At 43.7% G+C, this 112,253-nt stretch carries 118 protein-coding genes and 12 tRNA genes (2 of these 130 cut by a window edge); 82 read left to right on the forward strand and 48 right to left on the reverse strand.

Features of this window, described 5'->3' with window-relative positions; genetic code table 11:
* The 4 genes from nadB to AC4JOV_RS02505 all read left to right on the forward strand — a co-directional run.
* Window positions 1–1,310: the 3' portion of an L-aspartate oxidase gene (gene nadB, locus AC4JOV_RS02490; protein WP_229936698.1), read on the forward strand. 142 nt of this gene lie to the left of the window's left edge; the window shows 1,310 of its 1,452 coding nt (coding positions 143–1,452); the start codon falls outside the window, past its left edge; the stop codon is at window positions 1,308–1,310.
* Window positions 1,311–1,375: 65 nt separating this feature from the next.
* Entirely contained in the window at window positions 1,376–2,728 is a 1,353-nt protein-coding gene (gene nhaD, locus AC4JOV_RS02495) for a sodium:proton antiporter NhaD (protein ID WP_229936697.1), read from the forward strand.
* A gap of 124 nt (window positions 2,729–2,852) precedes the next feature.
* On the forward strand, window positions 2,853–4,394 hold the full coding sequence (guaA, locus tag AC4JOV_RS02500) for a glutamine-hydrolyzing GMP synthase (RefSeq protein WP_229936696.1): 1,542 nt from the start codon (window positions 2,853–2,855) through the stop codon (window positions 4,392–4,394).
* Window positions 4,395–4,635: 241 nt separating this feature from the next.
* Entirely contained in the window at window positions 4,636–5,238 is a 603-nt protein-coding gene (locus tag AC4JOV_RS02505; RefSeq protein WP_229936695.1) for a transglutaminase-like domain-containing protein, read from the forward strand.
* 24 nt (window positions 5,239–5,262) lie between these two features.
* Here AC4JOV_RS02505 and AC4JOV_RS02510 read toward each other — a convergent pair whose 3' ends face one another.
* Complete coding sequence (locus tag AC4JOV_RS02510; protein WP_229936694.1) at window positions 5,263–5,754, reverse strand: SixA phosphatase family protein; 492 nt, start codon at window positions 5,752–5,754, stop codon at window positions 5,263–5,265.
* Window positions 5,755–5,891: 137 nt separating this feature from the next.
* On the opposite strand from AC4JOV_RS02510, the gene htpG reads away from it, so the two are divergent.
* The 13 genes from htpG (at window position 5,892) to AC4JOV_RS02575 (ending at window position 18,872) form a co-directional block, all read left to right on the forward strand.
* A complete protein-coding gene (gene htpG, locus AC4JOV_RS02515; protein ID WP_229936693.1) occupies window positions 5,892–7,754 on the forward strand; it encodes a molecular chaperone HtpG in 1,863 nt (620 codons plus the stop codon).
* 100 nt (window positions 7,755–7,854) lie between these two features.
* The gene (gene ung, locus AC4JOV_RS02520; protein WP_229936692.1) at window positions 7,855–8,535 is read left to right on the forward strand and encodes a uracil-DNA glycosylase; all 681 of its coding nucleotides are present in this window, start codon (window positions 7,855–7,857) and stop codon (window positions 8,533–8,535) included.
* Between the two features lie 130 nt (window positions 8,536–8,665).
* Entirely contained in the window at window positions 8,666–9,604 is a 939-nt protein-coding gene (locus AC4JOV_RS02525; RefSeq protein WP_318532948.1) for a cation diffusion facilitator family transporter, read from the forward strand.
* The gene (locus AC4JOV_RS02530; RefSeq protein WP_229936691.1) at window positions 9,605–10,246 is read left to right on the forward strand and encodes a uroporphyrinogen-III synthase; all 642 of its coding nucleotides are present in this window, start codon (window positions 9,605–9,607) and stop codon (window positions 10,244–10,246) included.
* 401 nt (window positions 10,247–10,647) lie between these two features.
* Window positions 10,648–11,916 carry a phosphoribosylamine--glycine ligase gene (gene purD, locus AC4JOV_RS02535; protein ID WP_229936690.1) on the forward strand — a complete coding sequence of 423 codons (1,269 nt, stop codon included), beginning with the start codon at window positions 10,648–10,650 and terminating at the stop codon, window positions 11,914–11,916.
* Window positions 11,917–11,924: 8 nt separating this feature from the next.
* The gene (locus AC4JOV_RS02540; protein ID WP_229936689.1) at window positions 11,925–12,392 is read left to right on the forward strand and encodes an RDD family protein; all 468 of its coding nucleotides are present in this window, start codon (window positions 11,925–11,927) and stop codon (window positions 12,390–12,392) included.
* Window positions 12,385–14,460 (forward strand): LPS-assembly protein LptD, encoded by a 2,076-nt coding sequence (locus AC4JOV_RS02545; RefSeq protein WP_229936688.1) that lies wholly within the window; start codon window positions 12,385–12,387, stop codon window positions 14,458–14,460. Before AC4JOV_RS02540 ends, AC4JOV_RS02545 begins: the two co-directional genes overlap by 8 nt.
* A gap of 6 nt (window positions 14,461–14,466) precedes the next feature.
* Window positions 14,467–14,736, forward strand: a complete 270-nt coding sequence (locus AC4JOV_RS02550) for a DnaJ domain-containing protein (protein ID WP_229936687.1) — start codon at window positions 14,467–14,469, stop codon at window positions 14,734–14,736.
* The gene (locus AC4JOV_RS02555; protein ID WP_229936686.1) at window positions 14,714–15,421 is read left to right on the forward strand and encodes a phosphoribosyltransferase; all 708 of its coding nucleotides are present in this window, start codon (window positions 14,714–14,716) and stop codon (window positions 15,419–15,421) included. Before AC4JOV_RS02550 ends, AC4JOV_RS02555 begins: the two co-directional genes overlap by 23 nt.
* Window positions 15,422–15,424: 3 nt before the next feature.
* Window positions 15,425–17,602, forward strand: a complete 2,178-nt coding sequence (locus tag AC4JOV_RS02560) for a polyribonucleotide nucleotidyltransferase (protein ID WP_229936685.1) — start codon at window positions 15,425–15,427, stop codon at window positions 17,600–17,602.
* Window positions 17,603–17,780: 178 nt separating this feature from the next.
* Entirely contained in the window at window positions 17,781–18,083 is a 303-nt protein-coding gene (locus tag AC4JOV_RS02565) for a F0F1 ATP synthase subunit C (protein ID WP_229936684.1), read from the forward strand.
* 60 nt (window positions 18,084–18,143) lie between these two features.
* Window positions 18,144–18,228, forward strand: a tRNA-Leu gene (locus AC4JOV_RS02570).
* Between the two features lie 155 nt (window positions 18,229–18,383).
* On the forward strand, window positions 18,384–18,872 hold the full coding sequence (locus AC4JOV_RS02575) for a hypothetical protein (RefSeq protein ID WP_229936683.1): 489 nt from the start codon (window positions 18,384–18,386) through the stop codon (window positions 18,870–18,872).
* A gap of 64 nt (window positions 18,873–18,936) precedes the next feature.
* Here the strand turns inward: AC4JOV_RS02575 and AC4JOV_RS02580 are convergent, their stop codons facing one another.
* Window positions 18,937–19,413: a lipoprotein gene (locus AC4JOV_RS02580; protein WP_229936682.1), complete on the reverse strand. Its 477-nt coding sequence runs from the start codon at window positions 19,411–19,413 to the stop codon at window positions 18,937–18,939.
* Window positions 19,414–20,008: 595 nt separating this feature from the next.
* Between AC4JOV_RS02580 and AC4JOV_RS02585 the strand changes: the two genes are divergently transcribed.
* Window positions 20,009–20,290 (forward strand): HU family DNA-binding protein, encoded by a 282-nt coding sequence (locus tag AC4JOV_RS02585; RefSeq protein ID WP_229936681.1) that lies wholly within the window; start codon window positions 20,009–20,011, stop codon window positions 20,288–20,290.
* 74 nt (window positions 20,291–20,364) lie between these two features.
* On the opposite strand, the gene AC4JOV_RS02590 is transcribed toward AC4JOV_RS02585, so the two are convergent.
* Window positions 20,365–20,523 carry a hypothetical protein gene (locus AC4JOV_RS02590; protein WP_229936680.1) on the reverse strand — a complete coding sequence of 53 codons (159 nt, stop codon included), beginning with the start codon at window positions 20,521–20,523 and terminating at the stop codon, window positions 20,365–20,367.
* Window positions 20,524–20,628: 105 nt separating this feature from the next.
* On the opposite strand from AC4JOV_RS02590, the gene AC4JOV_RS02595 reads away from it, so the two are divergent.
* Together AC4JOV_RS02595 and AC4JOV_RS02600 are read left to right on the forward strand one after the other, a co-directional pair.
* Window positions 20,629–21,426 (forward strand): DUF5718 family protein, encoded by a 798-nt coding sequence (locus tag AC4JOV_RS02595; protein WP_229936679.1) that lies wholly within the window; start codon window positions 20,629–20,631, stop codon window positions 21,424–21,426.
* A 26-nt stretch (window positions 21,427–21,452) separates the two neighbouring features.
* On the forward strand, window positions 21,453–22,058 hold the full coding sequence (locus AC4JOV_RS02600) for a hypothetical protein (RefSeq protein ID WP_229936678.1): 606 nt from the start codon (window positions 21,453–21,455) through the stop codon (window positions 22,056–22,058).
* Here AC4JOV_RS02600 and zupT (AC4JOV_RS02605) read toward each other — a convergent pair.
* Window positions 22,055–22,879, reverse strand: coding sequence for a zinc transporter ZupT (gene zupT, locus AC4JOV_RS02605; protein WP_229936677.1), 825 nt, complete (start codon window positions 22,877–22,879; stop codon window positions 22,055–22,057). The two genes, AC4JOV_RS02600 and zupT (AC4JOV_RS02605), sit on opposite strands and share 4 nt — an antisense overlap.
* A 10-nt stretch (window positions 22,880–22,889) precedes the next feature.
* The gene (locus AC4JOV_RS02610; protein WP_229936676.1) at window positions 22,890–23,402 is read right to left on the reverse strand and encodes a ferritin-like domain-containing protein; all 513 of its coding nucleotides are present in this window, start codon (window positions 23,400–23,402) and stop codon (window positions 22,890–22,892) included.
* A 140-nt stretch (window positions 23,403–23,542) separates the two neighbouring features.
* On the opposite strand from AC4JOV_RS02610, the gene AC4JOV_RS02615 reads away from it, so the two are divergent.
* Genes AC4JOV_RS02615 through AC4JOV_RS02625 form a run of 3 tightly spaced genes read left to right on the forward strand, consistent with a single transcriptional unit; the run spans window position 23,543 to window position 26,747 of the window.
* Window positions 23,543–24,235, forward strand: a complete 693-nt coding sequence (locus AC4JOV_RS02615; RefSeq protein WP_229936675.1) for a hypothetical protein — start codon at window positions 23,543–23,545, stop codon at window positions 24,233–24,235.
* Between the two features lie 22 nt (window positions 24,236–24,257).
* Complete coding sequence (locus AC4JOV_RS02620; protein WP_229936674.1) at window positions 24,258–24,845, forward strand: LemA family protein; 588 nt, start codon at window positions 24,258–24,260, stop codon at window positions 24,843–24,845.
* Window positions 24,846–24,854: 9 nt separating this feature from the next.
* The gene (locus AC4JOV_RS02625) at window positions 24,855–26,747 is read left to right on the forward strand and encodes a M48 family metallopeptidase (RefSeq protein WP_229936673.1); all 1,893 of its coding nucleotides are present in this window, start codon (window positions 24,855–24,857) and stop codon (window positions 26,745–26,747) included.
* Here the strand turns inward: AC4JOV_RS02625 and dnaJ (AC4JOV_RS02630) are convergent.
* A complete protein-coding gene (dnaJ, locus tag AC4JOV_RS02630; RefSeq protein ID WP_229936672.1) occupies window positions 26,740–27,867 on the reverse strand; it encodes a molecular chaperone DnaJ in 1,128 nt (375 codons plus the stop codon). The genes AC4JOV_RS02625 and dnaJ (AC4JOV_RS02630) overlap by 8 nt on opposite strands.
* A gap of 87 nt (window positions 27,868–27,954) precedes the next feature.
* Between dnaJ (AC4JOV_RS02630) and AC4JOV_RS02635 the strand changes: the two genes are divergently transcribed.
* The 5 genes from AC4JOV_RS02635 (at window position 27,955) to AC4JOV_RS02655 (ending at window position 31,863) form a co-directional block, all read left to right on the forward strand.
* Window positions 27,955–28,302, forward strand: coding sequence for a Dabb family protein (locus AC4JOV_RS02635; RefSeq protein WP_491522175.1), 348 nt, complete (start codon window positions 27,955–27,957; stop codon window positions 28,300–28,302).
* Window positions 28,303–28,415: 113 nt separating this feature from the next.
* The gene (locus AC4JOV_RS02640) at window positions 28,416–30,593 is read left to right on the forward strand and encodes a polyribonucleotide nucleotidyltransferase (protein ID WP_229936685.1); all 2,178 of its coding nucleotides are present in this window, start codon (window positions 28,416–28,418) and stop codon (window positions 30,591–30,593) included.
* A 178-nt stretch (window positions 30,594–30,771) separates the two neighbouring features.
* Complete coding sequence (locus AC4JOV_RS02645) at window positions 30,772–31,074, forward strand: F0F1 ATP synthase subunit C (protein ID WP_229936684.1); 303 nt, start codon at window positions 30,772–30,774, stop codon at window positions 31,072–31,074.
* A 60-nt stretch (window positions 31,075–31,134) separates the two neighbouring features.
* Window positions 31,135–31,219: transfer RNA gene (locus AC4JOV_RS02650), tRNA-Leu, on the forward strand.
* A gap of 155 nt (window positions 31,220–31,374) precedes the next feature.
* A complete protein-coding gene (locus AC4JOV_RS02655; RefSeq protein WP_229936683.1) occupies window positions 31,375–31,863 on the forward strand; it encodes a hypothetical protein in 489 nt (162 codons plus the stop codon).
* 64 nt (window positions 31,864–31,927) lie between these two features.
* On the opposite strand, the gene AC4JOV_RS02660 is transcribed toward AC4JOV_RS02655, so the two are convergent.
* A complete protein-coding gene (locus AC4JOV_RS02660) occupies window positions 31,928–32,404 on the reverse strand; it encodes a lipoprotein (protein ID WP_229936682.1) in 477 nt (158 codons plus the stop codon).
* Between the two features lie 595 nt (window positions 32,405–32,999).
* On the opposite strand from AC4JOV_RS02660, the gene AC4JOV_RS02665 reads away from it, so the two are divergent.
* A complete protein-coding gene (locus AC4JOV_RS02665; protein WP_229936681.1) occupies window positions 33,000–33,281 on the forward strand; it encodes an HU family DNA-binding protein in 282 nt (93 codons plus the stop codon).
* 74 nt (window positions 33,282–33,355) lie between these two features.
* Here the strand turns inward: AC4JOV_RS02665 and AC4JOV_RS02670 are convergent, their stop codons facing one another.
* Complete coding sequence (locus AC4JOV_RS02670) at window positions 33,356–33,514, reverse strand: hypothetical protein (RefSeq protein ID WP_229936680.1); 159 nt, start codon at window positions 33,512–33,514, stop codon at window positions 33,356–33,358.
* Between the two features lie 105 nt (window positions 33,515–33,619).
* Here AC4JOV_RS02670 and AC4JOV_RS02675 point away from each other — a divergent pair, with 105 nt between their 5' ends.
* Complete coding sequence (locus AC4JOV_RS02675; RefSeq protein ID WP_229936679.1) at window positions 33,620–34,417, forward strand: DUF5718 family protein; 798 nt, start codon at window positions 33,620–33,622, stop codon at window positions 34,415–34,417.
* Between the two features lie 26 nt (window positions 34,418–34,443).
* Window positions 34,444–35,049, forward strand: a complete 606-nt coding sequence (locus AC4JOV_RS02680) for a hypothetical protein (protein WP_229936678.1) — start codon at window positions 34,444–34,446, stop codon at window positions 35,047–35,049.
* Here AC4JOV_RS02680 and zupT (AC4JOV_RS02685) read toward each other — a convergent pair.
* Window positions 35,046–35,870: a zinc transporter ZupT gene (zupT, locus tag AC4JOV_RS02685; RefSeq protein ID WP_229936677.1), complete on the reverse strand. Its 825-nt coding sequence runs from the start codon at window positions 35,868–35,870 to the stop codon at window positions 35,046–35,048. The genes AC4JOV_RS02680 and zupT (AC4JOV_RS02685) overlap by 4 nt on opposite strands.
* Before the next feature lie 10 nt (window positions 35,871–35,880).
* Window positions 35,881–36,393 (reverse strand): ferritin-like domain-containing protein, encoded by a 513-nt coding sequence (locus AC4JOV_RS02690; RefSeq protein WP_229936676.1) that lies wholly within the window; start codon window positions 36,391–36,393, stop codon window positions 35,881–35,883.
* Window positions 36,394–36,533: 140 nt separating this feature from the next.
* Here AC4JOV_RS02690 and AC4JOV_RS02695 point away from each other — a divergent pair, with 140 nt between their 5' ends.
* From AC4JOV_RS02695 to AC4JOV_RS02705, 3 genes are read left to right on the forward strand one after another with little or no spacing between them, the layout of a single operon-like run.
* Window positions 36,534–37,226 (forward strand): hypothetical protein, encoded by a 693-nt coding sequence (locus AC4JOV_RS02695; protein WP_229936675.1) that lies wholly within the window; start codon window positions 36,534–36,536, stop codon window positions 37,224–37,226.
* A 22-nt stretch (window positions 37,227–37,248) separates the two neighbouring features.
* Window positions 37,249–37,836 carry a LemA family protein gene (locus AC4JOV_RS02700; protein WP_229936674.1) on the forward strand — a complete coding sequence of 196 codons (588 nt, stop codon included), beginning with the start codon at window positions 37,249–37,251 and terminating at the stop codon, window positions 37,834–37,836.
* 9 nt (window positions 37,837–37,845) lie between these two features.
* Window positions 37,846–39,738 carry a M48 family metallopeptidase gene (locus AC4JOV_RS02705; protein ID WP_229936673.1) on the forward strand — a complete coding sequence of 631 codons (1,893 nt, stop codon included), beginning with the start codon at window positions 37,846–37,848 and terminating at the stop codon, window positions 39,736–39,738.
* On the opposite strand, the gene dnaJ (AC4JOV_RS02710) is transcribed toward AC4JOV_RS02705, so the two are convergent.
* A complete protein-coding gene (gene dnaJ, locus AC4JOV_RS02710) occupies window positions 39,731–40,858 on the reverse strand; it encodes a molecular chaperone DnaJ (RefSeq protein WP_229936672.1) in 1,128 nt (375 codons plus the stop codon). The two genes, AC4JOV_RS02705 and dnaJ (AC4JOV_RS02710), sit on opposite strands and share 8 nt — an antisense overlap.
* A gap of 87 nt (window positions 40,859–40,945) precedes the next feature.
* Here dnaJ (AC4JOV_RS02710) and AC4JOV_RS02715 point away from each other — a divergent pair, with 87 nt between their 5' ends.
* Window positions 40,946–41,239, forward strand: coding sequence for a Dabb family protein (locus tag AC4JOV_RS02715; protein ID WP_229936671.1), 294 nt, complete (start codon window positions 40,946–40,948; stop codon window positions 41,237–41,239).
* Complete coding sequence (gene recR / locus AC4JOV_RS02720; RefSeq protein WP_229936670.1) at window positions 41,239–41,808, forward strand: recombination mediator RecR; 570 nt, start codon at window positions 41,239–41,241, stop codon at window positions 41,806–41,808. Before AC4JOV_RS02715 ends, recR begins: the two co-directional genes overlap by 1 nt.
* Window position 41,809: 1 nt before the next feature.
* Here recR and AC4JOV_RS02725 read toward each other — a convergent pair whose 3' ends face one another.
* The gene (locus AC4JOV_RS02725) at window positions 41,810–42,868 is read right to left on the reverse strand and encodes a DHH family phosphoesterase (RefSeq protein ID WP_229936669.1); all 1,059 of its coding nucleotides are present in this window, start codon (window positions 42,866–42,868) and stop codon (window positions 41,810–41,812) included.
* Entirely contained in the window at window positions 42,868–43,266 is a 399-nt protein-coding gene (locus AC4JOV_RS02730) for an RrF2 family transcriptional regulator (protein WP_229936668.1), read from the reverse strand. Before AC4JOV_RS02730 ends, AC4JOV_RS02725 begins: the two co-directional genes overlap by 1 nt.
* Window positions 43,267–43,449: 183 nt before the next feature.
* On the opposite strand from AC4JOV_RS02730, the gene rpsO reads away from it, so the two are divergent.
* The 5 genes from rpsO to AC4JOV_RS02755 all read left to right on the forward strand — a co-directional run bounded on the left by rpsO (window position 43,450) and on the right by AC4JOV_RS02755 (window position 47,819).
* Window positions 43,450–43,719: a 30S ribosomal protein S15 gene (rpsO, locus tag AC4JOV_RS02735; protein WP_229936667.1), complete on the forward strand. Its 270-nt coding sequence runs from the start codon at window positions 43,450–43,452 to the stop codon at window positions 43,717–43,719.
* Between the two features lie 299 nt (window positions 43,720–44,018).
* Entirely contained in the window at window positions 44,019–44,561 is a 543-nt protein-coding gene (gene grpE, locus AC4JOV_RS02740; protein ID WP_229936666.1) for a nucleotide exchange factor GrpE, read from the forward strand.
* A 116-nt stretch (window positions 44,562–44,677) separates the two neighbouring features.
* A complete protein-coding gene (dnaK, locus tag AC4JOV_RS02745; protein WP_229936665.1) occupies window positions 44,678–46,558 on the forward strand; it encodes a molecular chaperone DnaK in 1,881 nt (626 codons plus the stop codon).
* Window positions 46,559–46,826: 268 nt separating this feature from the next.
* Complete coding sequence (locus AC4JOV_RS02750) at window positions 46,827–47,444, forward strand: class I SAM-dependent methyltransferase (protein WP_229936664.1); 618 nt, start codon at window positions 46,827–46,829, stop codon at window positions 47,442–47,444.
* Between the two features lie 75 nt (window positions 47,445–47,519).
* Window positions 47,520–47,819 (forward strand): chorismate mutase, encoded by a 300-nt coding sequence (locus AC4JOV_RS02755; protein ID WP_229936663.1) that lies wholly within the window; start codon window positions 47,520–47,522, stop codon window positions 47,817–47,819.
* A gap of 292 nt (window positions 47,820–48,111) precedes the next feature.
* On the opposite strand, the gene AC4JOV_RS02760 is transcribed toward AC4JOV_RS02755, so the two are convergent.
* Window positions 48,112–48,282, reverse strand: coding sequence for a DUF6726 family protein (locus AC4JOV_RS02760; protein WP_491522176.1), 171 nt, complete (start codon window positions 48,280–48,282; stop codon window positions 48,112–48,114).
* 84 nt (window positions 48,283–48,366) lie between these two features.
* Here AC4JOV_RS02760 and AC4JOV_RS02765 point away from each other — a divergent pair, with 84 nt between their 5' ends.
* Window positions 48,367–49,023: a response regulator transcription factor gene (locus AC4JOV_RS02765; RefSeq protein WP_229936661.1), complete on the forward strand. Its 657-nt coding sequence runs from the start codon at window positions 48,367–48,369 to the stop codon at window positions 49,021–49,023.
* A complete protein-coding gene (locus AC4JOV_RS02770; RefSeq protein ID WP_229936660.1) occupies window positions 48,980–50,185 on the forward strand; it encodes a sensor histidine kinase in 1,206 nt (401 codons plus the stop codon). Before AC4JOV_RS02765 ends, AC4JOV_RS02770 begins: the two co-directional genes overlap by 44 nt.
* Window positions 50,186–50,187: 2 nt before the next feature.
* On the opposite strand, the gene AC4JOV_RS02775 is transcribed toward AC4JOV_RS02770, so the two are convergent.
* The 5 genes from AC4JOV_RS02775 to AC4JOV_RS02795 all read right to left on the reverse strand — a co-directional run bounded on the left by AC4JOV_RS02775 (window position 50,188) and on the right by AC4JOV_RS02795 (window position 54,772).
* Window positions 50,188–50,580, reverse strand: a complete 393-nt coding sequence (locus tag AC4JOV_RS02775; RefSeq protein ID WP_229936659.1) for a CBS domain-containing protein — start codon at window positions 50,578–50,580, stop codon at window positions 50,188–50,190.
* Window positions 50,574–50,939, reverse strand: a complete 366-nt coding sequence (locus AC4JOV_RS02780) for a transcriptional regulator (protein WP_229936658.1) — start codon at window positions 50,937–50,939, stop codon at window positions 50,574–50,576. The genes AC4JOV_RS02775 and AC4JOV_RS02780 overlap by 7 nt, the downstream gene beginning before the upstream one ends.
* Entirely contained in the window at window positions 50,936–52,456 is a 1,521-nt protein-coding gene (locus tag AC4JOV_RS02785) for a DUF1538 domain-containing protein (protein ID WP_229936657.1), read from the reverse strand. Before AC4JOV_RS02785 ends, AC4JOV_RS02780 begins: the two co-directional genes overlap by 4 nt.
* A gap of 91 nt (window positions 52,457–52,547) precedes the next feature.
* Window positions 52,548–52,772, reverse strand: a complete 225-nt coding sequence (locus tag AC4JOV_RS02790; RefSeq protein WP_229936656.1) for a YgaP family membrane protein — start codon at window positions 52,770–52,772, stop codon at window positions 52,548–52,550.
* Window positions 52,773–52,837: 65 nt separating this feature from the next.
* On the reverse strand, window positions 52,838–54,772 hold the full coding sequence (locus AC4JOV_RS02795) for a thioredoxin domain-containing protein (protein ID WP_229936655.1): 1,935 nt from the start codon (window positions 54,770–54,772) through the stop codon (window positions 52,838–52,840).
* A 144-nt stretch (window positions 54,773–54,916) separates the two neighbouring features.
* Between AC4JOV_RS02795 and dsbD the strand changes: the two genes are divergently transcribed.
* The 3 genes from dsbD (at window position 54,917) to AC4JOV_RS02810 (ending at window position 57,582) form a co-directional block, all read left to right on the forward strand.
* Window positions 54,917–56,692, forward strand: coding sequence for a protein-disulfide reductase DsbD (gene dsbD / locus AC4JOV_RS02800; protein WP_491522177.1), 1,776 nt, complete (start codon window positions 54,917–54,919; stop codon window positions 56,690–56,692).
* Window positions 56,693–56,766: 74 nt separating this feature from the next.
* Entirely contained in the window at window positions 56,767–57,273 is a 507-nt protein-coding gene (locus tag AC4JOV_RS02805; RefSeq protein ID WP_229936653.1) for a hypothetical protein, read from the forward strand.
* 18 nt (window positions 57,274–57,291) lie between these two features.
* Entirely contained in the window at window positions 57,292–57,582 is a 291-nt protein-coding gene (locus AC4JOV_RS02810) for a hypothetical protein (protein WP_229936652.1), read from the forward strand.
* Between the two features lie 63 nt (window positions 57,583–57,645).
* Here AC4JOV_RS02810 and AC4JOV_RS02815 read toward each other — a convergent pair whose 3' ends face one another.
* The 3 genes from AC4JOV_RS02815 to AC4JOV_RS02825 all read right to left on the reverse strand — a co-directional run bounded on the left by AC4JOV_RS02815 (window position 57,646) and on the right by AC4JOV_RS02825 (window position 60,401).
* On the reverse strand, window positions 57,646–58,410 hold the full coding sequence (locus AC4JOV_RS02815; protein WP_229936651.1) for an RMD1 family protein: 765 nt from the start codon (window positions 58,408–58,410) through the stop codon (window positions 57,646–57,648).
* Window positions 58,411–58,541: 131 nt separating this feature from the next.
* Window positions 58,542–59,828, reverse strand: a complete 1,287-nt coding sequence (locus AC4JOV_RS02820; protein ID WP_229936650.1) for a hypothetical protein — start codon at window positions 59,826–59,828, stop codon at window positions 58,542–58,544.
* 114 nt (window positions 59,829–59,942) lie between these two features.
* Window positions 59,943–60,401 carry a DUF6524 family protein gene (locus tag AC4JOV_RS02825; RefSeq protein WP_229936649.1) on the reverse strand — a complete coding sequence of 153 codons (459 nt, stop codon included), beginning with the start codon at window positions 60,399–60,401 and terminating at the stop codon, window positions 59,943–59,945.
* Window positions 60,402–60,495: 94 nt separating this feature from the next.
* On the opposite strand from AC4JOV_RS02825, the gene AC4JOV_RS02830 reads away from it, so the two are divergent.
* From AC4JOV_RS02830 to AC4JOV_RS02850, 5 genes are all read left to right on the forward strand, one after another.
* Complete coding sequence (locus tag AC4JOV_RS02830) at window positions 60,496–61,386, forward strand: CvfB family protein (protein WP_491522178.1); 891 nt, start codon at window positions 60,496–60,498, stop codon at window positions 61,384–61,386.
* Window positions 61,387–61,396: 10 nt separating this feature from the next.
* On the forward strand, window positions 61,397–61,834 hold the full coding sequence (locus tag AC4JOV_RS02835; RefSeq protein WP_229938379.1) for a YidB family protein: 438 nt from the start codon (window positions 61,397–61,399) through the stop codon (window positions 61,832–61,834).
* 106 nt (window positions 61,835–61,940) lie between these two features.
* On the forward strand, window positions 61,941–63,485 hold the full coding sequence (locus AC4JOV_RS02840) for an endonuclease/exonuclease/phosphatase family protein (RefSeq protein WP_229936647.1): 1,545 nt from the start codon (window positions 61,941–61,943) through the stop codon (window positions 63,483–63,485).
* The gene (gene hemJ, locus AC4JOV_RS02845) at window positions 63,485–63,919 is read left to right on the forward strand and encodes a protoporphyrinogen oxidase HemJ (protein ID WP_229936646.1); all 435 of its coding nucleotides are present in this window, start codon (window positions 63,485–63,487) and stop codon (window positions 63,917–63,919) included. Before AC4JOV_RS02840 ends, hemJ begins: the two co-directional genes overlap by 1 nt.
* Before the next feature lie 67 nt (window positions 63,920–63,986).
* The gene (locus AC4JOV_RS02850; RefSeq protein ID WP_229936645.1) at window positions 63,987–64,646 is read left to right on the forward strand and encodes a DUF2231 domain-containing protein; all 660 of its coding nucleotides are present in this window, start codon (window positions 63,987–63,989) and stop codon (window positions 64,644–64,646) included.
* 38 nt (window positions 64,647–64,684) lie between these two features.
* On the opposite strand, the gene AC4JOV_RS02855 is transcribed toward AC4JOV_RS02850, so the two are convergent.
* Genes AC4JOV_RS02855 through glmU form a run of 7 tightly spaced genes read right to left on the reverse strand, consistent with a single transcriptional unit; the run spans window position 64,685 to window position 70,792 of the window.
* On the reverse strand, window positions 64,685–65,059 hold the full coding sequence (locus AC4JOV_RS02855; protein ID WP_229936644.1) for a c-type cytochrome: 375 nt from the start codon (window positions 65,057–65,059) through the stop codon (window positions 64,685–64,687).
* A gap of 24 nt (window positions 65,060–65,083) precedes the next feature.
* Window positions 65,084–65,806, reverse strand: coding sequence for a tRNA pseudouridine(38-40) synthase TruA (truA, locus tag AC4JOV_RS02860; protein ID WP_229936643.1), 723 nt, complete (start codon window positions 65,804–65,806; stop codon window positions 65,084–65,086).
* The gene (locus AC4JOV_RS02865) at window positions 65,806–66,825 is read right to left on the reverse strand and encodes an LptF/LptG family permease (RefSeq protein ID WP_229936642.1); all 1,020 of its coding nucleotides are present in this window, start codon (window positions 66,823–66,825) and stop codon (window positions 65,806–65,808) included. The genes truA and AC4JOV_RS02865 overlap by 1 nt, the downstream gene beginning before the upstream one ends.
* Window positions 66,818–67,552 (reverse strand): prepilin peptidase, encoded by a 735-nt coding sequence (locus AC4JOV_RS02870; RefSeq protein ID WP_229936641.1) that lies wholly within the window; start codon window positions 67,550–67,552, stop codon window positions 66,818–66,820. Before AC4JOV_RS02870 ends, AC4JOV_RS02865 begins: the two co-directional genes overlap by 8 nt.
* Window positions 67,553–68,239, reverse strand: a complete 687-nt coding sequence (uppS, locus tag AC4JOV_RS02875; protein ID WP_229936640.1) for a polyprenyl diphosphate synthase — start codon at window positions 68,237–68,239, stop codon at window positions 67,553–67,555. It lies immediately after the preceding gene.
* A complete protein-coding gene (gene coaBC, locus AC4JOV_RS02880; protein ID WP_229936639.1) occupies window positions 68,232–69,500 on the reverse strand; it encodes a bifunctional phosphopantothenoylcysteine decarboxylase/phosphopantothenate--cysteine ligase CoaBC in 1,269 nt (422 codons plus the stop codon). Before coaBC ends, uppS begins: the two co-directional genes overlap by 8 nt.
* Complete coding sequence (gene glmU, locus AC4JOV_RS02885; RefSeq protein WP_229936638.1) at window positions 69,500–70,792, reverse strand: bifunctional UDP-N-acetylglucosamine diphosphorylase/glucosamine-1-phosphate N-acetyltransferase GlmU; 1,293 nt, start codon at window positions 70,790–70,792, stop codon at window positions 69,500–69,502. Before glmU ends, coaBC begins: the two co-directional genes overlap by 1 nt.
* Window positions 70,793–70,935: 143 nt before the next feature.
* Here glmU and trmA point away from each other — a divergent pair, with 143 nt between their 5' ends.
* Window positions 70,936–71,985, forward strand: coding sequence for a tRNA (uridine(54)-C5)-methyltransferase TrmA (trmA, locus tag AC4JOV_RS02890; RefSeq protein ID WP_318532947.1), 1,050 nt, complete (start codon window positions 70,936–70,938; stop codon window positions 71,983–71,985).
* 64 nt (window positions 71,986–72,049) lie between these two features.
* Window positions 72,050–73,066, forward strand: coding sequence for a lytic murein transglycosylase B (gene mltB, locus AC4JOV_RS02895; RefSeq protein WP_229936636.1), 1,017 nt, complete (start codon window positions 72,050–72,052; stop codon window positions 73,064–73,066).
* 32 nt (window positions 73,067–73,098) lie between these two features.
* Here the strand turns inward: mltB and AC4JOV_RS02900 are convergent, their stop codons facing one another.
* A complete protein-coding gene (locus tag AC4JOV_RS02900) occupies window positions 73,099–73,530 on the reverse strand; it encodes a CoA-binding protein (protein WP_229936635.1) in 432 nt (143 codons plus the stop codon).
* A 55-nt stretch (window positions 73,531–73,585) separates the two neighbouring features.
* Here AC4JOV_RS02900 and ilvA point away from each other — a divergent pair, with 55 nt between their 5' ends.
* From ilvA to AC4JOV_RS02930, 6 genes are all read left to right on the forward strand, one after another.
* On the forward strand, window positions 73,586–74,797 hold the full coding sequence (gene ilvA / locus AC4JOV_RS02905) for a threonine ammonia-lyase (protein WP_229936634.1): 1,212 nt from the start codon (window positions 73,586–73,588) through the stop codon (window positions 74,795–74,797).
* A 40-nt stretch (window positions 74,798–74,837) separates the two neighbouring features.
* Complete coding sequence (locus AC4JOV_RS02910) at window positions 74,838–75,740, forward strand: Ppx/GppA phosphatase family protein (RefSeq protein ID WP_229936633.1); 903 nt, start codon at window positions 74,838–74,840, stop codon at window positions 75,738–75,740.
* 95 nt (window positions 75,741–75,835) lie between these two features.
* Window positions 75,836–77,545 (forward strand): acetolactate synthase large subunit, encoded by a 1,710-nt coding sequence (locus tag AC4JOV_RS02915; RefSeq protein WP_229938378.1) that lies wholly within the window; start codon window positions 75,836–75,838, stop codon window positions 77,543–77,545.
* Window positions 77,545–78,021 (forward strand): acetolactate synthase small subunit, encoded by a 477-nt coding sequence (gene ilvN / locus AC4JOV_RS02920; RefSeq protein ID WP_229936632.1) that lies wholly within the window; start codon window positions 77,545–77,547, stop codon window positions 78,019–78,021. Before AC4JOV_RS02915 ends, ilvN begins: the two co-directional genes overlap by 1 nt.
* Window positions 78,022–78,095: 74 nt before the next feature.
* Entirely contained in the window at window positions 78,096–79,052 is a 957-nt protein-coding gene (gene lpxD / locus AC4JOV_RS02925) for a UDP-3-O-(3-hydroxymyristoyl)glucosamine N-acyltransferase (RefSeq protein WP_229936631.1), read from the forward strand.
* A 36-nt stretch (window positions 79,053–79,088) separates the two neighbouring features.
* Window positions 79,089–79,319, forward strand: a complete 231-nt coding sequence (locus tag AC4JOV_RS02930; RefSeq protein WP_229936630.1) for a hypothetical protein — start codon at window positions 79,089–79,091, stop codon at window positions 79,317–79,319.
* A 38-nt stretch (window positions 79,320–79,357) separates the two neighbouring features.
* Here AC4JOV_RS02930 and AC4JOV_RS02935 read toward each other — a convergent pair whose 3' ends face one another.
* On the reverse strand, window positions 79,358–79,807 hold the full coding sequence (locus AC4JOV_RS02935) for a PAS domain-containing protein (protein ID WP_229936629.1): 450 nt from the start codon (window positions 79,805–79,807) through the stop codon (window positions 79,358–79,360).
* A 305-nt stretch (window positions 79,808–80,112) separates the two neighbouring features.
* Here AC4JOV_RS02935 and metH point away from each other — a divergent pair, with 305 nt between their 5' ends.
* The 3 genes from metH (at window position 80,113) to AC4JOV_RS02950 (ending at window position 85,279) form a co-directional block, all read left to right on the forward strand.
* Window positions 80,113–83,619, forward strand: a complete 3,507-nt coding sequence (gene metH / locus AC4JOV_RS02940) for a methionine synthase (RefSeq protein WP_229936628.1) — start codon at window positions 80,113–80,115, stop codon at window positions 83,617–83,619.
* An 18-nt stretch (window positions 83,620–83,637) separates the two neighbouring features.
* Window positions 83,638–83,994, forward strand: coding sequence for a hypothetical protein (locus AC4JOV_RS02945; RefSeq protein WP_229936627.1), 357 nt, complete (start codon window positions 83,638–83,640; stop codon window positions 83,992–83,994).
* Window positions 83,995–84,502: 508 nt separating this feature from the next.
* Entirely contained in the window at window positions 84,503–85,279 is a 777-nt protein-coding gene (locus AC4JOV_RS02950) for a DUF3050 domain-containing protein (RefSeq protein WP_229936626.1), read from the forward strand.
* A gap of 5 nt (window positions 85,280–85,284) precedes the next feature.
* On the opposite strand, the gene AC4JOV_RS02955 is transcribed toward AC4JOV_RS02950, so the two are convergent.
* Window positions 85,285–85,983: an SMI1/KNR4 family protein gene (locus tag AC4JOV_RS02955; protein WP_229936625.1), complete on the reverse strand. Its 699-nt coding sequence runs from the start codon at window positions 85,981–85,983 to the stop codon at window positions 85,285–85,287.
* Between the two features lie 47 nt (window positions 85,984–86,030).
* Between AC4JOV_RS02955 and AC4JOV_RS02960 the strand changes: the two genes are divergently transcribed.
* Window positions 86,031–86,243 (forward strand): DUF1653 domain-containing protein, encoded by a 213-nt coding sequence (locus AC4JOV_RS02960; RefSeq protein ID WP_229936624.1) that lies wholly within the window; start codon window positions 86,031–86,033, stop codon window positions 86,241–86,243.
* A gap of 4 nt (window positions 86,244–86,247) precedes the next feature.
* Here AC4JOV_RS02960 and trpB read toward each other — a convergent pair whose 3' ends face one another.
* From trpB to AC4JOV_RS02975, 3 genes are all read right to left on the reverse strand, one after another.
* Window positions 86,248–87,474: a tryptophan synthase subunit beta gene (trpB, locus tag AC4JOV_RS02965; protein ID WP_404820142.1), complete on the reverse strand. Its 1,227-nt coding sequence runs from the start codon at window positions 87,472–87,474 to the stop codon at window positions 86,248–86,250.
* Between the two features lie 74 nt (window positions 87,475–87,548).
* Entirely contained in the window at window positions 87,549–87,731 is a 183-nt protein-coding gene (locus AC4JOV_RS02970) for a CPXCG motif-containing cysteine-rich protein (protein ID WP_229936622.1), read from the reverse strand.
* A complete protein-coding gene (locus tag AC4JOV_RS02975) occupies window positions 87,731–87,952 on the reverse strand; it encodes a hypothetical protein (RefSeq protein WP_229936621.1) in 222 nt (73 codons plus the stop codon). The genes AC4JOV_RS02970 and AC4JOV_RS02975 overlap by 1 nt, the downstream gene beginning before the upstream one ends.
* 393 nt (window positions 87,953–88,345) lie before the next feature.
* Between AC4JOV_RS02975 and AC4JOV_RS02980 the strand changes: the two genes are divergently transcribed.
* The 3 genes from AC4JOV_RS02980 (at window position 88,346) to AC4JOV_RS02990 (ending at window position 91,828) form a co-directional block, all read left to right on the forward strand.
* A complete protein-coding gene (locus tag AC4JOV_RS02980; protein WP_229936620.1) occupies window positions 88,346–89,623 on the forward strand; it encodes a M20/M25/M40 family metallo-hydrolase in 1,278 nt (425 codons plus the stop codon).
* 46 nt (window positions 89,624–89,669) lie between these two features.
* Entirely contained in the window at window positions 89,670–90,578 is a 909-nt protein-coding gene (ppk2, locus tag AC4JOV_RS02985) for a polyphosphate kinase 2 (RefSeq protein WP_229936619.1), read from the forward strand.
* Between the two features lie 122 nt (window positions 90,579–90,700).
* Window positions 90,701–91,828: an IS481 family transposase gene (locus tag AC4JOV_RS02990; RefSeq protein ID WP_229936007.1), complete on the forward strand. Its 1,128-nt coding sequence runs from the start codon at window positions 90,701–90,703 to the stop codon at window positions 91,826–91,828.
* A 182-nt stretch (window positions 91,829–92,010) separates the two neighbouring features.
* Here the strand turns inward: AC4JOV_RS02990 and AC4JOV_RS02995 are convergent, their stop codons facing one another.
* Both AC4JOV_RS02995 and nth read right to left on the reverse strand, forming a co-directional pair.
* Window positions 92,011–92,946 (reverse strand): DUF1565 domain-containing protein, encoded by a 936-nt coding sequence (locus AC4JOV_RS02995; RefSeq protein ID WP_229936618.1) that lies wholly within the window; start codon window positions 92,944–92,946, stop codon window positions 92,011–92,013.
* A gap of 231 nt (window positions 92,947–93,177) precedes the next feature.
* Complete coding sequence (gene nth, locus AC4JOV_RS03000) at window positions 93,178–93,828, reverse strand: endonuclease III (RefSeq protein WP_229936617.1); 651 nt, start codon at window positions 93,826–93,828, stop codon at window positions 93,178–93,180.
* 141 nt (window positions 93,829–93,969) lie between these two features.
* Between nth and AC4JOV_RS03005 the strand changes: the two genes are divergently transcribed.
* The 7 genes from AC4JOV_RS03005 to AC4JOV_RS03035 all read left to right on the forward strand — a co-directional run bounded on the left by AC4JOV_RS03005 (window position 93,970) and on the right by AC4JOV_RS03035 (window position 100,009).
* A complete protein-coding gene (locus AC4JOV_RS03005) occupies window positions 93,970–94,809 on the forward strand; it encodes a peptidylprolyl isomerase (protein WP_229936616.1) in 840 nt (279 codons plus the stop codon).
* Window positions 94,810–94,827: 18 nt separating this feature from the next.
* The gene (locus tag AC4JOV_RS03010; protein ID WP_229936615.1) at window positions 94,828–95,439 is read left to right on the forward strand and encodes a hypothetical protein; all 612 of its coding nucleotides are present in this window, start codon (window positions 94,828–94,830) and stop codon (window positions 95,437–95,439) included.
* Window positions 95,440–95,502: 63 nt separating this feature from the next.
* Complete coding sequence (gene fbaA, locus AC4JOV_RS03015) at window positions 95,503–96,576, forward strand: class II fructose-bisphosphate aldolase (protein ID WP_229936614.1); 1,074 nt, start codon at window positions 95,503–95,505, stop codon at window positions 96,574–96,576.
* 101 nt (window positions 96,577–96,677) lie between these two features.
* Window positions 96,678–97,553, forward strand: coding sequence for a 1-aminocyclopropane-1-carboxylate deaminase/D-cysteine desulfhydrase (locus AC4JOV_RS03020; RefSeq protein WP_229936613.1), 876 nt, complete (start codon window positions 96,678–96,680; stop codon window positions 97,551–97,553).
* Complete coding sequence (gene hisD / locus AC4JOV_RS03025; RefSeq protein ID WP_229936612.1) at window positions 97,550–98,842, forward strand: histidinol dehydrogenase; 1,293 nt, start codon at window positions 97,550–97,552, stop codon at window positions 98,840–98,842. The genes AC4JOV_RS03020 and hisD overlap by 4 nt, the downstream gene beginning before the upstream one ends.
* A gap of 505 nt (window positions 98,843–99,347) precedes the next feature.
* On the forward strand, window positions 99,348–99,605 hold the full coding sequence (locus tag AC4JOV_RS03030; protein ID WP_229936611.1) for a hypothetical protein: 258 nt from the start codon (window positions 99,348–99,350) through the stop codon (window positions 99,603–99,605).
* An 11-nt stretch (window positions 99,606–99,616) separates the two neighbouring features.
* Window positions 99,617–100,009, forward strand: coding sequence for a hypothetical protein (locus AC4JOV_RS03035; RefSeq protein ID WP_229936610.1), 393 nt, complete (start codon window positions 99,617–99,619; stop codon window positions 100,007–100,009).
* Between the two features lie 364 nt (window positions 100,010–100,373).
* Here the strand turns inward: AC4JOV_RS03035 and AC4JOV_RS03040 are convergent.
* From AC4JOV_RS03040 to AC4JOV_RS03090, 11 genes are all read right to left on the reverse strand, one after another.
* Window positions 100,374–100,450, reverse strand: a tRNA-Asp gene (locus AC4JOV_RS03040).
* Window positions 100,451–100,562: 112 nt separating this feature from the next.
* Window positions 100,563–100,638, reverse strand: a tRNA-Val gene (locus AC4JOV_RS03045).
* A gap of 20 nt (window positions 100,639–100,658) precedes the next feature.
* Window positions 100,659–100,734, reverse strand: a tRNA-Lys gene (locus AC4JOV_RS03050).
* Window positions 100,735–100,751: 17 nt separating this feature from the next.
* A tRNA-Asp gene (locus AC4JOV_RS03055) sits at window positions 100,752–100,828 on the reverse strand.
* Between the two features lie 14 nt (window positions 100,829–100,842).
* Window positions 100,843–100,918 (reverse strand) — tRNA-Val (locus tag AC4JOV_RS03060).
* A gap of 20 nt (window positions 100,919–100,938) precedes the next feature.
* A tRNA-Lys gene (locus AC4JOV_RS03065) sits at window positions 100,939–101,014 on the reverse strand.
* A 17-nt stretch (window positions 101,015–101,031) separates the two neighbouring features.
* A tRNA-Asp gene (locus tag AC4JOV_RS03070) sits at window positions 101,032–101,108 on the reverse strand.
* A gap of 71 nt (window positions 101,109–101,179) precedes the next feature.
* Window positions 101,180–101,255 (reverse strand) — tRNA-Val (locus tag AC4JOV_RS03075).
* A gap of 14 nt (window positions 101,256–101,269) precedes the next feature.
* A tRNA-Glu gene (locus tag AC4JOV_RS03080) sits at window positions 101,270–101,345 on the reverse strand.
* A 28-nt stretch (window positions 101,346–101,373) separates the two neighbouring features.
* Window positions 101,374–101,449, reverse strand: a tRNA-Lys gene (locus AC4JOV_RS03085).
* A gap of 86 nt (window positions 101,450–101,535) precedes the next feature.
* The gene (locus tag AC4JOV_RS03090) at window positions 101,536–102,018 is read right to left on the reverse strand and encodes a CinA family protein (protein WP_229936609.1); all 483 of its coding nucleotides are present in this window, start codon (window positions 102,016–102,018) and stop codon (window positions 101,536–101,538) included.
* Window positions 102,019–102,513: 495 nt separating this feature from the next.
* Here AC4JOV_RS03090 and ileS point away from each other — a divergent pair, with 495 nt between their 5' ends.
* The 9 genes from ileS to AC4JOV_RS03135 all read left to right on the forward strand — a co-directional run.
* The gene (gene ileS, locus AC4JOV_RS03095; protein ID WP_229936608.1) at window positions 102,514–105,261 is read left to right on the forward strand and encodes an isoleucine--tRNA ligase; all 2,748 of its coding nucleotides are present in this window, start codon (window positions 102,514–102,516) and stop codon (window positions 105,259–105,261) included.
* Window positions 105,261–105,383, forward strand: a complete 123-nt coding sequence (locus AC4JOV_RS03100; protein ID WP_256444089.1) for a hypothetical protein — start codon at window positions 105,261–105,263, stop codon at window positions 105,381–105,383. Before ileS ends, AC4JOV_RS03100 begins: the two co-directional genes overlap by 1 nt.
* Before the next feature lie 10 nt (window positions 105,384–105,393).
* Entirely contained in the window at window positions 105,394–106,740 is a 1,347-nt protein-coding gene (gatA, locus tag AC4JOV_RS03105) for an Asp-tRNA(Asn)/Glu-tRNA(Gln) amidotransferase subunit GatA (protein ID WP_229936607.1), read from the forward strand.
* Window positions 106,741–106,848: 108 nt separating this feature from the next.
* The gene (gene guaB, locus AC4JOV_RS03110; RefSeq protein ID WP_229936606.1) at window positions 106,849–108,294 is read left to right on the forward strand and encodes an IMP dehydrogenase; all 1,446 of its coding nucleotides are present in this window, start codon (window positions 106,849–106,851) and stop codon (window positions 108,292–108,294) included.
* Window positions 108,295–108,642: 348 nt separating this feature from the next.
* Window positions 108,643–109,905: an O-acetylhomoserine aminocarboxypropyltransferase/cysteine synthase family protein gene (locus AC4JOV_RS03115; protein WP_229936605.1), complete on the forward strand. Its 1,263-nt coding sequence runs from the start codon at window positions 108,643–108,645 to the stop codon at window positions 109,903–109,905.
* 112 nt (window positions 109,906–110,017) lie between these two features.
* Complete coding sequence (gene metX / locus AC4JOV_RS03120; RefSeq protein ID WP_229936604.1) at window positions 110,018–111,115, forward strand: homoserine O-acetyltransferase MetX; 1,098 nt, start codon at window positions 110,018–110,020, stop codon at window positions 111,113–111,115.
* Window positions 111,112–111,318 (forward strand): exodeoxyribonuclease VII small subunit, encoded by a 207-nt coding sequence (xseB, locus tag AC4JOV_RS03125; protein ID WP_229936603.1) that lies wholly within the window; start codon window positions 111,112–111,114, stop codon window positions 111,316–111,318. The genes metX and xseB overlap by 4 nt, the downstream gene beginning before the upstream one ends.
* Window positions 111,311–112,117: a carbon-nitrogen hydrolase family protein gene (locus AC4JOV_RS03130; RefSeq protein ID WP_229936602.1), complete on the forward strand. Its 807-nt coding sequence runs from the start codon at window positions 111,311–111,313 to the stop codon at window positions 112,115–112,117. Before xseB ends, AC4JOV_RS03130 begins: the two co-directional genes overlap by 8 nt.
* Window positions 112,114–112,253: the 5' end (the start) of a HesA/MoeB/ThiF family protein gene (locus AC4JOV_RS03135; protein ID WP_229936601.1), read on the forward strand. It continues 550 nt past the right edge of the window; only the first 140 of its 690 coding nucleotides appear in the window; the start codon lies at window positions 112,114–112,116; the stop codon falls past the right edge of the window. Before AC4JOV_RS03130 ends, AC4JOV_RS03135 begins: the two co-directional genes overlap by 4 nt.

Raw genomic sequence — 112,253 nt, forward strand, 5'->3', positions numbered from 1 at the left:
GGATGACAACCGCACTTGATGAAGCAGATGTGCCATTACACGTTCAGGATACTATGGCTGCCGGTGCATACCATAACGATAAAGAAGCGGTTGAGATCCTCTCGCGTACGTCACTTCAGACTACACCTGACCTGATAGAGAGGGGCATGGAGTTTGATACCGATGCAGAAGGAAATCTGCTCTATACGAAAGAAGCAGCACACTCTACTGAGCGTATCATTCATGCAGGCGGTGATGCTACGGGGCGTTACCTGCACTACTTCATGATGGTACAGAATAAACATCAACTACAGAGAAATACACTGGTCTATGACCTCTTGATCGAAAACGGCAGATGTTATGGGGTAAAGGCGACAGTGAACTATCAGCCGACTACGATCTATGCGGATGATGTCATTATCGCTTCGGGCGGGGTAGGATCACTCTATGCGTACAATACCAATTCACGTACCGTGAGTGCAGATATCCATGGGATCTGTGTAGAAAAGGGGATAGAGCTTGCTGATATGGAGTTTATGCAGTTTCACCCTACAGTCTATGTGGAGACTCCCTATGCCAGAAAACTGCTGCTTACTGAAGCATTGAGAGGAGAGGGGGCACATGTCGTTGGAGAGAACGGAAACCGTTTTTTGTTTGACTATGATGAGCGGGGAGAGTTGGCAAGCAGAGATATCGTCGCACGCGGGATCTTTGACTATAAGAGAAAAACGGGTGAGAAAGCCTATCTCGACTTCTCCATGTTCGAGGAGAAGTGGTTCGCAAAGCGTTTCCCGAACATTACGCAAACCTTTGGAGCACTGGGATATCAGTTCCCGAAAGACCGTATCTCTATCTCTCCGGCATTCCACTACTCCAACGGTGGTATCAAGACCGATATCAACGGTGCAATCGAGGGGATAGAAGGGCTTTATGCGATCGGTGAAGCAGCACGCACCGGGGTGCATGGCGCCAACCGTCTGGCATCCAACTCGCTGCTTGAGGGGGTGGTATTTGCCAAGCGGGCCGTTGAGTATCTGCTCTCCAAGGAGAAGAAAGCCTCCCGGACACCTGTATTTGATAAAGATTACGGTAACATTCTGCACAAAGATAATGACAAACAATATAAACACCAGTTGCGTAAAGTAATGTGGGAGGATATCGGCATTATCAGAACAAAAGAGGGACTGCAGGAAGCGAAAAATCTCATCTATGATATGAAGAACAGAGAGATAGGCAGATTGTTACGATTAAGGTTAAATACTGCCTCAGCGATTGTTGAGGCGGCATTGGCACGTAAAGAGTCATTGGGATCACACTATATCGAGTCATAAGTAAGACAGAATCGATGTATAGATTTATCAATGAAGGCGGTCTAGAAATTACATTAGGAGCAGATATGGCAGCTGAAGCAGCAATGCATATGGATTTGACAACAACATGGGTGGGGATCGCATCCCTGATCATTTTTGTGGTAGGGTACTACTTTATCGCAGCAGAAGACAAGTATCACATCAATAAGGCAAAACCGGCACTTTTTGCAGGTACATTTATCTTTGTACTCATTGGGTTATACTATGCGATGAACGGCTTGGATGGTTCGCATCTACACCATGAGATCGAGATACTGATCGTCGAGATCGCGGGGATCTTCTTCTTCCTCTATGTTGCCATGACCTACATTGAGGCGATGATCGACCGTAAAGTCTTCTCTACACTGCGTTATAACCTTGTTTCCAAAGGATACGGATACAGAAAACTCTTCTGGATCACGGGTCTTTTGGCATTTTTCATCTCTCCGATTGCAGACAACCTGACCACTGCCTTGATCCTTTCAACTGTATTGATCACTATTGATGCAAAAAACAAAGAGTTTTTGGTCCCTTCCGCGATCAATATCGTCGTGGCTGCGAATGCAGGGGGTGCATGGTCACCGTTCGGTGATATTACGACGCTGATGGTATGGGTTGACGGTAGAGGTGAATTTGTAGATTTCCTTTATCTTTTCCCTGCTTCTATTCTTGGATGGTTGGTTACGGCATTTTTCCTTAGCCGTTTTGTACCGGATGATACTCCTCCCTTCCAGAGTGATGAAAAACCGGAGAAGATCGCACCGGGCGGTAAACCGATCATGGCACTTTTCGGTGTGACGATCGCTTCAGCCGTACTCTCTCACCAGGTACTGCACCTTCCTGCAATGTGGGGAATGATGTTCGGTCTGGCGATCTTGAAACTCTATATCTATGGCATGAAAAGGGAAGTGAGATATGACAGTGAGGGGGTCGAGTGTCCTCCTGTGAATGTTTTCTCGTTTATTGCAAAGATCGAGAATGATACCCTGCTTTTCTTCTTTGGTATCCTCGCTGCGGTCGGTGGTCTCCATTTCCTTGGGTTCCTGGAATATTTTACGGCACTCTACTCGCAGTTCGGTCCGACAGCAGTGAACATCGGTGTCGGTTTCCTTTCAGCTGTGGTGGATAACGTACCGGTGATGTCAGCGGTACTGAAATCTAGCCCGGATATGGGGGCGGATGCTGCAGGACATGCACAGTGGATGCTTGTGACACTGACAGCCGGAGTAGGGGGATCTCTGATCAGCTTCGGTTCAGCAGCAGGTGTCGGTGTCATGGGTAAGCTGCACGGTATCTATACCTTCGCATCACATATGAAGCTTGCCTGGACGGTACTGGTCGGATATATCGTATCTGTGTCAGTATGGTATGTTCAGTTCCAGGTACTTGGACTTCATTAATCTCTTCTCCTTTCAGGCAGTTATGCCTGAAAGATTTCTTAATTTTTAACTCTTCTTTGCTTTCAGACTCTTCTATACCTTTTTTGTGTAAAATTCCACTACGAAACTTTTAAGGAATGCATTGATGAAAAAAGAAGTACCTATCGTCGTACTCGACTTCGGTTCGCAGTATACGCAGCTAGTCGCTAGAAAACTTAGAGAGTCAGGTGTCTACACAGAGGTAGTACCATACCATGAAAGTATCGAAGATATCAAAGCACGTAAACCGCAGGGGATCATCCTCTCAGGTGGACCTGCATCTGTATATGCAGAGGATGCTTATAAACCGGATGATGCTATCTGGGATCTTGGATTGCCTATCCTTGGTATCTGTTACGGAATGCAGCTGATTACCCAGCACTTTGGTGGTGAGGTAGTCCCGGCTGATCATCACGAGTATGGTAAAGCAAGACTTCACGTTGAAAACGAGTGTCCGATCTTCAATGGTGTCACAGATAATGAAATCGTATGGATGAGTCACGGTGATAAAGCGGAAAGACTTCCTGAAGGATTTAAAGTTATCGGTACAAGTGAGAACTCTCCGTATGCAGCAATCGCTGATGAGAGTAGAAATATTTATGCATTCCAGTACCACCCTGAGGTACACCACTCGGTAGAGGGTACGCATATGCTTAAGAACTTTGCCAAGTATATCTGTGGATGTGACAGTACTTGGAATATGGGTTCATTTGCCAAAGAGAAGATCGATGATATCCGTAAGCAGGTGGGTGACAGAAAAGTGCTTTGTGGCGTAAGTGGAGGGGTTGACAGTTCAGTCGTGGCTGCACTCCTTCATGAAGCGCTCCCAAAAGAGCAGCTTGTATGTGTATTTGTCGATCAGGGGCTTCTGCGTAAGGATGAGGCAGTACAGGTACAAAATATGTTCAAAATGCTTGATATCGATCTTATCACGATCGATGCCAAAGAGGAGTTCATGTCAGCACTTGCAGGTGTAACTGATCCTGAAACCAAGCGTAAAGCTATCGGCGAAAAGTTTATCGAAGTGTTTGACAAAGAGGCATCCAAGCACCAAGATGTAAGCTTCCTGGCTCAAGGTACACTCTACACTGACGTGATCGAATCCGTATCAGTGAAAGGCCCGTCAAAGACGATCAAGTCTCACCACAATGTAGGGGGACTGCCTGACTGGATGACATTTGAGCTGGTAGAACCGCTTCGTGAGATCTTCAAGGATGAAGTACGTAAGCTTGGTCTTGAACTTGGTCTGCCAAAAGATATGATCGGACGCCATCCTTTCCCCGGACCGGGACTTGCGATTCGTGTGATGGGTGAGGTGAACGAAGAGGCATTGAGACTGCTTAGAGAGTCTGATGCGATCATGCAGGAAGAGCTAAAAGCGACAGGGTACTACGATAAAGTATGGCAGGCATTTACCGTACTGCTTAACGTACAGTCAGTCGGTGTTATGGGTGACAACAGAACCTATGACAATACCGTATGTGTCCGTATGGTAGAGTCGGTTGACGGTATGACTGCAACCTTCGCACATATCCCGCATGATATCCTGGAAGGGATGAGTAGAAGAATCATCAATGAGATCGACGGGATCAATAGAGTTGTTTACGACATAAGTAGTAAACCGCCTGCAACGATCGAGTGGGAATAGTCTTCTCTCTTATTTTACTTCATCTTTGGATGAGTGGGTTCGGTCACTTACATCTTGTAAGCTCCCTCTCCACAACATCCAAATCTAAAGCAAACTAAGAGGAAGCCTTCTTTTGGTAGCATCTTTGAAGGAGTTCGCTCAGTCACTTTCTGGCAGCAAGCTCCTTCGCAACAACCCTCAAATCTAACACCAACTGAAAAGAAACTCAATTTACCTTCCTGTTTTCTGCTAAAATACGCTTATGTCACAATCGATAAAATCCAGAAACTTTTCACTCCTTATCATTGCTATCGCTGCCATTGCTTTTGTCTATATCGTAGCCAAAGCGGCAATCATTGTAGATAAGCGTCAGATCGGTACGGGTGAGGGGATCTATACCAACTGCGTGACCACTTCACCCTATATCGAAGAGAAGGCAAGGTCGTTAGTGGAAGGGTGCCGGAGCGAGCTGTGTGAAGTGCAGCGGGTTCTTGATTATGTCACTGCCATTCCCTACCAGATAAACCATTTTCGTGCCCATAAACCGACACAGACGATAGAAAACGGATATGGCGACTGTGATGACAAGAGCAATCTGTTGATCTCACTGCTGCATGCATTGGGTAAAGAAGCCTACTTTGTTCTGGTACCCCATCATATCTTTGTGATCACTCCTCTGGACGATACCCGTATCGCGGATAAAAAGGGGGTATGGATCGATGGAAAGAAGTTCTATGTCCTGGAGAGTACAGCAAAGGGATCACGTGTCGGGTATCCGCTTGGTTATCGGGTAGAGCAGATAGAGATGATCTTTGATCCCTTTATCAACGAAGCGCTTGCCTATCAGAGGGTGAGTTACAAATAGTTAAGCCCTGATGATAGCGTTAATTCAGGTATACATTTTTGGATAGATAAAAAACTTCAGTTTGGCATTTTCCCGTTCAAACGTTTTCCATTTTTTGTCTGAGATATCAAAACCTGCAATTCCCATGGTAGGGATATTATCGATATAATCATCGATGAGCATATTGGCCACATCGGTGATCTCAGGGTTATGTCCAACGATAAATACCGAGTGACAGTTCTCCGGAATATTTTGTATCGTCTCTATCCACTGTTGCGGTTCACACATATAGAGGGTATCCAACAAAATAAGGTCATTGTCATAACCCAGTATTTCGGCAAGACCTTTTGCCGTTTTTTTTGCACGCTTGGCACTGCTGGAGATGATAAGGTCGGGTTTGATCTCCATCTCTTCCAATGCATTGCCCATTCTGACGATATTTCTCTTACCCCGTTTATTGAGACCCCTTTCAAAATCACTTTTTGAAAGGTCACTCCAATCTGATTTGGCATGTCGTATCAAGTATAATTTTTTCATAGGTTCATTATATCAGAAATAGAGAAGGTTCATACTTTAGTCATATTGACTAAAGTTTCTTTCAAAAAAACTTGAAATTGTTTGGAAAATATATTATAATCGCGAAAACTAAATCTAGATGCATAGGAGAAATAGAGATGGCTAAACATCAGTTTCAAACAGAAATCGGTCAACTGCTTCAGTTGATGACACACTCTTTGTATTCAAACAAAGAGATCTTCTTGCGGGAGCTTATTTCCAATGCGAGTGATGCGATCGACAAGTTCAACTATCTTAGACTCACAGATGAGAAATTTCAAGAGAGCGAGTGGGCCGGTAAGATATTTGTAAAGCTTGATAAAGAGGATAACTCTTTGACGATCGGGGATAACGGTATCGGTATGAATGAAGAGGACCTGATGAACCACCTCGGTACGATTGCGAAGTCAGGTACAAAGGCTTTTATGGAGTCACTTACCGGTGATGCCAAAAAAGACAGCAACCTGATCGGACAGTTCGGGGTAGGGTTCTACTCTGTATTTATGGTCTCTGACCATGTGGATGTCATCTCCAAGAAAGCAGGTGAAGAGCAGGCCTATATGTTCTCTACAGACGGTACAGGCGAGTATGAGACAAAACCGGTCACCAAAGAGGAACACGGTACGATCATCTATATCAAACTGAAAGAGGATGAGAAAGAGTTCCTTGACAAGTGGAGAACCGAAGCGGTGATCAAGAAATACTCCAACCATATCGCCTACCCTATCATGCTGAACTTCTCTGAAGAGGAGAGAGAGGGCGAGGGAGAGGATGCCGTTACCAAAACGGTACAGAAGACAGAGCAGGCCAATGCGGCAACAGCACTCTGGACACTTTCAAAGTCCGAGCTTAAAAAAGAGGACTATATCGAGTTTTATAAAACACTCAACCACGGGGATGAAGAACCGCTTACCTATCTGCATAACAAAGTAGAGGGTGCCAATGAGTTCACTACACTCTTTTATATCCCGAAAAAAGCACCGATGGATATGTATAGGGCAGATTACGAGCCGGGTGTAAAACTCTATGTAAAACGTGTCTTTATCACTGATGATGAAAAAGAGCTGCTGCCTCCGTACCTAAGATTTGTGAGAGGTGTGATCGACTCTGAAGACCTTCCGCTGAATGTTTCGCGTGAGTTGCTTCAGGAGAACCGTGTCATGGCAAATATCAAACAGAACTCGGTGAAGAAGATCCTGCAGGCGATCAAAAAGCTTGAGGGTGCAGATGCCATGACATTTGCCGAAGAGTATAACAGAGTGATCAAAGAGGGGATCTTTACGGACCATACCAATAAAGAGCTGCTTCTTGATATCGTAAGATACAAGAGTTCAGGTGAAGAGGGACTCGTATCTTTTGAGGACTATATCAGCCGTGGAGATAGTGAGAAGAAAGAGATCTACTATATTATCGGTGAGAATGAACAGGTACTGAGAAACTCTCCGCTGCTTGAAGCGTATAAAAAAGCAAATATCGAGGTACTGATCCTTGATGATAAAGAGGTGGATGAGATCGTTACACCGATGATCGGTCAGTACAAAGGGTGGACACTGAAAGATATTACTACGATCGATGCACCTGACTCCAAGAGTGAGGAGGAGAAAGAGGAGATCAGTAAAGAGTTCAAAGGATTGACCGAGAAGATCAAAGAGGTTCTTGGTGATGAGGTAAAAGAGGTGAAGATCTCAACAAGACTTACTTCAAGCCCTTCATGTGTGCTCAAAGACAGTTCTGATCCGATGGCAAGTATGGCACACATGTTTGTACAGATGGGACAGGAGATGCCTGAGATTCCTCTGATCCTTGAGATCAACCCTGACCATGAGATGATCAAGAAGCTTGATAGTCTAAGTGATGCGTCACTCTTTGCAGATATGTCATGGATCCTGCTTGACAGTGCAAAACTTGCCGAAGGCCTGGAGCCGAAGGACAAGGGTGCGTTTGCTTCACGTATCGCGGCGATCGCAGCCAAAGCACTTTAATCTCCGGTATGTTCCCCAAGATGCGGGAACATACTTTTTAACCCTCCCACATTACTAACAGTAAATTTGTTACAATACGCACAAAAAAAGGCCTCTTTTTATGCTGCATACTACCACGCTTGAACCCTCCTGGCAGAAAGCTCTCTCAGAAGAGTTTGACAAACCCTATATGAAGGAGCTGAAAGTCTTTCTTGAGGAGCAGACGGCAGAGCAAAAAGAGATATTGCCGGAAACGCCATTCTGGTTCAATGCACTCAATTCAACGCCTCTTGATCAGGTAAAGGTAGTGATACTGGGACAGGATCCCTATCCGACAGCAGGACATGCGCACGGACTTGCTTTTTCTGTGATGCCGGAGGTCAAGCCCTTGCCTAAATCACTGCAGAATATCAACCGGGAACTCTATGACGATCTGGGGATCGATAATTCGCATACGGGTTATCTGCAGCCGTGGGCCAAGCAGGGTGTTTTACTGCTCAATGACGTGTTGACCGTAGAGGCAGGCAAGTCAAATGCCCACAAGGGGAAAGGGTGGGAGATGTTTACCCGGAGCGTGATCGAAATGATCAATGAAAAGTGTGAGCATGTGGTCTTTATCCTGTGGGGAAATTATGCTCAAAAAAAGGGGGCTTCCATTGACCAGGAGAGGCACTTTGTGATCAAAAGTCCACACCCCTCACCACTTTCAGCCTACCGTGGCTTTTACGGAAGTAAGCCATTTTCGCGGACAAATGACTACTTGAGGTCCCACGGTATTTCTGAGATTGATTGGCAGATATAGTATCCGGAGGCGCAAGCCTATATCTGACTCACACTTCCATTATGCTAGAATGGTTATTGTATAGTCTGTTCGCCATAACAGAAGGGAAGGTCGGGATTGAAAGTTAAAAAGAGAGGAGGAGAAAGATAAGATGAAGATGTCTGCCCAGAAAAAAGCAACGGTTGTCTCGACTTCTGTTGCTTCACTTTTATTGGTCATTAAACTGTTGATAGGGGTTGCAAGCGGTTCGGTAGCAGTACTTGCCTCAGCGATAGATTCACTACTTGATATGCTGGTCTCTGTCCTGAACTTTTTTGCCATTAAGAAATCCGAAGAGAATCCTGATGAGGAGTATCATTACGGTAAAGGGAAAGTGCAGGCGATTGCAGCGGTCATAGAGGGGACGGTCATTACGATGTCAGGTTTCTATATCATCTACGAAGCGATGATGAAGCTCATAAAAGGTGGAGAGACGGCACTGCTTGCACCTTCATTCATCGCAATGCTTCTTTCTATCGGGCTTACCTATGGACTTGTGAAATATCTGCTCAAGATCGCCCGGGAGACGAACAGTCTGGTGATCAAAGCAGATGCACTGCATTATCAAACGGATCTCTGGTCAAACGGTGCGGTACTTTTAGCGTTGGGACTGGTATGGATCAGCGGGTATAACGAGATCGATGCGATTATCGGTTTGGCGATAGGCCTCTATATTATCTATTCTGCCTATGAGATCATTGTAGAAGGGGTAGAGATACTGCTGGATAAAGCACTGGATGGGGAGATCGTTGCTGCTATCGGTGAGATCCTCTCCAAGCATCCCCAGATCACCAGTTATCATTGGCTGCGTACAAGAAGTGACGGGACGACCAACTTTGTGGAGTTTCATATGGTACTTCGTCCCAATATGCTTCTGCTTGAAGCGCACCGTATTGCAGATGAGGTGGAAGAGAAAATGATGGAGCTTGACGAGAAAAAACGCTGGATCATCACTCCCCACTTCGACCCTTATGATGATGAAGCGATGAATGAGGCGATGCTGAACGGAACATCATTGGTAACGCACCACCACAAAGAGGATAACGCTTAGATGACAAAGCGGGATATCTATCTGCTCTCACCACTATCCGCAGAAGGGACGATCCCGTTACCTATGATCTCATTTTCTCTGCTCACAGACAAGATCGATTTTGATGCATGTGATATGGTGATGTTCACTTCCAAGCAGGCAGTGAAGAGTGCTGAAGCGATCGATTCGGAGTGGAAAAAGTATCCCACCGTCGCCATAGGTTCTGCAACCAAAAAGCAGATCGAGACCTTAGGGGGGAGAGTCATTTATTCTCCTCCCTCGTTTTATGGTGAAGTACTTAGTCAGGATATCATTACCTATTTTAAAGATAAAAAACTTCTCTATCTACGTCCCGAAAAAGTCTCATTTGATACGAAAGGGTATTTGGAGAGGGCAGGGGTAGCGGTAGAAGAACAGGTGATCTATAAAACCTCCTGTGCCGTTTATCCTAAAGAGGAAGCGCCTTCAAAAGGAGCGATCATTATCTTTACCTCACCCTCAACTATCCATTGTTTTTTTCAGAGTTTTGAGTGGGATGAAAGCTATAGTGCAGTAGTGATCGGAGAAGCAACAAAGAGACATCTCAAACCTGATATGCATTATGTTATGGCTGATGAACCATTGATTCGATCCTGTATAGCTAAAGCAAGAAGTTTACTGTAGTAGTAGAGTGGTGCATCGTGGGTAAAAACCTACTTTTACACTAAATTTGCTATAATAATATTAACCTAGATGGTTCGACCACTGTATTTGGGGTCCAACATTAAATCTTAGTGGGACAGGTAGCAGTTTGGTGTGCAGGTATTTTCGTCTGAGTAGGGTTTCCCCTGCGAGAAATTGCCTCCTAAAGAACTGCTCTCTCCTACACCGTTGGCTTTTTAGGGCCGACTCACACAGAACGGCCATCCGGGTCTCGTTAGGGATGACTCTTATGCTCATGGAGCTTTTCAAATGTTTGGATGAATAGAGATCATTCGCCTCAAAGATTTGAAAAACTTCCTAAGCATAATGGGTATCACTGATGGGTATTTACAATTTCAAAAAAATTACTTTTCGGAGAAGATATGGACGTATTGATCATAGGTAGCGGTGGTAGAGAGTACTCTATTGGCCTGGCACTGAGCAAAGATGAGAATGTAGAGAAGATCTACTTTGCACCGGGTAACGGTGCTACAGATGAGCTGGGAGAGAACCTTTCTATCAGTGATTTCAATGCGTTGGCAGACTTTGTAGAGAAGAACAGGGTGGAACTTACGATCGTTGGACCTGAAGCACCGCTGGTAGACGGTATCGTAGATGTATTTAAAGCGCGTGATCTTACTATCTTCGGTCCGAGCGCAAAAGCGGCGCAGCTCGAGGGTTCAAAGATCTTTATGAAGAATTTCCTTGCACGTCATGGTGTGCCTACCGCAAAATATATAGAGACCGATTCACTTCAGGATGCCTATGATTTTATCAACACGATGACGGCTCCTATCGTTGTAAAAGCGGATGGACTCTGTGGCGGTAAAGGGGTCATTATTGCCCAGAGCCTTGATGAGGCCAAAAAGGCTGCAGGAGAGATGCTCAGCGGTAACTCTTTTGGTGATGCAGGGACATCGATCGTAGTGGAAGAGTTCCTTGACGGGTATGAGCTTTCAGTTTTTGCTATCTGTGACGGGAAAGATTATGTCGTACTTCCTGCTGCACAGGATCATAAAAGACTGCTTAACAATGATGAAGGGCCGAATACCGGTGGTATGGGTGCGTATGCGCCGACACCGCTTGTCAATGATGATATCTATGCAAAGCTTGATGACCGGGTGATCAAACCGACCCTCAAAGGAATGCAGGAAGAGGGAATGCCGTTTACGGGTGTTCTCTTTATCGGTGTGATGGTGGTTAACGGTGATCCGATCATCCTGGAGTACAATGTACGTTTCGGTGACCCGGAGTGTGAGGAGCTGATGCCGCTTCTTAAGTCTCCTGCCAGCGAGCTTTTCTACAAGGCAGCAATAGGTGACTTGGCCAATGCAAAGATCGAATTCCATGACAAGTATGCTGTAGGTGTGGTGATGGCCAGCAAGGATTATCCATATAAGAGCTCTGAGCCTGCCGAGATCATCATCGATGATATCTATCATGAAGAGATCAATGAGAATGCACACATCTCTTTTGCCGGGGTAAGCCGGGGTGAAGACGGCAAGCTCTATGCGACAGGCGGCAGGGTACTTGTCTGTGTCGGAATCGGAGAGAGTATCAAAGAGGCACAGCAAAGAGCCTATATGCTTGTAGGACAGGTACACTTTGCCGGTAAGCAGTGCCGTACGGATATTGCATACCAGGCACTGTAGGAGAGGTTATGGATGAGCAAAACTCTCTCTCTATTGCTACACCACAAAAGAGAGTAGTCTCATTTGTGATCGATGACATCATCGTTTCACTCTTTTTTATGGTCATTTTTTATGATCAGATGATGGCAGTGTTGCAAGCCGTTCCGGTAGAACAGCAATCCCAGTCAGCACTGCTTCTGGAGGCTATGAACCAGTTTGTTTCAGCCAATATCGTATGGCTTTTGACGCTGAAAGTACTCTACCATACGGTGCTTGTATGGCAAAACGGTATGACACTTGGGAAGTATATGATGAAGATCAGGGTGATCTCCCTGGAAAATTATGAAAAACCTTCATTTATGACGGCACTTTACCGTGGAGTGCTTCGTATTCCAAGTGAACTTGTTTTCTATCTTGGGTTCCTGATGGCATTTTTTGTCCCGTTGAGACAAACCTTCCATGACAAATTTTCAAACTGTGTTGTAGTTGATGCGTAAATATTTACCGTGTTTTCTGCTGTCTGTGGTGCTGGGAGGAGAGATACTCTATGCGAACCCAGCGTCACAGAAGATAGAGGTACTGACCAGAGAGATGGAGAGTACCAAGGAGACTGTACATGCAAGCGGCGGTGTACTGGTCTACTTTAAAGACTCGGCAATCAAAGCGAAATCTGCCACCTATGATAGAAAGACCAACCTGTTGATACTGGATGGTGATATCGAGATGATCTCTCATGAGGGGAGCAAGCAAAAAAGCAAACATCTGGAGATTAACACACAAAACAGCGAAGTAGTGTTTGATGACCTTTTTCTGATAGATAAAAATGATGTATGGCTTATGTCGGACACAGCCCAGAAAAAAGAGGGAAATTATACACTTGGCAGCAGTATGATCTCAAGCTGTGATATCAATGATCCGTTATGGAAAATACATTTTGAGCGTTCTCAATACGACAGCAATACAAGCGAGATGAAAGTCTATGATGCCAAAGTGTACTTTTTGGATACACCTATACTCTATACCCCTTATCTCTCTTTCAATACAGACAGAAAGCGCAGTTCCGGACTCCTGTTCCCCCTTTTCGGTTATACAGGAGATGAGGGCTTTCTCTACGAACAACCTGTATTTTGGGCTATCTCTCCGAGTATGGATATGGAGTTTAATCCTCAGATCAGAACAGACAGAAGTGTAGGAATCTACAGTACATTCCGTTTTGTTGATTCCGCTTACTCTTCGGGAAAGATACGGGCTGGATACTTCCTGGACAGTAAGGAGTATCAAGAAAGAGAAGAGAATAAAGATAGAGAACATTATGGTTTTGAGCTCTACTATGATGCTTCACAGTTCCTGTCAAACAGTTCGCTTCAGGGGTGGAATGACGGTCTCTATATCAATGCTATACTTTTAAATGATATTGATTATATCAACCTGCAAAAAACTAAATTTACCAGTTTTGGCCGTAATCCTCTACAAGAATCAAGAGTGAACTATTTTGTCTCTAATGAGGATTTTTATACAGGTATCAATACGAAATATTTTATTGATACGAGGGAAGAGAATAATGATCATACCCTTCAGGTACTTCCCTCTGTACAGTTGCATAAATATCTGGACCATATCATATGGGATAATCTTACCTATAGTGTGGATATGCATCTCAATAATTTCGATAGAAAAAAAAGCATTACCCTGAAACAGCTTGATACGAAGATACCATTGGAGTATACGGCCTCTTTTTTTGATGACTACCTGAATCTGTCACTGGGTGAAGAGTTCTACTACAGTAAGTTCTTCTTTGGCAACGGTGAGTTTACCGTTGATCAATTTGAATACTACAGTAATATCCATAAAGCAAAACTCTTTACTGATCTGACAAAAAAATACGATCGTTTTATCCATGTGCTGCAACCGGCCTTGGAATATATCAAACCGGGGAATGAACAACAGGATCCCGTAGATTTTGATCAGCTTGAAGAGGATCAAAAAGAGTTGTTTGCCGTTGGGTTGCCAGAAGAGCATTATGCACTGACCCTAAGTCAATATTTTTACGATGAAGCGATGCATTTAACGTTCTTTCAGCGTCTTTCCCAACAATATTATCTCAATCGAAGCTATAAGCTCGGAGATATAAGTAACGAGATGCAGTATAACTGGAAGAGTTGGCAGTTTTATACCGATATCGTCTATTCGTATGAGTTTAATAAAGTACGTGAATCGTCCAACCGTATATCGCTTACAGGGCAAGCGTATAATTTTACATTGGGGCACACCTATAAGCAAAAACTGCCTGATGACAAGACTGTTTTTATTCCGGCCAATGATATCAACTTTAATTTTAACTACCAGGTGACACCTAAAGTAAAGATTCATGGCGGTTTATCCTATGATATAGATGAAGGTTCAAGTACACAGTGGAGAATAGGAGGCAACTATGCCGTTGAGTGTTGGTCAATGGAATTGTCGGTACTTCAGGATATTACACCGCTGCCTACAGGTTCAAGAGAAGAGACCAGTCTGGGTGTACAGTTTAATTTTATCCCATTTGCAACGATAGGGGCAAGGTAAGAAGAGATGTTAAGTCCTATTGAAGAGATAGAAACAGCGTTGGAGACACTGGGGTTACCCAAACTGATCACCAAGACGGATATCAAAAAGCAGTACCGTTTTCTTGCACAAAAACACCATCCCGACAAAGGGGGAGATGCATCGAAAATGGAACAGATCAATCGCTCCTATAAGTTATTGATGAAGTATATAGAGGATTTTCGTTATACTTTTGATGAGGATGAGATCAAAAAACAGTATCCGGGAGTAGACTATGTCCAACGATTTAGACCTTGATTGTTTCTATTTTAGTGATCGTCAGAATGCTGCAGAACAATTGATAGATACATTGCCTACGGAATTGCTTCGCAGTAATGAAACAGTTGTGATAGGGATCAGTGAAGGAGGGGTGTACTTTGCGGATAAGGTTGCGACAGCGCTGAATGCACAGATGGATATTTTGCTTACAGAAGCCATTAGTGCACCCAACAACCCCGCATTACCGATTGCAATGATCTCTGAGACAGAAGAGGTGGTGATGCATAAAGCCTTGATCGATGCCTTTGATATCTCTGTGGATTTTGTCTATGCAGAGGCAAGTCGTAAATATGACGAAGAGGTACTCTCTTATGTCTATAAGTATCGAAAAGGAAAAGACCTCGTCTCCTTGAAAGGGAAGTATGTCCTGTTAGTGGATGAGTGTATCGAAACAGGCCTTACGATGATGGTCGCACTGAAGTCGACCATCGCAAGAGAGGCAAAAAATATCTATATCGCAACGCCTATTTTGGATCAGTCTGTGTATGAAAATCTGATCGCAGTATGTGACGGAGTCTTTTGCCCTCATAAGATTCAAGATTATATTTCGATAGAATACTATTTTCAAAACTTTGAGAAACCGACTTTTGATGAGATTGCGTGGATGGTAGAACGTCAAGAGAAAAAAAAGAAAATCCAACCAGATGAGAGTAAAGGAAAATAATTTATGGAAGCAACAGTGCTAGAGCTCAATATCAACAACTTAGAAGAGAAATACGAATTTAACAAAGTAGCTAAACAGGCTTCAGGTGCAGTACTATACCGACAGGGGAAAGCCGTTCTTCTGGCAACTGTTGCTATCGATGAAACACCTGTAGATGAGGATTTCCTTCCTATGACGGTGCAGTATATCGAAAAGAGTTATGCCGCAGCAAAGATACCGGGCGGCTTTATCAAAAGAGAAACAAAACCCGGTGATTTTGAGACACTTACATCCCGTATTATTGACAGATCTCTTCGTCCGCTTTTCCCCAAAGGATTCCGTTATCCGGTAGTTATCACCGTGACCGTTTTGAGCAGTGACAGCGAAGTAGATATGCAGGTGGCGGCTTTACATGCTGCATCTGCCGCGCTTTTTGTATCAGATACACCGGTTTCACAAGCCGTTGCAGCAGTCCGTTTATCGAAGATAGACGGAGAAATAGTCGTCAACCCGACACTCTCAGAGCAGGCAGAGAGTACACTAGATCTCTTTGTTGTCGGTTCAGGTGAAGATGTCTTGATGATAGAGATGCGTACTGTTGCGCAAGAGATCATTGATGATGTGGTTGCTCCTACGATGGCAGAAGTACCATTGATACTTGAACATCACGAATGTAATGAGTTGGATGAGGATGCACTGCTTGAAGCAATCGAGGTGGCACAAAAAGCGATTTCGAAGGCTTCTGAAGCATACGAAGATGTCTTTGCACCGGTAAGCAGAGAAGCACTTGTATTGGAGCTGTTTGATACAAAAGTGGACAGTGAACTCTATGACTATATCGCAGCAAATTACAAAGAGGCCGTGGAAGAAGCCGTACAGTCTATGGCAAAAAGTGAAAGAAGTACGGCACTCAAGAAGGTACGTGCAGCGATCATGGAAGCGAAAGCGGCAGAGGGTGTAGTACTGGAGAAGGAATTGGTAAGCAATGTACTAGAATCCTACAAGAGAACTATCGTGAGAGCATTGATCCTGGATAAAAATATCCGTGCAGACGGTAGAGCGCTTGATGAGGTGCGCCCTATTGATATCGAGACCAATATCCTGCCTTCTGTGCATGGTTCATGTCTCTTTACAAGAGGACAAACACAGGCACTTGTGAGCGCAACACTGGGGACGGATAAAGATGCACAGATGTATGAACTCATCACTGAAAAAAGTTCACTTTCAGAGTCCTTTATGGTGCACTATAACTTCCCTGGATACTCAGTAGGTGAAGCGAAACCTGCAAGTGCGCCGGGAAGACGTGAACTAGGTCACGGTAATCTTGCTAAACGTGCACTGGAGCCTACCATTGATATCCGCAGAGAGGGTACTATCAGATTAGTCTCTGAGATACTTGAGAGTAACGGTTCCTCCTCTATGGCTACTGTATGTGGAGGTTCATTGGCACTAAGAGCAGCGGGAGTAGAGACACAAAAGCTTGTTGCGGGTGTGGCGATGGGACTTGTCACTGAGGGTGAGAAGTATGCCGTTCTGACTGATATTATGGGCCTTGAAGACCATGATGGTGATATGGATTTCAAGATCACGGGAACACGTGACGGAGTTACTGCGATGCAGATGGATATCAAACTGGGTGGGTTAGAGTTCCACATTCTCAAAGATGCACTGGCACAAGCAAAAAAAGGACGTTTACATATCTTGGCGCTTATGGAAAAAGCAGAAGAGGAGATGAAACCAAGCGAGGCACTCCCAACCATTGAGCATTTTACGATTGACCCAAGCCGTATCGTTGATATCATAGGTAAAGCAGGAGCAACGATCCGTGAGATCATTGAAAAATTTGATGTAAGCATTGACCTGGACAGAGAGGTCGGTGGTGTAAAAGTCAGCGGTGAGGATGACAGCAAAGTAGCCGCTGCCAGAGACCATATTGAAACAATTGCATCAAAACCTGTACCGAAACAGATGCAGTACGAGATCAACAAACAATACACAGGTAAGATCAAAAAGATCGTAGACTTTGGTATGTTCGTCGAGATGCCTGACGGTTTCGATGCGCTGCTTCATATCTCCAAAGTCTCGAAAGGGCGAGTAGATAACCTGGCAGAGCGTTACAATGAGGGTGATCCGATCGAAGTGGTGGTACTGGAGCAAAAAGGCAAAAAAGTAGAGCTCGCTACACCGGAATATTTGGGATAGCGAAGCAAAGTATAATCTACTTTTAGATAAAATTACGCCGTTATTACGAAGTGATAAGTAGGGAAACAGTTTGCATTTATGTGGCTGTTGGCAGTAGAGATACTGTTTACGCTAGCCGAACGGACTTTGGAAGACAGTCGTAGAGACTTAAAATCAACCAAATTTTGAAGGAATTATAATGAAAAAGATTTTTGTACTTTTCATGGCACTTGGTGCAGCTGCATTCGCAGGTGAAGGTGAATCTATGATCCAAGCTTACTCAGTAGTAGCTGCTGGTGTTGGTCTTGGTCTTGCTGCTCTTGGTGGTGCTATCGGTATGGGTCACACTGCTGCTGCAACAATCGCTGGTACAGCTAGAAACCCAGGTCTTGGTGGTAAACTAATGACTACAATGTTCATTGCTCTTGCGATGATCGAAGCACAAGTTATCTATACACTTGTTATTGCACTTATCGCTCTTTACGCTAACCCATTCCTATAATAGGAATTTTAAGCAATCTTTAAGTTTCGGGCGGGTATAATCCCGTCCACACAAACACACGCGATCGTGGTGGAACGGTAGACACGCTATCTTGAGGGGGTAGTGCCTTCGTGGTGTGAGGGTTCAAATCCCTCCGATCGCACCATTAAACACCCATTTCATGGGACTTCAATCATATTTAAAATTTTAACTCTGATATACATTAAATCATTTCTTCTTTAACTATTCATTTTTGTACTTATTTAATCTTCAGCCAATGATTGATAACATATTTTCATTATTGTATAAAAAGGGGATTTCTTGAAAAAAGTCATAATAGCTGTTTTTAGTTTAGGGTTAGTAGGATGTATGGGGCCTACATTGCATACAAAAGAAGATTTATTAACAAAAGGTTTTAAAGACGAAGTTTGCTCAGATAAGTCTGTTAAAGAAACTTATAATATACTCTTAAAAAACATAGATGAATGTTATGATTATAGTGCTAGTGGTGTAGGGTATGGAGCTGCAGCATATAATTATAGTTTTACAAATCTTTATGAAGCGGATAGGTCCAAACATACAATTCTTACTCTTACAAGTGATAATGTAAATAATAAAACAACATATAACAAATATTATCAGATTAAACCTGGAAATAAACACTGTAAATCAGTAATTGTTGTGACTTCTTCAATTAGATCAATTTATGAAGAGCCTTATTTGTCAGAGAAGGGTGAAACTTGGGCTAATGAACTTAAATTATGGCTCAAAGGACAACGAAGTCAATGTCCTGCTAAAACACAATATTAACTAAACCTAGTATTACCAAGAAACAAGATTATAATCTTGTTTCTAATTTACTTTTGTAGATGCTTCAATAATTATGAATAAGATATGTTGCTTTAAAACTTTTTACTCCATGTGTTTTTAATATATTTAAATTTTTTAAGTCAGTTTCTTTATGATAAGTACCTATGATTAAAATTTTATTATTTATTTTTAGCTGTAGGTTTCCTCCTAAGCCAAATTCGTAATAGTCAACACCCTCAATATCATTTAAGTTCAAATAAGTAAGCTTCTTCCCATGATTTTCTAAATAATCTTTATCGTTATTAAAAATAATAACTTGTTTATCTGTAATAGCACAAGTTGCATAATGAAATACAGCTTGACTTTCTCCTAGAGGAGCAGATGCGGTTAAACAACGATATACACTTAAGAATTCACCTTTTTTATATAAATTATTTTTAGTCATTTTCTTAATAAAGATATCTTTGTTTGCTAGTGGTGGTTGTTCACCACATGCAGTCAAGATAAACAGACTTAAAAAAGCTAAAATAATTTTTTTCATGATTCTCCCCTGAAAGTTTAATGACAGATAATATCTTAAAATATCTTTTTATTAAGAAAGAAATTAGGAATGAATTTTGGCAGAGTCTGCCAGATTTGTAGGTCAATTGTTTGCCAACAGCTAACTTTTAAAATCATGGATGCCCTAAGGCAGGGCATTGTGAGAATTTGTTAAAGTGATAAATCCCTTTGATCGTACCATTTTATACTTCTTGATTCAATTTCATTTTTCTATTTTAACTTTAAAAGCAACACTTCTCTTGTGATGACAGCTTAGGTAAACAATTACTATTTTCAATCTATGATTCCCCTGTAGTTAAGTGCTGAACTCAAACGCAGGTTTGAATAGGATGAATCTATCCCAATGAAAAACCCGCTAGGCATAGAGAAGGATTTAGACTATATAAGTTACATATTATTAGGATTTTTTAATTAGCTATATAAAGCCAAATTTTATAAAAAGTGCCTTATCGAAAGAGAAAAAAACGTTAAAATCCCCTGAAACACCCTTATTTAGGGCATTTTAGGAGTTATTTAGCAATTTTTAAGAATAAAATGTGATATAATGATTTACATCTTATATTAAAGGAAGAAGCATGACAAAAGCTGAATTTGTAGAGTTGGTACAGAAGAATGGTGAATTTGAGAGCAAAGCGGCAGCAGAGAGAGCCGTAAAAGCATTTATTGATTCTGTAACAGAGGCACTGGTAAAGAAAGAGAGCGTTTCTCTTGTTGGTTTCGGAACATTCTCAACAGTAGATGTAGCTGAAAAATCTGGTAAAGTACCTGGTACAGATAAAACCTATACAAAACCTGCACATACTGCACCAAAATTCAAAATCGGTAAAACGCTTAAAGACGCTGTGGCGGGTGCTTAATTATTTTCGGTTACCCGTTTTTTGGGTAACCTTTTTCTGTATATATCTTCACGCTATTTAAAAATCATATTATTCTAACACGCGTTATCCAATTTTTTTGCACTGGAACAGTTTGCTACATTGTTTGTCACGTAAATGACAGTACCCAGCATCCAAATCAACATTGCACCGATAAATACTGATACGAAAATGATATTTTTATTATCTTTCTTTTTATGATCATCAGCTGCCATGCTATCTCCTTTTTCTATGTTTTATCTAGTATAGACTCCGGCTGTGTACTCTTTGTGTACTCTGCCAGTGACAACATGATATAATGTGCTCAAAAAAGAGAGACGATGAGAGTTGATGAGATGATAGGCCTGGGTGTAGCAGGGAACTTTGCACACCATCTTGAGCAGGCAGGCGAGCTTGAAGATTTTAAAGAGGTGCAGACAGAAGAGCCTGAGGCACCTAAAGGTATTTTCCCTTTTTATCTTCCTGGCAGTGACTCTTTTTTAGGTATCTATTCTGTTGCTACGAGTGAGTTGACATTGCCGGAGTATGAGGCCAATGCACAAGTAGAGCCTGAGATCGGAGTTCAGTTTGAGATTGTTTACGGTGATAACCACGAAGTAGTGGATCTGATCGCTGAAAGATTTACGGTATTTAATGACTGTACCATCCGTAAAGAGGGGGCGAAAAAAATATCAGAAAAGAAAAGCTGGGGTCCAAACTCCAAAGGGATCGGAGACAAGTGGATCGATATCGACAGGTTTGAAGAGGGGGGTGTAATGGACAGATACCATCTTTGCTCCTTTGTAAAACGTGACGGTGTACTGCATGAGTATGGTGTGGATGCTCCATTGCCCGGTTACAGCTATTTTTATACGAAGCTCAAAAACTGGCTGATAGAGAAGATGAATCACCAGAAGGATTTCGGTCCTTTGGAAAATATCGCAGAGCATCTCAAGAGGTGTCATTACCCATCACAAGCTTTGATATCTATAGGTGCAACAGCGTATGCCGAGTTTGGCGAGCATAACTATCTGCAAAGCGGTGATGAAGTCTACGTGATCGCATACGATGCAACGAAAGATGATGCAACATTGGCTGCCTCTGCATCCAAAGTGATACTGCACCAAAAGGTACAGTAATTCTCCTATAAGTATAGAAGGTAACTATGTTTAGAACGCTCATTCTTTCTCTGTTGACGCTCACCTTGGCGATGAGTGAAGAGCTCTTAACCGGATTTACGCTTTCTGATCAGCATTTTATGATCAAAACTGAGTCATACCATATCTACGACAGCAAAGGTAAGGTATTGAGGCTTTACCAGGAGAGAGGAGATGGAGAAGCGGCGGAGCTTTTATCTTTTACTCTGGATGACACAACGGGAGCCTGTCACGAGAGAAGTATAGAAGAGGGGAGTTATGAAATCAATGGCTCCATGATTACATTTTATACCCGCTGGGACAGACGGGGAAACTCCGATGCCCCTTATGGTGCCCGTATCAAAAGATACACTGTAGATGGAAATGGAGCGCTCAAACTCCTCTCAAGCAAAATCTACATAGAGACAGAACGTAAAAGTGAAATGCAAGAGAGTGCGATGCAGTATCTTTTTAAAGCGCCTGTGACTGAAAATGAAAAAGAAGCACTCCGAGACTATATAGAAAATACAGAAAAACGTTTCAAGGGAACATTTGTCTTCGGCAAGGAGGCAGAATCATTGATCAACGAGGTGAAGGCGGCACTCCATAGAAAGAGCCAAAGCGTTTGGCACTAAATCTGAAAGAGCACAAGGCTGAGGGCCATTACAAACATCCCCGCCACTACTCCGCCAAGTGCTGTGTGGTCATTCCCATAGCGCCTCGATGATGGAAGCAGTTCATCAAACGAGATATAGATCATAATACCGGCTACAATACCAAAAGAGATACCCAGTGTGAGATCACCCATCAGGGGAGCTAGCACCATATAGCCTAAGACGGCTCCGAGGGGTTCGGTCAGACCTGAGGCCAATGCAAAGAAAAATGCTCTCTTTTTACTGTTTGTTGCATAGTAGATTGGCAGAGCAACGGCTAATCCCTCCGGTATATTGTGTATAGCGATGGCAAAGGCGATAGCCATCCCTGTATTTCTATCTTCCAATGCCATGACAAACGTTGCAAACCCTTCTGGAAAATTATGTATAGAAATGGCAATTGCGGTAAAGAGTCCTACTCTGGAGAGTAGGCTGAACTGTGCATTGACCGTAGAGATATGATCTTCACCATATTCCAATGCATGGTGTGGATTGACCTTGTCAGGGATGATCTGATCAATGATAAAGGTAACCCCTATCCCTATGAAAAAGGCTGCAAGGCCCAGAGTTTCTCCCGGTAAAGTTCCATAATAGTGAGCAAAAGCACTTTGAGACTCTGTAAGTATCTCTACAAAAGAGATATAGATCATCACTCCTGCAGAAAAACCAAGTCCTATGGAGAGGAATTTTGTATTTTTCTCTTTACTGAAGAAAATTAAAAATGATCCTAAAACCGTTGACAAACCTGCAAAGAGTGTTAGAAAGAAGGCAGGAAGGAAACCTTCCAGAGTCAGTGTCTCCACACGCTCTCCTTTAGAGCTTACCTTTGATACTTTCTACAAACTCCGAGATATCATCATGCAGTGCCTGAAGATCCTCTTCATGCTCTACTTCATCTGCAAGGATCTCTGAGACGATATTATAAGTGACGATATCCTTATCCTTGGTCAACTCAGCAAGTTCTGAATAGACTGAGATAGCACACTGTTCTCCTTTTATGGCATCTTCAAGAATGGCAACCACATCAAAATCAGTTGGTGTTTCATAACCGCAGTTGGTATGCGTGAACCAGTTTTGCGGTGAAAGCAGAGGGGTGCCGCCAAGCTGCAGGATACGGTCTGCAACCATATTGGCATGCCTTAGTTCATCGGCAGCATGTTGTGTCAGTTCAGCGATAGCCGCGTCTTTCATGATACCTTTGACCACTTTTCCTTCTATAAAGTATTGATAGTAGGCTAGCCACTCATCTGCATAGGCTTTGTTAAGCAGCGTGATGATCTCACTGATCTCTACCCCTTTGATAATCGAATTACCTCTTTTTGCCATCTTGGATCCTTTCAATCTTATTAAATAAAATAATTATTATTAATCCATTGTAACGCTATTAAACTTAAATGGAAATAGTCCTTTTTTATACGCTAACGAAAAATTGGTTAAAATAGTGAAAACAGTTTGCAAGGAAGAACTTGAAGATCAGATATTTTTTTATAGCATTGGTGTTGGTGTTATTATACGGGTGTGAACAGGGTAATGTTTCCAAAGCACATCTGATGAATGATACGACAAAAAAAGAGGAGACCGGGGTATCTAACCAGAAGAAGTATAAAGAGGTGAATGAAACTCTGGAACTTCAAAAGTTGATAGGTGCCAACCAGGTCACTCTGGCAAAGATCGAAGCAGAGAAGGTACAGCAGCTGAAAAGCCTGGAGCTGGAGCAGTCAAAAGTAAAAGCACAAGAGGCAGCTGCCCTGCAGGAGAGTAAACTAGCGTATGAAAAAGAGTTGCAGAGTATGAAGCTCGAGCAGGAAAAAGCGCTTACTATGGCTCAGGAGAAAAGACTCTTGTCAAACCAGGATAACCAGAATAGATTTTACCAAACAGTGTTGATCGTCGGTACGTTGCTAGTACTGCTCGTACTGCTTCTTTTGTTATGGATTCACAGAAAGAACAAAGCCCAAGAGGCAAAAATGCATGAAGAGACTTTGAGGCATGAGGAGTTCATGCAGGCCAGCCAACAGCATCATGAAAAAATTACGAAGATGCTGGATATCGTAGTGGATGAAAAGACAGACAAGAATGTCAAAAAAGAGCTGGTAAAGCTTCTTAAAGAGCAGGGAGGAGAAGCCCCCGCTTTGTTAGAAAACAAAAAAGATAAATAGATTAGTCATAAGGGAAGAGAAAATGGGATATATCTTGTTGGCCGTGCTGACTATCACAGTACTTTATCTGATCACGATTTACAATACCTTGGTGGTTAGAAAAAACCGGATCGAAAATGGGTTTGCACAGATACAGGTGCAGCTCAAAAGACGGTATGATCTCATTCCGGCCCTAACCCAGTCAGTCAAGGGATACATGAAGTATGAGCAGGAGACACTTGAGGCTGTGATCAAAGCACGTAATGAAGCAAGCATGGCACTGTCGCATATCAAAGAGGTGGTCAACCATGCCCAAGATATCAAGAGACTCTCCCATAAAGAGCAGCAGCTGGTCAACCGTCTTGGCAGTATACAAGTGCTTATGGAGGATTATCCGGAGCTAAAAGCCAATGAGAATGTTTCTCGGCTGATGGAAGAGCTTGGAACGACAGAGAACCGTATCGCCTTTGCACGGCAGGCATTCAATGATTTTGTCTACAGTTTCAATGCATACCGTCAGTCTTTTCCCCAGAATATGATTGCCGATCGTTTCGGATTTGATCAGGATGCCTCTATGCTGGAGTTTGAGGATGCCAAAGCGATACAGCAAGTTCCCGGCACGTCGCTGTAAGGAAACGTAATGAACTTTTTTGAAGCACAGGAGAGGGCCAGAAAGAAGACCGGGCGACTTGTGGTGTTATTTATACTTTCTGTGGCCGGTCTGATCCTGGTAACGACCACTTTTGTCAGCTGGTTTTACTTTCACTATATTTCGGATGACGGTGCACCTTTCTCTTTTGAAAAATATTTTTACTCCCCGATATTTTTGGATGTGAGCGTGGTCATTTTTATGCTTGTAGGACTGGGAGCACTCTATGAATATATACAGCTTTCAAAAGGGGGAAAAAACGTAGCAGAAGCATTAGGAGGAAGAAAACTCAGTCCCAATAGTGCCAATGAGGCAGAAAAGAGGCTCCTGAACGTTGTAGAAGAGATGTCGATCGCTTCGGGTATCTTGACACCGACAGTCTATATGCTTGAAGAGAGCAGCATCAATGCTTTTGCAGCAGGTTTGACGATAGATGATGCGGTGATAGGCATTACCAAGGGGGCCGTAGAGAAACTCGACCGCAATGAGCTTCAGGGAGTGATCGCCCATGAGTTCAGTCATATCTTCAACGGAGATATGCGGCTCAATATGAATCTTGCTGCTACCCTCTATGGTGTGACGCTTATTGCGATGATCGGTGAGTTTCTTGTGCGGCATCTGAGATTCAGCAGCTCCCGCACCAGAAAAGGTGGAGGGGGTGCAGTGATCATACTGGGCTTCGGTCTTTTGGCGATAGGGTATATCGGTGTATTCTTCGCTTCATTGATCAAGGCCTCAGTAAGCAGGAGTCGGGAATATCTTGCAGATGCTACGGCAGTACAGTATACAAGGTACCCGGCCGGGATCGCAGGTGCACTCAAAAAGATACTCTATTATCACTCCGGTATCGACAGCCCCTCGGCAAAGAGCTATGCGCACTTCTATTTTGCACAGGGAGTTAGTTCGCTCTTTGCTACACATCCGCCTCTTAAAGAGCGTATCCATAGGATAGATCGCAAATGGGATGGACGAATCCCCGAATATGAAACATCTGAAAAGAAAGTTGTTTTTGGTGAAAAAGAGGAGCATAAAGCGAAACAGGAGCGATTTATCCAGGGTGCTGTAACAGCAGCAGCATTAGCCAGTGTAGGAACGATGGAAGAAGATGAGGTAAAACATGCACATGAGAGCGTGGAGAAACTGGATCAAGAGGTACGAGAGAAGCTCAACGATCCGCTAGGTGCACAGGCAGCCATCCTGGCACTTTTTTATGAAGAGGGTTACAGAGAGGCACACTTTGCATCTCTCAAAGAGCATAGCCCTTATCTGCTGCTTGAGTTTGCAAGCCTGGTTTCAAAAGGCGTGGAGGTTTACCAAAAAGAGGCACTGCTCATTATCTCCTTGGCACTGTACAGTTTAAAGGGACTCTCCGTAGAACAGTATCGTACTTTTGATACCTTGATGCAGACATTTGTGGATATAGATCAAAAAGTTTCGATGTATGAGTGGAGCCTGATGTACATGATACGCAGAAATCTCCAGATCTATTTTGGAGAACGCAAGGTTCCTAAAAAACTGAAACATACTCATATCGGTGCCATCAAAAATGAGTTGGAAATCGTTTTTTCCATGCTCATGCATGATCAGTATGAGAGCGAAGAGGCAGCGAGAAGAGCATATGCAGATGTAATGCGTACGATCGGAGCAGGAGCATTACAGTACCGTTATTCAGATACGATTTCTCATAAAATGTTCGAAAGTGCAATGAAAGAGATAGAACTTGCGAAACCCGGGGTGGCAAAACGTATCTTTGAAGGGGTGTTGCACTCGGTGAAGGTCGACAGTGTCGTTACACCGGGCGAGAATCTTTTTGTGCATGCCATGGCACTGCTTCTGCAGGTGCCACTGCCAAGAGAATTTATGTTACAAAAAGAGGTTAGTTAAACCAGCTTTTCACTCGATCAAATGCTGATTCGAACGTACTCTTGTGCGGTCTGCTTTCCACTCCGTAGCTCTCCTGAAGTTTTTCAAGCAGCTCACGCTGTTCGTCATTGATCTTTTTAGGCAGAACCATTTTGATCTGGGCGATCAAGCGACCTTTGCGCCCGCTGTGTACATCAGCAACACCTTCATCTTCGAAAATGAACTGTTCTTTGTCTTTTGTCCCCTGTTTCAGTTCAAGTTCCGTCTCTCCATCCAGTGTAGGGATCGTGATGGTCTCTCCCAGGATCGCTTGCGTGAAGAAAACCGGTACTTCGATATAGATATCGTTTCCGTTACGGATAAAGTTCTCATCCTCTTCTACGATAAATGTCAGGTAGAGGTCTCCGCGTCTGCCGTTTTTAGCCAGGTTTCCATGCCCCTGTGCTCTCAGGCGGTTCCCGGAGTCTACACCTGCCGGAATGTTAATGGTGATCGTCTCCTCTTCGGTCTTGTATCCTTTACCGCTACAGCTTGGACACTTCTCCGTAGCTTTTTGCCCTTCACCATGACACTTTGGACAGGTTTGTGCAAACTGCATACGTCCCTGGCGCATGACAACCTGACCCTGGCCACCACAGTAGTCACAGGTCTCGAGCTTGCCGTCTTTCGCCCCGGTGCCGTCACACTCTTCACAAGGTACTTTGTAGGTAATATCGATCTTTTTTTCACAACCGAACACCGCTTCATTAAATTTAAGCGGTACTTCTATCTCAAAATCGAGCGCATATTTTTGGCTAGGGTCACGTCTGGTTTGTCCAAAACCGCCGAAACCGCCGCCGCCTCCGAACATAGAGTTGAAGATATCCATGATATCATCCATATTTGCACCGCCGAAGCCGCCGCCCATACCTTGGCCTTCGAGTCCCGCTTTACCGTAACGGTCGTAGATCGCTCTCTTCTCATCATCGCTTAGTATCTGATACGCTTCGTTGATCTGTTTGAATTTCTCTTCTGCTTCTTTATCGTCCGGATTACGATCAGGGTGATACTTCATCGCAAGTTTACGGTAGGATTTTTTCAGTTCCGCACCGCTACACTCCTTGCTCACCTCAAGTACTTCGTAATAATCAAGTTCTGTCATATAGTTTACTCCATTGAGCTGTAGTGATTTTGGCGAATTCTACCATAATTTGGTTATAATCACAAAAATTAAAGATGAAGGTAAAAGATGGTAGTGCATATTGTAATGTTCAAGTTTAAAGAAGAACATAAAACAGCCAATATTGAACAGGCGAAAGAGATGTTGGAGAACTTGATGGGCAGAGTACCCACACTACAGAGTATGGAAGTCGGCGTGAACTTCGCAGATGAAGAACGTGCGATGGATCTCGGTATCGTGACGACTTTTTCCGATAAAGAGGGTTTGCAGGAGTATGCTGTGCATCCGGAACACCTTAAAGTGGTAGCGTTCATCAAGGGTGTAGTGGAGTACTCTAAAGTAGTAGATTACGTGAAGAGCTCGCAGTATGTGACGGAGTCTTTTGCCCTCATAAGATTCAAGATTATATTTCGATAGAATACTATTTTCAAAACTTTGAGAAACCGACTTTTGATGAGATTGCGTGGATGGTAGAACGTCAAGAGAAAAAAAAGAAAATCCAACCAGATGAGAGTAAAGGAAAATAATTTATGGAAGCAACAGTGCTAGAGCTCAATATCAACAACTTAGAAGAGAAATACGAATTTAACAAAGTAGCTAAACAGGCTTCAGGTGCAGTACTATACCGACAGGGGAAAGCCGTTCTTCTGGCAACTGTTGCTATCGATGAAACACCTGTAGATGAGGATTTCCTTCCTATGACGGTGCAGTATATCGAAAAGAGTTATGCCGCAGCAAAGATACCGGGCGGCTTTATCAAAAGAGAAACAAAACCCGGTGATTTTGAGACACTTACATCCCGTATTATTGACAGATCTCTTCGTCCGCTTTTCCCCAAAGGATTCCGTTATCCGGTAGTTATCACCGTGACCGTTTTGAGCAGTGACAGCGAAGTAGATATGCAGGTGGCGGCTTTACATGCTGCATCTGCCGCGCTTTTTGTATCAGATACACCGGTTTCACAAGCCGTTGCAGCAGTCCGTTTATCGAAGATAGACGGAGAAATAGTCGTCAACCCGACACTCTCAGAGCAGGCAGAGAGTACACTAGATCTCTTTGTTGTCGGTTCAGGTGAAGATGTCTTGATGATAGAGATGCGTACTGTTGCGCAAGAGATCATTGATGATGTGGTTGCTCCTACGATGGCAGAAGTACCATTGATACTTGAACATCACGAATGTAATGAGTTGGATGAGGATGCACTGCTTGAAGCAATCGAGGTGGCACAAAAAGCGATTTCGAAGGCTTCTGAAGCATACGAAGATGTCTTTGCACCGGTAAGCAGAGAAGCACTTGTATTGGAGCTGTTTGATACAAAAGTGGACAGTGAACTCTATGACTATATCGCAGCAAATTACAAAGAGGCCGTGGAAGAAGCCGTACAGTCTATGGCAAAAAGTGAAAGAAGTACGGCACTCAAGAAGGTACGTGCAGCGATCATGGAAGCGAAAGCGGCAGAGGGTGTAGTACTGGAGAAGGAATTGGTAAGCAATGTACTAGAATCCTACAAGAGAACTATCGTGAGAGCATTGATCCTGGATAAAAATATCCGTGCAGACGGTAGAGCGCTTGATGAGGTGCGCCCTATTGATATCGAGACCAATATCCTGCCTTCTGTGCATGGTTCATGTCTCTTTACAAGAGGACAAACACAGGCACTTGTGAGCGCAACACTGGGGACGGATAAAGATGCACAGATGTATGAACTCATCACTGAAAAAAGTTCACTTTCAGAGTCCTTTATGGTGCACTATAACTTCCCTGGATACTCAGTAGGTGAAGCGAAACCTGCAAGTGCGCCGGGAAGACGTGAACTAGGTCACGGTAATCTTGCTAAACGTGCACTGGAGCCTACCATTGATATCCGCAGAGAGGGTACTATCAGATTAGTCTCTGAGATACTTGAGAGTAACGGTTCCTCCTCTATGGCTACTGTATGTGGAGGTTCATTGGCACTAAGAGCAGCGGGAGTAGAGACACAAAAGCTTGTTGCGGGTGTGGCGATGGGACTTGTCACTGAGGGTGAGAAGTATGCCGTTCTGACTGATATTATGGGCCTTGAAGACCATGATGGTGATATGGATTTCAAGATCACGGGAACACGTGACGGAGTTACTGCGATGCAGATGGATATCAAACTGGGTGGGTTAGAGTTCCACATTCTCAAAGATGCACTGGCACAAGCAAAAAAAGGACGTTTACATATCTTGGCGCTTATGGAAAAAGCAGAAGAGGAGATGAAACCAAGCGAGGCACTCCCAACCATTGAGCATTTTACGATTGACCCAAGCCGTATCGTTGATATCATAGGTAAAGCAGGAGCAACGATCCGTGAGATCATTGAAAAATTTGATGTAAGCATTGACCTGGACAGAGAGGTCGGTGGTGTAAAAGTCAGCGGTGAGGATGACAGCAAAGTAGCCGCTGCCAGAGACCATATTGAAACAATTGCATCAAAACCTGTACCGAAACAGATGCAGTACGAGATCAACAAACAATACACAGGTAAGATCAAAAAGATCGTAGACTTTGGTATGTTCGTCGAGATGCCTGACGGTTTCGATGCGCTGCTTCATATCTCCAAAGTCTCGAAAGGGCGAGTAGATAACCTGGCAGAGCGTTACAATGAGGGTGATCCGATCGAAGTGGTGGTACTGGAGCAAAAAGGCAAAAAAGTAGAGCTCGCTACACCGGAATATTTGGGATAGCGAAGCAAAGTATAATCTACTTTTAGATAAAATTACGCCGTTATTACGAAGTGATAAGTAGGGAAACAGTTTGCATTTATGTGGCTGTTGGCAGTAGAGATACTGTTTACGCTAGCCGAACGGACTTTGGAAGACAGTCGTAGAGACTTAAAATCAACCAAATTTTGAAGGAATTATAATGAAAAAGATTTTTGTACTTTTCATGGCACTTGGTGCAGCTGCATTCGCAGGTGAAGGTGAATCTATGATCCAAGCTTACTCAGTAGTAGCTGCTGGTGTTGGTCTTGGTCTTGCTGCTCTTGGTGGTGCTATCGGTATGGGTCACACTGCTGCTGCAACAATCGCTGGTACAGCTAGAAACCCAGGTCTTGGTGGTAAACTAATGACTACAATGTTCATTGCTCTTGCGATGATCGAAGCACAAGTTATCTATACACTTGTTATTGCACTTATCGCTCTTTACGCTAACCCATTCCTATAATAGGAATTTTAAGCAATCTTTAAGTTTCGGGCGGGTATAATCCCGTCCACACAAACACACGCGATCGTGGTGGAACGGTAGACACGCTATCTTGAGGGGGTAGTGCCTTCGTGGTGTGAGGGTTCAAATCCCTCCGATCGCACCATTAAACACCCATTTCATGGGACTTCAATCATATTTAAAATTTTAACTCTGATATACATTAAATCATTTCTTCTTTAACTATTCATTTTTGTACTTATTTAATCTTCAGCCAATGATTGATAACATATTTTCATTATTGTATAAAAAGGGGATTTCTTGAAAAAAGTCATAATAGCTGTTTTTAGTTTAGGGTTAGTAGGATGTATGGGGCCTACATTGCATACAAAAGAAGATTTATTAACAAAAGGTTTTAAAGACGAAGTTTGCTCAGATAAGTCTGTTAAAGAAACTTATAATATACTCTTAAAAAACATAGATGAATGTTATGATTATAGTGCTAGTGGTGTAGGGTATGGAGCTGCAGCATATAATTATAGTTTTACAAATCTTTATGAAGCGGATAGGTCCAAACATACAATTCTTACTCTTACAAGTGATAATGTAAATAATAAAACAACATATAACAAATATTATCAGATTAAACCTGGAAATAAACACTGTAAATCAGTAATTGTTGTGACTTCTTCAATTAGATCAATTTATGAAGAGCCTTATTTGTCAGAGAAGGGTGAAACTTGGGCTAATGAACTTAAATTATGGCTCAAAGGACAACGAAGTCAATGTCCTGCTAAAACACAATATTAACTAAACCTAGTATTACCAAGAAACAAGATTATAATCTTGTTTCTAATTTACTTTTGTAGATGCTTCAATAATTATGAATAAGATATGTTGCTTTAAAACTTTTTACTCCATGTGTTTTTAATATATTTAAATTTTTTAAGTCAGTTTCTTTATGATAAGTACCTATGATTAAAATTTTATTATTTATTTTTAGCTGTAGGTTTCCTCCTAAGCCAAATTCGTAATAGTCAACACCCTCAATATCATTTAAGTTCAAATAAGTAAGCTTCTTCCCATGATTTTCTAAATAATCTTTATCGTTATTAAAAATAATAACTTGTTTATCTGTAATAGCACAAGTTGCATAATGAAATACAGCTTGACTTTCTCCTAGAGGAGCAGATGCGGTTAAACAACGATATACACTTAAGAATTCACCTTTTTTATATAAATTATTTTTAGTCATTTTCTTAATAAAGATATCTTTGTTTGCTAGTGGTGGTTGTTCACCACATGCAGTCAAGATAAACAGACTTAAAAAAGCTAAAATAATTTTTTTCATGATTCTCCCCTGAAAGTTTAATGACAGATAATATCTTAAAATATCTTTTTATTAAGAAAGAAATTAGGAATGAATTTTGGCAGAGTCTGCCAGATTTGTAGGTCAATTGTTTGCCAACAGCTAACTTTTAAAATCATGGATGCCCTAAGGCAGGGCATTGTGAGAATTTGTTAAAGTGATAAATCCCTTTGATCGTACCATTTTATACTTCTTGATTCAATTTCATTTTTCTATTTTAACTTTAAAAGCAACACTTCTCTTGTGATGACAGCTTAGGTAAACAATTACTATTTTCAATCTATGATTCCCCTGTAGTTAAGTGCTGAACTCAAACGCAGGTTTGAATAGGATGAATCTATCCCAATGAAAAACCCGCTAGGCATAGAGAAGGATTTAGACTATATAAGTTACATATTATTAGGATTTTTTAATTAGCTATATAAAGCCAAATTTTATAAAAAGTGCCTTATCGAAAGAGAAAAAAACGTTAAAATCCCCTGAAACACCCTTATTTAGGGCATTTTAGGAGTTATTTAGCAATTTTTAAGAATAAAATGTGATATAATGATTTACATCTTATATTAAAGGAAGAAGCATGACAAAAGCTGAATTTGTAGAGTTGGTACAGAAGAATGGTGAATTTGAGAGCAAAGCGGCAGCAGAGAGAGCCGTAAAAGCATTTATTGATTCTGTAACAGAGGCACTGGTAAAGAAAGAGAGCGTTTCTCTTGTTGGTTTCGGAACATTCTCAACAGTAGATGTAGCTGAAAAATCTGGTAAAGTACCTGGTACAGATAAAACCTATACAAAACCTGCACATACTGCACCAAAATTCAAAATCGGTAAAACGCTTAAAGACGCTGTGGCGGGTGCTTAATTATTTTCGGTTACCCGTTTTTTGGGTAACCTTTTTCTGTATATATCTTCACGCTATTTAAAAATCATATTATTCTAACACGCGTTATCCAATTTTTTTGCACTGGAACAGTTTGCTACATTGTTTGTCACGTAAATGACAGTACCCAGCATCCAAATCAACATTGCACCGATAAATACTGATACGAAAATGATATTTTTATTATCTTTCTTTTTATGATCATCAGCTGCCATGCTATCTCCTTTTTCTATGTTTTATCTAGTATAGACTCCGGCTGTGTACTCTTTGTGTACTCTGCCAGTGACAACATGATATAATGTGCTCAAAAAAGAGAGACGATGAGAGTTGATGAGATGATAGGCCTGGGTGTAGCAGGGAACTTTGCACACCATCTTGAGCAGGCAGGCGAGCTTGAAGATTTTAAAGAGGTGCAGACAGAAGAGCCTGAGGCACCTAAAGGTATTTTCCCTTTTTATCTTCCTGGCAGTGACTCTTTTTTAGGTATCTATTCTGTTGCTACGAGTGAGTTGACATTGCCGGAGTATGAGGCCAATGCACAAGTAGAGCCTGAGATCGGAGTTCAGTTTGAGATTGTTTACGGTGATAACCACGAAGTAGTGGATCTGATCGCTGAAAGATTTACGGTATTTAATGACTGTACCATCCGTAAAGAGGGGGCGAAAAAAATATCAGAAAAGAAAAGCTGGGGTCCAAACTCCAAAGGGATCGGAGACAAGTGGATCGATATCGACAGGTTTGAAGAGGGGGGTGTAATGGACAGATACCATCTTTGCTCCTTTGTAAAACGTGACGGTGTACTGCATGAGTATGGTGTGGATGCTCCATTGCCCGGTTACAGCTATTTTTATACGAAGCTCAAAAACTGGCTGATAGAGAAGATGAATCACCAGAAGGATTTCGGTCCTTTGGAAAATATCGCAGAGCATCTCAAGAGGTGTCATTACCCATCACAAGCTTTGATATCTATAGGTGCAACAGCGTATGCCGAGTTTGGCGAGCATAACTATCTGCAAAGCGGTGATGAAGTCTACGTGATCGCATACGATGCAACGAAAGATGATGCAACATTGGCTGCCTCTGCATCCAAAGTGATACTGCACCAAAAGGTACAGTAATTCTCCTATAAGTATAGAAGGTAACTATGTTTAGAACGCTCATTCTTTCTCTGTTGACGCTCACCTTGGCGATGAGTGAAGAGCTCTTAACCGGATTTACGCTTTCTGATCAGCATTTTATGATCAAAACTGAGTCATACCATATCTACGACAGCAAAGGTAAGGTATTGAGGCTTTACCAGGAGAGAGGAGATGGAGAAGCGGCGGAGCTTTTATCTTTTACTCTGGATGACACAACGGGAGCCTGTCACGAGAGAAGTATAGAAGAGGGGAGTTATGAAATCAATGGCTCCATGATTACATTTTATACCCGCTGGGACAGACGGGGAAACTCCGATGCCCCTTATGGTGCCCGTATCAAAAGATACACTGTAGATGGAAATGGAGCGCTCAAACTCCTCTCAAGCAAAATCTACATAGAGACAGAACGTAAAAGTGAAATGCAAGAGAGTGCGATGCAGTATCTTTTTAAAGCGCCTGTGACTGAAAATGAAAAAGAAGCACTCCGAGACTATATAGAAAATACAGAAAAACGTTTCAAGGGAACATTTGTCTTCGGCAAGGAGGCAGAATCATTGATCAACGAGGTGAAGGCGGCACTCCATAGAAAGAGCCAAAGCGTTTGGCACTAAATCTGAAAGAGCACAAGGCTGAGGGCCATTACAAACATCCCCGCCACTACTCCGCCAAGTGCTGTGTGGTCATTCCCATAGCGCCTCGATGATGGAAGCAGTTCATCAAACGAGATATAGATCATAATACCGGCTACAATACCAAAAGAGATACCCAGTGTGAGATCACCCATCAGGGGAGCTAGCACCATATAGCCTAAGACGGCTCCGAGGGGTTCGGTCAGACCTGAGGCCAATGCAAAGAAAAATGCTCTCTTTTTACTGTTTGTTGCATAGTAGATTGGCAGAGCAACGGCTAATCCCTCCGGTATATTGTGTATAGCGATGGCAAAGGCGATAGCCATCCCTGTATTTCTATCTTCCAATGCCATGACAAACGTTGCAAACCCTTCTGGAAAATTATGTATAGAAATGGCAATTGCGGTAAAGAGTCCTACTCTGGAGAGTAGGCTGAACTGTGCATTGACCGTAGAGATATGATCTTCACCATATTCCAATGCATGGTGTGGATTGACCTTGTCAGGGATGATCTGATCAATGATAAAGGTAACCCCTATCCCTATGAAAAAGGCTGCAAGGCCCAGAGTTTCTCCCGGTAAAGTTCCATAATAGTGAGCAAAAGCACTTTGAGACTCTGTAAGTATCTCTACAAAAGAGATATAGATCATCACTCCTGCAGAAAAACCAAGTCCTATGGAGAGGAATTTTGTATTTTTCTCTTTACTGAAGAAAATTAAAAATGATCCTAAAACCGTTGACAAACCTGCAAAGAGTGTTAGAAAGAAGGCAGGAAGGAAACCTTCCAGAGTCAGTGTCTCCACACGCTCTCCTTTAGAGCTTACCTTTGATACTTTCTACAAACTCCGAGATATCATCATGCAGTGCCTGAAGATCCTCTTCATGCTCTACTTCATCTGCAAGGATCTCTGAGACGATATTATAAGTGACGATATCCTTATCCTTGGTCAACTCAGCAAGTTCTGAATAGACTGAGATAGCACACTGTTCTCCTTTTATGGCATCTTCAAGAATGGCAACCACATCAAAATCAGTTGGTGTTTCATAACCGCAGTTGGTATGCGTGAACCAGTTTTGCGGTGAAAGCAGAGGGGTGCCGCCAAGCTGCAGGATACGGTCTGCAACCATATTGGCATGCCTTAGTTCATCGGCAGCATGTTGTGTCAGTTCAGCGATAGCCGCGTCTTTCATGATACCTTTGACCACTTTTCCTTCTATAAAGTATTGATAGTAGGCTAGCCACTCATCTGCATAGGCTTTGTTAAGCAGCGTGATGATCTCACTGATCTCTACCCCTTTGATAATCGAATTACCTCTTTTTGCCATCTTGGATCCTTTCAATCTTATTAAATAAAATAATTATTATTAATCCATTGTAACGCTATTAAACTTAAATGGAAATAGTCCTTTTTTATACGCTAACGAAAAATTGGTTAAAATAGTGAAAACAGTTTGCAAGGAAGAACTTGAAGATCAGATATTTTTTTATAGCATTGGTGTTGGTGTTATTATACGGGTGTGAACAGGGTAATGTTTCCAAAGCACATCTGATGAATGATACGACAAAAAAAGAGGAGACCGGGGTATCTAACCAGAAGAAGTATAAAGAGGTGAATGAAACTCTGGAACTTCAAAAGTTGATAGGTGCCAACCAGGTCACTCTGGCAAAGATCGAAGCAGAGAAGGTACAGCAGCTGAAAAGCCTGGAGCTGGAGCAGTCAAAAGTAAAAGCACAAGAGGCAGCTGCCCTGCAGGAGAGTAAACTAGCGTATGAAAAAGAGTTGCAGAGTATGAAGCTCGAGCAGGAAAAAGCGCTTACTATGGCTCAGGAGAAAAGACTCTTGTCAAACCAGGATAACCAGAATAGATTTTACCAAACAGTGTTGATCGTCGGTACGTTGCTAGTACTGCTCGTACTGCTTCTTTTGTTATGGATTCACAGAAAGAACAAAGCCCAAGAGGCAAAAATGCATGAAGAGACTTTGAGGCATGAGGAGTTCATGCAGGCCAGCCAACAGCATCATGAAAAAATTACGAAGATGCTGGATATCGTAGTGGATGAAAAGACAGACAAGAATGTCAAAAAAGAGCTGGTAAAGCTTCTTAAAGAGCAGGGAGGAGAAGCCCCCGCTTTGTTAGAAAACAAAAAAGATAAATAGATTAGTCATAAGGGAAGAGAAAATGGGATATATCTTGTTGGCCGTGCTGACTATCACAGTACTTTATCTGATCACGATTTACAATACCTTGGTGGTTAGAAAAAACCGGATCGAAAATGGGTTTGCACAGATACAGGTGCAGCTCAAAAGACGGTATGATCTCATTCCGGCCCTAACCCAGTCAGTCAAGGGATACATGAAGTATGAGCAGGAGACACTTGAGGCTGTGATCAAAGCACGTAATGAAGCAAGCATGGCACTGTCGCATATCAAAGAGGTGGTCAACCATGCCCAAGATATCAAGAGACTCTCCCATAAAGAGCAGCAGCTGGTCAACCGTCTTGGCAGTATACAAGTGCTTATGGAGGATTATCCGGAGCTAAAAGCCAATGAGAATGTTTCTCGGCTGATGGAAGAGCTTGGAACGACAGAGAACCGTATCGCCTTTGCACGGCAGGCATTCAATGATTTTGTCTACAGTTTCAATGCATACCGTCAGTCTTTTCCCCAGAATATGATTGCCGATCGTTTCGGATTTGATCAGGATGCCTCTATGCTGGAGTTTGAGGATGCCAAAGCGATACAGCAAGTTCCCGGCACGTCGCTGTAAGGAAACGTAATGAACTTTTTTGAAGCACAGGAGAGGGCCAGAAAGAAGACCGGGCGACTTGTGGTGTTATTTATACTTTCTGTGGCCGGTCTGATCCTGGTAACGACCACTTTTGTCAGCTGGTTTTACTTTCACTATATTTCGGATGACGGTGCACCTTTCTCTTTTGAAAAATATTTTTACTCCCCGATATTTTTGGATGTGAGCGTGGTCATTTTTATGCTTGTAGGACTGGGAGCACTCTATGAATATATACAGCTTTCAAAAGGGGGAAAAAACGTAGCAGAAGCATTAGGAGGAAGAAAACTCAGTCCCAATAGTGCCAATGAGGCAGAAAAGAGGCTCCTGAACGTTGTAGAAGAGATGTCGATCGCTTCGGGTATCTTGACACCGACAGTCTATATGCTTGAAGAGAGCAGCATCAATGCTTTTGCAGCAGGTTTGACGATAGATGATGCGGTGATAGGCATTACCAAGGGGGCCGTAGAGAAACTCGACCGCAATGAGCTTCAGGGAGTGATCGCCCATGAGTTCAGTCATATCTTCAACGGAGATATGCGGCTCAATATGAATCTTGCTGCTACCCTCTATGGTGTGACGCTTATTGCGATGATCGGTGAGTTTCTTGTGCGGCATCTGAGATTCAGCAGCTCCCGCACCAGAAAAGGTGGAGGGGGTGCAGTGATCATACTGGGCTTCGGTCTTTTGGCGATAGGGTATATCGGTGTATTCTTCGCTTCATTGATCAAGGCCTCAGTAAGCAGGAGTCGGGAATATCTTGCAGATGCTACGGCAGTACAGTATACAAGGTACCCGGCCGGGATCGCAGGTGCACTCAAAAAGATACTCTATTATCACTCCGGTATCGACAGCCCCTCGGCAAAGAGCTATGCGCACTTCTATTTTGCACAGGGAGTTAGTTCGCTCTTTGCTACACATCCGCCTCTTAAAGAGCGTATCCATAGGATAGATCGCAAATGGGATGGACGAATCCCCGAATATGAAACATCTGAAAAGAAAGTTGTTTTTGGTGAAAAAGAGGAGCATAAAGCGAAACAGGAGCGATTTATCCAGGGTGCTGTAACAGCAGCAGCATTAGCCAGTGTAGGAACGATGGAAGAAGATGAGGTAAAACATGCACATGAGAGCGTGGAGAAACTGGATCAAGAGGTACGAGAGAAGCTCAACGATCCGCTAGGTGCACAGGCAGCCATCCTGGCACTTTTTTATGAAGAGGGTTACAGAGAGGCACACTTTGCATCTCTCAAAGAGCATAGCCCTTATCTGCTGCTTGAGTTTGCAAGCCTGGTTTCAAAAGGCGTGGAGGTTTACCAAAAAGAGGCACTGCTCATTATCTCCTTGGCACTGTACAGTTTAAAGGGACTCTCCGTAGAACAGTATCGTACTTTTGATACCTTGATGCAGACATTTGTGGATATAGATCAAAAAGTTTCGATGTATGAGTGGAGCCTGATGTACATGATACGCAGAAATCTCCAGATCTATTTTGGAGAACGCAAGGTTCCTAAAAAACTGAAACATACTCATATCGGTGCCATCAAAAATGAGTTGGAAATCGTTTTTTCCATGCTCATGCATGATCAGTATGAGAGCGAAGAGGCAGCGAGAAGAGCATATGCAGATGTAATGCGTACGATCGGAGCAGGAGCATTACAGTACCGTTATTCAGATACGATTTCTCATAAAATGTTCGAAAGTGCAATGAAAGAGATAGAACTTGCGAAACCCGGGGTGGCAAAACGTATCTTTGAAGGGGTGTTGCACTCGGTGAAGGTCGACAGTGTCGTTACACCGGGCGAGAATCTTTTTGTGCATGCCATGGCACTGCTTCTGCAGGTGCCACTGCCAAGAGAATTTATGTTACAAAAAGAGGTTAGTTAAACCAGCTTTTCACTCGATCAAATGCTGATTCGAACGTACTCTTGTGCGGTCTGCTTTCCACTCCGTAGCTCTCCTGAAGTTTTTCAAGCAGCTCACGCTGTTCGTCATTGATCTTTTTAGGCAGAACCATTTTGATCTGGGCGATCAAGCGACCTTTGCGCCCGCTGTGTACATCAGCAACACCTTCATCTTCGAAAATGAACTGTTCTTTGTCTTTTGTCCCCTGTTTCAGTTCAAGTTCCGTCTCTCCATCCAGTGTAGGGATCGTGATGGTCTCTCCCAGGATCGCTTGCGTGAAGAAAACCGGTACTTCGATATAGATATCGTTTCCGTTACGGATAAAGTTCTCATCCTCTTCTACGATAAATGTCAGGTAGAGGTCTCCGCGTCTGCCGTTTTTAGCCAGGTTTCCATGCCCCTGTGCTCTCAGGCGGTTCCCGGAGTCTACACCTGCCGGAATGTTAATGGTGATCGTCTCCTCTTCGGTCTTGTATCCTTTACCGCTACAGCTTGGACACTTCTCCGTAGCTTTTTGCCCTTCACCATGACACTTTGGACAGGTTTGTGCAAACTGCATACGTCCCTGGCGCATGACAACCTGACCCTGGCCACCACAGTAGTCACAGGTCTCGAGCTTGCCGTCTTTCGCCCCGGTGCCGTCACACTCTTCACAAGGTACTTTGTAGGTAATATCGATCTTTTTTTCACAACCGAACACCGCTTCATTAAATTTAAGCGGTACTTCTATCTCAAAATCGAGCGCATATTTTTGGCTAGGGTCACGTCTGGTTTGTCCAAAACCGCCGAAACCGCCGCCGCCTCCGAACATAGAGTTGAAGATATCCATGATATCATCCATATTTGCACCGCCGAAGCCGCCGCCCATACCTTGGCCTTCGAGTCCCGCTTTACCGTAACGGTCGTAGATCGCTCTCTTCTCATCATCGCTTAGTATCTGATACGCTTCGTTGATCTGTTTGAATTTCTCTTCTGCTTCTTTATCGTCCGGATTACGATCAGGGTGATACTTCATCGCAAGTTTACGGTAGGATTTTTTCAGTTCCGCACCGCTACACTCCTTGCTCACCTCAAGTACTTCGTAATAATCAAGTTCTGTCATATAGTTTACTCCATTGAGCTGTAGTGATTTTGGCGAATTCTACCATAATTTGGTTATAATCACAAAAATTAAAGATGAAGGTAAAAGATGGTAGTGCATATTGTAATGTTCAAGTTTAAAGAAGAACATAAAACAGCCAATATTGAACAGGCGAAAGAGATGTTGGAGAACTTGATGGGCAGAGTACCCACACTACAGAGTATGGAAGTCGGCGTGAACTTCGCAGATGAAGAACGTGCGATGGATCTCGGTATCGTGACGACTTTTTCCGATAAAGAGGGTTTGCAGGAGTATGCTGTGCATCCGGAACACCTTAAAGTGGTAGCGTTCATCAAGGGTGTAGTGGAGTACTCTAAAGTAGTAGATTACGTGAAGAGCTAATGAAACATACCAAGATCGAAGCTTTTGAAAACCTTGTCGAGGCATTCCAGTCTCTGCCTTCTATCGGTAAAAAATCAGCCGTGCGCCTTGCTTACCATGCAGTGATGGAGGATGGGTTCGGTGCGATGAAGCTGGCACATGCACTGGAGACAGGGGTCAATACGATCCAAAAGTGCCGAAAGTGTCACAATATGAGTGAAGATGAACTCTGTGCGATCTGTTCGGATCCTTACCGTGATACGACAAAGCTCTGTATCGTACAGTCGGCAAAAGATATTCTGACCATTGAAGAGAGCAGACAGTTTAACGGTGTCTACTATGTGGTCTCTGAGGTCAGTGATATGGATGAGGCGCATCTTTTTTATGCGGTTGAAGGGGTAGAGGAGATCATCTTTGCTTTCCCTCCGAGTATTGCAACCGATACCATGATACTCTATATCGAAGATAAACTGCAGGGGAAAGAGATCGTATTTACTAAAATCGCCCAGGGGGTCCCTACAGGTGTAGAGCTTGAAAATATCGACGTCATGTCGCTCTCAAGGGCCTTGGAGTCTAGAGTAAAGATCTAATTTACTCTATGACCGTGTGAATTTTTTCGTTGATGTAGTTTTGCACGAATTCACGTACTTCTGCATAGACGAAGGAGTCTTTGTACCCCTCGATCTTTCCACCTGCCGCATTCGGATGACCGCCGCCGTTACCGATTACTGCAGCCATCTTGGAGACATCCAGTTTGTTGTTGCTTCGAAGTGAGAAGTTGCCTCTGAAGTTAACATCCATATAGAAATCATACTCTTCATTTTCTACCATGCAGGCATTACCGATGATCGAGGCGCTTCCTACGTTATAGCCAAGTATCCCTTTGGCATTTTTATAGGTGATCGTCAGACGCGCTTTATCTGCTGTAAGAAGGTTGGTGACATAGGCTGCGACAAGGTTGTCTTTTGTATTGTTTTTCTCTTTGATAAAAAAGCGCTTTTTGATCTGGTGCAGTTGATCATCAAGTTTGATCGGTGCATCTGTTTCGTTGATCAGCTGCTTTGCTGCATCAATCATAGAAAGCTTGAACTCTCTATCTTCAGAAGGAAAGAGGATACGGTTGATCTCTTTTGCCCCGGAGATCATACCGAGCATCACTTTCCCATATTCAAAGAGTTCATCCTCGCTGACCCAGATGTCGATAGCATTGATGGCCTGGACAATGGTAGAGAGTGCATTCTCACTGTCAAATCCATAATGTTTCTGAAGCCAGTGATAGGTAATCAATGTTGCACATCTGCTTGTGTCAAGCAGATACCATGCAAAACGTTCTGCTGCATTGGCACCCGTAGCATGGTGGTCAAGCAGTTGAAGTTTTGCACCGATACGTATCGCCTCTTTTTCGATCCAGTTTCCCTCTTTTGTCGTGAGATTAAGATCGGTGATGAGAATCAGACGCTCTGTTTCTTCTCCATGCAGGAACTTGTCCTGTTCGATCTTTTTGACAATCTCTTCCAGGCGTGCAGTGACTTCCGGGCCATAGTTGGCATTGAAAGAGTCAATCTTTTGAAAACATTGTTGTGTAAGATACTGACAGCCGTAACCGTCAAGGTCGATATGAGAGAGGTGATAAATGTGTTGCTGTCTCATCAGATAATGTCCCCAAGCATTAGACCGTCAAGAAAGTCATCTACTTTTCCCTGAAAGGTCAGCAGAAATGGTGAAATAGAACAACTGCCGATACTTCCGTTGGGACAGGTTGCCGCATATTGTGTACAGTCAAATACTGCCGGTGCTTTACCTTCAGCTGCAATAATGACTTCTCTTACTGAGATCTCATTTACATCTTTTACCAAGATAAACCCGCCCTGAGCTCCCTTTTTTGATTCAAGTATACCGGCCCTAGCCAGATTTTGCAGAATTTTTGCAAGAAAACTTTTGGGGATACAGAGTTCATTGGCAAGTTGTTCTGCGCCGATAGGTTTTTCGGATTGTCTGATCGTATCCAGGGAGAGCAGCGCATACTCTGTTGCTCGTGTTAATAACATAAAATTAAACCTTTAAATATATAATTAGGAGTATATTACTCTAATATAGATTAGAAAAACGAATAACTCTCTATCTTTATAGGGGCTCCTTTCATACTAAGTCCAAAATAAGCTTCATATGCTATCATTCCGTTCCCAAAATGATATTTTGAGAAGAATTTAATACCAATCAGGAGGTCAATCATGGCTTTAGATCAGGCGAAAAAAGCAGAGATTATTGCAAAATACGCTAGAGGCGAAAACGATACAGGTTCTACAGAGGTACAAGTAGCACTTCTTACAGAAAGAATTAACTACCTAACTGAGCACCTTAAAATAAATAAAAAAGACCACTCTTCAAGACTTGGTCTACTTAAACTAGTAGGGCAGAGAAGAAGACTTATGAGATATCTTAAGAAATCAGATCTTACAAGATGGACTGCGATTAAAGCTGATCTTGGAATCAGAAACTAATTCTTTCCACCGCAACCTAAAAAAACCATCTCACTCGGGATGGTTTACTTCACACCTTACTTTATATTTACCAATCATTAAATAACTATTATCTTCCAACTGTTACACTCATACCTTGGCTTAGTATGGTTTCTTCTAAGCACCATTGTATCAATTTTAAAGTTGTCTGAAACAGACTCATTTTATAGTTGAGTCAAATTGACTCATGCTATACTTGACAAAATATGACTCAATGTTGTATAATGTTCTCAAGCATCACAACAATGATGTATAATGAATGAAAAAACAGGAGGTTGTCTATGGCTCAAGAAGAGAAAGAGACTCTTGAAGATCAGACGGCAGAAGAGACGATCGAATCTGAAGCTACAGAAGAAGGTTCAGCCGATCCTTTAGACGTTGCACAAGCTGAAGCTGCAGAGTGGAAAGATAAGTATCTTCGTGCACATGCGGACTTTGAAAATTCCAAAAAGCGTTTGGAGAAAGATAAGAACAATGCTGTATCGTATGCAAACGAGAGCTTTGCAAAAGATATCCTTTCAGTAATGGACTCTTTTGAGAATGCACTTGCTGCAATGAAGAGTAACGAAGAGAGTGACTCTGATGCATATACGCAGATGGTAGAAGGTGTAAACCTCACGTATGATCAACTCAAAAAGATCTTGGCAAAGAATAATATACAAGAGATAGAGTGTGAGGGTGAGTTTGACCCTGAAGTACATCAGGCGATCATGCAAGCAGAGAGCGACGAACACGAATCTGGTCAGATCGTACAGGTCATGCAAAAAGGCTATACGATCAAAGATAGAGTGCTCAGACCGGCTATGGTGAGTACCGCTAAATAAAGGTGAGTGAACCTCACGTTTATCGGTATGAAACCGAAGTGTGTCGAACGAAGTGAGCCGCATAGGCAAACCTGTAAATAAATTTAGAAGTTAACAATTATAGAAAGGAAGAGAAAATGGGTAAAGTATTAGGAATTGACTTAGGTACAACAAACTCTGCAATGGCAGTGTATGACAATGGTGAAGCAAAGATTATCGCAAACAAAGAGGGTAAAAATACAACGCCTTCTATCGTAGCATTTACGGATAAAGGTGAAGTACTTGTCGGTGAATCTGCAAAAAGACAAGCCGTAACAAACCCTGAGAAGACGATCTACTCGATCAAGAGAATCATGGGTCTGATGATGAGCGAAGAGAAAGCGCAAGAGGCGAAAGACAAACTTCCATACCACATCATCGACAGAAACGGTGCGTGTGCGATCGAAGTAGCAGGTAAGACCTACACACCTCAGGAGATCTCTGCAAAAGTATTGATGAAGATGAAAGAGGATGCAGAGTCTTACCTTGGTGAGACAGTGACAGATGCGGTTATTACTGTACCTGCATACTTCAACGATGCACAAAGAAAGGCGACAAAAGAGGCGGGTACAATTGCCGGGCTTAACGTACTTCGTATCATCAATGAGCCTACCTCTGCTGCACTTGCATATGGTCTGGATAAGAAAGAAGCTGAGCAGATCGTCGTATACGACCTTGGTGGTGGTACATTTGACGTTACAGCACTTGAGACGGGTGACGGTGTGGTTGAAGTATTGTCAACTGGCGGAGATGCATTCCTCGGTGGTGATGACTTCGATAACAAGATCATCGACTATGTAGCTGATGAGTTCAAAAATGAGACAGGTATCGATATCAAGTCTGATGTTATGGCGCTTCAAAGGGTAAAAGATGCAGCAGAGACTGCTAAAAAAGAGCTCTCTTCATCTACGGAGACTGAGATCAACCTTCCGTTCATTACAGCTGATGCATCAGGTCCAAAACACCTTGTAACAAAGATCACAAGAGCGAAGTTCGAGTCACTTATCTCTGATCTCGTAGCAAGTACGATCAAGACAGTGGAAGGTGTATTGAAAGATGCAGGTCTCGGTAAATCAGATATCAATGAGATCGTAATGGTCGGTGGTTCAACAAGAGTACCGCTTGTACAGGAAGAGATGAAGAAGTTCTTCGGTAAAGAGCTTAACAAATCCGTGAACCCTGATGAGGTTGTTGCGATCGGTGCTGCGATCCAGGGTGGGGTACTTGCAGGTGATGTGAAAGATGTACTTCTTCTTGATGTGACACCGCTTAGTCTTGGTATCGAGACACTTGGTGGAGTCACAACGAAAGTGATCGAAAAAGGTACGACGATTCCTGCGAAGAAATCTCAGGTATTCTCAACAGCGGAAGATAACCAGCCTGCAGTAAGTATCCACGTACTCCAGGGTGAGCGTGAGTTCGCAAAAGACAACAAGTCTCTTGGTATGTTCGAGCTCAGAGATATCCCTGCAGCACCAAGAGGTGTACCTCAGATCGAGGTAACATTCGATATCGATGCGAACGGTATCCTGACAGTAACGGCATCTGATAAAGGTACGGGTAAATCTCAGGATATCAAGATCACAGGTTCGTCAGGTCTAAGTGATGAAGAGATCGAAAAAATGGTTCAGGATGCCGAAGCGCATAAAGCTGACGATGAAGCGAGAAAGCAAGTGGTAGAGGCTAGAAACCAGGCGGATGCATTGGTACACCAGACGAAGAAATCACTCGCTGACCTTGGTGAGAACTTTGATGCCGCTGAAAAAGCGAACATCGAAGCTGCGATCGAAGAGCTTGAAGCTGTGTTGAAAGATGACAATGCAACCAAAGAGCAGATCGAAGAGAAAGTGAAGGCATTGACCGAAAAGAGCCACAAGCTAGCTGAAGCAATGTATGCCAAAGAGCAGGGTGGACAGCCTGGTGCCGAAGGTGCTAAAAAAGCAGACGATGACGATGTTATCGATGCTGAAGTAGAGTAAGACGAAACTTCAGTAAAAAGCGACTAGTCGCAGAGCTCTCTGCTGAAGAGGTCGCAGTGACAACGTAACAAACGGGGCTTTGCCTCGGTTGTGTCCTATCAGTAGTACGATGTTATCGATGCTGAAGTAGAGTAATCTCTACAGAAATACTTTATAAAATTTGACCTCCGCGTTTGTGGAGGTCACTTCCCCCTCAATTCTATTTTTAACCTCATAACTCTTTTACAGTATAATTGGAGCACTATCCACATCTAGATGGAGGTATCCCATGTCAAATGAAACAGCAAAAAAATACTCAAATGCTGCAAAACTGTATGATATCGTTGAATGGCCTATGGAACAGTTGTTTTTTAAAAGATTGCGAAACAAAGCGGTTGCTTTGGCTAAAGGCAAAGTCCTGGAAGTAGGAGCAGGTACGGGTAAGAACTTTGCTTATTATGACCGAAACAGCGTAGAACTTACAGCAATAGACTTCAGTAAAGGGATGCTGGAGTTTGCAGAAAAAATGAAAGTAAAGATGCAGTGGGATAGTCTCAAGCTTTTTCAGATGGACCTGGAGCATCTCTCCTTTGAGGATGACAGTTTTGATTGTGTGGTAAGTACATTTGTTTTCTGTACCGTGCCTCATCCTCAACAAGGGCTTAAAGAGATTATGAGAGTCCTTAAGCCTGGAGGAAAGGTGATCTTTCTTGAACATATGAAGAGCAACTATACGTTGATCAATGTATTTCTCTGGGTAATGAACCTCTTTTCCAGGAGAGTGCTTGGGACCTTCATGCTTCGCAACACACAAAAGTCCATAGAAGAGGCAGGCTTTGAGGTCCGGTCTGTGGAGTATAAACTCTTTGACGTGATTCGATTGATCATCGCGATAAAACGTCAGTAATTAAAAGTCAAATTCTATGGTTATACTAACTATTTTGCTATAATAGATCGAGATAATTTCACATAGGATAGTTTTATGGAAACAAAAAAATGTAAGACACTTGCTGAAGCAAGAGAAGCGATTGATCAACTTGATGAAGAGATTGTAAAACTGATCGCTCGGCGTAATGATTATATCAAGCAGATTGCTCACTTTAAAACCTCTATAGATGAAGTAAAAGCCCAAGAGAGGATCAATGATGTGATCTCCAGAGTGAGAGCACAGGCCATTGAACTGGACCTCTCCCCAAACCTGATCAACGATCTCTACGTCCGCATGATCGATGGAATGGTAGAGAGCGAGATATCAGAGTTCAGGAATGCCAAAGGGGCATAAGAGCAGCCAGCTGCGAGAGCGCTCTGCTGAAGAGAACTCAGCGTTAGCGTAGGGCAATGGACTCTGTTCATTGTACGTTATTTAATAGTACGTGAGATCTCAGAGTTCAGGAATGCCAAAGGGGCATAAGAGCAGCCAGCTGCGAGAGCGCTCTGCTGAAGAGAACTCAGCGTTAGCGTAGGGCAATGGACTCTGTTCATTGTACGTTATTTAATAGTACGTGAGATCTCAGAGTTCAGGAATGCCAAAGGGGCATAAGAGCCCCTTCTACTACTATTCAGGTCCGAATAGATTAATCTTCCTCTTCTTCGTCATCATCTGTAACGGCATCTGCCGTTGCACCTGCTACATCAATGGTCGTGCTCACTGCCGCTCCGGCAACATAGATGGGTGCAGTGACTACCTGGGTACACCCGGAGATAAAGAGTAAAATTATAGAAATCATTAGTGCTGTTTTTTTCATGGCGGCATTATAACGAAAATAGTATATGTATATTATTGTACGTTTGCTATGGTACAATAAATGATTCCAACGTAAAGAAGTGTCATGAAAGTACTGTTACTTGAAGATGATGTCATACTCCAAGAGATCATAGAAGAGTTTTTGGTTGAAAAAGGGTATGAGGTCGAGAGTTTTTTTGATGGTGAGAAAGCGCTTGATGCGATAGGTACAGGTTCGTATGACCTGTTACTGCTTGATGTGAATGTCCCGAATATTGATGGGTTTGAGATACTTGCATATTTGCGGGATATAGGCAATACGACACCAGCTATCTATATCACTTCCCTTGCAGATATCGATGCCCTGAAAAAAGGGTTTGAAGTGGGAGCGGATGATTACCTGAAAAAACCTTTCGAGTTGGAAGAGTTGAATGCACGTATTGAGCATATCATGAAAATCTACCGTCTGCAGGAGGAGATAGAGTTTGACGGTATGAAGTTCATCCCCAAGGCACATCAGATCATCATTGGTGATACCACCATAGAGATGAGGCAGAAAGAGGCACAGGTTTTGGAGTATTTTATCAGAAACAGCGGCAAGATTATCTCCTGTGATGAGATCATCGAGAATGTGTGGGAGGAGGAACATCTTCCCACACATGCCACGATCCGTACCTACATTAAAAATCTGCGTAAACTCTTAAGTGAAAAAGAGTATTTTGACAACATTAAAGGAGAGGGTTATCGTTTTAACATCGTATGAACGTAGTTCACTCGTTCGCTTTTTGGCACTCTATCTGGGGTCGGTATTTGCACTGCTCGCTATCATCGGTTATCTTTTTTTTGAGAATAACCGTTCATCGATGATCAGTGCGATGAAGTTCGAGATGATGTATCAGGGGCGTATGCTCTCCTCGGAGATCATTATGAAGGCGATGAGAACGTCTGAGGAGATGGATGAGCTGGATGTCATCGAGTATCTGGAAAAGCTGGACCTGTGCCGTTTTTCTGTAGGGTATTATGACAGCAATTATGAAGCCCTCTATACAACCATCGAAAATTTTAAAAAGTTTGATGAGACATTTTTCATGCAGGATAATAGCTGTTATACGGTTGTTGAGGATTACAGTGAACACCTTGGTGTACGCTATATCGTTCTCAAAGAGAATGAATTGACCAAAATCCTGCAAGCACTCCGTATACGTATCATCTCCTACCTGGTGCTCTCTTTTATCCTTATGGGGATCGTAGGGTATTTTCTGGGACGGCTTTTTTTGCAGCCTGTCCGTGAACAGATCGAAGCACTTGACCGCTTTATCTCCGATACCACACATGAGCTCAATACACCTATCTCTGCCATCCTCATGACGATACAGTCTCTTACCAGCGTGGAAGAGAAGAAGATAGCGAGGCTGAAAGCAAGTGCCCAGCGGCTCAGTATGATGTACAGCTCTTTGACCTATAGACTGGAAGGGAAAGAGGAACCGGATGAAGCGATTTGGCTGGATAAGGTAGTCTCAGAACGTATAGAGCTGATGAAAGAGCTGATCGAGGCAAAACGGTTAAAAGTGAAAGTAGATACCGAACCCTATACAATGATGATAGCCAAACGGTCAGCTGAGAGACTGATCGACAATCTACTCTCGAATGCGATCAAATACTCCGATGTCGGCGACAGCATTATGATTTCACTGAAAGAGAGGGTTCTCAAAGTCCAGGATACGGGGATCGGTATGCCCCATCAAGTACAGGCAGACATCTTCAAGCGTTATGAAAGAGCCAATAAGGAGCGGGGAGGATTCGGTATCGGTCTAAGTATCGTACTGGATATCTGTAAAAGGTACAGTATCAAGATAGACCTTCTTTCCAAAGTAGGAGAGGGGAGTACCTTCATCCTGACTTTCCCAAAAGAAGGGAAACGGTAGTTTTACTCGACACTGTTCATCAGAATACCGATGATATCGGTCATCGTGATGATGCCAAGAAGTTCATTGTTGTCCGTGACAAGCATACGTTTGATAGAGTGCTGTACCATCATTCTGGCAGCATATTTGACATCAAGCTGGGATGAGACGGAGAATGCCGGTGTCGCCGCGATATCATAGACATTGAGCAGGTCGATATCACCATCCTCAGCGACAATACTTTGAAGAATATTTTTAAATGTCACAAGACCGTAAGCACCATGAGGTGAAGTTTTCTCTACGATGACAGAACGTACTTTGTGCTCTTTCATCAATTGCAGTGCTTCCCTGACCGAAGCCATCGGTGAGATCTTTACAAGCTTTTCTACGGGTGTCATGATATCTTTGGTTAACATTGAATTCCTCCTAACATAGTTTTGATGTTGTCTTCAAATTGATGTAACTCATTTGTATCCAGGCCTGCAACATGGGTAAGAGGGAGGGTAAAAGCCATGCCCGAATTATCCGGGTTGTCCAGGTCAAACTCTTCCCTCAAGGTCCGCATCACCTTCATGGTCAGTTTTCGTGGAAGGACAAAGAGGAGTACGGAGACATTCTCTTCAAGGGTAAGGCCAAAGAAGACCTTTTTCTCTTTGAGACCGATATTTTTCCCATGCAGGATCGTGACAGATCCTGCTCCGGACTCTTTTGCAACTTCTATCGCTCTCTCTTCATCATTATCCTGAATGACCGTAATCAACGCGCTGAACTTCATACTGTTTCTCCTTCTGTTTTAGCTTGCTTGTATTGTGCTATGATACCATAACCCATCACTGTGATCATCGGGAAGAGTGATGCAAATGCGATCAGCCCGAATCCGTCGATGAGCGGGTTCCTCCCCTCTATATTTTCCGCCAGTCCCAGCCCCAGTGCCGCAACAAGAGGTACGGTGACCGTAGAGGTTGTGACCCCGCCACTGTCATAGGCAATCGGGATGATATAGCGTGGGGCAAACTGTGTCATGAGGATAACAAAGATATATCCTATGATAATATAGTAATGGATAGGATCCCCCGCGACGATACGGTAGGCACCCAGTGCGATCCCCACAGCTACCCCGATCGCGACGGCAACACGTAAAACCATCTGTTTGATACTACCGTTACTGATCTCTTCGGCTTTGATGGCGATCGCAAGCAGTGAAGGCTCAGCCATCGTCGTAGAGAATCCGATCAAAAAGGCAAAGAGGTAGATCAGCAGATTATTTTTCATTGCAGTCAGCTGGAATGCAATCGTCTCGCCGATTGGGAAAAGCCCCATTTCCAGACCCACGATAAAGGCATAGAGCCCCAAGATAACCATGACGATCCCCGTAGCGATCTTATGCAGGTGGGCAACCGGTTTTTTGATAATGATATACTGGAAGAAAAAGATCACCGCCAAAATCGGAGCAACATCTTTGACGACGCCTACCAGTTCAAGAAGGGTTTCCTTAAGGTTGAATGCATAGGCTGTCGTGGCCGTTTTAGTTCCCTCGATAGCAGCGGTGATGCCTTCAACCGCTGCAGGTGCCGCATCAGCCATCGCATAGACGATAATCCCATAAACCTGTACGAAGATCATAGGGGTCAATGAAGCAAAAGCGATAAGACCGAAGCCGTCGATCACAGGGTTACGCCCTTTGATACTTGATGCCAGACCGATACCCAGTGCTGCGACGAGTGGCACGGTCACAGTAGAGGTTGTGACACCACCGCTATCGTATGCAAGCCCGATGATCTCCGGCGGTGCGAAAAAAGTCACGGCAACGACCAGTACATACCCTGTAATAATATAGTAGTGGATCGGGTGTCCCAGCAAAATACGCAGTGTACCCAGTGCGATGGCAAATCCTACGGAGAGTGCAACCGTCATACGCAGAAAGAAGGCATCGACCTTTCCATCACTGATAGAAGCAGCTTTCTCTGCTATGGCAATGAGTGCCGGCTCTGCAACAGTGGTAGAAAAGCCGATCGTAAAGGCGAACAGAAGGAGCCAGAAGGTAGACCCTTTTTTGGCAAAGTCCGTAGCAAGATTCTCTCCGACAGGGAAAATTCCCAGCTCCAGACCCCGTATAAAGAGCGCCAATCCTACGGCAACAATGCTCAGCCCTATCACAATGGATAAGAGGTTGTCCGGCATCGCCTGAATGATCGCTACCTGGAAAAACGCAACAACAAGAATAATAGGGATAAGATCTTTAAATGAGTTTTTAAGATCTCCACCGAATATTTTCATACTTTCTTTTATCATGGGTGTAATTATATCTTTTGCAACCCACGGTAGAGATTTAATTGCTTCCTAAATCACGACTTTTTATTGCCAAACGTGAAACGGTAACCTTTTAGTGCTCTTTTGGCTGATCTTTGTTCTCTTTTTTCTCAATGTCACAACCGGTATTGATGCCCAGCAGTGCATAAGGCGGGCACCATCCAATGGCTGCAGTGATCAGTAAAAGTACACCGACTATATCGGCGATGATACAGCTGTTCATCACACCCCAACCAAGCAGAGCGACTCCTAAAACCGTTCTGATGATACGGTCAGTTTTTCCCATATTACATTGCATACTCAACTCCTCTTGCATATAGGAGCAGTATAGTGTTGCAGTGTGGTTTCTCTGTGTAGCAAGTACTATCTTTTGTTCAGATAGTGTAAAAGTCCATCGAAGTTCTTCTCGTGTCCAAAACAGCTGTTTGAATTACAGATCATAAATCCGTCGTTGGTATCATTTTTAATATAGGTGAAAGGGTAGGTGATACTATCGACTCTCGAAGCATTCTCCAGGAGTTTCTCTTCCGGCGCTTTGATAATGATGTCATCTTTGAGATAGCGTACTACCATTGAACTCATCATCGGTGAAGAGATCGGCTGCCTCATGATATCATAGGAGTGTATCTCCAGTGATTTAAAGACAAACTTTTTATAGACACTGTCTACCAGAGAGGAGAGTGAGTGGAGTACGTTGAGCATCACAGCCATCGCAGAGGGGTAAGAGCTGTCATAGATATCGGCGCTTGTCTCAAACTCTCCTCTTGAGAATTTCCACAAGCCGTTGTTGTAGTACTTCTCTATCGCATTGTTCGCAAGCTTGGTCGCAGTGATAAGATAGACTTCATCGAGTGTACTTTTGTAGGCTTCGATAAGGGTATCGGCCAGGTAGGCATAATCTTCCAGGAAGGCATGGATCTTGGGTTCCTTCCCAATCAGGGTAGAGTGAAAGAGCTGAGAGTGGATATACATACTCTCCAAGAGGGCATCAAGAGAGTTTTTCGCCTGCTCCAAATAACGTGTTTCGATACGTCCGGCCTGAAAGAGGGACTTGATCATCATCGCATTCCATGAAACCAGGATTTTTTTATCGATAAACGGATAAAGATGCTTCTCTTCCCTGCGTTTTTTAAGTGCTTCAATCGCTTCATTGTAGTAAGGGGTATCGATATGGACCGGGTCCTCTACACGTATGATGTTTTTCCCTTCGAAGTTACCCTCTTTTGTGATATGGAGTGCTTTTGCCAGGATATCCTGTGCCTCCTCAGGGATCCCCGCCTTTTTGAAGGATTTGAGTGCTTTTTCATAGGAGTAGACAAAATATTTCCCCTCCTCACCTTCCGTATCGGCATCGCTTGCCGAGTAAAATAGCCCTTTTTCGCTCATCTTCTCAAGCATAAAATCAAGGGTCTCAAAGGCTACTTTTTGATAAAAATCATCACCTGTGGTATGATAGGCTTTAAGATAGAGCTCACTGAGCAGGGCATTGTCATAGGTCATCTTCTCAAAATGCGGTATGAGCCATTGATCATCGGTGCTGTATCGGCAGAAACCTCCGTCTACCAGGTCCCTCAGTCCGCCTTTTGCCATAGAGGTCAACGAGTGTGTCGCCATCTGAAGCGCTTCTCTATCCCCTGTGATACGGTGCAGATCAAGGAGAAGCTTGAGAAGAGAGGTTTGCGGGAATTTCGGTGCCTTGTTGAATCCCCCGTCTTTATCGTCAAAGAGTTGTTTTGCCTGATCGATAAAACGGGAAATAATACTCTCATCCATACGGGTTGCCTGGATCTTCTCTTTTCGGGAGTTGATGAAGCCCAGTATCTCATCGGCTTTTTCGATCAGCAGATTTTTTTCTGTTTGATACTTCTCTGTGATCACTTCCAGGAGTGAACTGAAGCTCATCATGCCGTATTTTGGTTCATCCGGTATATAGGTTGCCGAGTAGATAGGTTTGAGATCCTGACTTAGGAAGATGGAGGTGGGCCATCCTCCCGGACGTCCGTTCATCAACTGATAGATCTCCTGAAAATGTTTATCGATATCGGGACGCTCCTCACGGTCCACCTTGATAGAGATGAAGTGTCTGTTGAGGAGTTTGGCTGTGGCTTCATTTTCAAACGACTCACGCTCCATCACGTGGCACCAGTGACAGGAACTGTAGCCGATGGAGAGAAAGATCGGTTTATTTTCTTTTTGTGCTTTTTGAAAAGCTTCTTCTCCCCAGGGGTACCAATCTACAGGGTTTTCTGCATGTTGTTGTAGGTAAGGGGAGTATTCATTTTGGAGATGATTCGCCATTATTCAACCTTATTTGAGCTATGTTAAATTCAATTTTGGATAAAATCACTGCAATATCTTTATGTGCAGGGTTACACACCTTATACACATAGTGTACTATAGAATAGTAAAAAATTTGTGTTTTAAAGAGAAAAAATGGTGAATATGGTCAAAAAGTTACTTCTACTGAGTGTATTTTTTAGTTCTTTGATGTTCGGCGGTTTTCAATCGGCATTGAAGAAACAGAAGTTTTTGTCTCCCGATGAGGCATTTAAAGTTGAGGTGGTACAGGAAGGTGAGCAGATTGTATCGACACTGACTATGGCTGATAAGATTCATATCTATGAAGCGTCGATGAAGTTCATGGTAAAAGGGGATAAAGAGGTGATACTCAAACCTGTGCTTCCCAAAGCCGAAGAGCTGGACGGCGAGATGATCTATAAAGGAGTAGTGAAGGTTGCTGTTCCTCTCGAACAGATCACTTCCCAGATCTCAGGAGACTATACCTTCAGTGTAGAGTTCCAGGGATGTTCAGATGCGGGATTGTGCTACTCCCCTATCGTAAAGAGCTATCCCTTCAAAGGTAAAGAACTGGGTGTCTGGGAGAAGATCGCCAAACTCTCCAAAGAGGGAAATGCCGCAAAGATCGTGGATGTGCTGATCAATGAAAGTTCTGTTTTTGTGCTCTTTCTCTTTTTCATCTTTGGATTGCTGCTCTCTCTGACTCCGTGTATTTTCCCTATGATCCCGATCCTCTCTTCGATCATTGTATCCCAGCAGGGGGGTGAAGAGAAACCAAGTATGGCCAAGGCTTTCTTTACCTCATTTATCTATGTCCTTGCGATGGCAATGACCTATACGATTGTCGGGCTTGTCGCAGGACTCGTGGGTGCAGACCTGCAGGCAGCGATGCAAAATCCTTGGGTACTCACAACGTTTGCAGGTGTCTTTGTGGCGCTGGCACTCTCTCTCTTTGGATATTACGAGATCGGGCTGCCTGCTTCTCTCCAGTCCAAGTTGAGTAAAGCGAGTGATGATGCACAGGGTAAAGGGATCATAGGGACTGCGATCATGGGGGCACTCTCTGCACTGATTGTCGGTCCATGTACTGCTGCACCGATCTCCGGTGCCGTACTCTTTATCTCTCATACCGGGGATGCCCTGCTTGGCGGAGCGGCACTCTTTGTGATGAGTATGGGTATGGGGATGCCGTTGCTGCTTGTCGGGCTGGGGGCAGGTAAGTTTATGCCGCGCCCGGGCGGTTGGATGACCAAGGTCTCTCAGAGCTTTGGTGTGATGATGCTTGCTCTGGCGATCTTTATGCTCTCACGTATCCTGCCTGACGGTATGACGATGATGCTCTGGTCACTGCTTTTTATGGGAACAGCGATCTATATGGGTGTCTTTGAGAACAGAGAGGGGGAAGGGGCGATGAAGCTCTTTAGAGTACTTGCGCTTCTCTTCCTGCTCTACGGTGCTTCTCTTTTCATCGGAGCCTTAAGCGGAGCCAACTCTATGTTCAGGCCATTTGAGAAGTTCACCTCTGCCACAGTCACATCGGTTGCATCATCGGCGGTTGTGGAAGAAGATAAGGCTTCACACCTGGGATACAGTGTTGCAAGACTTCAAGCTGAAATCGCAGCATCCCAGAAGCCTGTGGTAGTGGATTTTGGCAAGGACTCATGCACGGCATGTAAAGAGCTTGAAGAGATCACATTTCCTGACCCGAAAGTTCAGGAAGCGATGAAGCGTTTTACCTTTATCCAGATTGACTTGACTGCGAATACTGATGATGACAAGGCCCTGCTCAAAGAGTATGGGCTCTTCGGTACACCGAATATCATCTTTTTTGACAAGGACAACAACTATCTGCCGGAAAAAAGTCTGACGGGGTTTGTCCCGCCTGAGCAATTTACCGCTCATCTGAATGAGATAGAGTAGATTTTAATAGACTATTTTAGAGAAAGCGTCATATTCTGTTAGAATAGATCTAATGATACTATACGAGATTTGAAGTGGAAAAGATCAAGAAGAAAATTAATTTACTAAAAAAAGAGCTCTCCCTGTGTAAGGACAGAGTATCGTATAATGAGCTGTTAGAGTCTCACATCACGCAGCTCTCCAATGAAGTTCTCTCAGATCCCACGCTCTCTAAAACAATCGATAGAAACTCGAAAATATTTTTTCTCTCCAACCGCTTGCAGGATACATTGAAACGAAAAGCACTGATGCATAAAACTGCCGCAGAAGAGAGAACAGAACAGATAGCAGCATTTATCGAACAGATAAACAGTGAAGCACTGATGTATGCCGAAGGGATATTCACTACGCTTCTTGCTGAACTGGGGATTCCGGATGATAGGAAACTCCCTTCAGTTCAGGAGAAAAAAGAGACATTCTCTACACTGAAGAAGTTGGCCGGGAGAAAAAGTGCGTTGCACCAGCCCGATTTTGTGATACATCTGATGATTGTTTTGGCAATGGTACTCTTTATTGTATGGTTCCATTGGAGATCAGTATGAAAATAGATGAGGTGAGAAGTGGCAGATAACGATGTGAAGAATAGATCAAACGCTGAGTCTGGAAGTGATATGAAAGATCTCTTATCTCTCTTTCCTCGGGGGTATGAGAAGCATTTTCTGGTGATCTATACGATTTTAGTTCCCTATGTGCTTGGATTGCTTTTTTTTCTCTTCACCATAGGGGAGGGTATTTTTTATATCCTTTCGGATATCCCTTATCCTGTCACATGGCTTGTAGGGTATGAGGTAGGTGCTGTTTTGATGCTGCTTTATATGTTGAAAAATCTCTTTTTTGGCTTGAAGAATTAGTGAAATAACCTCATTAAAACACTCTGTTTTTGGATAGTTGAGTGTATCTAAACTATCTCTCTCTCAGAGTAGATCATTGATAATAAAGATAACGATCTCAAAGGCGATCAGGATAATGATGATCCACTCCAAAAGGCTTGAGTACTTGTGATGCTGTTCATCTGCGAGGATGCCTAAAATCTCTTGCAGTATATTCAACTTGCGATTGAGTATCTCGATACGCGGCTGTATCTCAAGGTATTTTCTTGTAGCCAGGTAGTAGGTTTCAAGTTCGGGATATTCCCAGAAAAACTCAGGGGTATCAAGCAGCTCAAAGTGGAGATAGATACGGGACTTTGTAAGGAAAAGCCGTCCTCTCTCTTTGGCAATCTCTTTACGTTTCATCGATACCTTACCGTATTGTGCCAGTTCTTTGGGGATATGTTCTGTTTCTCTCAAGCTCTCTACCATAGCACCTTCAAATTCATCAAGTTTGATCGACTGGGCTATGGCAAAGGAGACAGCGAGCAGTGTCAGTTCATCCAGCTTGTCAAGATAGACAGTATCCATCTCTATCTTGATAGGTTGGGCCGTTGAGGGTTGGAAGTTGAGCTCTTCTGAGATCTTGCAGGATACCGAAGAAGATGAAAGCTTTTTGAGAAAGAACGCTTCATCCTCTATATCCCATAGTATCGCAATACCATGTTTGAAGATAAATGCATATCCGCCATCTTTTTCGATGATAACGGCATCTTTCAGCACTTTTGCCCGAAAGGCCTCAATCGCATTTTGTAAGATCTCTTTGTAGTGAAAACTCTCAGAGAACTTATAGGTTCGTATCATACCCATTTGACTGCTCTTTTCTGCTTTTTAAAGATAAATAATAGTGACTATCATAGCATAGATTTACAACTCTCGATCGGTAATTATATAGTAAATCTGAATGATTTGCAGAACATTTTAAAACGCTTTTTTCAGGCCTATTCTCTCTCTACAGGTGTCACGGCTACCCTTACCCCTTCATATTCACAGTAGACATCATGGTCCGAGTAACTAAATGGATCTTTTGTTTTGATCAGTCTCAGTCCGTTGGGGAAGATACACTCCCGTTCGAAGTTGTTGCTTTCACTGCCTATGATGACCGGAAACTGGCTGGTATTGAGTACCCAGAAGTCTGTATGATCGATATGGTTGGGGTCTGCGGGTTCATCATAGACTTTGACGCCATGCTCCTGGTGGCTGGCAAAACTTTCCAGTAAAAAGATATCATGGTAGAAGGTATCTTCGACAGATTCTTCCAGTAAAATTCCCAAAGCGTTGCGGGAGGCGTAAGCAACGATATCGATATTGTCTTTGGTTTTTTGGTTGATACGTTTGTAAAGCGCTTTTTTATCCGTGATTTCTTCCATCCCCTTGAAAGAGTGGTAGGCATCGATATGCCCCTTCATGATAATATTTTCAAACCGTTCGAAATAACGGTATTCCTCCTGTATCTTCTTATTGCGTATCATCAGAGAGAGCTTCTCTCCGGCCTTTTTGGAGTTGGAGACCACTCTGCACTCTACCATGGGGTCGATATGTTTGCGTTTGAGAATGCCTGCATAGTAAAGAAGCACATTGATCTTGTCCCCAAGGTAGTTGAAAAAACGGGAGAGGAAGTTGTCCGGTCCAAACCACTTTTCGAGCAGAGAGAGAACGTACGAGAGAGCAAAGACTTCGATGAGCGGGGCCAGCCATGATGTGGTTAGCCATGCGATCACCCAGCCAAGGGCTTTTCCAAAGAAGGTTAATATCGCCTTGAGAAGACTCTCTATGATCAGTTTGGCCTCGGCAAAAAGCAGAACGTTGTCCAGGTAGCCCAACAGGTGCAGTACCCATCCGAAGATCAACGCACCGAATAGGATCATAAAAAGGTTTTTTAGCTTGGCTTTGAGGTTCAGTTTCAGGTAGAAGGCTTTGATCTCATGCAGTGCATCGACAAGATGGTCAATAATGTTTTCTTTTATCCAGGCAGTAAGCACACTGTCAAAGAACCAGCGTTTAAGAAGGAGTATCATGCCTTGTAGGAGTGTCAGCCCTTTAAGAAAAGAGAGTAGTTTGAGTTTGGAAGCGAACCAGAGTGAGAGAATACTCCCTTTAAAGACGAGGGCTACGGCAACCATATAGCCCATAATCCACTGGTATGAAATGGGGTGGAGCTGTTTGAGTATCCACATACTTATAGTTGGAATGGTAATGGCAAGCAGAGCGATATATCGTCGTTTCATTTATACTTTAGGATGATTAACTTTATGGTTTAGGTTGACTCAATATGGATGATAAAGCAAGGGATACACTCCATGCTGTTTCCTGCAGCCAGGATGCACCTTGTTGTGCGAGTATTACTCCTCTTCTGTAGCGTCGGTCGTATAGACTCCGGTAAGTTTCTTCCATATGATAGAAGCTGTCAGACCAAACCAGATGAGTAGTCCCATAGCGATCGTTGCAGCCCAGCCGGCCTGTTCAAAGTCAGCTACATTGATGAGACCGTACTCCTGGAGCCCCCAGATAAATGCAGCGATAATGATCGCTGTAAGGATCGCACCGTAGAGTTTCAGGCTTTGGAAGATCGATTTGATCGCAAGCAGCCAGAGTGCCAGCATGATAAGGATACCAAAAGGGTTGAAGCCTGAAAGGATATTGTCGACATTAGAGATATAGTGAACGAAGTGATATCCGCTTGGATTCCATGTGCCGATCGCGAGAGTCAGTGACATCAGCAGTGTCACCCACCACTGAAGGTAGGTTACCTCTTTTCCTGTTTTTGTTTTGGCTGTTTTTGTAAGAAAGCCCGGAAGCATTATTTCCCCTTGTTGATACGAATTTCAAGTATTATAGCAAAAGATAGTTTTTAGCTATAATATCAAAAACAGATCGTGTGAGAAACACGAGACAATGAAACGGAATAACACAATGACTCCAAAAACACAAAATCAACATATCAAGATCGGTGAAGTTAACACACTCAAAGTAGAACGTGACACAGACTATGGATTCTACCTGGCTGCAGGGGACCTGGATGAGGTACTGCTTCCCAATGTCTATGTGATGGAAGATGAGATGCCTATGGGTGCACTCATTGATGTCTTTATCTATACAGACAGCGAGGATAGACCTGTAGCGACAACAAAAATGCCTTATGCAAAGCTCGGTGAGTACGGATACTTTACTGTAGTGGACTATAAGTCTTACGGTGCCTTTGTCAACTGGGGACTCCCCAAAGATCTCTTTGTGCCACTTTCTCAGCAAAAAGAGTATTTCAACATCGGTAAAAAGTATATCCTTCGTGTCTGCCTGGATGAACAGACAGGCAGGCTTTACGGGACACAGAAGATCGGTCAGTACTTCAATAGAAGTATGAAGGGGCTGCATCAAAACAAAGAACTGGATGTAGTGGTGATCGCTAAAACGCCGTTAGGATACAAGGTTGTAGCGGATAACCAGTATGAAGGGATGCTCTTTGCCAATGAGATCTTTGAGAAGATCGAAATCGGTGACCGTAAAAAAGCCTATATCAAAACGGTACGTAAAGACGGGAAACTTGATCTAAGCCTGCAGCCTATCGGAAAAAAGGCGAAGGTGGACGAGGGGGAACAAAAAATCCTGGAGCAACTTGAAGCCCACAGCGGAGAGATGCCTTTTACCTATAAAAGTGATGCCGAGGAGATCAAGAAGGTTTTTGGCATGAGTAAGAAAAATTTCAAACGCACCTTGACCGCACTGTTGGAACAAAACAAAATCAAGCTCACGGAAGAGAGCATTTTAAAAGTGAAGGAAGGAGAATAACGTGGAACTTATGGATCTTTTCAGGTCAGCAGCAAAATGCATCGAGGCGGGCAGTGAGAGTGCAACGACAGGAGTGGATATAGACCAGATCGCCAATGCACTGGCACATATGCTTTCCAATAAAGAGGGAACGCTTGATCTGAGTGCTATCATGATCGGGCTCTCAAAAAGCGGGTTAAGTGAGATTATCAATTCATGGATGGGAAACGGAGCGAACCTACCGATCCTCCCTGAGCAGGTCGTAACCCTGCTTGGTGAGGAGAGAGTAAGCAGGTTTGCCGGCGAGCTTGGTATCTCTGAGGAGAGTGCCACATCTGCACTGGCAGAGGCACTTCCAAAAGTTGTGGATCAGGCTACAGGCGGGTCGGATTCGATCGTTGATGAGATGATGGGACAAGCAAGTAGCTCACACGGATCTATGGAAATGCTTAGCAAGATGTTCCGATAAATGACACTTTGGGATATTTTTATCCTATCTATTTTTCTACGCTACAATATCCCTATCGGGTATCCTCTTCCAGAGAGGAGTTGATACCGGCATAGAGGGGATAGAGATGCGTATTTTTTTTCTACTTTTTTTACCTTTTTTACTTTTCGCAAAACCCTTTAAGGTCGCCACCTATAATGTGGAAAATATTTTTGATGCAACCTATAACGGTACCGAGTATAAAGAGTATACCTCAAAACATCACTGGACAGGACGCATCGTAAATATCAAGCTCAACCATACCGCAGAGGTGATCTGCGACCTGAATGCAGATATACTGGGGCTTCAAGAGATTGAAAATGAGCATGTGCTTCGTGCATTGCAACAAAAACTGGATGAGGTTGGATGTGCGTACCGCTACGCAGCGATTACCCATAAAAAAGGGGTAGCGGTACAGGTCGGGCTGATTTCACGTTTTCCTATCACATCGGTGAAAGAGATAGAGGTCAGCAGTGCTTCTGGTGTGAGGAATATCCTTGAAGCGGTGGTTGAGGTCCAACATTATCCTCTACATCTCTTTGTCAACCATTGGAAATCACGTTCACGGGAAGGTTGGGAGAGTAAGCGGATGGTTTATGCCAGAGCACTGCAAAAACGTCTCAAGGCTTTACCCAAAGGAGTCGAATATATTGTGCTGGGGGATTTCAATACCGACTATGATGCGGCATTATCTCTTGAAAGAGGCATCAATGATACAGAGGGTAAAACAGGGTTGCATCATATCTTAGAGACTACAGATGAGAGGTCACGGCTATTTAAAGAGAGTGCTTTGCACTATACGCTCTGGGGTGAACTTGAACTTGATAAACGGTGGAATACCAAGTTTTACGGTAGGAAGGGAACGCCCGATCATATCCTTCTGTCTCATGCAATGATGGATACAAAAGGGGTCAATTACGTCGATGGATCATTCGGGGTGTTTAGACAAAATTATCTCTTTACAAAACGTGGATATATCAACCGCTGGGAGTATAAAAAGGGAAACCATACAGGCAGAGGATACTCTGACCATCTGCCAATCTATGCGCTCTTTGATACGAAGCCGTATCAGCAAAGTAAAGCGGTAAATGCTCTCTTAAAAAGAGAAGTAAAGCCGATAGAGTACCTTTATAGTGTAGAGGCGCTATCCCGGGAAATCGTGCTTGAAGATGCCGTAGTCCTATGGAAAGAACGGGGCAATGCATTGATCAAACAGAGCGTAGAGGGAAGAGGGATATTTCTTTACGGATGTGCGAATAGACTTGAGGAGGGGAAGCGGTATGATCTCCTCGTACGCGGGATCAAATCCTACAACGGGCTCAAAGAAGTGACCCATGTCTATATAGTGAAAGAGAAAGCTTCACAGGATCTCTCCAACTATTATCTGACACAGGATGATCTTCAAAAACCGCAGGCTATGCGTCAAAATGAATTTTTCAAGGATATCACAGGGGTCTACCGAGAGGGATACTTTTATACTGCCGGAAGAAAAATTCCTATCTATTTCAAAAAAAGAAAACAGACCCCTCCAAATGGTGCTAAACTAAAGATAGCCTATGCCCATCTAGGGTATTATAAGCATCTACAGTTAGTGGTGTATAGCCCTAAAGATTTTACTGTAATGGAGAAGTGATGGCATTTTATCATTGGATTTTGGCATTTCACGTGATGAGTTTTATCTCTTGGATGGCGATGCTTTTTTATCAGCCAAGGCTCTATGTCTATCATAGTGAAAATGCTGAGAACAAAGGATTTATTGAGGTCGTACAGATACAGGAGTACAAGCTTTTCAAGTATATCGGAACACCTGCGATGTGGGCGACGATCATTTCAGGAGCATTCATGCTCTATCTCAATCCTTCTATTTTTCAAAGTGGAGGATGGATGCATGCAAAACTGCTTTTTGTGTTGTTCCTGGTTACGTATCATTTTTCATTAGAAGTGCACCGTAAGAGACTGATAGAGAACCCAGGCTATAGACCTGGCAAGTTTTATCGTTTTTATAATGAAGTGCCGACATTGTTGATGATGGGTATCGTAATCTTTGTCGTAGTTAAACCTTTCTAACGTAGTAGGGTACACTTTAACCTTCTTATGTTAGAATAACTAAAATTAATTTTAAAGGATTACAAGTATGAATTTACCAGCTATTTCCATACCGAATATAGATCTTCCGTTTGATATCCCGGTGTTACTTCACCCGCCGGTAGATCATTTTGCTATAGCACTGCCGATAGTGGTTTTACTGATAGAGTTTATTAACGTGTTTATAAAGAAAAGATCTCTCTCTGTACTCTCTCTCTTTTTGGTGATCGCTATGGTGATTGCCGCGATCGGCGCCTATCTGACAGGAAGTGTGGATGGTAAAGAGGCCTATCCTTTATTGAATGAAATGGGACAGTCAGAGCTGAAAGAGCACAAACTGTTGGGTACGTATATTATGTTGTTCTCAGGCATTGTGCTTCTGTTTAAATTGGCTCAAATGATCATGTCCAACGGACTTGCAAAAGCATTTTATCTGTTGATTCTTGCACTCTTTGTAGCAGGGGTGCTCAAACAAGGTAAAGAGGGTGGAGAACTTGTCTATGAGTTCGGCGCAAATGTAGAGATGGTGCAGACACTAGATGACGAGAAGTTTGATCTACAAGAAGAACGTGATGAGCTTGAAGAAGAGCTGGAAGCTAAAACAGAAGAGCTTGAGTCTCTGAAAGCAAAAGCTTCTGAGCCTGTGGATGCGGTAGAAGAGACTACTGAAACAACAGACGAGACAGACGAGACGGAAGCGGCTGAATAAAGGCCTGATACGGTCCCTGTCAAAACGGGATGGCAGGCTTATGAGCCGCCATCTCCCTCCACTGTAAATTCTATATCATATCTCTCTTCCGGAATTTTTGTTTCAAGGTTTGCAAGATATTTTGCCATAAGACGCGTCTGCTCCGGGGTGAGTGATTGTGCAAAAGAGATCATAATCGTTCCAAAAGCAGTTCGCGTCTTTCCTTCCTGCAGGTCATTGAGGCGTTTTAGTATCACCTTCTCTTTCAACCCTTGCAGTTTTGGTGACGCCCCCATACCTTCTCCATAGTTTCCATGACAGGAGTTGCAGGCATTTTGAAGATAGAGTTGTTTCATCTCCTCTTTTTCTGCTTGGCTAAGCTCTTCAGCCGTGAGTGATAAGATTATGATTGTCAATAAGAGTATATGTTTCATGTTTGTTATTATATTGAAAGGAGCTTAGTAGAGTATTCTTGCGAGGTAAAGTCCTTCAGGAGGGGCAAGTCTATGTGTGTATCTTTTTATCCCTTCTATCTGCTCTTGAAGCTCGGAGAGTTGCATCTGACCTTTGGCACACTGCATCGCACTCTCGATCATCATCCTTACCTGTGAACGTAAAAAACCGTTCGCCTCAAAGTAGATGAAGTGATAGTGGTTTATTTTCCGGTATCTGGCCTGATAGATACAACGGACCGTGGTATGTGTATCGCTGCCTGTTTTATGGAAGTATTTGAAATCGTGCTCGCCTATAAAACAATTCAGAGCTTTTTGGAGCAGTGCCGGATCGAAGGGTTCATAAGTTGAGATATATTTTTTCTCGAAGATAGAAGGGGCCTCTGTTTTGAAGAGATAGCGGTAGAGACGTTTTTTCGCACTGAACCTTGCATGAAAATGATCGTCAACCTTTGCAATGTGCTTGATGGCAATGGCATCTAATTTACGGTTGAGGTTAAGTTTGAGTTTTTCCAGGTCACGCCAGTAGGAGGGGAGGTCAAAGTGTATCACCTGTCCGGTCGCATGGACGCCTCTGTCGGTACGGCCAGAACCCGTAATGGTTGAATCGATCTTCAAGGATTTCAGTGCATCTTCGATCGCTGAAGTGACAGTCTCTTTGGTGCTTTTCTGTCTCTGAAATCCAAAGAATGCACTGCCGTCATAGGTGATTACTGCTTTAACACGCACTAAAAATACCTTGATACGCGCTTTTCAAAGAGCCATCTACCCGAAAGCCATAAGATCGCACTGATAATCAACAGAAGGATCAGGTTACCGTTTTTCTGAAATGCCGAAGCGATCAGGTAGAGTATAAATATGACAACAAAGGTTGTCAGTATCGTATGGTTCTTTTGATACCTTGGATTGATGATGGTAAACGATGCAATGAGATAGACCGACAAGAGTGGGATAAGACTTATAAAGAGGTTGAAGAGTGCCTTGTGCATTCTCTTTTTGTCGGTTGCAGCTTGCATCCAGTAAGATAAAACGGTTCTAAACTCATAGACCTCTTCTCTATTTTGATCATAGACCTTTAACTCCTTATACTGAGCCTCTTGTAGTTTTTCCTCAGTATAGGTATAGCCGTAGCCATCGCTAAGCTTCAGCATCATTCTCCCCTCTTCATGAAGCAGTGCACCCTTTTGGGAGCTGAAAAACTGTTCTTCCCCTTCGCCTGTCTGGTTATAGATGACAAGATTCTGAAAGGAGCTATCGTTTTTGTCTTTGACATAGATATAGAAATCTCCGAACTTTTGACCGATCTTTCCAGGAATGATATTGAAACTTGCTTCGGCTCTTTTTTCTGCTTTAAACGCATTGTAGGCCTGTACACCCAAAGGCATGGAAATGAAAGCGATGGAGAGCAGGAGCATAGAGAAGAGAAGCGCCAGCGAGAAAAAGTTTTTCACTACCGACTTTGCGTTAATCCCCAAGGCATGCAGTGCCATAAGTTCATTGTCCTGGGAGAGTCTTCCCAGGACATTCGATAGCGCAGTAATAAAAGAGATAGGTAAGGTATAGAAAACGATCTCGGGAAGAGAGAGCATATAGAGTTTAAGGAGTTCATAAAAGGTAAGATTGATCTTCACCGTCAGTGAAGAGATCTTAATAAGAAAGACCAGCGATACGATCAGGTAGATAGGTAAGAATATCGTCAAAAATGACTTAGTGAAATTGGATGAGAGATACCCTTTGATATTAACCATAGATGATCAGCTCCAGAAGATCGGCTGCCTGTGTATCAAAAAGATAGGTGATCAGTGTTGCCAGGGCCAAAAAAGGTACAAAGGGTACCCCTTTTTCTCTCCAGATGAGTGCAGGTATGATAGCCAGGATCGCTGAGAGAAAGATCGCGACAAAAAAGCCGGGAAAACCAAGCAGGGCACCCATCGTACCGGCAACGATGACATCTGCACCTCCCATGGCCTGACGCTTGGCGATAAGAGAGGAGAGCAGACCTATCAGATAGAGCCCTCCTGCCGCGATCACAGCATAGAGCGCTGCATTCACAAAGTCCGGTTGGACCAAAGCGAAGGCCAATGCTGTAAAGTTGACATTGTCAGGTACGGCCATATATTCGAAATCTATCACGACCAATGCAAAGAGTGCGGCAAAGGAAGCGGCTACAAACGGAAGATACCAAACAAGACCGAGTTTAAAATAGAGTGCTAAGAATATGACTCCGGTAAGAAACTCTACCACAGGATACTGGGCAGAGATCTTCTCTTTACAAAATGCACATTTTCCTCCCAGAGCGATCCAGGAGAAGAGAGGTATATTGTGATACCACTTAAGCGGTGTTCCGCAGCTTTGACATCGGGATGCAGGAAAGGCGATATTCTCACCTTTTGGGATACGGTAGATCACAACATTTAAAAATGAACCTATCATAATACCGAAGATAAAGACCATGAGCGTAACAGCTAACTCCATTTAGACACCTCCAAAACGTCTGGCACGTTGTTTGTAGTCAGTTAATATCGTATCCAGTTCATCTGGAGTAAAGTCCGGCCATAAGGTAGGGGTAAAGTAGAACTCCGCATAACTGATCTGCCAAAGAAGGAAATTGGAAATTCTCTCTTCACCGCTTGTACGGATCAGGAAATCTATGTCACTGTAGGGTGTCTGCAGGTGAGAAGAGATATCCTCTTCCGTGATCTCGGTTTTTCCCTCTTTGATCAATCGGTTGACCGTGTCAGTGATCTCCGCACGGCCTCCGTAGTTGAGTGCAAGAACCTGTGTAAGCTTGGTATTGTTCCGGGTCAGTTCTTCCGTTTTCTTGATCCGCTTCTGCAGTGCTGTAGAGAACTGAGAGAGATTACCGATAGCCTGAAAACGTACACCGTGCTCCTGGTAGGTATCCAGCTCATTTTGAAGGTATCTGTCAAGCAGTTTCATTAAAAACTCTACCTCCATTTTGGGGCGTTTCCAGTTTTCTGTACTGAAGGCATAGAAGGTGACAGTCTCAATGGTTTCGTGTGTCGCACAATAGGTAGTGATCCCGCGGATCATCTCGGCGCCTTTTTCATGCCCCTTGACACGTTTTAGCCCACGCTCTTTCGCCCATCTGCCGTTGCCATCCATGATGATCGCCAGGTGTTTTAGCGGAAGACTATTCATTCACAAGACCTTCTGCATGGGTCAGGATCTTATCAGCGAGGGTGAGTTTATCCGCTTTACCCAGGTCTGTTGTACCGGTATTGGTGATAAACGTGATCTCATTGTCCGGGGTTCCGAAACTTCCCGCATCTTTAAGCAGGTTGTAGCAGACTGCATCGATCTCTTTTTGTTCCAAGAGACCTTGCGCATTTGCAAGACCGTTTTGCGCATCCATCTCTGCTTTAAAGCCGACTACTGTCACCCCGTCTTTGTTGAGTGAGGAGAGTATATCCGGGGTCTGCTTGAGCTCAATGCTCCACGCTTCTCCCAACATGGTTTTTTTCATCTTTCCGTTCTGAGGGAATTTCGGTGTGTAGTCCGAGACTGCCGCCACCATGAAAAGATAGGGTCTCTTTTGGATCAGTTCGATAGCATCAGGCGTATTGAGGCTGGCTCTGCTCATTTTTCCTTTTTTTGCCACGCGCAGCGCATCTTGGGTATAGTCAAGGAGTTCCTCTGTACTCTCTACATCTATCGTGTAGATATCCTGAGGCAATCCTTCATTTCCGGTAGAGGTGATGTAGCAGACATCGGCACCTTTAAGATAGAGGCTCAGTGCAATGGCGTTGGCCATCTTCCCAGAAGAGAAGTTACTGAGGTAACGCACTTCATCGATCTTCTCCCGTGTTCCCCCTCCTGTTACAACCACACGTCTGTCTTCCCAGAAAGGCTCTCGCATAAGGGCTTTTGCCGCAGCATAGAAGATCTCATTCGGCTCCGCCAGCGCACCGCTTCCGGTATCTCCGCAGGCAAGCAGTTTCTCTTGCGGTTCAACGATCGTATAGTCATTGAGTTTGAGCATTTTGATAGAACCGGTCGTGTAGTGGTTGCTGAGCATTTTTGTATTGGCTGCCGGTGCCACGACGATCTCTTTAGCATAAGCCAAAGCTGTTTGCGTGAGGATATTGTCCGCGATCCCTTTGCTCAGTTTGTTGATCGTGTTTGCCGTTGCGGGTGCGATCACAAATACATCACACTTTTTCCCGATCTCGATATGGTTGAGCTCACTGCTCCAGCTTTCACTGCTCTCTGTAAGTACCGGGTTACGTGTGAGCGCTTCAAAGGTAAGCGCCGAGACAAAACGTTCAGCAGCAGGTGTCATGACTACATGTACATCCGCTTCGGCTTTGACAAAGAGTCTGGCGATATCGCAGGCCTTGTAGGCCGAGATGCTTCCTGTCACTCCGAGAAGAATGGTTTTGCCTTTTAGATTGAGTTGCATTATTTCTCTCCAAAGAATCTGTAAAAGAAGTTTTTGATCGTCTTCATCGGTGTACGCGACATCGCAAGTTCACCTTTGGCAACATCTTTTGTAATGGTACTTCCTGCTGCGATAAGTACATCATCTTCGATCGTAACGGGAGCTACCAGTTGCGTATCGGAGCCTATAAAGACATTTTTACCGATCTTGGTTTGATACTTCTTCTTTCCGTCATAGTTACAGGTGATCGTTCCCGCACCGATATTGGTCCCGCTATCGATGGTGGCATCACCGAGATAGGCAAGGTGTCCGGCCTTGACACCCTCAAGTGTAGATTTTTTCACCTCTACAAAGTTACCGATATGGGTATGTTTGAGGAGAGAGTCCGGTCTTACGCGTCCCATCGGTCCTACGGATGACGCTTCGATCACCGCATCTTCGACCACAGAATTTGCTTTGATATGCGCCTCTTTCAGTCTGGAGGCTCCAAGAATGGATACACCGTTTTCAAGGGTACACTCCCCCTCAAATGTAGCACGTGCATCGATAAAGATCGTCTGAGGCAGTCGCATAATGACCCCTTCTCTCATCCAGTGGTTTCGGATACGTGTCTGCATGATCTCTTCGGCATGTGACAGGTCAAGCTTGGAGTTGACCCCCTTGAACTCTTCCTCTGCGACAAAGACAGGGTGTACGACTCTCTCTTCCTCCACTGCCATTTTGATGATATCAGTCAGATAGTATTCTGCCTGTGCATTGTTGTTGTTGAGTTTCGGGATATAGCGCTCCAGAAGCTCACTGTTGACTGCATAGACGCCTGCATTCACATTTTGTACCAAAAGCTGTTCGGGGGTACAGTCTTTCTGTTCTACGATCTCATGGACATTCCCCTCTTCGATGATCACCCGGCCGTATCCACTCGGGTTTTCAAGTCTGATGACAGACATATTGATCTCTGCATCACCCGCAGTCAATGCTTCAAGTGAAGATTTGGTGATCAAGGGCATATCACCGTTGAGGATCAAGGTACGCTCATATCGGGTCTTTACCCCTTTCATCGCTCCGCCTGTACCAGGGAACTGCTCAGCATCCTGGATGTGGAACTGTATCCCCTGATAGACTGCTTCTATCTCCTCCTGAATACGTTTTGCCTGGTGGTAGAGTACAACAGTGATATCAGTGGATATCTCTTGTGCAGCATCTATCGCGTGGAAGAGCATTGGCTTTCCAGAGATTGTATGAAGGACTTTGGGGGTTGAGGATTTCATCCTGGTCCCCTGTCCTGCTGCTAGTATGACTACACTGATAGACATCTTATACCCCTTTTTGATAGAATTACATAAAATTTAATAATTACGTGATTATATCGAATTAATTTAAAGGCATCGAAGTGATATGTAAACATTTTGGAGAGTGCGGCTCGTGTGGGCTTTATGGTAAGAGTTACGCAGATCAGTTGGAATATAAACAAGAGAAGGTCTCAAAACTTTTGGCCCCTTTTTATACTGAGGCGTTGGAGGTTTTTGACTCTCCTGATTCACACTACCGTGCAAGAGCAGAGTTCCGTATCTGGCATGAGGGGGAGAGATGTGATTATGCGATGGGGAATATCGAGAAAAATGGTGCAGTGACGATCGGGGAGTGCCCTAAAGTCATTGAAGCGATCGAAAAACGCATGTGGAAGCTGTTGGAGAAGATCAATGCCTCCTCAGAGGTACTGAAAAAGCGCCTTTTTGCAGTAGAGTTTTTAGCAACCACCACGGATGAGTGTCTGATCACGATGCTTTATCACCGTAAACTGGATGAAGTATGGAGCGAAGAAGTCAAAGCCTTGGAGAAGGAGCTGAATGCCAAGATCATGGGGCGCAGCCGTAAGCAGAAGGTGGTGCTTAGCGATGAGTATGTTACCGAGGAGCTGGAGATAGACGGGAAGCCATTTAAGTATGTGCAGTATGAGAGCGGATTTACCCAGCCTAACCCGGCAGTCAATGTAAAGATGATCGAGTGGGCGATCAAGCAGGCCAAGAGGGTAGGGTATGGAGACTTTCTTGAGAGCTATTGCGGGCTTGGGAATTTCACGCTGCCCCTTTCACACTATTTTGACAAGGTTCTGGCTACGGAGATATCCAAGCGTTCCATCCATGCAGCACTTCAAAACTGCGACTTGAACCACATCTCGAATATCACATTTGCCAGACTGGCATCCGAAGAGATGACCGAAGCGCTTCAGGGCAAACGGGAGTTTAATAGACTCAAAGATATCGATCTGAAAAGCTATGCGTTCAGTACGGTACTTGTTGATCCCCCGCGTGCAGGATTGGATGACGGCACGATAGCGCTTATCAGCGGTATCGAACATATCATCTATATCTCATGCAACCCCGAGACACTCGCACGTGACCTGGAGAGACTGACCCAGACCCATGAAGTGCTTGAAGCGGCCATCTATGACCAGTTTCCACACACCGATCATGTAGAGAGCGGTGTGTTTCTGAAGAAAAAGTAGTCGTTTACACTTCATTGACAGTTGCTTGTTAAGATGAATGCAATAAAAACAAGCAAGGCGGACAATGCGTGTAGTAAGACTCTCTTTTTTACTCTTTTTCCTTCTTCTCACGCCGGGTATATCAAAAGACTATACCCAACAACGAGAAGTGAAGCTCTTTATTGACCGGATGGTCAATAAATATCAGTTCAACAGGTCTTATCTCAATCGTCTTTTCAGGGATGTCAAGTTCCAGAGGAAATCACTGGCTATTTATGTCCCCTCCTACAGAGATAAGGTGAAACCCGGAAGAAGTGCAAAAAAAAAGGGCTCATGGGACAGGTATGAAGAGATATTTCTCAAAGAGTCTAAAGTACAAAAGGGTGTAGCCTATATGCATCAACACCGAAAGACTTTTCAAAAAGCCTATAAAAAATACGGGGTCGAGCCTGAATATATCGCTGCGATCATCGGTGTTGAGAGTCACTATGGTGTCAATACCGGTAAATACCCCACCTTTGATACACTGACCACACTGGCATTTGAACCCCATAGAAGACAGAAGTTTTACAGATCCGAGCTTCAAGAGTTTTTACTGATGACAAGAAGAGAGAGGGTGAACCCCCGAGATGTCAAGGGTTCTTATGCCGGTGCGATAGGACTGGGGCAGTTCATGCCCAGCAACTATAAGACCTTTGTTGTAGACTTTAACCGTGACGGGAAAAAACGGATGCATAATCCTGTGGATGCGATCGGAAGTATCGCCTACTACCTTAAACGTCATGGTTGGAAGCGGGGGAGACCGGTCGCCGTGAGGGTCTCTTATCCCGGTAAACGCTACACTGGTAAAAAAACGGGCTACAGACATCGGTATCATAGGGCATCGCTGAAAACGATCTATCCAAAATCGAAGTTCAACTACAAAGGGAAAGTGCATCTGATCAAACTGCAACGTTTCAGGTATGATGAACTTTGGTACGGGACGAAGAATTTTTATGTGATCACACGATATAACCACAGTGACTACTATGCGATGGCCGTTTATCAGTTAGCGCAGAGACTCAAAGAGGGGTATAAGAAAAAGTACGGGAAGAGGCTGTAGCAAAGTTCATCCTGATTTCTCAGGATGAAGGATTATTGTGCAAGTTTCATATGTTCGATCTTTGTACAGTAGTTTTGTACGACTTTCATCCCTGCATCTTTTGCTTTTTGTGCCGCGGCATTGTTGACCAGTCCCTGTTGTCCCCAGAAGACCTTTACATCACCACGCTTGATACATGCATCAGCGATCGCATCAAATGCAGCAGGTTTTCTAAAGATATCCACCATATCGATCTTAAATGGGATCTCTGCCAGCGAACGGTAGACCTTTTCGCCTAAGATCTCATCCTCTTTAGGGTAGACGGGAACGATCTTGTATCCTGCATTTTGAAGGTATCTGGCTACCATGTTGCTCGCTTTGCTCTCGTCGGGTGAAAGACCCAGAACGGCAATCGTTTTGACATTCTCAAAAATCTCTTTCATCTCCTCTTTGTTACTGTTTACCGTTGGAAATTCACACTCCATAGTTCTTCCTTAATTGAATTTGATATAATTTGAGCATTATTACTTAGGATAGTTAATGTTAGACTTAAAAGAGATAGAAAAAGCTTATGAAAGAGTATCGGGTGTAGTACATCGTACGCCTTTCAGTCATGCGCCCATACTTAGTCAAATGAGCGGGTTGGAAGTACACCTCAAAAAAGAGAACCTCCAGCGTACCGGAGCCTTTAAACTCAGAGGGGCATTTAACAAGATCGCATCATTGATGGAGGAGGGAGGTATCACGGGTGTGGTAGCTGCCAGCGCGGGGAATCATGCACAAGGTGTTGCTTATACTGCACAGCATTTTGGAATTGCTGCAACGATCGTGATGCCGGAGTCTACACCTTTGACAAAAATTCAGGGGGTGAAAGAGTTTGGCGCTTCTGTGATTTTGCATGGTGCCAATTATGATGAAGCCTATGCGCATGCGACCGAGTTTGCTGAGGAGAGAGGATTGAGTTTTGTCCACCCTTTTGCGGATGATGAGGTGATGGCAGGCCAGGGTACCATTACACTGGAGATGTTCGAAGAGGTGCAAGACCTTGACGCGATCGTTGTGCCGGTAGGCGGCGGTGGGCTGATCAGCGGGATCGCTGTTGCAGCCAAAGCACTCAATCCTGACATCAAGATCATCGGTGTCTCTGCCGAGGGGGCACCTGCGATGAAAAAGTCCTATGATGCCAAAACAGCGATCGATACCACCAGTGTAAGAACGATCGCTGACGGTATTGCTGTGCGCGATACTTCTCCTGTGACGCTGGAGTATATCCTGAAGCATGTAGATATGTTTGAAACGGTATGTGAAGATGAGATCGCCGCGGCGATACTCTTTTTGCTGGAAAAACAGAAAGTACTGGTTGAGGGGGCCGGGGCAGTAGGTGTCGCTGCCCTGATGCATGGAAAGCTGGATCTGCCCCATGATGCCAAAGTGGGGATCGTACTCAGCGGAGGAAATATCGATGTGACAATGCTCTCTCTCATTATAGAAAAAGGTCTGGTAAAGAGCAGCCGGAAAATGAAACTCTCCGTACTGATGGTAGATAAACCGGGCTCCCTGATGCACTTTACCGAACTTTTGACAGAGGTGGGTGCGAATATCGTGCAGATAGGATATGACAGAACCTCTATCGATCTGGAGTTTGGTGATGCGACGGTCTCTGTACATCTGGAGACCAAAGGTGTGGAGCACCAGGATCAGATCCGTAAAGTTCTCAGAGAGGGTGGCTTCAGCTTTAAAGAAGAGTATTAAAAAATAAGGTATACATCACACTAATTTTAAAAGGAATGATTTGATCGCTATAGATTTAGGCTCGAATACTTTGAGGGTAATCCGGTTAGATTGTGAAAAATCACAGTATATCGATGAGTATGAGAAGACTGTTAAGACGGCTGACGGATTGGCTGATACGGGGTTAGTGAGTGATGCGGCTGTAGAGAGAGTCATTGCTGCACTCTTGGAAGCAAAAACGAAGATAGATTTTTCCAAATACCGTCTGAAAGCTGTGACGACCGAAGCGATAAGAAAAGCCGAGAATGCCCAAGCAGTACTCGAAAAGATCAAAAAAAAGACCGGGATTGATTTTGAGGTGATCAGCGGGGATGAAGAGGCGAGGCTGACCCTCCTTGCAGTCAAGCACAGACTCGCACAACTGCGCTATCCCTCAAAGAACTTTGTGGTGGTTGACATAGGCGGGGGATCGACTGAGCTTATCTTCCACTATGAGGATGAGGTGATCGCCAGAAGTTTTCCCATCGGCATCGTCACTATTGCTCAGACCTATAAAACACTTGAAAATATAGAAAAGGCACTTCCAGATGCTATGCTGGCTATTGAAAAGTTCTCTTCAGAAGTCTTTGCGACCAAGGGGGATATCAATGCTTTGGTCGCCACTGCAGGTACACCTACGAGTGTGGCTGCGATGAAACTTGGACAGACCTATGCCACCTATGATGCAAGCAAGATCAACGGTACGGCACTCACCGTTGATGAACTTGATCTCTATCTGGAAAAGTTGCTGGCTATGCCATTTGAACAGCGTGAAGAGACATGCGGAACAGGGCGTTCGGATCTCATCGCCGCAGGGATACTGATCTTCAAGCAGCTTTTTAAGATTCTGGAATGTGACCAATGTGTCGTAGTGGATGACGGACTTCGGGAAGGTGTAGCCCTGGAAGGGTGTAAAGATTTTTAATTCAGATATTATTTATCCTATTTGGGTATAACTATCTTACTCAAACCTCTTTTTTGCTATAATCAGAGGAAATTTAACAAATGGAGCGTGTGATCATGCAGATGAGTGGTGCACAGATGGTGTGTGAGGCGATCATCGCTGAGGGTACAAAGACCGTTTTCGGTTACCCCGGCGGTGCGATCATGCACGTGTATGATGAGATATATAAGCAAGACGGGTTTGAACATATTTTGACTCGTCACGAACAAGCGGCCGTACACGCGGCAGACGGATATGCCAGAGCAACAGGTGAAGTCGGAGTTGCGATGGTAACCAGCGGACCGGGATTCACAAATGCTGTGACAGGACTGGCAACAGCATATATGGACTCAATCCCAATGGTCGTTATCTCAGGACAGGTGCCACTCTCACTGATCGGTACGGACGGATTTCAGGAGATTGATGCGGTAGGTATCTCAAGACCTTGCACAAAGCACAACTTCTTGGTACGTACGCTTGAAGAGCTTCCCCGTATTATCAAAGAGGCATTCTACCTGGCTAGAACCGGAAGACCGGGACCGGTTCTTGTAGATATCCCGAAAGACATTACAGTGGATATCGGTGAATTTGTCTATCCTACAGAGGTAAATATCCCTACCTATAAACCTACCTATAAAGGGAACAAGCGCCAGATCGAAAAAGCTGCCGAAGCGATCAAAAAGTCAAAGAAACCTTTGCTTTATGTCGGTGGAGGTGCGGTGCTCTCTAATGCCTATCAGCTTGTTAGAGCATTGGCGGAGAAGACCCAGATCCCTGCTGTTGAAACATTGATGGCAAGAGGGGTAATGGGTGCGGATAACCCATTGCTGCTCGGGATGCTTGGAATGCACGGAAACTATGCATCCAATATGGCGATGAGTGAAACTGACCTGGTCATTTCGTTAGGTGCGAGATTTGATGACAGGGTTACAGGTAAACTTTCAGAGTTTGCAAAATATGCGGATGTCATCCATGTAGATATCGATCCTGCAAACATTGCAAAACTGGTAGATGTGGATTATCCGATTGTTGGGGATATAACTCAGGTCCTAGAGGATATGATGCCGTTACTGGAGGATGTAGATACAGACCGTTACCAGGCATGGAGAGAGATACTCAGACGTTATGATGAGCTTCACCCTCAATCTTTTGTGGACAGTGATACCGAGATCAAGCCTCAGTGGGTGATTGAGAGAATCGGTGAGTTGGTCGGTGAAGAGGCGATCATCACATCAGATGTCGGTCAGCACCAGATGTGGGCTGCACAGCACTATCCGTTTGACAGACCGCGTCAGTGGATCAACTCAGGTGGTTTGGGAACGATGGGATTTGGTTTCCCTGCCGCGATCGGTGCGAAAGTGGCGTTCCCTGAAAAAACTGTTGTGAACATTACAGGTGACGGATCGATCTTGATGAATATGCAGGAGCTTGTAACCGCAGCCGAGTACAAGACACCGGTCATTAATGTCATCCTTAACAACCAGTTCCTTGGGATGGTACGTCAATGGCAGAGTTTCTTCTATGAGAAACGCTTCTCTGAAACTGATCTCACTTTCCAGCCGAACTTCAAGAAGTTGGCAGAAGCGTGTGGAGGTATCGGTTATGATGTTACGACCAAAGAGGAGTTTGATGCCGCACTGAAAGATGCGATCGAAAAAGACAAAGTATGTTTCATGAACGTTGCGATCAGCCGTTTTGAGAACGTACTTCCGATGGTACCTGCAGGTGGTGCGCTGTTTAACATGATGTTGCCACAAAAGAGCGAAGACGATAAAGGAGAGAAGTAATGAGTATAGAAAACGAAAGACGTGTAATCTCAGTTATCGTGATGAACGAAAGTTCAGTGCTCGCACGTGTGACTTCACTCTTTGCTGCACGTGGATATAACATCAATTCACTCACTGTTGCACCTATACCGAACAGTGAAATGTCACATATCACGATCGAGACAGAGGGAAGTTCTAAAGTGATGGAACAGATCACAAAACAGCTTCACAAACTGATCCCTGTCTATAAGGTGATTGAACATGAAGAGATGGTTGAAAAAGAGATGGTTCTGGTCAAGTTTCCGATTGCAGAAAATCTCAGTGATATCTCTGCACTCTGCAGTGCTTATAATGGCGGTATCGTGAATGTAGGGACGGAAATGGTGATCGCTATGGCGGCTGATGAACCATGCCGTATCAAACACTTTATTGAGGCAACAGAGCGATATAATCCGATCGAGGTCGTGCGTGGTGGTGTCGTAGCCATTGAGCGTTAACTCATTTTATTTTCCCGCCCTTTTCGCGGGAATCTCACTTCATGATAACTTTTATCACATATTAGGTTGATAGTATGACATATAAACTCTCCCAAATCACACAAAACATTGGCGTCGAATACAGCGGTCAGGATATTGATATTGACGGTCTCCATACCCTAAGTGAAGCGACCTCTACCCAGATCAGTTTTTTTAATGACAAAAAATATGCTGCGCAACTCCCTCAAACAAAGGCTGCTGCAGTCTTGATCGATAAAGAACATGCAGCGTTGTTACCCGAAACAACCATTGCACTGATTACGGACGAACCTTACTTGAAGTTGGCTTTGGCTTCGAAGTTCTTTGCCCATAAGTTGACAACAAAGAGTGAAGCACCTGTAGCGGGTGAAGGGTGTGATATAGATACAAACGTGAGATTCGGAGAGAATGTCACGCTTGGTGAAAATGTGACGATCATGTCAGGATGTTATATCGGTGATAATGTGACAATAGGCTCAAATACACTGATTTATCCGAATGTCACACTCTACCACCAGACAACGATAGGATCTGAGTGTATCATCCATAGCGGAACGGTGATAGGGAGTGACGGTTACGGTTTTGCCCATACAAGAATGGGTGAACATATCAAGATCTACCAAAACGGGAATGTATGCATTGAGGATGAGGTAGAGATAGGCGCAAACTGTGCGATAGACAGAGCAGTATTCGGTTCTACAGTCATCAAAAAAGGCTCCAAGCTTGACAATCTTATCCAGATTGCCCACAACTGTGAACTCGGAGAGTATTCACTCCTTGCTTCACAGGTAGGATTGGCAGGTTCTACAACGACAGGGCGTAATATTGTGATGGGAGGACAGAGTGCATCGGCAGGACACCTGCATATCGGTGACTTCAGTACTATCGCAGGGAAGGGCGGTGTGACCAAATCACTTGAGGGCGGCAAGACCTATGCCGGATTCCCTGCAATCGACCATAAACTCTGGTTGAAGATGCAGGCAAAAATCTCTGGACTTTTAAAACGTAAATAGTTATAATCAAATACTATATATTTGAAGGAGTATGCTATGAGCGGAAAAGTTACAATAATAGAAGAGATGAGTCTAAGCGGAACTGATAACGGAACCATTACTGTGACAACGGTAGAGGAGCCTTATGGTGCGGGAAGTGAAAGTGTCGCAAGTATCGGCATTGCACTTCAGGCAAATGCTGAAGAACCTGATTGGAAAGTGCATCTCCCAAAAGAGAATATCGATGCAGTGATTGCTGCACTTCAAAAGGCAAAAGAGAGCCTCTAAAACCTTATGCGATGAATGGCTTTTAAGCCATTCATCTTCTATTCATCGTGTTTCATAACCTTATACTGGTCTAGTGCTCTTTGCATCAAGTCCGGATCAGGTACCTTTCTTCCTGCGATATATCCGGTGATATTTCCCTCTTCGTCAAACTTGGGCTTAATCCATACAACCACAAGGTAGTATTTCCCCTCATTTGTCATATTTTTGACAAATCCTTCCCAGTAGTTTCCTTGTTTGATCGTCTCCCACATCCCTTTGAAAGCTGCTTTTGGCATATCCGGGTGTCTGTTGATATTGTGCGGAGAACCGATCAACTCTTCTTTCGTATAGCCTGTTAACTCTCTAAACTTTCGGTTGGCATAGGTGATGATACCCGCAGGATCTGTCTCTGTAATCATCACACCACCATCAAATGGTACTTCCTCATCTATTGGATCAGGTTTGGTGATCTCTTTACCTGTTATTGTATTTTTAATCGTTCGGCCCATTTGATAAACTCCTGATGAATAAAGTTTGTTGTAGAAAAAGAAACTTTAAATGGGGAAAGCGGAGAATCGATAGATAGGTAAACGAGATAACAGTATAAAAGGTACTATGATAATCTACATAAACGCTATGACTTTATATGCTCCATTTCACCTTTTGTTCAATTTTCATTTTATAAAATATTAATAACTAAATGATACCATCTTATACTTATGTGTATGTGAAATCAGAGGATTTTTTTGCAACCTTCGCTACAATACGCAATAACGTCTAGAGGCTATTGATAAATAGCCAAAAGGAAAAATTTTTGTCTACAGTTAAAACGATTAAATCACTTTTAAATGAACGCATTTTGATCATCGACGGTGCGATGGGAACACAGATACAGGATCTGGATATCCCCGATGAAGCATGGATCGATGACAAGGGTACGCAACAGGAAGGGTGTAATGAACTCCTTATAGATACGGCTCCCGATCTGATCAAGCGGATCCACAAGCGCTATGCGATGGCCGGTGCAGATATGATCAAGACCAATACCTTTGGTACGATGCCATGGGTACTGGATGAGTACGGGATGGGAGAGCGTGCGTATGAACTCTCTAAAAAAGGAGCAGCACTTGTAAAAGAGGTGTGTGATGAATATAGTACCGAAGCTGAACCTAGGTTCGTGCTCGGTTCTATAGGTCCGGGGACCAAACTTCCTTCACTTGGGCATATAGACTATGATGAGATGTATGCAGGATACAGAGAGGTAGCACTGGGCCTGATAGACGGAGGATGTGATGTTTTCCTCCTTGAGACATGCCAGGACCCGCTGCAGATCAAAGCTGCCCTTCACGGATGTGAAGCTGCCAATGAGGAGAGGGGTGTAAAACTTCCGGTCATGGTCTCTGTGACGATTGAGCTGAGCGGTACGATGCTGATCGGTACGGATGCGACAACGATCGTGACGATTCTTGAACCGTTTGATATCCTTTCACTTGGATTTAACTGTGGTACGGGACCCGATCAGGTAAAAAAACACCTCAAAACACTGAGCGAACTCTGCAGTTTCCCTATCTCTGTACACTCCAATGCGGGACTGCCGCAAAACAGAGGAGGGTATACCTACTATCCGATGGGACCTGACGAGTTCACAGAAAAACAGTTGGAGTTTACAGAGTTTGACGGAGTCAGCTTCTTGGGTGGGTGTTGCGGTACGACGCCGCAGCATATCCAGGCACTGAAAAAAGCAGTGCAGGGGATAGCACCAAAAGCATCGAGCGGGTCTATCAAGCCTTCCATTGCCTCACTCTTTAATACGACGGAACTCTTCCAGGAGCCGGCACCGCTGCTGATCGGTGAACGAAGCAATGCCACGGGGTCAAAGGCATTCAGGGAACTGATCATTGCGGGTGATTACGAAGGGACGTTGACCGTAGGTCAGGCACAGGTGCGTGACGGTGCACACTGTCTGGATGTGAATGTCGAGTTTGCAGGGCGTGACGGTACGGCAGATATGGCTGAAGTGATGAAGCTCTATAACCAGAAGATACCGATACCGTTGATGCTGGATGCGACCAAAGTACCTACTATGGAGGCAGGGCTCAAATGTATCGGCGGTAAGCCGATCATCAACTCGGCCAACCTGGAAGACGGTGAAGAGAAACTCGATGCGATCTGTCAGCTGGCGAAAAAGTATGGTGCTTCACTGGTCTGTCTGACCATTGATGAGAAGGGGATGGCAAAGACGACAGAGGATAAGCTCCGCATTGCTGAGCGGCTCTATGATCTTTGTGTGAACCGCCACGGTATCAACCCTAGTGACCTGATCTTTGATATGTTGACCTTTACCGTGGGGTCGGGTGACCTTGAATACCGTGATGCGGCGATACAGACACTTGAAGCGATCCGTGAGCTGCACAAAAGACACCCGGAGGTCGGTTCCACGCTAGGGCTTTCGAACATCTCGTTCGGACTTGACAAGAATGCGCGTGTCTTCCTCAACTCGGTTTTCCTGCACCACTGTATCCAGGCGGGGATGACTTCTGTGATCATTAATGTGAAGCATATCGTACCGCTTGCGAAGATGAGTGAGGAGGACAGGGAAGTGTGTGAAGAGCTTCTTTTCCACCCTGATGATACTTCACTCTTTAAGTTTATCGAGCATTTCTCGGACAAGAGTGTCGAGGCAGACGGAAATGATGAAGCGTATGAGGCGATGAGCTCGGAAGAGAAGATCGCACACCTGTTGATGGAAGGTGACAAGGAGCGTATGCTCCCACTGGTCGAAGAGGTACGTCATGAGATACATCCAGATACCATCGTCAATGAGATCCTTATTGATGCGATGAAAGTCGTCGGTGAGCTTTTCGGTAGCGGACAGATGCAGCTGCCGTTCGTACTTCAGAGTGCAGAGACGATGAAAGCGACCGTAGATTATCTCAACCCATACCTGACAAAACAGGAAAAAGAGACCGATACGACGCTTGTGATCGGAACGGTCAAGGGTGATGTGCATGATGTAGGTAAAAACCTTGTAGATATCATCCTGAGTAACAACGGCTTTAAGGTCATCAATGTCGGTATCAAAACAGAGCTTCAAGAGTATCTGGATGTGATGAAAGAGCATAAGGTTCAGGCGATCGGTATGAGCGGGCTTCTGGTGAAGTCAACGGGTGTGATGAAAGAGAACCTTGAAACGATGGCGGCACAGGGGATCGATATCCCGGTACTTTTGGGTGGTGCGGCATTGACACGGAGCTTTGTCGATGACTTCTGCCGTCCTGTCTATAAGGGACCGATCTTCTACTGCCGTGATGCCTTTGACGGTGTGATAGCGATGAGCCGTATAGAAAAATACAATGAAGATCCGAGTGTGGGGCTTGATACAAAACTTGCAGGAGACCTGGTCAAGTGTAAAAAGAAAGTCAAAAAAGAGGTGGTGATCCCGCCTTTTGAAGAGATTAAAATGCCGGAGCGTGTAGAGATACCGACACCGCCGTTCTGGGGAAGACGTGTACTCACCAAAGAGGATCTTGATATCGATATGGTCTATGAGTGGGTCAACAGACGTTCGGTATTCAAGATGCACTGGGGATATAAATCCAAGGGAATGAGCAAAGAGGAGTACCAGAAGCTTCTTGATGAGACGGTGATCCCCGCTTTTGAGCGTCTGAAGCGTGAGTTTAAAGAGAAAGACCTTTTTGATCCGACGATCATCTACGGCTACTACCCGTGTAGAAGCGATGATCAGGAGCTGTTGATCTTTAATGAGAGTGAAGGGTGGAATGTCGATTCTAACGCAAATAGAGAACCGCTGCATGATGTGGTAGGCAGAGCCGTGACACAGTTCAGCTTCCCAAGACAGGGACGTAACCCGTATCGTGCGCTCAGTGACTTCTTTGCACATGAGAGACATGATGTGATCGCCCTGAGCTGTGTCAGTGCCGGAGCAAAGTTCAGTGCCTATGAAAAAGAGCTTTATGATGCAGGCAAGTACCTTGAGTACAACCTTGTCCATGGTCTTGCTGTAGAACTTGCCGAGGCTTTGGCAGAGGTGGTACACAAGCAGATACGTATGGACCTTGATATCCTCAAAGAGGATGAGGGTGCGACGCTGAGAGATGTCCGTATGAACCGTTATCAGGGGGCAAGGTACTCTTTTGGATACCCGGCATGTCCGGACCTTGAGCAGAGCCGCCAGCTCTTTGATCTGCTGAAGCCTGAAGAGTATGGGATAGAGCTCAGCGAGACCTTCCAAATCGTACCTGAACAGAGTACTACTGCACTCGTGGTGCATCATAAGAATGCTACCTATTATTCGGTGTAAATTAGAGGAGTAGGTGATATGAAGCTCTTGCAATTAAGTTTAAAATACAAACTCATGCAAAGAGCTTCAGATATCTATGCCATTAAATCAGGAAAAATATATAAATTTGAAAATGATTGTTATGTAGTAGCAAAATGGTTTTCAATCTTTTGTAATTTTTTTTGGTACAGTGGCGTTATTTTCTTTGGTTTGTTTTTTTTGTATGCATATTTAATGACATTTATTAACAGCTGGTGGATTTCACTATTATTATCGATTGTTTTGTATTTTATATTAGAAATAGTTTTAGTGTTAGTAGCTCCATTAAGTAAAATTAAGTGTTGGGAAAAAAGTTTACAAGAAAAAAAAGCAAGAGAATCTAAATGGTATCAATAATAAAATCTGTCATCACGAACGACCTCGTAAGCGAAGCGATTTGAGAGTGATGACGCTTTTTGCTTACTTTTTCTAAAAAAGTAAAGAATGAACTTTTATGTCTTCCTGTTCATTTTCTTTTTTTCTCATAGAGAGTGCAAGCACAAGGTTGATGTGACAAAGATGAAGCCCGTGAAGCAAAGGCAAACTGCTTTGCCTTTGTAGGGCAGGAACCGGAGCGATCGGAACAAAGTGAAGCCGCGTAGGCAACGAACCAAAGTCAGCAAATGCGGTTTGCGTAACAAAAACTTCTTCAGAAAAGAAAAAAAATGCAAATAGCTGTCGCTCTCATTAACTTCCTTTACTTGTATAAATTTTAGTTGATCCAAGATACTATTTAGTCATTTTCTAAAGATAGAGTCTGCTCTGGAAATTCTACTTTTTCATGTGAGCTTACTATCCTCTCCATTAAAGAAACTCCACTATAATTCCTAACAATTATTTTCATAACAGTAAGGAATAACAATTTATGGTAGAAACGATACAGAGCGATATCATTGATGCATTGAAGTCAGAGCTCAATGAACACCCGGTATATAAAGCGGTAGAGAGTATAGAAGATCTGAGATGTTTTATGGAGCATCATGCATTTTCTGTGTGGGATTTTATGTCTCTGGTGAAGTTCCTTCAGGCAGAGATCGCTCCCAGCCGCTCTCCCTGGGTACCGCCGAGTGAGCCTGACCTGTGTCGTTTTATCAATGAACTGGTTTTGGAGGAGGAGTCTGACGAGATGCCTGACGGCAAAAGCTTTTTAAGCCATTATGAGATCTATCTGCTTGCGATGGAAGAGATCGGTGCAGATACCTCCAAGATCAGAACATTCGTGGATAGAGTAAGAACCAAAGGGATCGATGAAGCGTTACAGTTGCCGGATATTCCTGAAGCCAGCAGAGCATTTACGACGACAACCTTCAGTTTTATCAGTGAAAATGAGCCGCAAAAGGCAGCTGCTGCACTGGCACTGGGAAGAGAACATATCATTCCTGTGATGTTCAAAGGGATACTGAAAAACATGGGTATCAACAAAAAACAGGCACCGATATTTCACTACTATCTGGAGAGACATATCCATCTGGATGAAGGGTTCCACGGTCCGCTTTCCCTAAGACTTCTGAATAAACTCTGTGAAGAGGATGCGAAGAAGGTAGAAGATGCAGCGGATGCAGCCAAATCGGCTGTAAGTGCACGTATCGCATTTTGGGATGGTGTCTTAAAAGAGATGGAAGGGCTTAAAAAAGCTCTATAAAAGAGTTATCTCTCATGAGAGAATGACTCACCCAAAAGCTCAAAATCCAAATACTCTTCAACGATCTCTTCAGCCTCACGCATAGAGATAAGTGAGTAGGCAAGTGTTCCCTCTTCGGGCTCTCTGCTATAGATCTCCTTGAGCACCTTGATATATTCGGCTTTGAGGTAGGGAGTGATCGATTTGATATCCCGTTCTACATCAGCGATATAGGCACTCACATCACCGTTATAGTCGGCTTTAAGATCATCTTTGTCTATATCTTCAGCAGACTCTACCATCTGACGGAAGATAAAATCCTCAAAGTTCTTGGCATAGTACTCCGCATCATCCATCTCGTCCCATATCTCTACGATCGGTGCCTCCCCGTCGACTTTGACATTGTCATAAAAAGCGTAGTAGTTTCCCTCAAGTGTTTTGGCAAAAGGGATGAAACGGTGTGTCTCTATATCCCAGAACTCCGGCGTCTGGAAGTTCAATATCGCTTCAGGAGCAAGCAGTGTAAGTTGTGCCTCCCCCGAGTGTAGAAGTGCAGGCGGGTTTTCCTGAAGCGTAGGGTAGACGGTATTGACCCAGGTTTCACCCTCTTTGAGCCCTTCATCAAAGCCTCGCATATAGTTCAGCATGCCGTCATCCCATAATCTTTTAAAGTACTCGGGGAAGGAAAAGTCATATTTTTCTTCTATTTGTTTCAGTGTTACCATATCGTATTTCCTCAGATAAAAAAGTATAATTCCAAAAAGGATAATGCATGAAACTTAAAAAAGGCAGATACCGACACTACAAAGGGAATGAATATGAGGTCATAGATACCGCCCGACACTCTGAGACGGAGGAGTGGATGGTGATCTACCGTACCTGTTATGGAGATAAGAGTCTATGGGTCCGGCCCTATGAGATGTTTGTCGGGAAAGTAGAAGTGGATGGCAAAACAGTAGACCGTTTTGCCTGTATTGAAGAGTAGGGCATTACACTTTTGGAATGCCGTACTGCTCACCATAATTTTCGACCACAAAGTCGATATCCTTGTCTCCTCGTCCAGAGAGATTGACAAGTATCGTAGAACCTTTACCCTCTTTTTGTGCAAATTTAAGTGCATAGGCCAGTGCATGTGAAGATTCAATGGCAGGTATGATACCTTCAAGACGTGAAAGTTCAAAGAAGGCATCTATTGCCTCTGCATCATTGGCTGTAACATAGTTGACACGTTTGATATCCTTGAGGTAGCTATGCTGAGGTCCCACCGCAGGATAGTCCAGGCCGCTGGCAACAGAGTAGACCTCTTCGGGTTCACCTTTTTCGTCTTGGAGCATATAGGACTTGAATCCGTGCATCACACCCGGTGTGCCTTTTGACATTGTTGCTGCATGTTCGCCTATGGTTTCGATATCTCTGCCTGCAGGTTCAACGCCGTAAAGTGCCACTTCCTGATCTTCAAGAAATGCGCTGAAAATACCCAGGGCATTGCTTCCTCCTCCCACACATGCAATGATGTTTTCAGGAAGTTCTCCTCTAAGCGCTTGAAACTGCTCTTTGGCCTCATTTCCCACGATGGACTGAAAATCTCTGACCATCATAGGGAAGGGGTGAGGTCCGACTACAGAGCCTATGGCAAAGAGTTGAGAATGGGGATCGGCGAGGTAGGCCTGAAAAGCTGAGTCCACCGCCTCTTTGAGTGTTTTACGTCCATGGGTTGCAGGTACGATATTTGCTCCGAGAATTTTCATGCGCACAACATTGGGATACTCTTTTGCAATGTCTACTTCACCCATATGGATCTCACACTCAAGTCCCACCAGAGCCGCAGCAGTTGCAAGGGCTACACCGTGCTGTCCCGCACCGGTTTCGGCTATCAGCTTTTTCTTGCCCATTTTTTTGGCTAACAGCGCTTCTCCCAGGGTATGGTTTATCTTGTGTGCTCCTGTATGGTTGAGATCTTCACGTTTGAGGTAAATATCTGCACCATATTTTGCGGAGAGGTTTTTGGCGTGAAAGATCGGGCTTGGTCTGCCGACATAGTACTGATAGAGTTCCCCCAGCTCTTTAACAAATTCAGGATCTTTTCTGATCTCAAGGTAAGCTTTGGTGATCTCATCCATTATCTCTTGAAGCTGCGGAGGTATGAAACTTCCACCATACTCGCCAAAATAGCCTTTTTCATCAGGCAGTGCACTATCAAAACTGTTCATAATCATGTTTATTCCTTTATCTGTCGGTCTCTTGCTGGGACCGGGTTACAACGTTACGGTTTATTCTACGCAAAGTTTGATTAAATCCCTTCCATTCTCCTCGCTTCAAAACTCACCAATTCTCCCTCATCAAAGCGGAAAAAAAGCTCGATAGGGCGGCAGCACACTTCACAATCTTCGATATAGTCGCTCATCTCTTCACTGGGGTCAAGTACCATTGATATCTGCTGCCAGCAGTAGGGGCAGGTAAAAAAGTGTTCCACTACTTCTCCTTTTTTCTAAATAGTTTGGTAAGCCACTTAGGCAGTATACAGTAGTTGTCACAGCTGCTGTTTCGTTCACATCGGGTGATACCTATGTTCCTGATAAGCAGAATCATAAAACCTATGGCAATGATAAGTTGGACACTACCTGCAAGCCATTGGTGGGAGAGAAGGCTCTGGATCGCCAAGACCAGCATCACGATGGTAATAATGAGGCACATGGTTTTTCTTCTTTTTTGGTGTGATTGTACTATAATTTTAGAATTTCATTATATTTTATAATGTTTGAAGTTACAATGAATATTGTATGTTACTTTTTAGAAAAGCGCCTAAGGAAGTACCCTTGCGGTAAACCAAAATCGTCATGGTTCTCGAAACGCTGCGAATAATTTTTACATTCATAAAAATATTCTTGCTTTCAAGGGCATTCATCATGACATACATTTATTGATGTTTTTGTCACTGAACACTTTGTGTGCAGGTGTGAAGGCGTGCAATATTGCGAAGCAACACGCCGGATGCACCGTCCGCACACTTGTGAAGTGACGCTTTTTTGCCTACTTTTTTTAAAAAAAGTAGAGAAAGAACATTTAGAGACTAAAAAAAGGATATTTATGTCAGCAATCATCGAACACTTTAAAACACTTACACAGATCCCACACTGCAGTAAAGAGGCGGATAAACTGATGGCGTTTCTGGTCGATTTTGGAAAGCAGAGAGGATATGAGGTAGAGGTGGACGATACAAAAAATATCCTGATTCGCAAAGGTTCACCGAAACTCTGCCTGCAGGCTCACTATGACATGGTCTGTATGGGAAAAGCACCCCATATAGAAACCTATGTGGAAAACGGTTTGATGAAAGCCAAAGAGTCATCGCTCGGAGCAGACAACGGGATGGCGATCGCGATGATGATGGTCTTGATGGATAGGGGAGAGGAGCTTGAGTTCCTACTTACTTCTGATGAAGAGATCGGATTGATCGGAGCGAATGCTTTAGCGTTTGAACTGAAGAGTAGCTACATGCTCAACCTTGACAGTGAAGACGAGGCGGAGGTCTATATCGGATGTGCAGGGGGTGTGGATATCACTGCGGGTAAAGAGGATATCTATCGAGATGGAGTTGGCGAGTGTTATGAGGTGGCGGTCAAAGGTTTGGCCGGCGGACACTCGGGGGTTGATATCGATAAAGGGATTCCTTCTGCCATCAAAGTACTGGGTGCATATCTGGCAGAAGAAGGGGTCACCCAGTTGGCTTCACTCTATGCAGGGGAGCGCCGCAATTCCATCCCTGCCAATGCAGTAGCTATCGTACGATCAGAAAAGCCTCTGGAGGAGAGAGGGGATGTCACTGTAAGAGTATTGAAGGAGTCTCCTAAAGTTTTAAACGAGGGGGAGCAGGTGATTGCACTGATCGATGCCTTTAAACATGGCGTCCATAGAAAAAATACCGAGCTTGGTATTCCTGATACGAGTGTCAACCTGGCGATTATTACAACGGATGAAAAAGGCGGGATCCTTATCGAGACGAGTGCCCGTGCGATGAGCAGTGAGGGGCTTAAAGAGATATCAGATGAGACGGTGGAACTCTTTAGCTCATATGGATTTGAAGTAAAATTGGAAGACAAGTATCCTTCCTGGAAACCTGATGTGAGCGAGTTTACCGAACAAGTTAATGATGAAGTGAAGAGGATATTCGGAAAGAGTAAAATGATGGCAATCCATGCAGGACTAGAGTGCGGTGTGATCGCCGAGAAGTATCCTCGGATGAAGTTCGCCTCGATCGGTCCGACGATCCGATTTCCCCACTCAACCAGAGAAGAGGTGGATTTAGGGTCTGTTGAACGTACATTTCATGTCCTTGAAAATGTGCTCAAGTGCTATAAGGTGTAAGAGAAGTAGGAGTAAAATAAAATATAGTGAGTGTCGAAGGAGCTAGATGAGAACTATATTTCAGGATATTGAATATTTGGATAGTCAGGTAAAGGACAAGGAGTCTCAAAAAGTCCTCAAGGAGCTGAAGCAGAATCTGCAAATGCTAAGAACGAAGAGCGGACTCAGCCAGCTTATGAAGAAAAAAAAGCTGGCAAAGATCACCCGTAATGTGGAGTATGAAGAGGAACTGAAAGCGCTGCAGGTAGAGTTGATCAAACTGCAGAATTGGGTCTACGAGAATGATAAACGTGTCATGGTCATCTTTGAAGGGCGTGATGCCGCAGGAAAAGGCGGTGCGATCAAACGGTTTATCCAGTACCTTAATCCAAGAAAATTCAGAGTTGTGGCTCTACCAAAGCCGAGTGAGGTAGAGACGGGACAATTTTATTTTCAACGCTACTTTAAACATCTGCCTAACCCGGGAGAGATCGTTTTCTTTGACAGAAGTTGGTATAACCGGGCGATCGTTGAGCCGGTATTTAACTTTTGTACGGAAGATCAGTATGAGAAGTTCATGAAAGAGGTCCCGGAGATAGAACATGCGCTGATCGATGACGGGATGATTATGATCAAGTTCTGGTTTAGTATCACCAAAGAAAATCAGCAGAAGCGTTTTAAAGAGCGTATGACCAACCCGCTTAAACGCTGGAAACTGAGTCCTGTGGATCAAAAAGCACAGGAGATGTGGGATGATGTGACCCACTATAAAGAGGAGATGTTCAGCCGGACCCATACCAGTTATGCACCATGGATTATCGTAGATAGCAATGATAAAAAAAGTGCAAGAGTGGAGTCGATCCGTTATGTGCTTTCAACGATAGACTATAAAGGAAAAAAGAAGGCAAAGATCAATCTGCATCATGATCCTGATATTGTCGAACGTTACCACCGAAGGACACACACCGAAAATTAGTTTTCCCTTGCTCCGTATCTTGTATAGTCAAGGGACATCCTTTACAGGTGTAAAGGGACATAGTTTACACTTTTTAAAATAAAAGCTAGAGTTTTTTCTATCTAAGAAGATAGGAGAGACTGATGGCATGGAAAGTGAGAACAAAAATGTCAGAGAGATATGAGTTTGTAGAACTTGCACGCAAAGAAAATTGCAATTTTTCACAACTGTGTAAAAGGTTTAACATATCAAGGCCTACAGGGTATAAATGGTTAAAGAGATATGAAGAAGGGAATTTATCCAGTCTCAAAGATAAGAACCGAAGACCTTATACGTCAAATAATAAAACCTGCAAAGAGATAGAGAAGTTAATCTTGGATCTAAGAGTAAAACACCCTAGCTGGGGTGGGCGTAAACTCAAGAGAAGATTAGAAGATATGGGTTATTGTCATATACCCAGTGCAACCACCATAAGTAATATTTTAAAACGCAACGGATGTATCGATCAGGTATCTTCAGATAAATCCAAATCCTATATTAGATTTGAACATCCGTATCCTAATGATCTATGGCAGATGGATTTTAAAGGTTGGTTCAAGATGGATACGCAAAGATGTTATCCATTAACGGTACTTGATGATCATTCAAGATATTCTATCGTATTGAAGGCTTGTCTATATGAGCGTACCAATATTGTACAGGCTGCATTGATTGAAGCCTTTAGAGCATACGGTTTGCCTAAAAGAATGACTATGGATAATGGAGCTCCATGGGCCGGTCATGACAGAAACCAGCTAACAGCACTTACTGCATGGCTTATCCGTTTGGGTATTAAGGTCTCACACTCCAGACCTTATCATCCGCAAACACAGGGGAAAGATGAACGATTTCATAGAACACTCAAAGTAGAACTATTAAACCATAGACACTATTCTAACTTAGAAGAGGTCTCAAAAGTTTTTAGAGAGTGGAGAAATATCTATAATACACAAAGACCTCATGAAGCCCTTGATATGAATACGCCTCTTTCCAGATACCAGGTAAGTCCAAGAAGCTATCCCGAAACATTACCTCCAATTGAGTATGACTATAATGATACGGTAAGAAAAATAAACAGGGATGGGAAACTTAGTGTTCAAGGTATCGTATTTACGATTAGCAGAGCATTAGAAAGTCAATATGTCGCCCTGCGTCCTACAAAAACCGATGGCCTGTTGGATGTATATTACTGTCACCAAAAAATTAAAACTTTGGATTTAAGAGATAGATAAATCCCTCTTGGTTACAATAGTTAAAAGTGTAAAGGATGTCCCTTTACAGTTGTAAACTATGTCTCTTGACTATACAAGATCGGGAACGAGATAAAGGACTGTATTATTTATTCTTTAAATGATGTAGTTATAGAAATTACAAGATATCCAAACTCAAAAAAATTTGGATATCCAAGCATGTTTTAATTACACGGACTAGGTGCAAGTGTATATCCTGAAATCTCAATCGTTGACACATCATGCATATTGTAAACATCTATACCGCCAGACTCATTAGTTATGGTTTCTGTAGGCGGAGTATGATCCCACATATTATTCTCTGCAAATACTAAACCTGAAAAACTTATATAACTCATAAGATCATTTCCTGAATTACATGAAAAGATATTGCCTCCAGCACTTCCTGCAGCTCCTCCACCAAAATCAACACCATTCACTTCAGTATACACTCCTGTACCTCTATTATGTGTAATAATATTATTTTCAATACGAGTATTAGGCGTTGATGCTATAACACTAATTCCATTTCTATTTTTAGTTATATTATTGTCTGTAATCACATCAAAATCAGAACCGGCAAAGTAAATCGCATGGTCTCCGTTTATTATCGTGTTGCGATGTATGGTAATATCATCGTCATACTTTAACACAAAAGGCATATGAAAAGATGCGACAGTAGAATTGTCTTCAAGAATAAAACCACTTATCTTTGATCCTTCTCTCATGTACATAGTTGTACTTATATAGTTTGCATCATATGTAGGATATTCTCCTCCACCTCGAATCATAGTCGTTTCAGAACCGTTACCTCTATTTTCTTCATCTCCTATCAATGATACTCCAGTAGGTACTTCTATAGGAAATGTTTCACCGTTAACTACATCATATGTACCAGGGTTTACTTTTATTGAAATATTCATATCACCATTTGCAATCCCTAACGCATGTGTGATAGTTTTAAACGGATTATCTTGACTCCCATCATTCAAATAATCATTCCCCACTGCTGCATTGACATAATAATCATAATTAAGAGCTGATCCTCCATTATTACGATTACATGCACTTAACAAGAGTGCAGCCATAATTGAAATCCCTAAAATTCTACTTTTTAACATAAAACCCTCTTATTTTTAGTATAACTATGTACTTTATTATAATTTTGAGATTGATGTCAATGTTCGGTGAGACATTTATCGATAAAATCAAACAAACATTTTTACTGGTTCCCAAGCTCCCTTGCTCCGTATCTACTGATACGGAGTATATACGGACCGTTAAACTGTCAGTGATCTTAAAGTCCAGCGATAGCTGGTACTTGTATATTATAGTATAAGTGTTATTGCGGCTTATACCTTGAAGCTCTCTTTGCTTTTGCAGTACTCTTCAAGGAAGCATCCTTCACATTCGGGTTTGAGTGCTTTACATCGGTATCTTCCGAAGAGTACCATCGCCTGATGCAGTAGATGTAGATCGGTCTTGAACTTTCTGGTAAGATCTTCTTCTGTTTTGACAGCGGTGGTGGCATCACTGAGCCCCAGACGGTGTGCGACACGGAATACATGGGTATCAACCGCCATGAGGTTGGCGCCGGCATATTCGATCATCACGACATTGGCTGTCTTCTGTCCTACCCCTGCGAGTTTGACAAGTTCTTTTTGTTCCAGCGGTACTTCACCTTCATAGTTTTCTACAACCGATTGTGCCATCTTGATGAGGTTTTTGGCTTTGTTGTTAAAGAATGAACAGGTGTTGATATAGGACTTGACCTCCTCCAGGTCGGCATTGGCAAGCGTTATCGGATCAGGGTAGGCTTCAAAAAGTGCAGGAGTGATGATATTGACACGTTTATCCGTACATTGTGCAGAGAGCATCACTGAAACGAGGAGTTCGTACAGGTTACGGTACTCCAGTTCAGTGACAGAGTCGGGGTAATGTTCCAAAAAGAGTGTCTTGATCGCTTCGATCTCTTTTCTAGTTGCTTTTTTAACTTTGGCCACGTCGATTAAACCTCTTTCTAAAAATATTTAAATAAAATATTATCCAAATTAGATTGAGAAGCATCTAGTATTAATGTACGATTTACCGATAAAGAGTATACTTCTTCTCATATTTAATTATAAGAAGAAGGAAGAATCATAATGTTTAAACTCGCGAAAGCATCACTTTTTATTGCTGCTGCAACACTCTCTCTCGCCGCATCAGACGTACTTTTAACTGTGAACGGAAAAAATATCACGAAGCAGGATGCACAGGTTTTGGTCTCTGCGGCTGCACCGAATACAAGCTATGCTGATCTCAAGCCTCAGGAACAGGAGATGATCAAAGAGAGATTGGTCGAAAAAGTGCTTTTTGGTGAGCTTGCAAAAAAAGAGGGGATTGAGAACGATCCTGAGTATAAAAAGACTTTAGAGATGATCAAAGCTGAACTTGTGATCAATGTCTGGATGAAAAAACAGCTGGATAATGTGGTTGTAAGTGACAGTGAAGCGAAAGACTTTTATGAAAAAAACAGTGACAAGTTTATGCAGGAAGCGACACTCCATGCTAGACATATCCTGGTAACAACAGAGCAAGAGGCACAGAAGATCATTGATGAACTAAAGCCACTGCAGGGTAAAGCACTGCAAGAGAAGTTTGTAGCATTGGCAAAATCAAAATCAACAGGACCTTCCGGACCTAACGGAGGAGATCTCGGTACCTTTAAGAAAGGGCAGATGGTACCTACTTTTTCCGAGGCTGTATGGGCACTGCAAGAAGGGAAAATCACCACAAAGCCTGTAAAAACACGTTTTGGGTACCATGTGATCTATCTTGAGAAGAAAAACCCGGCATCAGCGATGGCATATGCTGAGGTGAAACCTCAAATCGTTGCTACATTAAAACAGAAGCAATTCACTACCAAGATCCAAGAGATGGCTAAAGAGTTGAAGAAGAAAGCAACGATTTCAGATATGACAAACAAAGAAAAAAATAAATAAAAGGGAAAAGGAATAAAAATGAAAAAAAACTTACTAAGTGCAAGTGCGGCAGTACTTCTTTGTGTATCAGGCCTTTCAGCGGATTCATTAAAAAACTCGTTGATGTCTGCGGGTAAAGAGGATACGCCGATGGTCAATCTGGATAATATTGATTTGGCTAAAAAAGAGCAAAAAAGCAGAGCTGACAGTGCTGTGGTAGCTACCATTAACGGTGATAATATCACTAAAGAGCAGGCAGATAAATATTTGGCACTAAGAACACAGGGGCGTGTAACAGATTTTGATAAGTTGCCGAGTAATGAACAGAGGTTGGCACTGATTAATGAAATGGCCATTCCAAACTTAGCTGCGATGAGAGCACAAAAAGAGCTAAGTGGTGAGGAGAAGAGTGCAGCGATCTCAAGATTCTGGATGCAAAAAAAGCTTTCAACAACTAAAGTGACTGAAGACGAGGCAAAAAAAGCCTATGAAGAGTTGATCAAGGCAGTCAAAGAGGCTGCGAAAAAACAGTCAAAAGAAGAGCCTAAAATGCCGAAGTTTGAAGAGGCTAAAAGAGAGATTATGCTGCAACTGGCACAGGATAAGGTTACCAAAGAACTTTTAGAAAGCGGGAAAGTAAAACTCAAATAAAGTAAACTCGTTATATACAAAAAGCGGGTAGAATACGGCTACTATAATTGATGAAGGAATGAAATGTCTAAAAGAGTAATGGATGAGATCCCGGCAGGTGTTGTAACAGGAGATAATCTCACAAAGCTTTTTCAGATTGCAAAAGAGGAGGGATTTGCAATCCCCGCAGTCAATGTTGTAAGTACAATGTCTGTCAATGCAGTAATGGAAGCAGCCAAAAAAGTAAATTCTCCGGTTATCGTACAGTTTTCTAACGGTGGAGCAGCCTATTATGCGGGGAAAGGACTTCCCTCAGATGAAGCCGGTATCCTCGGTGCGATCTCAGGTGCACAACATGTGCATACCGTGGCAAAAGCGTATGGCGTACCTGTAGTACTTCATACCGACCATGCAGCAAGAAAGCTTCTCCCTTGGATCGATGCACTGCTTGATGCCAGTGAAGCACATTTTGAACAATACGGTGTACCGCTTTACTCTTCACATATGATCGATCTCTCTGAGGAGTCACTTGAAGAGAATATCGCAACATGTAAAGAGTATCTTAAGCGTATGGACAAGATGGGGATGACATTGGAGATAGAACTCGGTGTGACAGGTGGTGAAGAGGACGGTGTGGACAATACTCATATCGACAATGCACTGCTCTATACGCAGCCTGAAGAGGTAGCCTATGCCTATGAAGAGCTTGGCAAGATCTCTGACAGGTTTACGATCGCTGCATCATTCGGTAATGTACACGGGGTGTATAAGCCAGGGAACGTAGTACTTACGCCAAAGATACTCGATAACTCACAAAAGTATATCCAGGAGAAGTTCGGTACTGCCCAAAAACCGGCAAACTTTGTCTTCCACGGCGGATCAGGGTCAGAACTGGAAGATATCCGTGAAGCGATAAGTTACGGTGTGATCAAGATGAACATCGATACCGATACCCAATGGGCATTCTGGGACGGTGTAAGAGAGTATGTGGCAGACAACCATGACTATCTTCAGGGGCAGATCGGTAACCCTGAAGGTGAAGATAAGCCAAACAAGAACTACTACGACCCGCGTAAATGGTTGAGAAAAGGTGAAGAGTCTGTCGTAACTAGACTAGAGAAAGCATTTGACGACCTAAATTGTATCGACAGAAATTAAGTAGGATATTGAGTGCTAAAGATACTAGGTCTTGTCATTCCCCGCTTGATCGGGAATCTAGAGGTATGGATCCCCGGGTCGTAGCCCGAGGATGACAGATAATGACAAACCTGAATCTTCTCTCACCTACAGAAGTAATTACTTTTGAAGGTCACTCTTTTTATCTAAAAAGAGATGACCTCCTTCATCCGGATTTCTCCGGGAACAAAGCACGTAAATTCTACTACTATTTCATACATGACTTTCCTGCTGTCAAGAAGATAGTCTCTTACGGTTCTGCACAATCCAATGCCATGTATTCACTCTCGGTGTTAGCCAAAATGAGAGGATGGAAATTTGAGTACTATGTGGATCATATCGCAGATTTTTTAAAAGAAAATCCACACGGTAATTATGAAGCGGCACTTAAAAACGGTATGCTGATCAAAGAGGAGAGAATTGCTGGTAAAGAAGATTTTGACAGTAGTATTCTCTTTGTCGAAGAGGGCGGCAGGCAAGATCAGTCCGAGTACGGTATCAGGATACTGGCTGAAGAGATCATTGCGTGGCAAAAAGAGCAGGGTATCGAGAAGCTCAATATCTTTTTACCTTCCGGTACGGGAACGACGGCCCTCTTTTTACAAAAGCATCTGCCGGATATCAAAGTCTTTACCACACCATGTGTAGGAGATAGTGCGTATCTGAAAAAACAGTTTTTAGCGTTGGAAGAAGAGGTAAATCATCATCCTGTGATTGTGACGCTTGAGAAAAAGCACCATTTTGGCAAGCTTTATAGAGATAACTATAAAATTTGGCTAAAATTACAACAACAAACGGGAGTGACGTTTGATCTTCTTTATGATCCTTTGGGCTGGCGTACACTTTTGGCGCACCCAGAGGTTTTTTCTAACCCAGTTTTGTACATCCATCAGGGTGGTATTTTGGGGAATGAGAGTATGCTCCCACGATATGAGAGAAAGTATAAGGACTTAAAGTGAAAATTTTTTACAGTAGTGATGATACATTTGAAGCAAATTTTAATGAGCTTTTAGAGCGTGGAAAGATGGATATCGAAGGTGTGACAAGTATCGTAAACGGTCTGCTAAAAGAGATTAAAAATGAGGGTAACAGTGCACTCAAAGCGCAGATCGCGAAGTTTGACAGATGGGAACCGCAAAGTGATGAAGCTTTGATGGTCTCTCCTGAAGCAATGGCGGAAGCCTATGAATCGATCGATCCTGCACTTCGCGATGCACTACACCTTGCCTATGACCGCATCGAAGCATACCACCAAAAATTGATGCCGAGTACATGGATGGATGAGGATAAGACAGGTTCTATCCTTGGACAGAAAGTGACCGCTGTAGATAGAGCAGGACTTTATATCCCGGGAGGCAAGGCAGCCTATCCAAGTTCACTGCTGATGAACGTGATTCCTGCACAGGTAGCAGGTGTAGAAGAGATCGTCGTATGTACACCGACACCGGATGATGAGATCAATGAGCTCCTGCTTGCAGCGTGTCACCTCTGTAAAGTGACAAAGGTCTTCAAGGTGGGAGGCGCTTCAGCAATCGGTGCAATGGCATACGGTACAGAGACGATCCCAAAGGTAGATGTGATCACAGGTCCGGGTAATATCTTTGTTGCCACAGCGAAGAAACTGGTTTACGGTGAAGTAAACATTGACATGATCGCCGGGCCGTCTGAGATCGGTATCCTGGCTGATGAGACAGCCAGAGAAGATTATCTTGCAATGGACCTTCTCTCTCAGGCTGAGCACGACGAGATGGCAAGTTCGATCCTGATCACGACAGAGAGTGAACTTGCAAACAGAGTCAGTGACAAAGTAGAAGAGTTCCTTGGGACACTCAGCCGTGAAACGATCGCGCGTAAGTCTATCGAAGAGAGAGGGGCGATCATCGTGACCTCCAGTATGGAAGAAGCGATTGATCTGATGAACGAGATCGCACCGGAGCACCTTGAGGTGGTGACTAAAGACCCGATGAGCCTGCTTGATAGTATCAAACATGCCGGAGCGATCTTCCTGGGTGAAAATACCCCTGAACCGGTGGGTGACTATATCGCGGGGCCGAACCACACACTTCCTACAGGCGGAACGGCGAAGTTCTATTCACCGCTTAGCGTAGAGCACTTCCTTAAGAAATCATCGATCATCTCTATGAGTAAAGAGGGGATCAATGCGATCGGTGAAGCCTGTGCAATGATCGCCAATACAGAGGGGTTGACGGCACACGAGGAGTCTGTAAGGATTCGTCTAAGGGATTAAACTATCTCTCGTTGCAATCGTCAAAAATTGTGAAAGAACTCAGGGAAATGGAACTGTAGGTCGGGATACCCTTATCCCGACATCCACTCGATAGAAAGAAAACGTCAATGGTGTCGGGGTGAGGGCACCCAGACCTACAGATCAAATGCTTCTTCTTATTGTTACCTACCCCTCTCGTTCCCGATCTTCTGATCAGGAATGCGTCCTTAGATGCATCCCTTAATCCTAAAACTACAGTAAAACTTCAAGTCCATCGCTAGATGGCTCCAAATATATTTTATGTTCCTTGTTTTTCTTTTAGCACAAAAAGAAAAACGAACGAACCCAAAAAAAAGAAATGTGAGCGACATGCACTTGTCAGTGTTGCATGATCTGCTTGCTCGTTTAACCGTAAATCTAGTGTCTTTTACTATTTCTAAGTCATTCTATTCAATTTTAACTCATTTAAAAAGCAGTAACCGTTACATGCTATAATAAAGCCAATAAGTATTGAAAGGTATATTTGATGAAGCTAATCGAAACCATCACTACTCCGTTTGGTGCACTCAGTGAGAGGCTCAAAGAACAGATCGATCTGGCCATACAGGAGAGAGCAGTCTTAGCACTTAAATCAGAGCTTACGATGAGACATAAGAGCTTTGATGAGTATAGTGATGAGGAGCTGGAGGTGATGCTGGCTGAAGAGAAGAGAAAGATTATTGACGAGCTGAAGACTAAATCCCTCTTTGCCGTACTGGCACTGCTTGGCATCAGCCTGCTCTAAAGGATAGAGGTATGGTACGACAGGTGAGATCACTCATACTTTGGACACTGATCTACCGCTTTCGCAGAAGGCTTACGATCGTAGTGGTATTGCTCTCCATGGTACTGCTGTCACAGTGGATCTATGGGGATATCGTTGAGTATCTGAAGCTTTCAGGTAATGTCGCGTATCTTTCCTATGTATTGGTAGGTAAGTGGACCGTGATCTTTTCCAATATCGCTCTTTCAGCCTATCTGATACTGACAATGTTCCGAAAAGAGGAAAAGAGAGAGAAAAAAGGTAAATCAAAAGAGAAACCTAGTGATCAGGAGAGGATATCCGTAGATACTCTGAGTGCTAGAGAACGCTCTTTTTTAACACGGAAGCTGCGTTCCGAAGCCGAGATTTTGATGGACAAAAAATAATCTTTGATGCTTTCCTCTCCATATCTACTGACAGGGGATGAATACGATCGTTTATATTCTTCTCTTACTCCTTGTGAGAATGCGCCCTGACCGAAGGGAGGAAGTGCCCTTCGGGTGTATATCTTCAGTTTATGTTAGAGCAACAGCTATAATTCATCATGAGATGGATCCAACTGGATTTTATGTTCCTTGTTTTTCTTTTAGCAGAAAAAGAAAAACGAGCGAATCTAAAAAAGGAAATGTGAGCGACATGATCTTGTAAGTGTTGCATTGTATGCTCGCTCGTTTATTGGTGAAGTGTATGATCTATGAAGTTATAAGTAAATTTATTGCTTGTTTTTATTTTGATTATGTTTATAAGAAGTGGCGCGGCGGACGAGACTCGAACTCGCGACCCCCTGCGTGACAGGCAGGTATTCTAACCAACTGAACTACCGCCGCGTAGTTGTGGCTGCTATTGCTTTTAACGAAACTGGTTTCGTAAGCCCTCTGCTGAAGAGAACACAGCGTTAGCGTAGCAAAATCGGACTTTGTTCGATTTGCGTTATTTAAATGGTGGTCGCTACAAGACTCGAACTTGTGACATCTACCTTGTAAGGGTAGCGCTCTACCAACTGAGCTAAGCGACCAATGATGGGATTTGTTTAGGTGGTGACCCATCATGGATTCGAACCATGGGCCCACTCCTTAAAAGGGAGTTGCTCTACCAACTGAGCTAATAGGTCATCTAAACAAAATTAAGTGGCGCGGCGGACGAGACTCGAACTCGCGACCCCCTGCGTGACAGGCAGGTATTCTAACCAACTGAACTACCGCCGCACCGAAATGTAAAATGGTGGTCGCTACAAGACTCGAACTTGTGACATCTACCTTGTAAGGGTAGCGCTCTACCAACTGAGCTAAGCGACCAATAGTGGGATTTGTTTAGGTGGTGACCCATCATGGATTCGAACCATGGGCCCACTCCTTAAAAGGGAGTTGCTCTACCAACTGAGCTAATAGGTCATCTAAACAAAATTAAGTGGCGCGGCGGACGAGACTCGAACTCGCGACCCCCTGCGTGACAGGCAGGTATTCTAACCAACTGAACTACCGCCGCACCATAATCTCAAACTTTAATTTGAGCTTAAATTATACTCACCTTAACCTTAAATTAAGACAAGATTTTAATGGTGGTCGCTACAAGACTCGAACTTGTGACATCTACCTTGTAAGGGTAGCGCTCTACCAACTGAGCTAAGCGACCGTAACTGTTTAATTTGGCGACCCCTAGAGGATTTGAACCTCTGTATCTGCGATGAAAACGCAGTATCCTTGGCCACTAGATGAAAGGGTCATCTAGATCCAAACAGTCATAAATTAAATGGTGACCCATCATGGATTCGAACCATGGGCCCACTCCTTAAAAGGGAGTTGCTCTACCAACTGAGCTAATAGGTCAATACTCGCACTTACACTTTCGAATAAGTGGACGGAATTATAGCTCAGAAAGCTTTTATTGTCAAGAGATTTTCGGAAAAAAACGACTATTTTACATTTTTTTCTAAAAGCTCAATGGCAAAACGTGTAGCCTGCTCCTGAACTTGATGCCTGTCACCTTTAAAAAGACAGTGATGTATGTCACTGTTTCCATCAGGTGTCAATAGACCTATATATACTGTACCTACAGGTTTCAACTCAGTTCCTCCCGTTGGCCCAGCGATACCGGAGACTGCCAGAGTATAGTCTGAAGAAGCCATTTTCTGCATCCCTCTTAACATATACTCCACACACTCCTGGCTGACTGCACCTTTTGTCTCGAGAATCTCTTTTGGTACACCCAGCCACTCCTCTTTGATCTTATTGGCATAGGTGACACAGGAACCGTACAGAATATTGGAGGAGCCTGAGACTGCAGTAAAGGCGGAGGCAATGCGTCCTCCGGTACAGCTCTCCGCAAAACTGACAGTTTGCTCTTTGCTACTTAGTATTTCGATAAGGTCTTCAACGGATTTTTCTAGATTTTTCATATAGGGAGTATAACATAGATATCGCTATGTCAATCATATGATATACCGTTTAAGCATGTGACTTGTCATATGCAGATATCTTATAGTTGTTCCTTGGTTAAAGCAGCTAGCGAGGAAGCGTAGTTTTTTGGACTTATTATAAAAGCGTTTTATAATACTCTTTTGGGTACAATCACGAGATAATTATCACGAGGTAAATCACCGCACTAGATACCTACCCGAGCATTTAAAAGATTGAAAAATGGTGAGATGTGAGTGAAGAAACCTGAAGGACTACCTGTAGGTAATTCGAAGATTTTCTTGCTTGCAGATCGCTCTTTTCCGTTCTTCCCAAAGGGTGCAGTGCTTTCGCCCATAACCTGTGTTGGATTTTTTCGAATTAGCTACGGCTACTCCTTATAAAAATCTGCCTTGATTCTGAACGAAATTACTGCATTAAATATTCGGTTAGGTATCTACTACGATGATAAACCTCATTTCAAGGTGTTATCACAGATGGATTTTAAAGAGACGTTACTCCTTCCAAAAACAGACTTCCCAATGCGCGGAAACCTCCCCAATAATGAACCAAAAAAATATAGTGCCTGGTTTGATGCCGATATCTATGAGCAGATGAAAGCAAAACGTGCCGGTGCTGAGATGTTCACACTGCATGATGGACCTCCGTATGCAAACGGTGATATCCATATCGGACATGCCCTTAACAAGATACTCAAGGACATTATCCTCAAGTATAACTACTTTCAGGGGAGAGCAGTACGTATGACCCCGGGCTGGGACTGTCACGGATTGCCGATCGAGCAAAAAGTTGAAGAGAAGCTTGGAAAATCAAAAAAAGAGGCAATGCCGACAGAGAAGTTCAGAGAGCTTTGTAGGGCACACGCAGCGAAGTTCGTCGATCTGCAAAGGGAAGGGTTTAAATCACTCGGATGTATCGCTGACTGGGATAACCCTTATGTAACGATGGACTTCAAGTTTGAAGCAAATATCTACAGAACACTTTGTGAGGTAGCAAAGAGAGGATTGTTGGTAGAGCGTCATAAACCGATCTTCTGGTCATGGGCTGCACAAACTGCATTGGCTGATGCAGAGGTGGAGTACGAGGACAAAGAGGACTACTCTATCTATGTACACTTTGAACTCAGTGACGCAGCCAAAGAGAAGATCGGAGTCGAGGGTAAAGCCGGAGTTGTGATCTGGACAACGACTCCATGGACACTTCCTTCAAACACAGGTATCGCGATCAACCCTGAAGAGATGTATGTGCTCACAGAGGATGGACATATCGTGGCTGAAGCGAGATATGATGCAATGATCGAAGAGGGTGTTGTAAGCGGACATGCAAGCAGAAAGCTTACGGCCAGAGAGTTGGACGGGCTTCTAGCGATCAACCCGCTCAACGGACGCAGTTCCAAAATAGTACTGGGTGAGCACGTAACAATGGATGGCGGTACAGGGTGTGTACATACTGCACCGGGGCACGGTGAAGATGACTACAAAGTAGGGCTTAAGAATGGTCTTGATGTTGTCATGCCTGTGGATGAGAGAGGGTGCTATGATGAATCTGTAGTAGGTCTCAACCTTCTTCCGGATGCGCAAGAGTTTGTAGGGATGCATATCTTCAAGGCAAACGAGCCGATTCTGGAACTGCTTGGAGAGAACCTGCTCAAACAAAGCAAGTTTGTTCACTCATACCCACACTGTTGGAGAACGAAAAAACCTTTGATCTACAGAGCAACGAACCAATGGTTTATCTCTGTAGACGACACGGCAAAAGGTGAAGATAAATCTCTACGTCAAACAGCCCTTGATGCGATCGAAGATGTGGCATTCTTCCCGGCTTCGGCTAAGAACAGACTCAAGCCGATGATCGAAGGACGTCCGGACTGGTGTATCTCACGTCAGAGAAGCTGGGGGGTACCGATCGCATTCTTTAGAAGCAAGAGTACCAAAGAGGTGATCCTGGATGAAGAGGTACTGGCACATATCGCATCATTCTTTGATGAGAAGGGTGCAGATGCATGGTATGAGATGAGTATCGCTGAACTGTTGCCTGAAGGAAGCAAATACAATCCGGATGATCTTGAGAAGATTAATGATATTCTTGATGTATGGTTTGATAGCGGTTCAACGTGGAACTCTGTGATCAAGAGCGGTAACTACGATGCAGGAGAGTATCCGACATCACTTTACATCGAGGGAAGTGACCAGCATAGAGGTTGGTTCCAAAGCTCACTGCTGCTCTCTTCAGCGATTGAAGGCAAGTCCCCGTATAAGACACTGATCACTCACGGCTTTACCGTGGATGAGAAGGGTGAGAAGATGTCCAAGTCAAAAGGGAATGTTGTCGCTCCTGACAAGGTAGTGAATCAGTACGGTTCAGAGATCCTCAGACTTTGGGTTGCACTCTCTGATTATCAATCTGACCTGAAGATCTCAGATAACATCTTGAAGCAGACAGCCGAGCAGTATAGAAAGATCCGTAATACCTTTAGATTCCTGCTTGCCAACGTAGATGACCTGGATGCGATAGTTTCAGTTGAGTCTTATGGAGAGCTGGATAGATGGATCCTTGCAAAAGCAGGGGAGGTGTTTGCCTCAGTGAAAGCATCTTTTGAGGCAAATGATTTCCTTAAAGGATTCGCAATACTTAACCACTTCCTAACCAATGAACTCTCCGGTATCTATATGGATATCTGTAAAGACAGACTCTACTGTGATGCAAAAGAGAGTACGACAAGAAGAGCAGCTCAGTCAGCAATGGCATTGATCGCCAAGTCTATGTTGGGTCTTGTCGCACCGGTACTAACCTATACGGCAGATGAGATCCTGGAGTATGCACCTAAGATCTTCAAAGGTGATATGGAAAATATCTTCGATCTCGTTTATGAGACACTACCGGCAGTAGAAACACCGTTTGATCTCTCTTCTCTTATGGAGATCAGAGAAGGGTTCTATGAAGAGGTTGATAAACTCAGAAAAGAGAAGATCATTAAAGCAACACTTGAACTTGAACTTGTCGGAGATATCGACGGCTTTAAGAGTGAGAAAGATATGGAAGACTGGTTTGTCGTATCAGCTGTGAAGTCAGAGAGTGAAGGGGTGAAGCTGGCGAGCTTTGAAGTAGATGGAAAAACCTATAGTATTCATAAAGCAACGGCACACAAATGTCCTAGATGTTGGAAGTTTGTATCTGAGAGTGAAGAGGAAGCGTGTGCCAGATGTGCTGAGGTAGTAGGCTAATGTTTGATCTAAGCCAACCTGTACCAAATGAAGTGATTATAGGATCGATCGCTATCATTTTTGTATTGGTAGCTGTAGGTTTAGGTATCGTAGCGTATTATAAGAATAAACTTGGGAAATAAGGAAGAAAGAGTGATCACATTAAAAGAAGCATTAACAAAGTCCAAAGAAGAGCTGGCCCAACTCAGAACTGAGCTTGAAGAGAAGGCAAAAGCATCAGATATCAATGCCTATATAGGATTTGAGAGCTCAGGTGAGGGTGTGCCTATCTTGATCAAAGACAACATTCAGGTAAAAGGATGGTCTGTTACTTCAGCATCGAAGATCCTTCAAGGGTATATCGCCCCTTATGAAGCTACAGCGATCAAAAACCTGAAAGAGAAAGGGATGATGGCCTTTGGTAGAGCAAATATGGATGAGTTTGCGATGGGGTCGACGACGGAGAGTTCATGCTATGGTATCACTAAAAACCCGCACGATACAAGCAGGGTACCGGGAGGGAGTTCGGGCGGATCAGCTGCTGCAGTAGCGGCAGGTATCGCTATCGCAGCACTTGGTTCAGATACGGGTGGATCTATCCGTCAGCCTGCGGCATACTGTGGTGTAGTAGGAATGAAACCGACCTACGGACGTGTAAGCCGTTACGGACTTGCCGCATATGCTTCAAGTCTTGACCAGATAGGTCCGATCACACAAAACGTGGAAGATGCGGCGATCCTCTATGATGCGATCAAAGGACATGATGAGAAAGACTCGACATCAGCGGATTTTGAGATCGAGGATATTGCAAACAGTATGGACCCGGATAGAAAACTGACCATTGCAGTGATCGATAACTATATCTCTGAAGCTGACGAGGATGTAAAGAAAGCCTATGCGGATACAATAAAAGCACTTGAAGAGGCAGGTCATACGGTTGTGCATAAAACGATGCAGAATACCAAGTATGATATCGCTACCTACTATATCCTGGCAACAGCGGAAGCCGCAACAAACCTGGCAAGATTTGACGGTGTAAGATATGGAACCAGAGCTGAGTCAAAAACGACTGAGGAGCTCTTCTTCCACACAAGAAGTGAGGGATTCGGTGAAGAGGTAAAACGCCGTATCCTTCTTGGAAACTTCGTTCTCTCCTCAGGTTTTTATGATGCTTACTACCTCAAGGCACAGAAAGTAAGACACCTGATCCAGGCTGAATTCAATGCCATCTTTGATGAATGTGATCTTATCCTCTCTCCTGTTGCCCCATCCGTGGCACCAAAGATCGGAGCGAACGAAGATCCGTTAGAGATGTACAAGAGCGATATGTATACGATTGCGATCAACCTTGTGGGACTTCCTGCCATTTCACTTCCGGTAGGCAAAAACGCTGAGGGTATGCCGGTCGGTCTACAGCTTATTGGTAAGAAATTTGATGAAAAAACCCTGTTTGACGGTGCTCTGAGTATGGAAAGAGCTGTAAACTATAATAAGAGCTAAGCTTTTTCTGAGGTGAAAGCCGAAGCTTTAGTGAGAGGAATTGATAAGGAGCTTTGCTTCTTATCAAGAAGAAAATAATCTATAAACTTAAGAAAGGATCACACAATAATGAATATTAAAAAAAGAGCACTGACATTTGAAGATGTACTACTCGTACCACAGCACTCAACTGTACTTCCAAAAGAGGTAAGTATCAAAACAAACCTTACAAAGCGTGTTACGCTTAATACACCAATTGTATCTGCAGCGATGGATACGGTAACAGAGTACAGAGCAGCGATTGCTATGGCACATCTTGGAGGGATCGGTATCATCCATAAAAATATGGATATCGAATCTCAGGCAAAACAGGTCATGAAGGTGAAAAAAAGCGAGAGCGGTATTATTATTGATCCTATCTATATTGCTCCGGAGAAAAGTGTAGCCGAAGCAGATGCTTTGATGGCAGAGTATAGAATCTCCGGTGTACCTGTAGTGGATGCAGAGATGAAACTCATCGGGATCATCACAAACCGTGATATGCGTTTCATTACAGATATGACGCAAAAGGTTTCCGATGTTATGACACCTGCACCGCTTATCACTGCAAAAGTAGGTACGACACTGGATGAAGCGGCTAAAATGCTTCAAGAGCATAAAGTAGAGAAGCTTCCTCTTGTTGATGACAACGGTGTACTTCAGGGACTTGTAACGATCAAAGACATCGAGAAGCGTGAGAAGTTCCCAAATGCCAACAAAGATGAACACGGGCGTCTTAGAGTAGGTGCTGCGATCGGTGTTGGTCAACTTGATCGTGCCAGAGCATTGGTAGATGCAGGAGTGGATGTGATCGTCCTTGACTCGGCACACGGTCACTCTCAAGGGATCATGGATACAGTGAAAATGATCAAAGCAGAGCTTGATATCGATGTGATCGCAGGGAATATTGCCAGCGGTGCAGCGGCGAAAGATCTGATCGAAGCCGGTGCGGATGGTGTAAAAGTAGGTATCGGACCTGGTTCGATCTGTACAACACGTGTCGTAGCAGGTGTGGGTGTACCTCAAATGTCTGCGATCGATGAAGTTGCAGAGGTTGCAAATGCAGCGGGCGTACCGGTCATAGCAGATGGTGGTATCAGATACTCAGGTGACGTAGCGAAAGCATTGGCAGTAGGTGCAAGCTCAGTGATGCTTGGTAGTGCACTGGCAGGTACCTACGAAGCACCGGGTGAGATGATCCTTTTCAACGGTAGACAGTTCAAAGAGTACAGAGGAATGGGAAGTATCGGTGCGATGACCAAAGGAAGTACGGACAGATACTTCCAGGAAGGTACGGCAGCAGACAAGCTTGTTCCGGAAGGGATCGAAGGACGTGTACCGTACAGAGGTAGAATCGGTGATGTGATTCACCAGATGATTGGAGGGCTAAGATCTTCTATGGGGTACTGCGGTTCAAAAGACATCAAGACATTCTGGGAAAAAGCAGAGTTTGTTGAGATCACATCCGCAGGACTTAAAGAGTCCCACGTGCACGATGTAACGATCACCAAAGAGTCTCCAAACTATTTTTCATAATCTAGTGTGCTTCTGAATTCTCCAACTTTTTGTTGGAGAATAGTTATTCCGATACAAATTCCTGATTGGTTTTTTATACAATAAAATGTCTCTTCCCCTTTTTTAATCAATAGATTCTATGAGATGCTCGTTTAAATAGATACATCATTATGGACTTTTTTATTTCAGTCCCGGAAGAATATCATACCGACGGTTTACATTTTATTGTCATCTAATGAGGGAATATAAGGGATAACTGTATCAAATCGGAGTACGTCTTGAGTCTTGGAAGAGAGGTAATGAGAATGCAAGTAATTACAAGCATTCAAAAGCTATAATTGACCTAATATTATCAGATAAGGAACGCTAATGGAGCAACAAACACTTGCGATTCATGCGGGATATGAGAAAGATGCACAGGGTACGATGGCCGTACCTATCTACCAGAGTACAGCCTATGAGTTCAGAGATACAGAGCATGCTGCAAACCTTTTTGAGTTGAAAGAGCTCGGAAATATCTATACAAGATTGATGAACCCTACAACAGATGTTTTTGAGAAACGTTTTGCTGCACTTGAAGGCGGAGCAGCAGCTGTCGGTACGGCATCAGGTATGGCAGCGATCTTTTATGCGATTGCCAATGTCGCAGAAGCGGGTGACAATATTGTCGTTGCGAAGCAGGTTTATGGCGGTACGACGACACTTACCGGGCATACGATCAAAAGGTTTGGGATAGAGACACGTTATTTTGATGTACAAAACCCTAATGAACTGGAAGCGCTTATCGATGCAAAGACGAAACTGATCTTATTTGAGAGTATTACCAACCCGAGTGTAGATGTCGCGGACTTTGATGCGATTACAGAGATTGCTGAGAGACATGATATCCTGACTTGTGTGGACAACACGGTAGCGACACCTATCTTTTGCAACCCGCTCAGCCTTGGATGTGATCTGGTCGTACACTCGGCAAGTAAATATACGACAGGGCAGGGGCTTGCCATCGGCGGGATCATCGTAGAGAGAGAAAATCTGGTTGAGAAGATCAAAGATAATCCGCGCTATTACCATTTCAACGAACCTGATGAGAGTTATCACGGGCTTGTCTACTCTGACCTTCCTCTCCCGCTCTTTTGTCTGAGAGTAAGGTTGTCTCTGCTGCGTGATCTTGGTGCCGCACCGAGTCCGTTCAACTCCTGGCTCTATATCCAGGGGCTGGAGACACTTTCTCTTCGTATGAGACAGCACTCTGATTCTGCATTGGCGATTGCAAAATTCCTTGAAGCACATCCAAAAGTGAAAAAGGTAAACTATCCGGGGCTTGAGTCTGACCATAACTATGTGATGGGGCAGAACTATTTCAAGGGAGGACACAGTGGACTACTCTCCTTTGAAGTAGAGGACAAAGAGACCGCTCAGAAGATAGCAGATGCCACAAAGATCTTTTCACTCGTGGTAAATATCGGTGACAGCAAATCCATCATTACCCACCCGGCTTCAACGACACATCAACAGCTCTCAGCCCAAGAGCTTATCGATGCAGGTGTTCCGGGCGGCTTGGTAAGACTCTCCGTAGGGCTTGAGGATACTCAAGACTTGATGGATGACCTGGAACAGGCACTGAATCAATGATCATATCGGGGGTAGATCCTCTACGCCCCCTAAGAGGCAGAAAATCTTCTACTCGATTTAAACCCAAATTGGATAAAATAGCGCTATTAACAAATACCGGTAAAAGCAGTTTATGAAAATCGAAACAAAAATCGCACATTTTAGCAGCCCGCTGTATCTTGAGAGTGGACGTATCCTAGAGCCTTATGAGATCGCCTATGAGACGTATGGAGAACTCAATGAAGAGAGATCAAATGTTATTTTGATCTGTCATGCACTCAGTGGTTCTCACCATGCTGCAGGACTTTACGAAGGTGACAGAAAACCGGGCTGGTGGGATGGTCTGATCGGTGATGGAAAAGCGATCGATACGACGAAGTATTTTGTGATCTGCAGCAATACGATCGGATCATGTTTTGGCAGTACGGGACCGATGAGTGACAACTATCCGAGTGAGGAGCCTTACCGTCTGAAATTTCCTGTAGTCACGATCAAAGATATGGTCCGTGCACAGATGCATCTGCTTTCCAACCATCTTGGTATCTACCATGTACGTGCGATCATAGGTGGTTCCATGGGGGGAATGCAGGCACTTCAGTTTGCGGTAGACTATCCGAATTTTGCCGATGAGATCATCTCGCTTGCAGCAACCTATGCGACACGTCCATGGACGATGGCTTTTAATAAAGTAGCGATGGAAGCGATCCGTAAAGACCCCAGGTTCAAGCATGGGAATTACGAACGAGATGCATTTAAAGAGGAGGGGCTTGACGGGCTTGCGATCGGTCGTATCGCAGGGCATATCTCTTATCTCTCACCTGAGTCAATGGATAAGAAGTTTGGAAGAAATTATGTCAATAATGACGGGCTTTTTGAACTTTTCGGACGCTATGAAGTAGAGCGTTATATGGAGTACAATACGGCTAACTTTGCACGCATGTTTGACCCTCTCAGTTATCTCTATATCGTTAAAGCGATCAATACATTCAATCTCAGCCGCGGGTACGACTCTCTGCATGATGCGATCTCACGTATCAAGGCAAATGTTCATTTGATCAGTTTTGAGACAGACTACCTTTTCTTCCCTTCTGAGATGGCACATATCGCGAAGATGCTGGAGAGAAACGGGCAGCCTTATAGTTATAAAGAGGTGGAGAGTGACTATGGACATGATGCATTTTTGGTAGAATTAGATAAGTTTGAAGAGGATATAAGGAGAGTCTTATCATGAAAAACGAAAGTTTCGAAGAGAAGTTGGAACATTCAAAAGCACTGCTTGAGAAGCTGATGAAGCCGGATATTACACTGGAAGAGTCCGTCAAACTTTATGAAGAAGGGCTTACCACGATCAAAGAGGCACAGAAACTTATCGAAGAGGCGAAGATCAAAGTCTCAGTGATAGAACAGTCCAATCAAGATGTGAGTGATGCATAAACGACTTGTTGTAGCCGCACTTCAACTGCCTACACTGGGGATGAATGCGACGAGACTGGAGTTCTATCTTAAGCAGGCCTTTCAAAGAAAAGCTGATGTGATGCTGCTTGGAGAGTATGTACTCAACCACTTCTTTAAAGAGTTCGAGACGATGTCCAAAGCCATGCTCAAAGAGCAGACGCGCAAACATATCGAACTCTTAAAAAAGTTTGCCCAAAAATATGAGATTACTTTTATCGCACCGATCATTTTGACCAAAAAAGACGGGTTTCACAAAACCATTGCCAAGGTCACTCCCAAAAGTATCAGCTATTATGAACAGCAGATACTACTCCCTTATGCACACTGGAATGAAAAGAAGTTTTTTTCCAACGATACAAGCGATAAGCTCAAGTCCCCTATGAGTTTTTCAATCAAGGGGTTCAAGGTGATGGTGATGGGCGGGTTTGAACTGCACTTTGATTACTTTTGGCAAAAAGTCACAGAGAAAAAAGCAGACCTTGTACTATTGCCTACTGCTTCGACCTTTGGTTCCCACAACAGGTGGAGAGAGATCATTAAGACCAAAGCGTTTCTGCACAGCTGTTTCATTTTGAGGGCCAACCGGCTGGGTGAATACCAGGATGAGGATGTCAAGTGGAGGTTTTATGGTGACACCATGCTTGTCAACCCGGAAGGTGAGGTAGAGATGGTGCTTGAAGACAAAGAGTCGATGCTGGTTGAAGTGATAGAAAAATCCGAGGTCAGTGAACACCGTAAAGCATGGGCATTTGAACGAGAATTGAAAGGACGGATATGATGCAAGAGATGGCAACACAGGAAGAGTATTTTAATCGTCAGATCCAACTATGGGGTTCGAACGTACAGCAGAGCCTTCAGAAAAAAAAGATCGCGATTATCGGTTCGGGAGGACTGGGGTGCAGTCTGGCAATGGC

The sequence above is a fragment of the Sulfurovum sp. MH2-6 genome (assembly GCF_058374785.1).

What these genes read in the sequence shown, in the direction of transcription:
- AC4JOV_RS02660 (WP_229936682.1), bottom strand. Translation starts at nt 32,404, where the DNA reads ATGAAAAAAATTATTTTAGCTTTTTTAAGTCTGTTTATCTTGACTGCA.
- grpE (WP_229936666.1), top strand. Translation starts at nt 44,019, where the DNA reads ATGGCTCAAGAAGAGAAAGAGACTCTTGAAGATCAGACGGCAGAAGAG.
- nhaD (WP_229936697.1), top strand. Translation starts at nt 1,376, where the DNA reads ATGGCAGCTGAAGCAGCAATGCATATGGATTTGACAACAACATGGGTG.
- AC4JOV_RS02795 (WP_229936655.1), bottom strand. Translation starts at nt 54,772, where the DNA reads ATGGCGAATCATCTCCAAAATGAATACTCCCCTTACCTACAACAACAT.
- AC4JOV_RS02865 (WP_229936642.1), bottom strand. Translation starts at nt 66,825, where the DNA reads ATGGTTAATATCAAAGGGTATCTCTCATCCAATTTCACTAAGTCATTT.
- AC4JOV_RS02850 (WP_229936645.1), top strand. Translation starts at nt 63,987, where the DNA reads ATGAATTTACCAGCTATTTCCATACCGAATATAGATCTTCCGTTTGAT.
- guaB (WP_229936606.1), top strand. Translation starts at nt 106,849, where the DNA reads ATGAATATTAAAAAAAGAGCACTGACATTTGAAGATGTACTACTCGTA.
- ilvN (WP_229936632.1), top strand. Translation starts at nt 77,545, where the DNA reads ATGAGTATAGAAAACGAAAGACGTGTAATCTCAGTTATCGTGATGAAC.
- AC4JOV_RS03010 (WP_229936615.1), top strand. Translation starts at nt 94,828, where the DNA reads ATGAAAAAAAACTTACTAAGTGCAAGTGCGGCAGTACTTCTTTGTGTA.
- AC4JOV_RS02945 (WP_229936627.1), top strand. Translation starts at nt 83,638, where the DNA reads ATGAAGCTCTTGCAATTAAGTTTAAAATACAAACTCATGCAAAGAGCT.
- AC4JOV_RS02790 (WP_229936656.1), bottom strand. Translation starts at nt 52,772, where the DNA reads ATGCAATGTAATATGGGAAAAACTGACCGTATCATCAGAACGGTTTTA.
- AC4JOV_RS02825 (WP_229936649.1), bottom strand. Translation starts at nt 60,401, where the DNA reads ATGCTTCCGGGCTTTCTTACAAAAACAGCCAAAACAAAAACAGGAAAA.
- AC4JOV_RS02635 (WP_491522175.1), top strand. Translation starts at nt 27,955, where the DNA reads ATGGTAGTGCATATTGTAATGTTCAAGTTTAAAGAAGAACATAAAACA.
- AC4JOV_RS02625 (WP_229936673.1), top strand. Translation starts at nt 24,855, where the DNA reads ATGAACTTTTTTGAAGCACAGGAGAGGGCCAGAAAGAAGACCGGGCGA.
- dsbD (WP_491522177.1), top strand. Translation starts at nt 54,917, where the DNA reads ATGGTCAAAAAGTTACTTCTACTGAGTGTATTTTTTAGTTCTTTGATG.
- AC4JOV_RS02955 (WP_229936625.1), bottom strand. Translation starts at nt 85,983, where the DNA reads ATGGTAACACTGAAACAAATAGAAGAAAAATATGACTTTTCCTTCCCC.
- AC4JOV_RS02595 (WP_229936679.1), top strand. Translation starts at nt 20,629, where the DNA reads ATGAGAGTTGATGAGATGATAGGCCTGGGTGTAGCAGGGAACTTTGCA.
- AC4JOV_RS02975 (WP_229936621.1), bottom strand. Translation starts at nt 87,952, where the DNA reads ATGTGCCTCATTATTACCATCGTGATGCTGGTCTTGGCGATCCAGAGC.
- trpB (WP_404820142.1), bottom strand. Translation starts at nt 87,474, where the DNA reads ATGATTATGAACAGTTTTGATAGTGCACTGCCTGATGAAAAAGGCTAT.
- dnaK (WP_229936665.1), top strand. Translation starts at nt 44,678, where the DNA reads ATGGGTAAAGTATTAGGAATTGACTTAGGTACAACAAACTCTGCAATG.
- AC4JOV_RS02555 (WP_229936686.1), top strand. Translation starts at nt 14,714, where the DNA reads ATGTCCAACGATTTAGACCTTGATTGTTTCTATTTTAGTGATCGTCAG.
- AC4JOV_RS02675 (WP_229936679.1), top strand. Translation starts at nt 33,620, where the DNA reads ATGAGAGTTGATGAGATGATAGGCCTGGGTGTAGCAGGGAACTTTGCA.
- AC4JOV_RS02840 (WP_229936647.1), top strand. Translation starts at nt 61,941, where the DNA reads ATGCGTATTTTTTTTCTACTTTTTTTACCTTTTTTACTTTTCGCAAAA.
- guaA (WP_229936696.1), top strand. Translation starts at nt 2,853, where the DNA reads ATGAAAAAAGAAGTACCTATCGTCGTACTCGACTTCGGTTCGCAGTAT.
- AC4JOV_RS02725 (WP_229936669.1), bottom strand. Translation starts at nt 42,868, where the DNA reads ATGAGACAGCAACACATTTATCACCTCTCTCATATCGACCTTGACGGT.
- AC4JOV_RS02610 (WP_229936676.1), bottom strand. Translation starts at nt 23,402, where the DNA reads ATGGCAAAAAGAGGTAATTCGATTATCAAAGGGGTAGAGATCAGTGAG.
- AC4JOV_RS03035 (WP_229936610.1), top strand. Translation starts at nt 99,617, where the DNA reads ATGGTACGACAGGTGAGATCACTCATACTTTGGACACTGATCTACCGC.
- ilvA (WP_229936634.1), top strand. Translation starts at nt 73,586, where the DNA reads ATGTTAGACTTAAAAGAGATAGAAAAAGCTTATGAAAGAGTATCGGGT.
- ileS (WP_229936608.1), top strand. Translation starts at nt 102,514, where the DNA reads ATGGATTTTAAAGAGACGTTACTCCTTCCAAAAACAGACTTCCCAATG.
- ung (WP_229936692.1), top strand. Translation starts at nt 7,855, where the DNA reads ATGCTGCATACTACCACGCTTGAACCCTCCTGGCAGAAAGCTCTCTCA.
- AC4JOV_RS02620 (WP_229936674.1), top strand. Translation starts at nt 24,258, where the DNA reads ATGGGATATATCTTGTTGGCCGTGCTGACTATCACAGTACTTTATCTG.
- AC4JOV_RS02820 (WP_229936650.1), bottom strand. Translation starts at nt 59,828, where the DNA reads ATGAAACGACGATATATCGCTCTGCTTGCCATTACCATTCCAACTATA.
- mltB (WP_229936636.1), top strand. Translation starts at nt 72,050, where the DNA reads ATGCGTGTAGTAAGACTCTCTTTTTTACTCTTTTTCCTTCTTCTCACG.
- AC4JOV_RS02930 (WP_229936630.1), top strand. Translation starts at nt 79,089, where the DNA reads ATGAGCGGAAAAGTTACAATAATAGAAGAGATGAGTCTAAGCGGAACT.
- uppS (WP_229936640.1), bottom strand. Translation starts at nt 68,239, where the DNA reads ATGAATAGTCTTCCGCTAAAACACCTGGCGATCATCATGGATGGCAAC.
- AC4JOV_RS03130 (WP_229936602.1), top strand. Translation starts at nt 111,311, where the DNA reads ATGCATAAACGACTTGTTGTAGCCGCACTTCAACTGCCTACACTGGGG.
- AC4JOV_RS02855 (WP_229936644.1), bottom strand. Translation starts at nt 65,059, where the DNA reads ATGAAACATATACTCTTATTGACAATCATAATCTTATCACTCACGGCT.
- AC4JOV_RS02645 (WP_229936684.1), top strand. Translation starts at nt 30,772, where the DNA reads ATGAAAAAGATTTTTGTACTTTTCATGGCACTTGGTGCAGCTGCATTC.
- coaBC (WP_229936639.1), bottom strand. Translation starts at nt 69,500, where the DNA reads ATGCAACTCAATCTAAAAGGCAAAACCATTCTTCTCGGAGTGACAGGA.
- AC4JOV_RS02750 (WP_229936664.1), top strand. Translation starts at nt 46,827, where the DNA reads ATGTCAAATGAAACAGCAAAAAAATACTCAAATGCTGCAAAACTGTAT.
- AC4JOV_RS02505 (WP_229936695.1), top strand. Translation starts at nt 4,636, where the DNA reads ATGTCACAATCGATAAAATCCAGAAACTTTTCACTCCTTATCATTGCT.
- htpG (WP_229936693.1), top strand. Translation starts at nt 5,892, where the DNA reads ATGGCTAAACATCAGTTTCAAACAGAAATCGGTCAACTGCTTCAGTTG.
- AC4JOV_RS02870 (WP_229936641.1), bottom strand. Translation starts at nt 67,552, where the DNA reads ATGGAGTTAGCTGTTACGCTCATGGTCTTTATCTTCGGTATTATGATA.
- rpsO (WP_229936667.1), top strand. Translation starts at nt 43,450, where the DNA reads ATGGCTTTAGATCAGGCGAAAAAAGCAGAGATTATTGCAAAATACGCT.
- glmU (WP_229936638.1), bottom strand. Translation starts at nt 70,792, where the DNA reads ATGTCTATCAGTGTAGTCATACTAGCAGCAGGACAGGGGACCAGGATG.
- AC4JOV_RS02760 (WP_491522176.1), bottom strand. Translation starts at nt 48,282, where the DNA reads ATGAAAAAAACAGCACTAATGATTTCTATAATTTTACTCTTTATCTCC.
- dnaJ (WP_229936672.1), bottom strand. Translation starts at nt 40,858, where the DNA reads ATGACAGAACTTGATTATTACGAAGTACTTGAGGTGAGCAAGGAGTGT.
- AC4JOV_RS03115 (WP_229936605.1), top strand. Translation starts at nt 108,643, where the DNA reads ATGGAGCAACAAACACTTGCGATTCATGCGGGATATGAGAAAGATGCA.
- hemJ (WP_229936646.1), top strand. Translation starts at nt 63,485, where the DNA reads ATGGCATTTTATCATTGGATTTTGGCATTTCACGTGATGAGTTTTATC.
- AC4JOV_RS02815 (WP_229936651.1), bottom strand. Translation starts at nt 58,410, where the DNA reads ATGGGTATGATACGAACCTATAAGTTCTCTGAGAGTTTTCACTACAAA.
- AC4JOV_RS02665 (WP_229936681.1), top strand. Translation starts at nt 33,000, where the DNA reads ATGACAAAAGCTGAATTTGTAGAGTTGGTACAGAAGAATGGTGAATTT.
- AC4JOV_RS02510 (WP_229936694.1), bottom strand. Translation starts at nt 5,754, where the DNA reads ATGAAAAAATTATACTTGATACGACATGCCAAATCAGATTGGAGTGAC.
- AC4JOV_RS02640 (WP_229936685.1), top strand. Translation starts at nt 28,416, where the DNA reads ATGGAAGCAACAGTGCTAGAGCTCAATATCAACAACTTAGAAGAGAAA.
- recR (WP_229936670.1), top strand. Translation starts at nt 41,239, where the DNA reads ATGAAACATACCAAGATCGAAGCTTTTGAAAACCTTGTCGAGGCATTC.
- AC4JOV_RS02900 (WP_229936635.1), bottom strand. Translation starts at nt 73,530, where the DNA reads ATGGAGTGTGAATTTCCAACGGTAAACAGTAACAAAGAGGAGATGAAA.
- fbaA (WP_229936614.1), top strand. Translation starts at nt 95,503, where the DNA reads ATGTCTAAAAGAGTAATGGATGAGATCCCGGCAGGTGTTGTAACAGGA.
- AC4JOV_RS02980 (WP_229936620.1), top strand. Translation starts at nt 88,346, where the DNA reads ATGTCAGCAATCATCGAACACTTTAAAACACTTACACAGATCCCACAC.
- AC4JOV_RS02960 (WP_229936624.1), top strand. Translation starts at nt 86,031, where the DNA reads ATGAAACTTAAAAAAGGCAGATACCGACACTACAAAGGGAATGAATAT.
- AC4JOV_RS02730 (WP_229936668.1), bottom strand. Translation starts at nt 43,266, where the DNA reads ATGTTATTAACACGAGCAACAGAGTATGCGCTGCTCTCCCTGGATACG.
- AC4JOV_RS03030 (WP_229936611.1), top strand. Translation starts at nt 99,348, where the DNA reads ATGAAGCTAATCGAAACCATCACTACTCCGTTTGGTGCACTCAGTGAG.
- AC4JOV_RS02690 (WP_229936676.1), bottom strand. Translation starts at nt 36,393, where the DNA reads ATGGCAAAAAGAGGTAATTCGATTATCAAAGGGGTAGAGATCAGTGAG.
- AC4JOV_RS02680 (WP_229936678.1), top strand. Translation starts at nt 34,444, where the DNA reads ATGTTTAGAACGCTCATTCTTTCTCTGTTGACGCTCACCTTGGCGATG.
- AC4JOV_RS03090 (WP_229936609.1), bottom strand. Translation starts at nt 102,018, where the DNA reads ATGAAAAATCTAGAAAAATCCGTTGAAGACCTTATCGAAATACTAAGT.
- AC4JOV_RS02670 (WP_229936680.1), bottom strand. Translation starts at nt 33,514, where the DNA reads ATGGCAGCTGATGATCATAAAAAGAAAGATAATAAAAATATCATTTTC.
- AC4JOV_RS02755 (WP_229936663.1), top strand. Translation starts at nt 47,520, where the DNA reads ATGGAAACAAAAAAATGTAAGACACTTGCTGAAGCAAGAGAAGCGATT.
- AC4JOV_RS02550 (WP_229936687.1), top strand. Translation starts at nt 14,467, where the DNA reads ATGTTAAGTCCTATTGAAGAGATAGAAACAGCGTTGGAGACACTGGGG.
- AC4JOV_RS02830 (WP_491522178.1), top strand. Translation starts at nt 60,496, where the DNA reads ATGAAACGGAATAACACAATGACTCCAAAAACACAAAATCAACATATC.
- AC4JOV_RS02780 (WP_229936658.1), bottom strand. Translation starts at nt 50,939, where the DNA reads ATGAAGTTCAGCGCGTTGATTACGGTCATTCAGGATAATGATGAAGAG.
- AC4JOV_RS03005 (WP_229936616.1), top strand. Translation starts at nt 93,970, where the DNA reads ATGTTTAAACTCGCGAAAGCATCACTTTTTATTGCTGCTGCAACACTC.
- AC4JOV_RS02565 (WP_229936684.1), top strand. Translation starts at nt 17,781, where the DNA reads ATGAAAAAGATTTTTGTACTTTTCATGGCACTTGGTGCAGCTGCATTC.
- AC4JOV_RS03020 (WP_229936613.1), top strand. Translation starts at nt 96,678, where the DNA reads ATGACAAACCTGAATCTTCTCTCACCTACAGAAGTAATTACTTTTGAA.
- AC4JOV_RS02785 (WP_229936657.1), bottom strand. Translation starts at nt 52,456, where the DNA reads ATGATAAAAGAAAGTATGAAAATATTCGGTGGAGATCTTAAAAACTCA.
- AC4JOV_RS02765 (WP_229936661.1), top strand. Translation starts at nt 48,367, where the DNA reads ATGAAAGTACTGTTACTTGAAGATGATGTCATACTCCAAGAGATCATA.
- AC4JOV_RS02530 (WP_229936691.1), top strand. Translation starts at nt 9,605, where the DNA reads ATGACAAAGCGGGATATCTATCTGCTCTCACCACTATCCGCAGAAGGG.
- AC4JOV_RS03100 (WP_256444089.1), top strand. Translation starts at nt 105,261, where the DNA reads ATGTTTGATCTAAGCCAACCTGTACCAAATGAAGTGATTATAGGATCG.
- AC4JOV_RS02545 (WP_229936688.1), top strand. Translation starts at nt 12,385, where the DNA reads ATGCGTAAATATTTACCGTGTTTTCTGCTGTCTGTGGTGCTGGGAGGA.
- AC4JOV_RS02525 (WP_318532948.1), top strand. Translation starts at nt 8,666, where the DNA reads ATGAAGATGTCTGCCCAGAAAAAAGCAACGGTTGTCTCGACTTCTGTT.
- AC4JOV_RS02775 (WP_229936659.1), bottom strand. Translation starts at nt 50,580, where the DNA reads ATGTTAACCAAAGATATCATGACACCCGTAGAAAAGCTTGTAAAGATC.
- AC4JOV_RS02700 (WP_229936674.1), top strand. Translation starts at nt 37,249, where the DNA reads ATGGGATATATCTTGTTGGCCGTGCTGACTATCACAGTACTTTATCTG.
- AC4JOV_RS02835 (WP_229938379.1), top strand. Translation starts at nt 61,397, where the DNA reads ATGGATCTTTTCAGGTCAGCAGCAAAATGCATCGAGGCGGGCAGTGAG.
- lpxD (WP_229936631.1), top strand. Translation starts at nt 78,096, where the DNA reads ATGACATATAAACTCTCCCAAATCACACAAAACATTGGCGTCGAATAC.
- AC4JOV_RS02585 (WP_229936681.1), top strand. Translation starts at nt 20,009, where the DNA reads ATGACAAAAGCTGAATTTGTAGAGTTGGTACAGAAGAATGGTGAATTT.
- AC4JOV_RS02995 (WP_229936618.1), bottom strand. Translation starts at nt 92,946, where the DNA reads ATGTTAAAAAGTAGAATTTTAGGGATTTCAATTATGGCTGCACTCTTG.
- xseB (WP_229936603.1), top strand. Translation starts at nt 111,112, where the DNA reads ATGAAAAACGAAAGTTTCGAAGAGAAGTTGGAACATTCAAAAGCACTG.
- metX (WP_229936604.1), top strand. Translation starts at nt 110,018, where the DNA reads ATGAAAATCGAAACAAAAATCGCACATTTTAGCAGCCCGCTGTATCTT.
- ppk2 (WP_229936619.1), top strand. Translation starts at nt 89,670, where the DNA reads ATGAGAACTATATTTCAGGATATTGAATATTTGGATAGTCAGGTAAAG.
- AC4JOV_RS02915 (WP_229938378.1), top strand. Translation starts at nt 75,836, where the DNA reads ATGCAGATGAGTGGTGCACAGATGGTGTGTGAGGCGATCATCGCTGAG.
- AC4JOV_RS02600 (WP_229936678.1), top strand. Translation starts at nt 21,453, where the DNA reads ATGTTTAGAACGCTCATTCTTTCTCTGTTGACGCTCACCTTGGCGATG.
- AC4JOV_RS02705 (WP_229936673.1), top strand. Translation starts at nt 37,846, where the DNA reads ATGAACTTTTTTGAAGCACAGGAGAGGGCCAGAAAGAAGACCGGGCGA.
- AC4JOV_RS02540 (WP_229936689.1), top strand. Translation starts at nt 11,925, where the DNA reads ATGGATGAGCAAAACTCTCTCTCTATTGCTACACCACAAAAGAGAGTA.
- AC4JOV_RS02990 (WP_229936007.1), top strand. Translation starts at nt 90,701, where the DNA reads ATGGCATGGAAAGTGAGAACAAAAATGTCAGAGAGATATGAGTTTGTA.
- purD (WP_229936690.1), top strand. Translation starts at nt 10,648, where the DNA reads ATGGACGTATTGATCATAGGTAGCGGTGGTAGAGAGTACTCTATTGGC.
- AC4JOV_RS02950 (WP_229936626.1), top strand. Translation starts at nt 84,503, where the DNA reads ATGGTAGAAACGATACAGAGCGATATCATTGATGCATTGAAGTCAGAG.
- AC4JOV_RS02560 (WP_229936685.1), top strand. Translation starts at nt 15,425, where the DNA reads ATGGAAGCAACAGTGCTAGAGCTCAATATCAACAACTTAGAAGAGAAA.
- AC4JOV_RS02590 (WP_229936680.1), bottom strand. Translation starts at nt 20,523, where the DNA reads ATGGCAGCTGATGATCATAAAAAGAAAGATAATAAAAATATCATTTTC.
- AC4JOV_RS02715 (WP_229936671.1), top strand. Translation starts at nt 40,946, where the DNA reads ATGGTAGTGCATATTGTAATGTTCAAGTTTAAAGAAGAACATAAAACA.
- AC4JOV_RS02580 (WP_229936682.1), bottom strand. Translation starts at nt 19,413, where the DNA reads ATGAAAAAAATTATTTTAGCTTTTTTAAGTCTGTTTATCTTGACTGCA.
- AC4JOV_RS02935 (WP_229936629.1), bottom strand. Translation starts at nt 79,807, where the DNA reads ATGGGCCGAACGATTAAAAATACAATAACAGGTAAAGAGATCACCAAA.
- dnaJ (WP_229936672.1), bottom strand. Translation starts at nt 27,867, where the DNA reads ATGACAGAACTTGATTATTACGAAGTACTTGAGGTGAGCAAGGAGTGT.